Here is a 115,343-nt window from a genome sequence, read left to right as displayed (position 1 = left end):
ATATCTTGCGCTGTATTGGGTGCAAACTCTAAGGTTACTCCCAATATATCAGGCGTAAACCACGAAGAAAACATCCCACCTAATTCCGCAAGGGTTTGATGCATCTCAGTGGTAGTATGCTCAAGCTTCTCTCGATTGACCCTACCTTGCCACTGCTTTTTATCCAATACTACCAGTGAATAATCACAACGGGTGTTGGGCTGAGTATGAATAAACACTAGTGGATTCGCACTGCGTAAATTGTCGTCTAAAGGAACAATAATCTCACTATTGTCAGCAATAGTCAGGGATTCATAGTGCTGTTCTTTTTCCATCCAGGCTTTTTCTATTGTGCATGGATGCTTACTCTGAAAGTTTGTAAAAAACAGTCCGACTTTAACCCTAGAGTCTGGTTGTTGAAGGTTATGTTTTAGCGGTGAATACAGTTTACTATAGGTAAACATATACTCTTGAGCGTGTGCCGAAGATAAGGTGCACGCGCCTACAAGAGCCATCAGTAAGTGCCATCTTTTGGTTATTTTCATCTTGTTACGCATCAAAGGTATTCGAGCCTGGGCGCGGTCCATTATTAGAGTTGTCATCATCTTGAGTATTATCATCAGTTTCAGGTGAAGCTGTTGTCACAACCTGCAGGCGAATACCAAACATATTGCGATAGATAATCCCCTTAACATGGAAGAAAAATGGCACTGCAATAATCAGTCCTAGGCCATACATCATCACCCCAACAAAAAACATGAGCATTGCGACAAAATAAATCGTCGCCACTGCAAACAAACGCTTATTTACGCCTCGTAATGATGTCCAAAGAGCTTGAATCGGTCGCATCCGCTTTTCACATACCAGTAGAATCGCATTGCTAAACGCAATTGAAAGGTAAAATGATAAGAACGGAAATAGGGTTCCAGAAATCGCTTGTAGCAGAAGGTTGATCATTGAAACAATGATCACCGATAGCGTGAAGTTCAGGCCCTTTGTTATCTGGCCTGTTTGAGTTTTTAGTCCCGCAGCATGGCTCATTGCCATCAATGCAACACCGGCATAAAGCGGAGCGGTTACCACCTCATAGCTAAAGTTTGCAATGAACACAGATTGAAAAATCGAAGGGTCAATATTTTCAGGATCACTCACTATATTTAATAGCGCACTAAGATCGCCCATATGTAACTTTAACGCGAAAATGAAAATAGCAGCTTGAATAGCAACCAGTAACAATATAGCGGGAGAAAAACGAAATAAATTCTTCATGGTCAACTGCCATGCCTCACGTATCACGTCTACTGGCTTTAATTCAAAATCGCCATTAAGTGCCTTGTCGACACTGCCTCCTAAGTTAAAATCTTTCTCAATCGGGTTACTCATTTAACTGTTGATATCCTTGCTATATAACGAAATTTTTCTCGCGCAAGTATAGCGACAATAGCGAGTGAGGGGTATACCTTTATGCCAAACTCTCATTTTAGTAATGGCTTATATTCAAGTCCACGTTAAAAGGAGAAGTCATGACATCAACAGATGCAATACAAAATGTGATTTGGTAGGTGCAAACTTAGATTGGCTCATATATAATGCGGCTCAAGTCACACTTTGTTATACAACAAGACTCACAATAGGTATAAATGACAAGCACACTTCGTTTTATTTTAGTACTGGTTTTTCCGACTATTTTCTTTATATTTCAAGCGTCTGCTAAAGAATCACTCACATTCGAAAAACGAGCAACATCGATAAATACAAAAAACGAACACTCTAGTCAATCTTTAACCTTGTACTCACCCCAGGGTATGATTCCAGACCACGTAATACAGCAGTTTACTAATGAAACTGGTATTGAGATTGTGCAGCGCGAATACAATCCGCATATCATACCTAGCCACTCTGGTATCAATGCCAGTAGTATAGATGTTGCAATACTTCCTTACAGTTTCTATCCGAAAAAAAATAGTCTTCCACAATATTTTGCTCCAATAGAGCAGCATAAGCTAACTCATAGACAAGACTTTAAACCAGAGCTCCATATTGGATTACTCGATGCCTATAGCCAATACTCAGTACCGCTTTTGATTGAGGGTATGGGAATTGCGACGGATGCTAATATGTTGCCCTCCTCGTTAGTCGATAGTTGGAGTGACTTATTAGACTCACAATGGTCTGGGCAACTTTTATTTCCAAATGATTCGCAGATCATGGTCAGTATTGCACTAATTGAGCTAGGCTATCCCATCAATAATCCGTCAAAAATCCAGATTCAGTATGCTCAAGAGTGGCTAGAGGCGCTGGCCTCTAATACCGCCTTCTTAGCAGACCGCAACCCAGAACTTCACTTTTTATCGGGTAGAGTTTCTATTGGTTTATTGACCAACGCTCAAGCTTTTGAGGTAAATCAAGATGGTGGCAATATTGAGGTTGTTTGGCCATCTGAAGGTGCCCTATTGGATATTTACGCCCTGTCAATGCTGCAACATACGACAAAACACGACCAAGCCTATCAGTTAATTAACTATTTAACCGATAGACAAACCCAACTTGCTCTAACTCGCCATACAGGTTTGACCCCTAACCTCGATAGCATCGATATAGAAAACGATACGATTAGCCTAATTCCTGATGAGGCAATTGAAGATGGTCAATTTTTATTAACCTATCCTAATAGTCGCTTAAATTACGAGCACAGCTTTCAATTGGTAAAAAGCCGTTTGCATTTAAGGGGTCAATAATTCGTCCACCAACTTGGGCACTTCAATACTGGCAAGTCCGTAACGTCTCTCTTCAAACTCACTTTGTACTGCGCTTGGTTCAAGGTTGATTTCGATAGTATGCGCGCCATGTAGCCGTGCTTCATGAACAAAACCAGCCGCTGGATACACCACCCCAGAAGTCCCTATAGATACAAACAGATCGGCTTGTTGTATTGCCGAATAGATGGCATCAAGTCCTAGAGGCATCTCTCCAAACCAAACGATATGTGGCCGCAACTGTTGCGGTATCTGACAGCAATGGCACAAATCTCCCTGACTAATATCACCTAATTGTTCAAATACCTGCCCGGATTCACTACAGCGCGACTTGAGAAGCTCGCCATGCATATGCATAACGCCCTCACTGCCGCCTCTTTCATGCAGGTTATCAATATTTTGAGTTACCACTGTCACCTGGCCATCAAGGCGGTGCTGCAGTTTCCCTAATGCTTGGTGAGCTGAGTTAGGATTTACCTCGGCCGACTGTAATTTCTCACGACGTTTGTTATAAAAAGACTGCACTAACTCGGGATTTTTAATATATCCCTCTGGTGTTGCGACATCTTCAATACGATGTTCTTCCCATAAACCATCTTGAGAGCGAAAAGTTTGAATACCGGACTCTGCGGAGATACCCGCTCCAGTTAATATAACGATATTTTTAAAAGGAAATTTCAACCCAGCCTCCTAGCATGTATGACTCACTATATATCAGCATATATGAGTTACGGTTAAAACCGATAGCAGCTTCTATTTTAGGAATATAAATCACACTTTTAATAGAAACTAGTTGCACCTAATTTTATGTTTTTTATGAAAAAATTTCAGAATTGAATCAGAGTGAACTAGACTTGCGAGTATATCTTTATTCTATACATCTGGGCTCAAGATAATCATGAGAACAAACTTTTTTATCTCTCTTGCTTTGATTCTGCTTTCTTTTTCTGCGCGAGCGGAATGGGAATACCAAATTTCAGACGAACCTGAGGTTGACCAAGTTGCAATAACCATTGCATCTGAAGTTAATAAATTGCCTGAACCGCTTTTTATGTCGGGTGCAGATAGCGACAAGGTTGACCAATTACTGTCTGCGGTAATAGAACAACAACAAATCGACGCTAAACGATTTTCAAACCAACTCAGCCAATATCGCAAGCAATCCAGCGCGGAAAATTGGCAAGCAGCAGAGAAAACCTGGTTAACCTTATCTCACCTAGGACACAGCAAAGAAAAGCTCATTAGGCTTTCTAGCACATCAACTAAAGAGTTAGTCACTGGGTTTGGTCCATCAGGCGTGACACAATTTAAGCTCGAATGGTATATCACGCGCTTAAATGGTGAGTTCTTACTGCATTGGCAACTTCGCAGCTTTAAGGCCTTAATCAAAGATATCTTTATCTCGCCGATCCCGGTTATATGGGCAACCATCAAGGTGTTGTTTATCTATTTTGTTTTGACATGGTGGTTAACCAACAGCAAGCGCCTTATTGAGGGATTCCGTAAATCACAACTGGAGCTGAATCATTCTCCGTCTTTGTGGGTACGTTTGATCTGGTACATTAGTCGCGCCAACCGTGCCATAGCGGTATTAATTGCAATCACTCTCTCATTGCGGGTGCTCACCACAATACCTAGCCTCAACCAGTTGATTGTACTGGAGATCTTCACTTGGTGGATTCTAGGTGGTTCAATTGCGATTAGCTTTTTATTAGAGTTTACATACCGTAATAGCCGCAGTTCATCACCCAAAATTATCGCCTTACGCTTATCTACTATTCGCTGGTATGTATGGAGCTTTATCTTTGTTGGGGTTATTTTACAGATATCACAACGTACCGTAGGTAAAGGTACGATTTATTATTGGATATCTACATTAGTGTTATTTTGGTTCGTATTGATATCAGTGCGCCTACTGAAAAAATGGCGTCCAATTATCTTTAGCCGAATGGCCAATATACAAGATAAACCGGTTTGGGTTAGCTGGGCTGAACGAAACCAAGACACATTTTTACTCAATATACTTGCCTCTGTGATCGGAATCATATGGATAACAGTTACAACTATACAGACCCTGATTGTAAGTCGACTGTCTAAATATACCTTCTTCAGTCAAGGGCTTGCCTATCTGTTTAAGATTGAAGTGGCTAAACAAAATGAGAACGAGGCACAATCTAGTACTTTGGTGCGTATCCGTGGTGAAGAGGCATTTAAGTATGTCACCCCTGGGCACGAGGAAAGTACACTCATTGATTATGCGACCGACGAGTTTAAAAACATCTCACGCTACGTTCTATCCAATCAACCGGCGGTTTGCGTTATTTCAGGCGAACGTGGTATTGGCACAACGACCTTCTTAAAACAAATTCTGTTCAAGGTGAAGAATGCGACCCCTATATACCTCAACTGCCCTTACACCGGTTACAACGAGCTTATCCAAGACTTTGCAGAGCAGCTTGGTTTAGACCGTGAAGTGGGTGAAATTCAGATTCTAAACCACCTACGTAAGAGTAATGAAAGCTATATGATTGCGTTGGACAATGGGCAGCGACTGGTTAAGCCCATGGTAGGAGGCTTAAACGGATTAATTAAGTTTACCAACCTCTTGCGTCGCTCTAAGAAAAACCATCGCGCTGTACTGGCAATAGAGAAAGCCAACTGGCGATTTGTGGATCGAGCTCGTGGTGAGCGTCTACTTTTTGACTGGGTTGCATTTTTGCCGCGCTGGAATGAAGTACAAATAGCACAGTTACTAGAGTCACGAATCAACCAAAGTGATGATAATAAACTGTCGTTTGAAGGGTTAGTTGTACCCAAGCAATGGGACCATGAAAATATTAGTGAAGAAGAACGAGCACGCAAAGGCTTCTATCGTATTCTTTGGCATTATGCGGATGGAAACCCTACCGTTTCTTTGCGCTTCTTTAGGCTTTCTCTAAGGCGTGACAAGCAAGATGATTCCGTTGTGGTGCGATTATTTAGAGCACCAGAATCTCAAGAATTAGAATCCATGCCCAAGCCCATGCTGGCAGTACTGCGCTCTATCGTGCAATTAGAGGTCGCCAGTCAAGAAGAGTTATCGGAATGTACTCGCCTGTCCCATGCTGAGGTTCTCGGTACCCTGCGCTACTTCCAGAGTCGCGGCTATATAGAGTGGAATGAAGACAAAGCCAAGATTTCAGATCACTGGTTCCGTCACATCACTAATGTTCTTCACCGTCAGCACCTATTGGTAAAATAATATGCAGAAAATTTTATGGCTTGTGGTTCTTGTTGTTTGCAGCTTTCCAACATGGGCTACAGAAGAGATACCAAACATTGATTCATTTGAGGAGTTTGCAACCTTAATCCGTTGGGGCGGCGTGCTCTTCTCTATCGTAATTGTGGCATGCACATGGCTACTACTGCGCTTTGTGGACTCCATCGTAGAAAGTGTCAGCACCCAGTTTGTTCAGTATCGTATGATTTTGCAGAAAGCTCAGTCTTTCTTTCAGTTCTTTATCTATGTCACTGCGGGTTTAGTGGTGTTTATGATCAGTTTTCGTATCAATGACCATATTTTGGCATTGATCGGTGGTACCTTGGCAGTATCCGTTGGTTTTGCGTTAAAGGATCTCGCTGCGTCATTTATCGCAGGTCTTACGGTGATGATAGACCGTCCATTTCAGGTTGGTGACCGCGTCACCTTTGAAGGCAACTACGGAGATATCATCACTATTGGGCTACGCTCGGTGCGTATGCGTACCCTTAATGACGATATTATTACGATCCCTAATAACAAATTTTTAAATGAAGTGACAATTAGCGGTAACTATGGCGCGCTGGATATGCAGGTAGTCATCCCCTTTTTCGTCGGGGTTGATCAAGATATCGACCTTGCTCGGACATTGATTCAAGAAGCCGCCTCATCCAGTCGCTATATCCATCTGCCTAAACCTGTTGTTGTTTTAGTCAAACAGTCCATTACAGACAACTATTTGGCCATTCAATTGACCTGTAAGGCTTACGTAGTGGATACTGCGTATGAGAAACTGTTCGAAACTGACATCACTTTGCGGGTGATGAAAGAGTTCCGTCAACATAACATTACTCCACCGCGCATTGCGGTGAATGCTTCTTAAGGCAAATTATATGGCACGTACAATTTTATACACTTATAACAAACAACCGAAAGAGCTGCTGTTTTCTTATCAGCAGTTCCGCTCTATCCATGAAGCCGTTGCTGAAGCAGAAGGCATTGATATTAAAGAGTTCCTAAAAATGGAACAGCAGATTGAAGCCGTGTCTGACACCAAAGCCGCTCGCGATTATCGCGACAATTACTTCAAAAAGCTTGGTTTTGGCAAGATCACTTTAAAGCCGAAAGAAAACCGACCTATTGGTAAGAAGTAAGAAGTCAGAAGCAAAAAAATAAGGGAAGCATATGCTTCCCTTATTCATGTCTATTCATTGATGTAACCCAGCCTGACCTTTAGCATTTAGTCATCGCATGTTGTCACCTAGCACTAAAACAAAGGGAAGCTTTAACTTCCCTTTGTTTACTTGAATTAGAGTGCTTTATATAGAACTTTATTCGACGCAATACTCTCTTTTACAACCAGCTCAAGCTCTACAAGCTTTTTCAGAGCACCCGTTGCCCAAGATGCTGCTTTTGAGTCTTCTTGTCCTGCTGATAGGCCAATCCCTTTTGGATTAATGCCATCTGCGTTAGCAACAACGATATCAAGTACTTGTTGTTGTTTTGGAGTCAAAGCAACGCTCGGTTTAGTCACAACCGTCTCGATTTTGACTTCTTTCGTCTCGACTACTTCCGATGTTGTGCGCTGCTGCGCCGGTGTAGCCTTCACAAATTTACGTAATTTACGCTGAACGTTACGTTTATGTGCAAGTCTCATTTATAGGTCTCCTATACGCTGCTTCTCAGCAGGGAAGAAAATTTGAAGCGCGTTTTATACCAAAATAACCACAAACATTGTAGGTAAAATTGCGTTTGTTCTGGTTTAGTTCCAATTTCAAAGTAAAAACGACCATAAAATAGGCAAAAAAATGGTGCACTGAGATCCTAGCGCACCACATTGCATTGCCTGCTGTTGCTTATTGGATATTCAAAAACGCAGCTCCACGAACACCACCTGAATCTCCATGCTTAGCTTTGATAATTTTCGGACATTTGGCCACTGAAAGCAGGTATTTAGGTACTCGCTTTGGCATCTCTTCATAGATGAGCTCAAAATTAGATAAACCGCCACCAAGAGCAACCACATCCGGATCATATGCAGTAAAGATATTAGCAAAACAGATGGCTAATAACTCCATAAAGCGCTCTACGTGCACTGTGGCTTGTGCATCACCTTGTGTATATGCAGTGATAATATCAATCGCCTTCTTCTGCTCACCAAAATAGTGCGCGTAAAGAAGCTCAAATCCGCGACCAGATAAGTAACTATCTAAGCAGCCTTTTTTACCACATCCACAATCAAGCAGTGGTGCGTTATCACCTAAGTGGAACCATGCATCAATAGGAAGACGGGTATGACCAACTTCACCGGCAACATGGTTGCGACCAGAATAGGCTTTACCATCATGGATAATACCGCCGCCAAAGCCTGTACCTAAAATAAGCCCCATAACACAAGGCTCGTCTTTGAGTTGCTCATCCCATGCTTCAGAAAGTGCGAAGCAGTTTGCATCATTCTCAATTTTTACTGTGCGACCAATACGAGATTCAAGATCCGCTCGCAATGGTTTTCCCTTTGCCGCAGGAACATTTACGGTCAGTACAGTTGCGTCTTCAGCATCTTCCATACCCGGAAGACCAAGCCCGACCTTACCTTTGGTTTCAAACTTCGCATCATATTTATCAACCAAACCGGCTAAGGTATCCACTAGCTTAGTGTAATCATCACCAGGAGTCGGTACGCGCTCTGTCGCTAGACGCTCAAGTTTTTCATTAAATGCACCAAATTCAATCTTGGTACCGCCGACGTCAAAACCATAATACATTAGCTGTCTCATCCACGTTATTTTGAGTTAATTCAGCCTATTATCCAGAAATGTAGCCCTACTGTCCGTGATGATTCGCATAAAAGACACGGATTCCTACTCAGTTATCCTTGGCATTGCTGCTATTGAGAAAAGCACTCAGTTTTGGGCGAGTGAAATCTTTATCTCCTTGAGTTTTGGTCAACATATAACTTTCTTTTATGACTTCAAACCACTGCTGTAATGTATCGGCAGCGTCGGTAAATCCAGCATGATTCAATACCAGACTTGCCACCTCGCATGTTGCTAACTGTTGTTCATTCACCGCTTTGCGCATAATATAATCCGACAGTGATTTTTCACTGATTGAAAGGCACGGTAAATGATGTAAGTACGCTGATTTTCGATAGATACGTCGAGCTTCTCGCCAACTTGCGTCTAAGAAAATAAACAAGGGGATTTTCACCATCCCTTTAACACTACTAGGCTCAATTACCGTATTACTTTCTAATAAATAATCACAGGGGAAAACCAGAATCGGTTGATATGCAGGGTCATTTAGTAGCCTTTTTAGCTGGTCAGGCATTTCAGTGCGTTGCCATTCAAAGGCATAACTGTCTTCACAGATATCTGCGATTAGGCGTCCGGTATTACTGGGCTTGAGTACCTCATTGTTTGAATAGAGCAGTATTGCGGCAAAACCTTGAAAAGGCGCGGGTTGAAATTGGCATAGACAATATTTCGTTGCCACTCTACATCTAAGGCAACGCTGCACCTTTGCACCACGCGCATTAAAAGGCTTGGTTGCATTATTGATTCTGTGCTCGATTAACTCGTGCACTGCATGAACTCGCATTCTTTAATGATGCCCTGTTATTGATTGAGCTCGCAAGGGTAATTGAGTCATTCACGGAACGCAACCAAGGACAATTTTATGGATAACAACCTAATTCGACTGATCTTGTTTGCTTGTATACTGCTGCTGTGTATCGCGCTTGAATCAATCTATCCTCGCCGCGTACTCACCCAACCTAAATGGTACCGCTGGGTAAATAACATCGCACTTGTGGTATTTAACTCTCTGCTATTAAGGCTAACCCTACCATTACTTGCTTTCGAAGCTGCAGCATGGACTGAGCAGCATAGCGTGGGACTACTGCATCTATTAGGCGTATCAAGCCTAATTAACATTATAATTAGCGTATTGGTTTTAGACCTTCTCATCTATTGGCAACATAGGCTGTTTCATGTCGTACCTTGGCTGTGGGCGCTGCATAAGATGCATCACTCGGATCAAGATATCGATGTTACTACCGGTGCGCGCTTTCACCCCATAGAAATATGGCTATCGATGATAATCAAAATTACAGCCGTCCTTATACTAGGCATCTCGCCAATAGCTGTAATTATATTTGAGGTCGCATTAAATGGCTGCGCGATGTTTAACCATAGTAACCTGCGCCTATCTCAGCAACTCGATAAAATAATACGTAAATGTATGGTTACACCCGACATGCATCGAGTTCACCACTCTATAATTCGCCGCGAAACCAACTCAAACTATGGTTTCTGCTTATCTATTTGGGATCGCTTATTTAATTCCTATATCGCACAGCCTAAACATGGACATGGAAAGATGCGCATTGGAATAGCACAGTTTCGTCATCCTAACGAGCAACGTTTAGATAAGCTACTCACTCAACCTTTTAGGAAACATTAATGAAATCGACTATGTTGCTATTATTTAGCATACTCCTTGCAGGATGCGTATCTGGTCCAACGGAAAATCCAGCCGCAAAAGTCAACATGATGCAGCTAAATGCCGTAAAAGCTGCGCATAAAGATCAACTTTATCTATTTTATCAAACCTGGCATAACACGCCGTTTCGCTTAGGTGGACAATCTAAAAAAGGCGTTGATTGCTCCGCATTTGTTCAAATTGCGTTCAATGAAGTATTCCATCATCCTATCCCAAGGACAACTAAGACTCAGAGCAATGTTGGTGTATGGATAAGCTATGAACAGCGTCAATTCGGTGATCTGGTTTTCTTTAAAACTGGCTATGGAGTGAGACACGTTGGTATCTATGTGGGCGATAATAGCTTTATGCACGCCTCCACTTCTCACGGGGTGATGATATCTCGACTGGATTCCCCATATTGGGCCGATGCCTATTGGCAAATACGTCGTATATTATGAGAAGGAGATCATATTTTAAGTGTAAATATCATCTACACTTAAAATAATTAAGTAATCACAATTTCGAGGGTGTTTTGATGTGGCAAGCAATATCACAACAACTTTCCGATGTATTAATGTTCGAGTTTAAGATTGAAGAAAAAACTCGGATTAGTGCTGGTGAAATCAGCGAAAGCTTTATGATAAGTGACGGCGAACAACGTTACTTTGTCAAAATTAATCATAAGGACTTCCTCGAAAATTACTTAGCTGAGGTTGATTCTCTTGCGGAGTTACGCAGTACAGGTACGGTTTCGGTACCTGAATTAGTTCACTTCGGTACAACTAAAGACAGCTCTTTTCTTATCCTAAACTACCTTCCTACCCGCCCACTTTCAGATCTTCAATGCAGTGAAGAATTTGGTAAGCAACTTGCCAACCTTCACCAATGGGGAGACCAAAAAGAGTTTGGTTTTGATAGTGACAATTTTATTGGCAACACAGTTCAACCAAATCGCTGGCACAAAAATTGGGCACAATTCTTCGCTGAACAACGTATCGGATGGCAGCTTCAACTCCTAAAAGAAAAAGGAATTGAGTTCGGAAACATCACACAGATTATCGACAATACCAAAGACTCATTATCTGGTCACAGACCTAAACCTGCTTTGCTACACGGTAATTTATGGCAAGCTAATTGCGCGCTGTCTCCTTTTGGTCCTATCTGCTACGACCCAGCTTGCTATTGGGGGGATCGCGAGTGTGATATAGCGATGACCGAATTATTTGGCGGCTTTAGCGCCGAGTTTTATGAGGGCTATCAAAGCGTATACCCACTACCCAAAGGCTATCAACAACGTAAAGCGATTTACAATCTTTACCATATCCTTAATCAGTGTAATGTATTTGGCGGCCACTATTTGCCCGATGCCCAAATCCAAATCGATAATTTAAATAGCTTATACGTTTAGTATTGTTGCTCATGTTACAGGAGAAAATGCCATGAAAAATTACGCCGACAAGTATGTTTCATGCCCGCATTGTGGACAAACAATCACCGTAGCCATAGATACCACGCAAGGAAATCAAGATTTTTATCATGATTGCCCTGCGTGCTGTAATTCAATCCATATGAATATCACGCTCGATGAAGTTAGAGACAGAGTCGACTTTAGCCTTGATGCGGACGACGAACAGATATTTTAAGCTAGTTTTTGCGCCATTACGCGCTCTACAGTGTCGACTATCGCTTGCGTTTGAGGGTCAACCTCTAGGTTGATTGTATCGCCTATTTTTCTAGTTCCAAATAAGGTGCGATTGAGTGTTTCTGGGATCAGGTTGACTGAAAATGAACATGCCTTCACCTCAGCAATGGTCAACGAACATCCATCAAGCCCAATATAGCCTTTGGGCAGTATGTAACGCATCGCATCTTGTGGCGCATCAAACCACAGCGTCTTATTATTAGGCGACGCTATAATGCCAGTAAGCTTAACTGTAGACATAATATGACCAGACATGCTGTGCCCGCCAATCTCATCTCCAAACCTTGCCGCACGCTCAATATTCACCTCATCATTTTCTTGAATTAGCCCTAGATTGGTCAACTCAAGAGTCGCTTTCATCAAATCAAAGCTGACTCGACTATCTTGCACACCTGTAATAGTCAAACAACACCCATTGTGAGCAATGGATGCGCCAATTTGAATACCTTCTGATAGGTGTTTAGGAAGCTCAATAATATGGGTATTAAAATCTTGTTTTCTTATAATTTCAACGACCTTTGCTGTGCCCTGAACAATGCCAGTAAACATAAATACCTCTTTATTTTTGGTTGGTTTTAATACTCTACTCAATTACTATGCTCGCACCCAACGCATGCTACTAGGATCTCCATCTTGCACCGTTATAAAAAAGAAGTGAAAAGCCTTGTCAAACTCGCAACTCCGGTATTGATTGCTTCGGTAGCTCAAACTGGTATGGGCGTAGTTGATACTATTATGGCTGGCGGCGTAAGTGCAACTGATATGGCTGCAGTTGCGATAGCATCGAGCATTTGGCTACCCTCAATTTTGTTTGGGATTGGAGTGTTGATGGCTCTGATCCCAATCGTCGCTCAACTTAACGGGCGTGGACATCAAAACAAGATTGCCAATGAGATCCATCAAGGCGCTGCTTTGGCAGTGTTTATCGCCTTTCCTATTGCCTTTGTCCTAATGCAGACAAAGACCATTTTAGGAATGATGGATGTTGACCAACATATGGCAAGTATTACCATCGGCTATATGCATGCCATGTTACCAGCAATTCCAGCGTTCTTATTCTTTCAAACCCTGCGCAGCTTTACCGATGGCATGTCTATGACCAAGATCGCCATGGTCATAGGCTTTGTTGGGTTGCTGCTGAATATTCCACTTAACTATATCTTTGTCTACGGTAAATTCGGTATGCCAGCGTTAGGTGGTATGGGGTGCGGCGTAGCAACCACTATAGTGTATTGGGTCATGTTCTTAATGCTGCTTTGGTTTACCGTTACTGCAAAACGATTCCAAAGCATCGGCCTGTTTGCTACGTGGCACAAGCCTAAACTGCAAGCTCAGATACGCTTATTTAAACTGGGATTACCTGTCGCCTTGTCGATATTCTTTGAGGTGACCTTATTTGCGGTAGTGGCACTACTTGTCTCTCCACTTGGCCCTATTGTTGTAGCGGCGCATCAAATCGCTATCAACGTTTCCTCTATGGTGTTTATGCTGCCGATGAGTGTCGGCAATGCGGTTAGTATTCGCGTAGGGCATAAACTTGGAGAAGAAGACACTGAAGGTGCCAAGATATCGACGCATGTTGGATTGATATTAGGCTTAATGATGGCCGCATGTACCGCGATTATCACCATCTTATTTAGAGAGCAGATCACCAACCTCTACACCGACAATCATGCAGTTACCGCTATATCCGTGCACTTATTACTATTAGCTGCAGTGTATCAATTTAGTGATTCGATACAGGTCATTGCAGGCGGTGCATTGCGTGGATATAAGGATATGCGCTCTATCTTTAACCGAACCTTTCTATCATATTGGGTGGTCGGTTTACCCTCGGGGTATGTACTTGGTGCAACCGACTGGATTGTCCAGCCTATGGGAGCACAAGGTTATTGGTTCGGCTTTATTTTCGGTCTAACTACCGCTGCAATTTTATTAGGTCTACGCCTGAAATGGATGCACAATCAGACAGCCGAAGCGCAACTATTATTCGCTTCACGATAATTCTATTAGCACGAGCAAAATGCCCCTATTGCATTTGCCTGACTCGTACAAAGCGGGGAAACCTCGGTACACCGAGATGCGTCTCCCCGCTAAACCGATAGGTAATCGTGCTACCTAACTTAGGAGGCGTCGCTCTATCAACATCGCTTAGACCTGAGCCGATAAAAAACTCAACCCCAGTTGGGGTTTGAACTCTCAGTGCGCCAATCATCCCCTGATACTTCCCTTTACCCGGTTTATACCCAACAACTAATGCTTCTGCATCCATAAAAGGCTTTAGTTTAAGGATATTATTACTTCGACCAGCAACACTTATCGCACTGCCTTTTCTGATTATAAGACCTTCTCCACCGCTAACTAACACCGCCTGTAATTGCCGAGACAGCTGTTCATTTGACTCAAATGGCACCTGTTTAACGACACATACATTATGAGATGGATTGTGATTCTGCCATGCTAATAGTTGTGTGTAGTTATCACGAAACTTGATTACGGTATTCAACACATCAAACATACAGTAAGTTATAGTGCGCCAGCTTGCTTCATTAGGAACTTTATCTAGTACCGTTTGCTGCACATGATGAAACCTTCCATGCCCAGCCCACAACTCGCCTTCGACTGCAAAGGGAGGCATTTGCTTGACAAAAAATTCGGGGATATTAATCACCCGTCCAGAGCGTGAATATAGGCGTGCTCCATCCCAAATAGCTCTGACACCATCCAGTTTTTCACTTATCAAGTACGAGCTATCAAGGAGTTGCCCTGCATAGTTGTTTGCTAATGGTATGGCGTTTAATTGAACCGCCTTTGCCTCAGATTTTGCCTCGATGGACGGCACAATGCACATCAGTGCCGCTAATGGTTTTATATGATTCATAGCCCCTCCCGTACCATAAAACTAGCCAACGCTACCAATCAGCTCATGTTTTGATTGGTTTTCCTTGCGTCGATATCACATAAAGGTATGTAATAGTGCAACCTCACTCGTAATCGTATCGAGAGTCATCGAAGTTAAGGATTAAATTATGCTCCAAGCCGTCATTTTTGACATGGATGGATTAATGGTCGATTCAGAGCCTTTTTGGCAGCAAGCCCAGTTAGAGATATTTCCCCTGTATAACGTATCTATCACCCATCAAGATACGATTAACACCACAGGTGTGCGTATCGATAACATAGTTGAGGGCTATTATGCTAAGCAACCGTGGACAGGGGCAACCCAAGCCCAAGTGTGTTCGCAGATAAGCGCGAGAGTCATTGAGTTAATAGAGCTTAATAAACCGGCAATGCCTGGCCTTAAGCCCTTAATACAGCGCTTAAAAACACTGGATATCAAACTGGCGGTAGCATCCTCTTCACCAATGGATCTCATTGAAGCAACCCTAAATGCCCTTGAGATAACCCACCAGTTCGATGCCGTGCTCTCAGCACAAACATTGGTATATGGAAAGCCACACCCAGAGGTATACCTCAATACCGCACATGCTCTTAAGGTTTGCCCTACGAAATGCCTTGCCCTAGAAGACTCTCTTACCGGATTGTTAGCGGCCAAAGCGGCGCGTATGAAAACGATCGTAATCCCGGAGACATCACAATTAGAGCGCCCACAATGGAGTATTGCCGACTATAAACTGGCTTCTCTTAATCAGGTAACTTTAGATATGCTCTCCAATTGTGCGTAGCTAAATCAACACCTAAGCTCAGTGTTCATTACGTCCTCCACTTTTACACTATCCTAATACTAAGATTGTATAGAGCTGTTTTAGGGCACAGCGTTGTAGTATTTAGCAGTAAATTTCACCCAAGAAGGTAAATAAAGAATGCAGTTAGGCTTACAAGAAAAACATGTCGTTGTGACTGGCGGATCTTCTGGTATCGGCGCTGAGATCGTGCTTACCTTTGCCCAAGAAGGGGCCAGGGTGTGGTTTTGTGGACGTAGCCAACATAAAATAGATGCCTCGATAGCAAGTTTGGGAGCGCTATCTAAACAAGTTATAGGCACATCTGTGGATGTAACGGACGCGTCCGCATTCCAATCATGGATTGATTCCATTCCTAGCATTGACGTTTTCGTACCCAATGTCAGTGCGCTATCTAATGATTGGAGTGATATGATTGCCCACGACATCATGGCAACCCAACAAGCAATCGAATCTGTACTGCCTAAACTTCTCCAGTCTTCTTGCGGTGCATTGACCTATATCGGCTCAAAAGCCAGCGGCAGTACGATTGCCAAAGGCAAAGCATATGGCGCGGCAAAAGCCGCAATGGCCCATTATATGAAGTCACTGTCTCTCACCCACGCGCCAATACTTCGAGTAAACACGGTTTCTCCTGGCGATACCTATATTGAAAATGGGCATTGGGGCAAGATTAAACGCGAGCATCCTGATTTTTTCAATCAGGTATTAGACAACAACCCTATGGGACGCTTTGCTAACCCAGATGAAGTCGCCAATGTAGTTGTGTTTGTCTCTAGCCCCGCAGCAAGCTTTGTTTCAGGCTCTAATTGGTATGTTGATGGTGCTTCTAGCGAACAAGTTCAGTACTAAGTTGCGTTGTTACTCATCAACATAGAAACAAATATTAGCCGTTATGGATCGCTATTTGAGCAAATTGAACAATAAGGCATCAAACAAACCAAAATATTCAAATTGCCTATTGCAAGTAACCGCGCAACTGAATATATTACCTGTCAAGCAACGGCGCTAAGGCACTGTTACTTACACAAATTTGGGTCCGTAGCTCAGTTGGTTAGAGTACCGCCTTGACATGGCGGGGGTCGGCGATTCGAGTTCGCCCGGACCCACCAAATTTAAACAAAGCCTCCTTTTTTGGAGGCTTTGTTGTTTCTGCTATCCCAAAAATTCATTATGTTGTGCTGCGCCAAATCACAAAACCATTTTGAGCTTAAGCCAATGCGCGATACACTTCACACTTTATTATCAAAGATGTTTGAATCATGAAGATTGGTGTTATTGGTGCGGGTGCAGTTGGGGTTGGTGTATGCAACTATGTGTTAACCTTAGGTATGGCGAGCGAGTTGGTATTACTCGACCGTAATCTAGATAAAGCAGAAGGCGAAGTGTTCGACTTTCAACACACCGCCGCCCTCACCTTTTCCAAAAACACCGATCTTATCGCTACAGACGATTACTCAGCATTAAAAGATGCCAACATTGTGGTTCTTACTGCGGGCGCTCAAATTCAACACGGGCAATCGCGCCTCGACATTGCAGAGATTAATGCTCGAATTGGTGTAGATATTGCCAAGCAAGTCGAAGCTGTGGCACCAAACGCTATTTTGATTGTTGTTACTAACCCTTGCGACATTGTCACCCACTTCATCGCCCATAATACACACTTTAACGGCGCCAAACTGATAAGCTCAGGCTGCGTTATCGACACTGCTCGCTTGATGACGATTGTTGCGCAGCGCGTTCAGTTAGATCCTAAAAATATATCTGGCCTAGTGGTTGGTGAGCACGGCAGCAACTGTTTTATTCCTGAGCGCAGTCTAGGGGTTGCAGGACAAAATCTTGATGCCTACTGCGAGCATAACAATCTTGAGAAATTTGAGCGCAGCGAGCTACTTACCAGCGTTCAACAAGCTGGTTTTGAGATCTTCCATCGCAAGAACAACACCGCGCATGGCATTGCCGCAAGCGTCTTTCGCATCATCCAAGCCATTGTGGTCAATGAACGCTCCGTTCTTCCTGTAGGAACCGTTATACATGGTGAATATGGATTAGATAATGTGGTGATGAGCTTACCCACGATTGTCGGTAAAAACGGCGCTGAGTCAGTACTTAGCAATGCTTTTGACCAAAGTGAACAACAAGCACTCAGCAACTTTGCCATACAGATCAGTGAATCAGTTGCTGAAGTTGCACGATTAACAGGGCTAAAGGCCTAAACCATGACACAAGATAATAGAGGCTCGGTTATGACGCGTGATCAATTTGAATTACTTGCTCCTGGTGGCGATGTCGATTCCATTAAAGCGGCAATTGCCGCTGGCGCAGATGCCATTTACTGCGGATTAGACCGTTTTAATGCACGAAACCGAGCTACCAATCTGTCTTTAGAGAACCTAAATGGCGTGCTTGAGTTGGCTCACGCGCACAATTGCCAGATATTCTTGACTCTCAACGTCATGATATTAGAGAACGAGATCCCTTCTCTGATCCGCCTTCTTAATGAGCTTAAGCTCACCAAAGTCAACGGTGTTATCATACAAGACCTTGGCCTAGGGTATCTACTAAAGCACTATTTCCCTAAGTTAGATGTACACGCTTCAACCCAATTAAATACCCATAACAAAGGGCAGATTGAGTTTCTAAAACAATTAACCGCAAGTCGCGTCAATCTATCCCGCGAGCTGAATATTGACGAGATCAAAGAGCTCACACAGTTTGGCCACCAGCACGATATGCTGATGGAAGTCTTTGTGCATGGATCGTACTGTATTGGCTTCTCTGGTTTATGTTACCTCAGCTCGGCTCGTAACGGCACATCGGGGAACCGCGGCCGCTGTGGGCAACCTTGTCGTGATCAATACGAAACCACAGCACAAGGCTCCAACTACCCCCTTAATCTTAAGGACAATTCAGCCTTTAACGACCTGCAAGCCCTTGCCGATGCAGGGGTCTATTCTCTCAAGGTTGAGGGCAGAATTAAGAAATTCCATTATGTTTATACGGTTGTCGACAACTGGCGTAAACAGATTGATAGGTTGTGTAATAATCAGCCATTATCAAGCGACATGACTGAGCTATACACGGTATTTAACCGTGATTTCTCTAATGCTTTTTTACAGGGCAACTTTGGTAAAAACATGTTCATTGAAAACCCGCGTGGACATGCTGTAAACCACTTTTCTAAGATTTATGGCTGTCACACAGCTGATGAAGTGCAATCGGTTAAAAGAAAGCTGTATGACAAGAAAACCGATATCATTACCCACGTAGAGGATCAGATCAAAGACCTCAACATCCCACCCCAACAAAGCAACAAGAGCTTAAAAGGTGGCGCAAAGGTATTTAAACTCGATCCGCTAGCGCATAATGAAAAACTTCAGCAGCCACCAGCACTGTCGGTACTTATCTCAAGCCCTAGCGATGCTTATCTAACCGAAGATGACTCCATAGATGTCTACTTCCAGATACCTATGGGCTTACAAGCAGAACTGAATCAGCTTATCGAGCTGTTTACTCAATACCCGACGCTCAAGCCTTGGTTCCCGTCGATACTCATTGGCGCTGATTTTGAAGCAGCACAGCAGTTGTTAGCTGAGATTAAGCCTAACATGCTGATCACCAACAACTCTGGTGTCGGCTTGCATGCAACTCGCTTAGGGCTAGAATGGATTGCAGGCCCACATATGAACAGTGCAAACTCATACGCCTTAAAGTGTTTAAAGGAAGAGTATTCAGCTTCAGGTGCATTTTTGTCTAACGAGCTTAGCGATAAACAGCTAAGGCATATTCGTAGGCCAGCACAGATGCGCACCTTCTACAGTGTGTATCATCCAAATACCCTGCTCACCAGTCGTCAATGTTTATTCCAACAAACTGAAGGTTGTAAAAAAATAAAGGTAAATAAAGGCTGCCTTAAGCGTTGTAGCAAACGGACTTCAATCATTAATCTCAACGATAGCCCGTATGTGGTGCATAAACAAAAAGGCTCACACAATAGCCTGTATAGTGAACTAAACGTGCTCAACCTTGAGATCTTAAGGGATCAGCGCGATCTGATCACCGATGTATTTATCGACCTGCGTGATATCCAGACCGAGACCCAACATAAGGTGAGCAAACCTGAGCTTATCCTAGCTTTCCAACACTATATTGAGCACAGCCAAGTAACCACGGATAAGGACTATACATTGGTTACTAATGTTATAGCCCCAACCAACAACAAGCAGTACCACAAAGGCGTTTAAATTTCTTTGCTTGATCGCGTTTATGGCTCTGAGCCGTAAACGCGAGGCTTTTTTTTGGTAAGGTGTATCCATTCAATTCGCCTTTTTACTATAAGCCTAATATATGGATACCCAGACCCTAACTGCCTATCTAAAACGAATTCAGCTTGATAAAACACCGAATTTATCCGTTACATTTTTACATCAATTACATAATGCACATCATCGCACTATCCCATTTGAAAACTTCAACGTAATTGATAACTCAGGTATCTATGTCGATCAGCAGTCAATTATCGACAAGTTAATATCTAACCTGCGTGGCGGGTATTGTTTTGAGGTGAATGGGTTAATGTTTTATGCCTTGCAAGCAATGGGTTTTACCGTACAGCGGCTTTTAGGGCGAGTACATTTAACCGGTACTGCGAGTGGACGTAGTCATCAAGTAAGCCTAGTTACCATTGATAATCAGCAGTGGTTAGTTGATGTTGGGTTTGGCTCTCATACTCCAAGAAAGCCGATTGCCATTGAACTTGATGTTGAACTCAAAACCGACAACCAGACCTTTCGTTTTATTCGCGATGCGCAGTTTGGCATCATGCTACAAATTCAAGATAACGAGCAATGGCAAAGCCTCTATAGTCTAGATATGGGATACGTATGCCAAGGTGATATCGAGGTTGCAAACCACTATACCTCTACGCACTGTGATTCGGTGTTTAACTCGGCGTGTATTGCAGCAATCGCCACAGCTAATGGCTCAGCGACTCTGTTAAATGAACGCCTTAAAATAACCAATAATGGTGAGATAACTGAAACCTTACTCACAAATCAGGCCGATTTTATGGTTGCTCTCAAAGAGTATTTCGGACTCGATCTCACTGACAAAGTAGACTCTATTACCAAGTTTGTTGAATTCAATTAGCTACTTCAGCCTCACTCGCTATCTAAACTTACCATCAAAACTCACCATCAAAAGCAAGTGAACCCATAGCAAATACGAGTCATTTTTACTATGGGTTCATCGATTGTTTATTATATATGCCTATACCGCAAACTGCTTCGACAGCCGGCTCTCACCTAGCCCTACTTTTTTACTGACCTTTATCTGCACTGGCACTCGCTCTTTTAGTGCACTGACATGGCTAATCACACCAATCATCTTACCGGTTGCATTGAGGGTATCTAATGCGTCCAGTGCCAAGTCCAATGTTTCAGGGTCCAGTGTGCCAAAGCCTTCGTCTAAAAACAGTGAATCTATACTGGTTTTGTGGCTCACCAAATCAGACAAAGACAAGGCTAGGGATAAACTAACCAAAAAACTTTCACCGCCCGATAAGGTCTTGGTATCACGTACCACATCCCCTTGCCACAGATCCATGACCTGTAGTGCTAATCCATCTTCTAGATTTCGTTTTAGCTCATAGCGACCATGCAGACGCTTAAGATGCTTATTGGCTAAATAAACCAAATTCTCTAGGGTTAAGCCTTGCGCAAACTTTCTAAACTTATCCCCTTTTTGAGAACCAATCAGCGCATTAAGATAAGCCATATCATCATAACTCGCTTGGGCTGACCTTATCTGCTCAAACAAATGCTGCTGATTAGCGCGATTTTGGATATCTAGGTTTAAGCGACCTGTGATCTCCCCTAGCTGATGCAAGAGGTCGGCTTGCTGGGCTTTGCTCAATGATAAAGCGGCTTCAACCTTAACTTTTTGCGGTATTTCCTTGCCTACATCCACACTTTTGAGCTCTTGCAAAGCGCTATTGGCACTATCAAACTGGGTATCTGCCATTAACTTTTTGTTTTGTAGGTCGTGCTCGAGTTCCAAGAGCTGTTGATGCTCATCTGGCCCTATAAGCGCGTCTACAAAATCATCTATTGTATCGAATTCACTCTGTTGTAACGCCTGTAGCCAGAGTTGGTTTGCTTGCTGGTATCTGTTAGTGAGCTTGTCTAGATGTCCCTGAGTTGTTTCTATCTTAGCGCGCTGTTTCTGATCGTTATTATGAATATCTTGAAACTGCGCCTGGGCCGCTTTAAGTTGCTCTAGATGCTGCGCAGTTAGGTCCTTAAGCGCTTTCACGTCGAGCTCTATATCCGAGCCTTGATATAAGCTATCTCGACTTTGGCGTAACGCAGTTTGTTGCTGTTTGTGCAGCGTCAGGTCATTACGTAATGGTTCTATTTGTTGTGAAAGCTCAGCAATTTGTTGTTTAAAGCCTTGGATCTGACTATCTAAGCTCGCAACACGCGTTGCATTTTGTTGCAATAAGCGCTGTTTCGAATTCCAGCTAGCGGCTTGCTGGTCGCATTCAACCAACCAGTCATCTATTTTTGACATTTCAGGGACGTCAAAACCTAACTCAGTAATGGTCTTTTCTAGTTTCACAGCCAACTGAGACACTTCGCTATCAAGGGTCTGCTGTTGCTGTTGTAATCGCAACAGCTGTGCTTGAATTGCGTTGCCTTGTTGCTCAGCTAGGTTTAGCTTACCTTGTAGCTCTTTAGTGACGCCGTCACTTAAAGTGCAGGTTTTATCGGCGTCCTGCATCCGTTTTAGAAGACTGGCCAGCTTTTGTTGCAACTGACGCAGATGCTTCAGCTCTTTGCTAACGAGCTCAACAAACTCACTAATCGACTCCCCACGCTCAAGACGTAAATCATTCGCCCATTCCAGCAAATCATTACTAGGAGCGTCACCACTTAATTGAGCAACTAAAGACTGCCATTGGCTAATCAACTCGATCTTCTGCGCACTATCGCCTTCAATCTGCTCTAGTAGAGCCTTAAGATCTCGCTGTTTATCGTTTAGGTCCCTACGAACTTGTGCCCCTTGCTCTTCTATTGTAGATAACAACGATTGTTGGTCATTACGTTGCTGGGTTAAGGCGTTGAGGTCATCATTTGCAACAACATCATGTTCAACAGAACCACAAAGTGGACATGACTCACCTTGTTTAAGCGTGGCGCGATACTTAGCCAGCTCTCCTTCTTGCTCAATCAAGCGTTTAATACTGTCTAACAGCTGCTTTTTTTCGACATAGCGTAGCTTTAGCGCCTCTATTGAGCCATCAAGCTGTGTTATCTGTTGCTGTAATGTTTGTTTACTCGCCTTAGCCTCTTGGAGGCGGGACATCAGCGCCATATATGCTGTATTAACTCGCTTAAGCTCACTTTGTTGCAGATAAGCAGACTCAATAAAGGTTGCTCGCACATTTAGGGTCTCGACACTGGCTTGCGTGTTACATTGCTGCCATTCTAATTTGGCATCAATAAAGGCTTGCTGGTGTTGTTGATGGCCCTCTATCTGCTGTTGAAGTTGTTCATCTAACAATTGGTATTCGGCGTGATAATGCTGCTGGGATTGTCGCAGCGTAACCTGCTCAGCTTCAACGCTGGCCATGCGGCGCTGATTGTCATTAAGTTTACTAACCTGCCCCTTTATCTCAACGATAGTGGTGGCTAGGTTTTCAAATCGAGCATTGTTACTTAGGTACTGCTGTAGCTGTGATTGCTCATTGCTAAGGCTTTGCTGAGTAAGCATCGCCTGCTGTAATTGTCGGTCTTTATTGTGCTGAGACTCACTCAATTGCGCCAAGCTAGCCTGCTTTTCCGAGCTAGACTCAGATAAAGAGACCAGCTGTGCATCTATTGGACGAACCTTAAGGGCTAACGACTCTATTTTATCAAGGGCTGACTTTGTCTCCTGTACAGACTTTTCACTCACCTGCTTTTGTTGCACGGCTTGATTGAGGGCGTGTTCAAGCTCTGTTAATTGTGCGATAGCAATTTCTTGCGCCGCATGCTCTTGGGTGAGCTCTGTAAGTAGCTGATTTTGCGTTTGATAAGCGGGGCGAATCGCCTGAGCAGGAATGCTTTTTTTCAGTGTTGTGAGCTGCGACTGGTGGTGTTGATACTGCCGCGCACTTAGTTGCTGATTTTGCTTCGCCTTATCAACATTTAACTGTGCCTTTTCGATGTCTTGCCACCAGCGCAATTGAGATTCGATCAACTGGATCTGTTTATCCAACTGAGTCTGGCTTTGTTGCAGCTGACTTGCATCTGATTGCAACTGCGTTCGAGCTTCGTCGCTAAGAAGATTAACGCCTTCGGCTTTAGCTTGCAGCTGCTTTAGGGATTCATCATGTTGCTTAAAGCGTCGATAAACCTCTTCAGAAACCAAACCGTAAACCTCAGTACCAGTAAGCTCCTCTAACAGCTCAGCTCTTTCATTGGCATCTGCATTCAAAAACGCGGCAAACTGTCCCTGAGACAGCATCATTGATTTGGTAAACCTAGAGAAATCTAAACCGGTTAACTCATATACCTTATCCAGTTTTTGCTTGATGGCAGAGGCGAGAATTTTACCACTATCGACCCGTGCAATTTCAGCTTTAGCACTTTGCATCTTACCATCTAGCTTGCCTCTTGAGCGCCGCATCGACCAGTTAGCGCGATACGCTGTGCCCTTAACTTCAAATTCTACCTCAGCAAAACAATCTGCGGTGCCGCGAGTCATCACCTCATTATTGGTATGCGTTACCGAGCCTAAGCGTGGCGTGCGGTGATAAAGGGCTAAGCAGATAGCATCAAGGATGGTGGTCTTGCCCGCACCGGTCGCGCCGGTAATAGCAAACAAACCGTTGTCTGAAAAAGGAGATTGAGTAAAGTCGAGCTTCCAGCGCCCTTTTAAAGAGTTTAGGTTTTCAAATTCTAGCGATAAGATCCTCATTGCTCACCCTCCTTGGATTGCAACTCAACATCATTTAAGATCTCGGTAAAGGTATGTGAGATCCGCCGAAGTCGTGCTTGCTCTGTTTCATCGCTCAAGCTCTCAAGGGCCAATCGCTTTTCAAATACCTCAGTCGGTTTAAGCTCAGCTAGGGTTTCCGTTTTTATCTGTTGTATGGATTTTTTATCATTGTTACGCGCTCGTCGCAGTTGCAGTACTTCCACGCTATGCCCTTCAACCATACTGGCTATTCGCTGCTGTAAATCACTCAAGAAGTCCTGTTCTGCAACCTCTATGGATAGCCAGGTAGGCTGCTCCTGCCCTTGGTACTGAGCAACCTGCAGTTCAATCGCGGCTAAATCACCCTTTAGTACCGCCATCGGCTGAAAGCTTGGAACATCGAGAGGGGTAACTTGCGTCGCATCGCCCGTAAACTCAACCAACACGACTTGTTTTGAGGATTTAAGCTCATCAAAACTCAATGGGATCGGCGAGCCGCAATAGCGGATATGGTCTTTTTTGGCCACTATTTGTGGTCTGTGAATATGCCCCAGAGCGATATAATCAGCCGGTGGAAAGGCATCACTAGCAAACCCTTCTAGGGTACCAATATAAATATCCCTTACCGATTCTGACTGAGTTACGCCCAATGCGGTAAGGTGTCCCGTGGCAATGATCGGTACTTTGGTTCCAGTTTGTTGCAAGATTTGAGACTGCTTGCTTTGCGCTTTGCTATACAGGGATTGATAATGGGAAGCTATCGCCTCTCCTAGTTGCTGCTGCTTTTGTGATGCCTTGATTCCCGCTTGACTATGCATCACATCTTGTGGTCTAACAAAAGGAATCGCGCATACTAAAGCGCCTACATTTCCGCTGCTATCGAACAGTGAGATTAGCTGCTTATCAATATCATGACCAACACTGGCAATCACGTCCGCACGTAGATATTTGAGTAGACCCTTAGATTCATTTAGCACCGAAACCGAGTCATGATTTCCGGCTAGAAGTAGCAACTGACAATTGCATTTATTGGCTTCAACCACAAATTGATTATATAGCTCACGCGCATAACTTGGTGGTGTGCTGGTATCAAAGATGTCCCCCGCAACAATAATTGCATCTACCTGCTGTGACCTAGCCACTTCTAACAGCCAGTTAAGAAACCCTTGATGCTCATCACGGCGATTTTTATTGAAGAAGTTTTGCCCTAAATGCCAATCGGAGGTATGAAGAATACGCATTGTCAGTCCATTATCGAAATTACTGGGACAATGATAAACCAAAGAGAATAGAAAACTATAGAGGAAAGAGGTAATTACAGAGTAAGCGCCAATAATTGCTCTTGGCGCTAGAGATTAATCATCGGCAGTTAGAATTTATAACCTATATCAAACATGCTAGAGCCATAAGAATCGCCGCCTTTGCCCTCATTCATTAAAACGAGTACGTTGGCTATAATATGGTCGCCGAACTGGGTTTCGATACCCGTGCCCAATAAAATGCCATTACCATGCTGTTTTACACCCATCTGCTGTCCATCATTGAAGGTAGCGGTTAGTTTCGCCGTATTCCATGACCAACCACTTTGAATATAAGGCTTCACAGTGAACCCTTCACTAACATGGAACGGATAACCTAAGCCTAGCGATGCTTGGTATCGGGTCAAATCTATCTTCATTGAGCCGCCAGAACCAGTTGTTTTTTCTGTTTCAGATACAACTCGAAAATCCGTAAATAGGTAGTCCTTCCACGATTTGACTAAATAACCACGAGAAAAGATGCTATATCCCTTTGGGCGACTTTGCGTTACATCGTCGTTAGTAACGCTTGTTGATGAATAGCCCGCACCCATAGTCAATCCCGACAAAAAGTTTTCCGCATGCGCGATATTTGCACTTCCTAGGGTTAAGCCTGCAAATAATATCGCTGCTTTTGTCTTGTTCATGATTTTCGTACCAATTTAGTGAATAACTTGCGCAATTGTACGAATATTATCCATACTAAAATAGGAACATTGATTTTTAGGGTGTTCTTCTTTTTATAGCAATCACAACATAAGGCAACGGTGTCCCATGAACGGTATAAATAAGAGTCGTCGATTACAGATCAATCGTACAGCTAAGCACAGAAAACGCATGCATCAGCAACTTAATCGTAACGCTTTCCATGTCGCGACTCACAAAAAACTGCCCTTAGCCTTGTTTGATCCCTTAATCTCAGACTCTGATAACCCTAAAAGCGACCTAATAAAATAGCTTAATTTTAGCCGATTGATAAATAAGGCGTTCAGCAACATTGAGCGCCTTATTTAATAAAAACAATACCTTAATAGCAAATCCATCACCTAAAACCCTCGCCCATCAATATTTAAAAGCAGAACAAAATCACCAGAACTGTTCTTCTTTTACTGTGCCTCGATGCTTATATTAATAGGATAAATATTGACGAGGCTCACAATAATGAAAAAAAACATAACAACCCTCACTTTAGGTCTTGTGCTTGCTGGCGCACTTTCTGGCTGCGTCACCACTGCGGTTATGGAAAAATCCGCAGCAATCAATGATCTGCCTTCAGTTGCTGTTTCAGTCGATGGTAAGTTTGGCGGATTTGGTAGCGACGGTACCTTTAAGATTGCGGACATGTATCACGGCCAATTCTCTCGTGACGCCTCAAACTCTAAGTGGTTTGGTATTTCTGGAACCAAGCAAAGTGGTTTAGTGGCGTTAATACAAAAAGAGGGTACTGAGCAGAGCTGGAAACTTGCCTGTCATGGCGAACAAAGCAACTTAACCCTTGGCGGGCTAAATATGTCAGGAAGTGAGCCTTTTAGTTGTGATATTTATTCAGGTGATAAAAAAGTAGGCTTGTACACTATCAAAGCCGAGCATAGCCTAATGGGTACCAGCAAAGAGACCGGTTCAATTCAAATTCAAGGCACTAGCTTGCAGTTAGCTGCGGTAAAACGCGCTCAAGGTGCAGCCTTTGATACCAGCACCCCACTCGGTTATAGCTTTAAACTAAATGGCCAAGAGGTAGCGGCTACAGAAACTAACGCTCATGTTAGTATTCAGATGATGGAAAGCTTAACTGCGGATCAAAAAGATGCTGTTGTGGTCGGAAGTATTGCAAGTGCCTTAAGTTGGCGCCCAGAGAACAATGACGACCTATAATCTCATATCAAGCTAAGTAAATTATTAAATGAGCACCTATTTCGCAATATTTAGGTGCTCTTTGCTATTGTACGCAGTGAGTAATTACATTTCCTAAAAGCAGAACTTAATAAATTAGACTAGAATCTGTGAGTCATGTTTTAACGTATTTTTGATTTATGGACAAACAAAGCAGTACCATTCACCTGCAACGCCTTAAGCAACTCGACGCCTATTTCGGTACCGAAGCCACGGTAGTTGATAGCCAGACCCTAGCTGAGATCATGTCGTGTTCGACACGTAATGTCGCCAAGATCATGAAAAACCTAAACGAATTGGGCTGGATCACCTGGATACCTGGTAAAGGCCGTGGTAATAAGACCCAGTTAAAGATTGAAGGGTCATTCCATGAAAGACTGTGCTCAGTATTAAAGGGCTATGTTGCCAATGGCGAACTCAGTGAAGCCTCTCGCTATGCTGATATTTTCAAGTATGGCAATGTATTCAAACAACACCTTCCTGAATGGTTAACCGACGTATCGGACGATAACGTATACTCTGACGAACTAATCTCTCTGATCCCATATTGTTTACCTAGATGTCATCCTAAAGATATGACAGATAGAAACGCCGGCGTGTTTGTCAATGCTATGTTCGATACGTTAATCAAATATGACGCTAAAAATAATGAGTTTACCCCACACCTCGCTCATCAATTTTATCAAGAGGGCCTTACCTACTACTTTAGAATTCGCCCCGATGTTTACTTTCACAATGGCGAACTTGTTACGCCGCAGCACATCAAACAAAACCTAACCGCACACCAAAACAACAACAGCGTGGCGCATCAACTGTATGCCAACATTGCATCGATACACATCAATTGCCAGTGGGTTGAGGTGACCCTTGAAAAAAACGACCCCATGTTTTTGCACACCTTAGCCGATATTCACGCCGCTATCTATCTCGATAACCCCGCAGAACCGGATTACCCGTATGGTACTGGCGCCTATTATTGGGAGTACCGGAACCAAGATCACTGGTCACTATTAAAGAACCTTCAGTACTTTGGAACCCATGGCGTGTTAAAACGAGCGGATTTCTGGCATGTTATCTCATCAAAGAAAACCTCAGTTGGGCATTTGTTTGAATTTGAAGACGTTGAAGATACCAAAGACAGTCGCGATCGACACTATGCCACCATGGGCACAAAAACCCTGTGTATTAGCCATAGGCTAGATCTTAACGCTCGCAGCGCCATTCAAGAGTTTGTACAACATGTCCTGCATAAATTTTATGCTGAACAAAAGAAACTCACCCACACGGTATTGCCTTCTCGAACATCTCAGATAGCCGCCACTACTGAACCACCTAGGCCTCATGAATTGCCCTCTCAATTTCGGGTATTAGAGCTAAAACAAGACCCTCTGCAACTGTTATGGTACGAGCTACGCAATACTGGGGTTCAAATCGAGTTTGTCGCGTCAATCCGCGATGCGGATATCTGGATTGACAACTTCTTATTCGGTTCAGACGTAGTACTTGACCACTATTATTGGTTGTTGCTAAGCCAAGCTGCAGAGCATATGCTGACCCCGTTTCGACAGCGTCAATGGCTCACTGAATTTCAACAAGCCACCTGCTCAAAATCTGAATTTTTAAATCGCATTGAAGACCAATACCTTAAAGAGAGGCGTTTAGTACCTCTGTGGATAAAGTCCATTGCCTATAAAAGCCACCAAACCCTTCGCGGAACGAAGGTAGATAGCCTAGGTATGATGACCCTCACCGATATTTGGTTCGACAAGCGAAATTCACAATAATAAATCCACACTAGGATATAACTGGCTCTTTATGCGAACCTTTCTATTCACTAGCATTGCGATGATAGCTTTTGCTGCAAACTCCATTTTGTGTCGCTTAGCATTGGCGCAAGGCGATATCGATGCCGGTTCATTTACCCTTATTCGGCTGTTATCTGGGGCCTTAATACTGCTCAGCATACATAAAATAACCAGTCCACAAATAGTAACCTACGGTTTCAAACCGAGTACAAGATTTACTTGGCTCGCGGGAGCGAGCTTATTTGGTTACGCGGCCCTGTTCTCCTACGCCTACCTAAACCTCGCAGCAGGAACCGGAGCTTTACTGCTATTTGGCGCAGTACAACTTACTTTGTTGGGGCTGTATTGGTGTCAAGGTCAGAGATTTAATAGCTTAGAATGGTTAGGTATTGCTATGTCTATAGCAGGTTTTACTTGGCTAATGCTACCGTCAGTATCCCGTCCCGACTTAGTTTCCGCGCTATTAATGATGCTGTCAGGGGTCTGCTGGGCAGCCTTTACCGCACTGGGCAAACAGGTTCAGTCCCCCAATATTGGAATAACCTGGGGATTTGCAATGGCATCACTTATCGCAGCGCTGTGTTCCCCGCTACTGTTGTCCAATATCTCTTTAACCGTGAATGGCGTACTGCTTGCGGTTATCTCTGGGGCTGTTACTTCTGGCTTAGGCTACCTATTGTGGTACAAGGTATTAAAACAGTTATCACTATTGCAGGCTGCAGTGAGCCAATTATGCGTTCCTGCTCTTGCAATAGTTATTGGAGCAATGTTGTTAGGTGAACCTATCTCCACATGCAGCATTATTACCAGCCTAGTGATACTGGGGGGGATTGCTTTGGTATTTATTTCCCGACATACCAACAGCAACAAGACACCTTTGTAGCTGATACAGCATAAATCACACGATTAGATAAACATAAATTAGCTCGAACATTCGCCTTTTATAAGAGTACTGTTTATACACACAGCACCCCGTAATTTCTGCGAAGCCAACTAGATTAAGGAAGGTCAAATATAAGCGTTGTGATACGCTGTTGCGTCGTATTTATCAAAGTAACACTGGATTCATTAGATACTTTAGCGCCATCGCCTTGCACAAGAGCTGCATCATTAACAGCTAATGAGCCTACAACTTGATGTAAATACACCCTACGACCTGACTCTATTTGTAACTTGATCTCGCTATTTGCCTCTAACACTAACTGATACAGGGTTGCGTCTTGCTTAATAAGCATTGAATCATCTTTGCCATTAGGCGAGGCAATCGTAGTAAGCCCGACTTCTTTGCCAAAGTCATTTTGCTGATAACTGGGCTCACCTCCTGCGCTGTTTGGTTCTATCCAGATCTGAAGGAACTTCAAGGCTTCACTGCTAGAGGGATTATATTCGCTGTGGTAAATCCCTTTCCCTGCCGACATTAATTGAAACTCACCAGCTGGCAACGTCTGAACATTTCCTTCACTGTCTTTATGCTCAATAGCGCCTTCTAAAACAAAGCTAATGATCTCCATATCCTTATGGCCATGGGTATCAAATCCCGCTTGTGGATGCACAAGGTCATCATTGATAACACGAAGTACAGAAAACCCCATTTGCTGTGGATCGTAATAGTTGGCAAAGGAAAAGGTGTGTTGACTCTCAAGCCATCCATGATTGGCCCTGCCTCTTTCATTTGAACGACGTAACCTAATCATGACCTCTCCTTATTTGACAAGATTTACAACAACTAACCTCAATACTTCTCGTTGCAAAATTGCCTATCAACAGTATTGCAGGTTTGCTTTATCTAAGTTTAAGTGTGTGGGTACTATTAATAAATTGGAAAGATCTGATAGATTAATTCAAATATTTTGAATGACCAAAACCCTGCCACAGAAGAGTCAAGGATACGGCTGGCATAACAAGTAGAATCTGTTTCTGTGCAATGTAAATCCCGCACCAAGCATCTCATTTTTGAGATCTTTAATTCAATAACTGAGTGAAAACCTCGAAATATAGATTGAATTACCCACGCAAACGTTTACTATACGCGCCAAATTTAATATATCGAAGCTGTATATGTTTGGTGATTTGGACCAATCGTTTCTACCCTAGAGCCTAATTCTAGGACTACAGTTTTCAATGCTCATTGATATTGTGTGCATCCATCACTCACATTGGCTTCGATGTTTTGCTCTGTCTTTAGTTAGATAGACTCCCCTAATTGTTCTAATTAATTAAGGTTACATAGTGAGTCAAGAAACCCTTATTCAACCAAGCCCAAGTGATACCTCGGTTATCGATCGTCATTTCAAGATCAGCGAGCGCAAATCGAGTATCGGTACTGAGTTATACGCAGGTTTTATCACCTTCTTAGCGATGAGTTATATCCTAGCGGTCAACCCTGCCATTTTGGGTGATATACCCGGCATGGATCGCGGCGCAGTATTTACGGCGACCGCAATTGCAGCGGCGATTGCAACCCTAATTATGGGTATATTTGGTAACTATCCCGTTATGCTCGCGCCCGGTATGAGTATGAATGGCTTCTTTAAGGGGGTTTTATTTAGCGGTTCCGTGGCTCTGTTATGGCATGAAGCCCTATTTGGCATCTTTCTATCAGGCATCATTTATCTTATTTTCTCTTTGACTAAGATTAGAAAGACGATGATTGAATCGATTCCAGAAGATCTCAAACTGGCAATCACTGTCTCTCTTGGCCTTTTTATCGCCTTTCTTGGTCTTAAGAACGCGGGAATTATTGTAGCTAATCCATTTATACTGGTGAGTATGGGTAACATCAAAGAGCCGCAGGTATTGATTGCTTATATCAGTATTTTTGTCGCACTTGGCTGCATGATAAGAGACATTAAGCTAGCAACGTTTATTTCATTCGTTACCTCAATTGTACTGACCATAGTTGCCGATGTGTTTATGGGAACAGCCAATGCGCCAATCCCTGATTCTCTGTTATCTATGCCGCCAAGCCTTGCCCCAAGTCTTGGCGCAATCTTTAACTTTTCAGCCTTTACCCCAGAAAAGCTATTTGATCTGCTATTTATTATCATTATCTTCTTCATCGTCGACTTTTTTGATGGATTAAGCACCATAGTCGGTGTTGGTCGCGATGCGGGCATCATTGATAAAGATGGCAAAGTTCCGAATGCAAAATCAGCCTTAGTGGCAGATGCTGGTGGCACAGTTATTGGTACCGTACTGGGCACCACCTCTATTACCGCGTTCTCTGAGTCAGGTATTGCATCCTCTCAGGGTGCAAAGACGGGTCTTGCTGCGGTCGTCGTATCCGGTTTATTCTTAGTGTCGTTATTTTTATTCCCGCTGTTCTCTATTTTCTCAACAGCAATCGTTGCACCCGCCATGGTTGTTGTAGGTATCTACATGGTCGGACGCTTGGGCAACATTCAGTGGGAAAAGAAAGAATCACGGATTGCCGCCTTCTTTACCATTATGTTTACTATTCTTAGCTTCTCACCCGCTAACGGTATGGCTATGGGCTTTATCAGCTACGCTTTCTCAATGGTAGTAGCTGGCAAACGAAAAGAGGTTCATCCCATCATCTACGGTTTGTCCGCTATCTTTGTTGCCTACCTGGTATTGATGTAACCTCAGTAGCTGTCATAGATGATCCATACAAAGCGCCTACCTAGGTAGGCGCTTTGCTATTTTTTTAGCCTTTAGCCTTTAGCCACAACACCACTAATAATTGGGCCTTGCTTAGCGCCCATAATTTTAGGATTTACTCCATAATGGCGTCAGGTAAAGGTAAAATCGACACCCCGAGTATCAATATTGTTCTTTGTAAAAACTGGCTATTAGAAATTCAATACTGACACGTTATTTCCTCAAAACGGTATATCATCGTAGTCATCGGGTTGATAGTTTTGCTGGTTTGTCGATGAGTTCTGCACGCTACCCTGAAAGGCGTTAGGCTGCGATCCCGACGATTGAGCTGTCGACTGTGGTGGTGTGGATTGCATATTGCTTGTCTCGCCTCGAGCGCCTAATAATTGCATAGTGCCATTGAAGCCTTGTACCACAATCTCGGTGGTGTAACGCTCTTGTCCGCTTTTATCTTGCCACTTTCGAGTTTGAAGTTGCCCTTCTACATACACTTGTGAGCCCTTTTTAAGGTAGTTTCCCGCTATTTCAGCCAGTTTTCCCATAACAGAAACTCGATGCCACTCCGTTTTTTCTCTCTGTTGACCCGTGGCTTTGTCTTGCCAAGTCTCGGATGTTGCAACCGTAAAATTGGCAACTGCATTGCCGTTTGAAAAATGCCTTACCTCTGGGTCGTTACCAAGGTTTCCTAGTAAAATAACCTTATTTACTCCTCGTGATGCCATGATACCTCTCCCTTCTGTTTAAGTTCCACCGACTTGTGCTCTATGGACACCACCTCTGAATTGGAAACCATATCCAATTCAAGGTGGGCCTTTTCAACCATCTCTTGAGGCAGCTCTCTATTAACCGCTACTCCCAACTCTTTAAATTCTGAAGCCTGTTTTATTAGGTTTCCTTTGCCTGCATACAGTTGTCCAAGCGCCCTATCATAGGTCTCTTTGGCCTTATCTAATTGCTTACCAACGCCTTCCATGCTGCCAAGGAATGTATTGAGTTTGCTATAAAATTTCTCAGCGCGATTGGCAAGCTCTGCAGTGTGCTTATTCTGCTCTTCAAAGCGCCATAGCTGTCTAACAATATTCAAACTGGTTAACAGCGTGGTTGGGGTAGCCACCAGTATGTTTTTCTCTAGAGCCGATTGAAATAAAGTCGAGTCATATTTAAGCGCCTCTACATAAGCCGACTCAACAGGGATAAACATCACCACTACCTCCGGTGAATTTATGCCCGGTAACTTACTATATTCCTTGCTTGCTAGCTCGTTGATCCTATCTCGCACTGCTGATGCATGTTGCTTAATCGCGTATTCTCGCTCAGCCTGATCCTCACTATTTACATAACGAGTATAGGCATTCAGTGAGGTCTTAGCATCGATGACCAGGTGCTTGTGCTGAGGCAGATAAACGATAGCATCAGGGCGCAAACGCCCTTCTTCGGTGTTGATACTAACCTCGCGCTTATAATCAATCCCGAGCCTTAACCCCGAATTATCCAGCACATTTTCAAGCATCAGCTCTCCCCAATTGCCCTGTACTTTCTTCTCGCCCTTAAGGGCTGTAGTTAGCTTTGATGCTTGGTCGGTGATCTCTTGATTAAGTTTTTGCAAATGCACCAACTCAGTTCTAAGTTGAACTCTTTGCTCGGTTTCTTTGCTATGGATGTCTTCGACTTTGCTCTTAAAGCCCTTAAGCTCTTGATGAATTGGGTTAAGAATACTTTGCATACTCTCACTGTTCATCTGCTTAAATGCCTGTCCCTTACGCTCTAAGATCTCACTAGCTAAACGCTCAAACTCTTTACTCAGCTCTTGTTTACTCTCTTTAAGCAAGGTTAACTGCTGCTCAAAGTGCTGTTGTTTGGTCGCTAATTCAGTTTGCAGCTTACCGTTGGTGTGCTGAGCGTGCCCTAAATTCTCGTTGCAGTTTCTCAATTCCAAATTTAACTGTTCCACTCTCTCAAGCTCGACACTCAACTCTTCACTTTTCGACATCAAGCTGGCCTGTGCTGCGCTCTCTCGACCTTTGGTATGCAGTAATTGCTGCTGCTGCTGGGCTAATAGCGACTCTAGACTTTGGATTTTCTGTTTTAATTCCATATCAGAACTACGACATAGAGTAAGCTCGGTTTCTATCTGAGTGCTACGCATAGTCAGGTGTGATATCTGCTCTCGCATATCTGAGATCAGTTTCTCCGCTTTACCTTCGGCTACGGTAAAGGCATCCGCTTCGGATTGCATTCGCCGAAGCTCAATCTCACAACGCACGGTTTTGCGATACGCTATCCAATAACTCAGACCGGAACAAAACGCGATCGCGAAACTAAACGCTATATAAATTGTATTCATGGCTTTTCCTTTTACCCTAGTAACCGTTATATTATGCCTAAGTTAGAGACAAATTATGTCCCTTATTTGGAGAATATAGAGATGTCGAAGAGTTTTGAACGATTTCAAGTAGTATTGCAGAACATTCCATGTGCTCCCGAGCACATCACCAGTACCGAACTGCGACAAATATTGCTAAATAAAGAACTTCTCGACTCCAATCTAGATGAACGTAGCCAACTAAAGACAGTGCAACGGGTTATCAATAAAGTGGTGGCCGATTATCAGTGTGTTGATTTAGATACCAGCAAGCGGCCGCATCAGATAAGTATTGCCCTTGGGCATCAACACCCAATCAATCCCGCGGCAATGAGCAGTGTATTATCCCTGCAAATCATTGAGCACGAAGTGCTTAAGATGTTACCGCCCAATATGCGAAAAGAGGTCTCAAACCTACTAAGCACTGGCAACTCAGAGCAAGATAAACGGGTTTCACTCTGGAAAGAGCGATTTTGCTACGCTCCGATAGAGTTTCAACTAACGCCTCCTGCATTTGAAGAGGTATTTATAGAGCAGATTGAGCGCGCCATCTTAGAGAAACGCTCTCTCAAGATGAAATATAAGAAGCGTGGTAGTAACAGCGCACAGCCCTATCATATTGATCCGTTGGGGTTAACCTTACATGGCAATAGCTTTTACCTGATCGCCACTAAGTTTGATACCGGCGAATATAGAACCTTTGCTATTCACCGCATCAGTGAGCTTAAAAGCAGTTTCTCATCCATCAGCCCACGGCGCACCTTCAATACCAAACAGCATATTGAAGCCAACATCCCCCACTTTTCCGGTGGCGATTGGATTGAGATCCAACTCAAGATAGATAACTATCATGGCCTGCATCTTATCGAAGAGACTAAGCTATCAAACCAGCAACAGATCGTAGAAAAAACCGATACTTATACCGTCATAAAAGCGCAGGTGCGCCAGAGTTTAGGTTTAGAATGGTGGCTAATGAAAAACGCCAATATTGTACAGGTGGTTGAGCCGCAGCATATAAAATTGAAGATTGTTAACAATCTTCAATCAGCCCTTAAGCTATATACACAGTCGTAAGCTCAATATTTAATACATTAGCTGTTTTGCCTTTTTACTATCAAATTCCTTTAAGAATCTTCGCGCTTGGCTGCGCATTGCAGGGATCTTAAGTGCTTGCTCGAAAACAGTAATCGCATATACCCAGAAGATGGATACATCTAGTACCAGTACTGCAAACGCAAATAACGGTATTGCAATCAGCCAGCGAGTCACAAAATTGATATTAAACACTGCCTTGGTTTTACCAAGTGCACGCAGGACCTGCCCATGCACGGTGACATAGCCTTGAATGAGAGGCATCAATATATAGAGCGGCGCAATACTTGCTAATGCCTGATAGGTTACCTGTGAATGGCCTGGATAGAGCTTATCAATAACCAAGCTCAAGATAAAAGAAGCCACACAAACAAGCATCGATACACCAACGGTAACTTTAATACTCAGACTAACATCTGAGTCTAAGGTCTCTAAATTGTTCGAGCCGATAGCCTGAGAAATGGTAATGGCTGAGGATACCGCCCAAGCCACCACAAACTGCGCCAGCGCGGTAAGCCAAGGGGTGATCATGACCACAGCGGCATAGGCTTGTGTAGGTAGGCGCGCATATAAAAGATTATACGTTGCCAGCCCTAACGCCAATACCACCATATTGGCCGCAATCGGGAAGATCTCTTTAAAGTGCAGGCTGATATTTTGACTTATGCCACTCACTAGCTGTTTTAATGGCAGGTTAATAGCGTTTTGGTATTTAAGGCACACGAGTAAGAACAGCATTCTTAGCCCAAGCGCAATAACCGAACCGAGCGCCGCTCCTGCAATCCCCATTCCAACAAAACTGCCAACACCATGAATCAAATAGTATGAAACCACAGCATTAACCGGCATCGTTATCAGGTAGCTAATTAAGGGTATTTTGGTTCTACTCATCGCATTAAATAGAGCAATGGAGACCTGAGATACACCCGTTAACAGCAGCGTATATTTAATAACAGAAAGATAGGCATCAATTTGAGCATAAAGGTCCACATTGTGGCTCAGCAGTTTAATAATTGGCCATTTAAATAGCGTAACTAAACCAAAGAATAACAACGCAAAACAAAGGTTGATGATCATCCCTGACAGAAATGAGCGAGAAATCGCTGAGTTTTTATCTGAACCTACTGCACGCGACAACACATTTTGTGAACCGTTTGCGAGTGCGTTTTGCACTCCGAGCAACAATGCCACTATGGTACTGGCAATCCCCATCGAGGCCAGTGCGCCATCACCTAGAGGGGAAATCAGCAGCGTGTCGATCATTAACATGCCCTGCATCAAAAGCGCATTGATGGCAATCGGCCACGCCATTTTTATGTTCTTTGTAATGTACTGGCTATTTTTGAACAACATAACAGTTCTTTTAATGCTCGCGAAAAGCCGCCTCACCAAGGCAGCTCTTTGCAGTGCTCAATAAAGATTGGCGATGAGACAGGTGAAAATAAAATGCGTATTGTAGGACTTACAATATCTCTTTTACTCGTCCCACATCACCACTTTCTAAACGTACCTTGATGCCGTGCGGATGGTTTGGTGATTTGGTTAAGATATCTTTTACAACACCCTTAGTTAAATTGCCGCTACGTTGATCTTTTTTAAGAACGATATTAACTTCTATTCCACGTTGGATATGTGCGCGCTCGGTTCCGCTCATTGTCTTTTCCCTACTATTTAGACGATAAATGCCAAGATGCTAGATTAAGAATTTCGTAACCAGATATCTAGATCGGACGGTTTTTTGTTCTTACGCTTTTTTTTGCCCGTTCCAGCGGGTTTCGCTTTCGGTTTATTCGCGTCGATCATCTCTTGAGTAATGGTTTCATCTACCTCAAAGCCCGCTACTTGTTCGCGTTCAAGGCGGAACTTATTTTTTTTCTCAATAACCTTAAAGTGATTGATGTCTTCGTAATCCATCAAGGTTAGAGCCAAACCGACCTCTCCAGCACGACCACTTCGACCGATGCGGTGCATATAATCTGCCGGACTACGCGGCAAATCAAAGTTGATCACTACAGGCAGTTTTTCAATATCTAAACCGCGAGCGGCAATATCAGTTGCGATAAGTACATCAATTTCGCCACACTTAAACGCATCTAAGATACGACTGCGATAGCCTTGTCCCTTATCACCATGGAAAACCTCCGCCTCAATACCGCGCCTATACAACTTATCCGCCAAATGCTCACAGCTGTTTTTAGCATTAACAAATACCAGCGCTTGTCGCCATTGATGCTGTTTAATCAAATGCGCCAAGACTGCGGTTTTCTCGCCTTTATTGACATTAAATACCCGCTGTACAAGGGTGCTTTCATCGTCGCTTTGTAGCTGGATTTCCACCGGATCGCTCAGCAATTCTTCGGTTAATAGCTGAACTTGCTCAGGAAATGTTGCGGAGAACAGTAAGGTCTGTTTTTGCTTGGGTAACTTCGCCAATAACTGTGACAGCTCTTCAGTAAACCCAAGGCTCAACATACGATCTGCTTCATCAAGCACTAAGGTTTTCACCCTATCGAGCTTGATAGCATTACTTGAAATTAGATCGAGCAAACGCCCTGGGGTTGCCACCAGAATATCGGTACCACCACGCAATGCTAACATCTGAGTGTTGACTGACACCCCACCAAACACAGCAACGGTTTTGATTTCACCATTAAAATGCGCCGCGTAAGACTTAATATTATCGGCTACTTGCTTTGCCAACTCTCGGGTTGGAACCAGTATCAAATCTGTAACATAGTTACCTTTACTGGTGCTTCCTTTAACCAAACCGTGCTTAGTGAACAGTTGTTGGAGCAAAGGCAGTGCAAAAGCAGCCGTCTTACCTGAGCCTGTATTTGCGCCTGCAATTAAGTCACGCCCTTGCAACACACTTGGAATAACATGCCCTTGGATTGGTGTAGGTTGTTGATAGTCCAGTTCTTTTAGGCGTGCTAAAAGAGGTTTAATTAAGGCAAGTTCAGCAAAGTTGCTAGGGATTGCAGGATTTGTCATAGATTTATAGGCTCAGACTTAAATAGTGGTGCGCATTCTAGCCTATTTGCGGCTATTGAAGTAGTACTATGTCATGCCGTTAAACTGAACATGTTACAGCAAACCCAATTGCGAGCGCTTGCGCTTACTTACTCCCTCGAGCACGATTCGATAAGACTCAGACAGGTAATACTCTAGCTCTTTGTCTAACTCAGCACGGGTGTCCGTCTGCTGAATCCATTTCATGCCACGATTCGCAAAATACGGCGCTGGACGATAACCGTGGCTGTCTTGCAAAAAGTAGTAATTACGATCAGAGGTTTTAAAGGTATATGCGCTATTACCATCTTTTAGTGTAAAGCCTATGGCAAACACCTTACCTGCCACTTTCCATACATGCGAACCGCCCCACTGCATGACATAGCTTGCTCCTGCAAAGCTCTCACAATAGTGATTAAACTGATCATGATTCATCTAATCCTCCTAACTCTGACAACCGATAGAACCTATATTATCTATCATCACTACTGCCAACTAACCGGCAATTGTTGCCAATTACGGCGCATTTTTAGCATAGTTTGCTTTGGTACGTCGTGAATAGAAGGGAATGTTGCCTTGCATTCGATGAACATAATGCTCACCCCCATCGCCTTAGCTAACTTGCGGTAAGGTTCTATTTCCCACAAGCGTACACAGGTATTTGAAACCACCACACAATGCCCTGCTAGCAATAGCCTTTCTACCTCGGCCTGACACCAAGCGTGAGCCTGTGACAATTTACTCACATCAAAGTGATACCTGCCATGTTGGTCTTCAAAATACTGGTCAGTTTCACAATGGTGCAGAGCGTATGTTTTAGCCAGATGGCGTGCAAGTGTCGACTTGCCACTCCCCGGTAGCCCGCGAATCAACACTAAGATCGGGCGCAGGGCGTTGAATTGACAATTGCTCAACTGGTCTATCTGAGTTTGATTTATCATAGTAGGTATCGTGGTAGAAAACTGTTGCCAGTGTAATCAATATCAACTCCAATATCAGCTAACCACGCACATTAAGCTCAATGTCTGTATTTTTTGCATAAAACTCAATAAACTAGAGCGATTCGCTTTTTAATTACAGCGCTAAGGGCCACAACAGCCTATAAATCAATAACTAAAAGGATATTTACATGGTCAATAAGTGGGCTAAACGCTTTAATCAAATGGCAGAGCTGGTCGGTTCTTGGAGCAAAGACCCTTCGACTCAGGTCGGCGCGGTTATCACCAAGCAAAATCGTATTGTATCGGTTGGGTTTAATGGCTATCCACATGGTATTTCCGACAGTGCTGACACCGATGAACGCGATATGAAATATCTCAAAACGCTGCACGCTGAAGAGAATGCCATCCTATTTGCTAAACGTGATCTCGATGATTGCGAAATCTGGGTGACGCACTTTCCTTGTCCCAACTGCGCAGCTAAGATCATTCAAACGGGTATTAAAGCAGTACATTGCCCAGCTCAAGATGAAGATTTCTTATCACGCTGGGGTGATAAAATTCAAGTCAGTGAAGATATGTTCGGACAAGCGGGAGTTAAGGTTGACTGGTTGCCTCTTGACTCGCTAGATTAACCAGCCAAGTTCTGCACATTTATCCCCTCACTATGGGTTGTTCGATTTAAGCTAGATTATATAGCCTACAATCAACAACCCAACGTTTTATCGACCCGTCACCAAAATATTCTATTGATTAATTTCTACTAAATCCGTGTTTTTACTCACTTTTCTATAGATAGCGCTTATACTCAACCATATGCTTAATCTGTTTTCTATAGGCTGTGGATATTTGAATGGAACTCAAACGAATCACTTCTTTTGCTGCGCTAATTAGCGCATCTTTTTCGGCCCCAATTTATGCCAACTCTTTTGAACTTCCGATCTGGAAGTCTGAAGCTGAAGAACGCGGGTATATTTTACCTAAAGCCTTCGGTATCAGTATTGGCTATATGCACGTTGAACAAGGCATCAATGTTAACTCAATTGATCTCAACGGCATTAAAAGTAGCCTTGGCAACCCTGGTACTGGTGGCTATCCTGGATTTGGGTGTAATAACCCAATCACCGGAGACTGTATCATTCCTCCTATTCCTGGTATTCCGGCTGATATTCCCATCAACTCAATCGATGTGGATACCGTAGGTGGATTTCAAGAAAGTGATGTATGGACAGTTCGCGCCGATATGTGGCTATTTCCCTTCTTAAACCTGTACGCTATTGCCGGAAAGATAACCGGCTACTCTGAAACCGACGTCAATGTCACCATTAACTACGGAAATGACCGCACCCTCACCACCCCACAATTGCCATTTCGTATAGACCTAGACGGTAATATGTATGGTGGTGGTTTTGTCGTCGCAGGAGGGTATAAAGAGTGGTTTACCATAATTGATGCCAGCTATACCAAAACCAACCTTACGGTTATCGACGGCGGGATAGACTCTATCGTTGTCACCCCTCGCGTGGGCTTTGACTTTGCCAATTATGGTCACCCTATTCGGGTCTGGATAGGTGGCCAATATCAAAACATTCAACAAACCTTGAAAGGAAATCTAAGCGATATTTTCGGGGCCGGGGTTGCAGCAGCATTGGCTGAAAATGGCGAAGATGCGCAGTTTGTGGTCAAACAAGAGCTTGAATCTGAATGGAACACTGTGCTCGGTTTTAACTACGTAATCAATCCAACCTTTAATATTATTGGTGAATTTGGTTTCGGAGACCGTCAAAGTGCATTTGTTTCGCTAGACACGCGATTCTAGATAAGCAATACAAATAGATGGCTCTAGGCGTGGTGGATAACAAAGCGACTCATCGCTAAAGCCTTATTAAGGATGATATATGAAGTTCAAACCTTTGGTATACGCTTTATCAATTACAAGCTCATTTTCTGCCTTCGCAGTTGAAGCCCCAAGCGGCGTTCGACCTTGTTGCGCCTTTGGCATTAACATGAAATCTGAGCTTGGGGTCGTGCCCGTACCATTTTTCCGAGTCGATAATATTGTCGAACAGAGCGATCTTAAGCAGCACCTATATAATGATGGCAGTCAAGGTGTCGCAAGCAGCCTAATTGGGACGGGTGAAGAAGCCAACGGCCTAATTTATACCGCAAAGGGTGGGATTTTAGATACCGCCCACGTTCGCGATACCGCAGATTATACCTACTATTTATACAACCAAATTAAAGGCAATCTTGGACAAGATAAAACCATCATCCTTACCGATGAGTTGCGTAGCCGAGTCATTCACCTTACGCAACGTGACCTCCCCCTTACTCAAAAAGAGAGACTCGATGTTGAGATTAAACTCAGTGCCATATTGGCTTTTCGTCTCGCCCAATGGCATGAGATTGCACAGTGGTTCGGTTTTACCTCTGTGGCCGGGTTTAAAGAGTACCCTTCGGCATTTTCCCCAGAAGACCTGTACTCCAATATGCTTGGAGCAATAATCGGTATTGAAATACTGCAACGCACTCCCGCTTTGAGTAAAACTGACTATCAACAGGCATTTAGTGCCACATTCCTTGCTAAACTTAAACAGTTAGATGCGCAGCCTCGTGCAAGCACTGAATCTATAATGAATGCCCTTGATAAAAAGTGGTGGGACAGTGATAAACGTCTGCCCAATAAATGGGTAGTAAAGACCCGAGATTATACCCCTCGCTTAACCTTAACCCCTCACTGGGGTAGCAGTGAAGGTCGTATCCCTCTTTCTTTACAAGACTATAAGCAATTCGAATCGTATGGATACCTAACATTAGTTGCATCTAAACACGAAAAGAGTTTTACTGCGCTACCTGACAGCCTCTTGCAACATGAGGTATGGACAGTACAGCAATTTAATGAGATAGCTGAGTTTGCCAAGCAACAAGATGACAAGCATAGCCTTAGTAACAATCAGCTACTCCCAAATTACTCACATTCAATCTCTAACTGATTGAATTTATGACTAATAAAACTTAGAGCACTATGACAAACAATCCACACTCTTCGCTCGCCAAAGAGCTATTTACCATGACATGGCCTATGGTATTTGGCGTACTTTCCTTGATGAGCTTTCAGCTCATCGACAGTGCCTTTATCGCTCAGCTCGGTGTTTTACCTTTGGCGGCGCAAGGCTTTACCTTACCTATCGGCCAGCTCATCATTGGCGTTCAAGTGGGTTTAGGTATCGCAACGACCTCTGTTATATCAATGGCATTGGGTGCAAAGCAAACTGGCTACTCTCGTCAACTGGGAGGCTTGGTACTCGCGCTTGGGGGGGCTGGAACAGGTGTGATCTGCTTGTTGCTCTATTTAGTTCGATACCCGTTATTAAACATGCTTGGTGCAACTGCCGACATCATGCCCATCATAGATACCTATTGGATAGTATGGCTGATAAGTGCCTGGGTTGGCGCCATGCTTTACTTCTTGTATAGCGTGTGCCGCGCCAATGGCAATACGATGTTGCCCGGTATCATGATGGTGATTACCAGCATACTCAACGTGGTATTGGATCCTATCTTCATTTTTTATTTCGATATGGGTATCCATGGTGCTGCCGTTGCAACCATACTCGCCTTTAGTATTGGCGCGCTGTATGTTGTGTATCGAATCAGATTTAAACACTACTACAGCTTTGATTGGTCTAGCTTAAATCTAGTATCCAGTATTCGTTCACTGTTTAATATTATGATGCCCGCAATGACCAGCCAACTTATGCCACCATTAGCGGCGATGCTATCTACTAAGCTGTTGGCAAGCTTTGGCACTGCCGCAGTTGCAGCTTGGGCGCTCGGAAGTCGCTATGAGTTTTTTGCCATTGTCGCTGTCTTAGCGCTGACTATGTCAATGCCCCCTATGATTGGTCGCTATGTTGGTGCACGGCAGGCCGACAAGGTAATCCAACTGGTTAAGATTGCTACCCTTTTTATCCTAGGCTCTCAGCTTGTTATTGCGCTCATCACTTGGCTACTCGCCGGGCATTTATCTACATTGATGACCGCAACTGATAAGGTGGAACGTATCCTTCATTTACACCTGCTGATTGTGCCGTTTAGCTTAGCGCCCCTTGGCGTGTGTATCTTGCTTGTTTCTGTATCTAATGCGTTGGGTAAACCGGTAAAAGCATTGCTGGTATCAAGCCTGCGATTATTTTTATTTTTCCTGCCTTGTCTATATTTAGGCGCACATATCGCTGGGATACATGGCCTCTTTTATGGTGCAGCGATCGGAAACACATGTGCAGGGTTATTTGCATGGGTAACCTATCGAAATACCATAAAAAAATTGCAAAAAAAATGGAGCGCATAGCGCTCCATTCATTTTATTCTTTGTAATTAACGAAAGTTTTCTTCTGTTACCAGAGTGATACCATTCGCCGTGATATCGTAACGTAATGCGTCTTGCTCTGGGTTCTCACCGATAATTGTGCCATCAGGAATGATTGTACCTTCAGCAACAATAACCTTGTTAAGCTGGCAGTTTTTACCAACAACAACGTTCGGCAATAGAATGCTATCCTTGATTGAAGAGAACTCTTCAACACGGCAGTTATAAGAAACCAAGGTATGTTCAACCTCCGCTCCTGAAACAATCGTGCCTGCAGACAGTACAGAATCTACTGCACTACCACGGCGTCCTTCATCATTAAATACGAACTTAGCACCAGGACGTTGCTGTTGCTGAGTAATGGTTGGCCACGCATGGTCATACAGGTCCAACTCAGGATTAGGCGATAGTAGATCCATGTTCGCTGCATAGTACTCGTCTAAGTCACCAACATCGCGCCAATAAGCATTGTGCCCTGGGTGTCTATCGGTAAACACATATCCACTTACATTATAACGCTCTAGCAAGTTTGGAATGATATTGTGTCCAAAGTCATGGTTGTAGTTTGGATCATCAAGCGCATCTGTTAGTTCTTTATCCAATACATCAGTATTAAAGATATAGATACCCATAGACACGAGTGCTTGGCTTGGGTCTTTTGGATGCGGACGTGGGTTCTCAGGCTTTTCGTCAAATTGAACAATACGACCATCTTCGTTAAGTGACATAACACCAAAAGAAGAAGCCTGCTCAATAGGCTTTTTAATACATGCTACCGTTACGTCTGCGCCATTCTCTGCATGGAAGTTAAGCATACGTGAGTAGTCCATTTTATAGATGTGGTCTCCACCTAAAATGAGAACCTGCTGTGCTTTTTGCTTACGGATAATATCAAGGTTTTGATATACCGCATCCGCAGTACCACGATACCAAGCTTCACCAGTACGCTGCTGTGCAGGAATGATACTCACCCCTTCATTCAACGCTGAGTTGGTCATAAAGTTCCAACCCTTTTGCAGGTGATCAATAAGATCGTGCGCCATAAATTGGGTAAGAACACCAACTCGGCGGATACCAGAGTTAACGCAGTTTGAAAGCGTAAAGTCGATAATTTTATATTTACCGCCAAAAGATACTGCAGGTTTTGCAATTTCCTTGGTCAATCCTTTCAGACGGGTACCTTTCCCGCCTGCTAAAACTAGCGCTACAGTGCTACGCACTAGGTTATTACTCGGCAGATGCGAATAATTATTATTATGTTCCGTCATATTCGGGGGCCTCTAACATTGTAAAATTCTAGAAAATAAAATTACTGATAAAGTCGACTATTGAAGTTCTTATCTTTTATCAAGAACCGAGATATTAAATTAATCAGCCGAAATTAATCAGTTCAAAATCACACTTTTTCAATGCACCAATTTAAAGTCTCTGAATATGCGAGCCAAATCACAAATATATTAACAACCTACAGTGCCTATATGAGGGAAAGCACCGCCAAATTGAATATATTCCCACTAAATATGCATATAATTACACTATATCCATGTAACGCGCATAAAGGCTCGTAAATTCATCCATGACACCAATTGGATAAGAATAGATTCTATCTTAGAACAGCCTAAACTTAGAATATAAAGTGCAACAATTTGTTTTTTACATAATAAAAGCAATAACTTATTCATTTTGCATATAATTAACAAATTCTAATTATTGCATTTATAATACTTATGCGATTTATTAATTAATATTTAATATTACGCTGAGTTTCTCTAATTTTGTTTCGCATCGCATTTTCATATAAGGTAGTAGCATGCATATCGTTAAATTCCACCCAATTATTCCATGCGCTCTCTTGCTGTTGACTGCATGCACTTCAGAACCGCAAGACGCACAATATCGCGCCTCTGAAGCTCTGCAGCCTTACCAACAATCGAACTATCAACAATATTTACAACAGACCCAAGACTGGGTAACAACACACCGCGCTTATATCAGCCAAGACCACGACAAGGAACTTAATGCCGTATTACCTTATGAATTAAAACCAGCACATCCTAATGGCAAAGGCATTTTACTGGTACATGGACTGGGAGATTCCCCCTACTCTTATTCAGATATCGCACCAACACTGGCACAACAAGGCTATTTAGTTCGAGTTATTTTATTACCCGGTCACGGTACTCGCGCCGCCGATTTATCACTACCTGAGCTCAATGACTGGCAAAATATCGTTAAGCACAATTACCAGCTACTTTCTAAGCGTGTTGATAAGGTATGGTTAGGCGGTTTTTCAACGGGAGCAAACCTGGTTACAGAGCTTGCATATCAACAAGACAGTATTGAGGGGTTACTGCTATTTGCTCCGGCATTTAAGCCTAAAGACCCACTAGCCAAATTTTCACCTTATGCTAACTGGTTTGTAGACTGGGCAGGTAAAGAAAAAGAAGACAACTACACTCGCTATAATTCACTGCATATGAATGGCGCAGCGGTTTATTATCAAACATCCGTTGCGGTACGTGAGTATATTGAAAGTAATATATATACCAAGCCTACCTTTGTGATGCTTAGCGAGCGCGACGAGACCATAGATGCTCACTATGCCGCAAATGAACTAAGCTCCCAATTTACTAACCCAAATAACGTGATGCTGTGGTTTGGTGATAATCCACCTCAAGATACACGTGTAAGTACATACACTATGGATCTGCCCAAGCAAAAGATTGTCAGCGCATCACACATATCGGTAATGTACTCCCCTAATAACCCAGTTTACAAACGAGATGGCGAGATCCGCCTTTGCTTTAAGCAGCAACCTGAATCTGCGCCAAAAGATTGTAGTGAGGTTGATAGTAGTCAGGTTTGGTATGGCGCATGGGGTGATGGTGATGAGCACACCGTTCGAGCGCGCACTAGCTGGAATCCATACTTCAAACAGAGCATGCAAAAGCTCAAGACATTCTTAGAAACAGCTGATAATTCGAAGTAATTCCCAGCGTATGTTTCGATTTCTCGTCTAGACCATAGGCATTGTTATTGCGTATAACAATGCCTTAGTATTGCCACTGCCCATCCACAAATACAGGCGTACAAGGCGCAACGATTAGTGCCGCCCTCTGCTTTATTTCAACGCTTGGATTCGGAAATACGATAGCTCCATTCTCCACAGGCATTGTAATCGGTTCACTACCATCCCATCCTAACTGCTGTTTGTGGGTAAACTTGGTAAAATTAGGTAGTTCATTTGCAAATGAAAACTCAAACGCTTCCCTTTGACGATAGATAGAGCAAGCCACCTGATAAGCTTGCAAGGTGCCAGTGCCGGACAACGCATCACCTTTTATCAACTCGCGAAGAGCCGTTATAAAGGCGTCCAATTTTCCCATATCATTGTAACCAAACTGTGCCACCTGCCCCAACTCCAGCGTCAGCGCTTGAGCCCCATAAACGGACGAGCTTAACCAACTAAAGGTACTCGAGGCCTCCTCAGACAGAAGTATTGCTTCAACCCCTGATTTTTCCAGAAAATCAATCAGTGAAACCGAGCGCGTTTTAAAGGCGGATTGAGGACTAATGGCAAAGGTATAGTGGATAGATTTTCGAATCGAGCAATGCATATCAAAATGCCACCGACACTCTACCGCCGTGTGTTTAAAGAAGTCTGCCACATCGCATTTAAGCTGCTGTGCAATAGCTAACTCTTTCGAGTCTGGGTAGTCGATATCCGCAAATAGGCGATTGAGGTTCGTCTCCACAAAGCGCTTCTCAATGTGCATTGCCTCAAAATGGGCGATAATCAGTAGTAAGCGGCATTGTGGCTGCCATTTTTGCTGCAAAATATCAGTCGCTAGTTGATCAACTATCTCGATGGGAGCGGTTTCATTACCGTGTACCCCTGAGGATAAAATGATATGTTTGGTTGAGCGAGATACAGAGGCTGGTATTACCTCAAGTACCCCACGGCGCCATAACTTAAGTTGGACACCGTTATCTAATATTACTGTATTTGAAATTGCAGTAACGTCCTGTACTGAATCTTGTAAAAATGAGTGGTGAAACATCACTCCTGCCATGGAACACTCCCTTGGTTATAGCTAGGATGTAGCCATAGTACATTGATAACATGGAAAATATTGCGATGAAGCACAAAAAACATAACCTGATTATCGCCGGCAGTAGTGGGCTTATTGGAGGCCACGCCCTGCAATCTGCCATAGACAGCAATCAATTTGCTGTTATCACAAGCCTTGCACGCAAAACCACGCATCAAATACAAAATATCAAGCATATCATTTCACCAACGCTCGACATCGAAGAGCTTGATACATCGTTCGACTGCGGGCTTATCGCCTTAGGCACGACCAAAAAACAAGCTGGTGGAAACCAAGCCCTATATAAGATCGATCACGACCTGGTCGTTCATGTTGCCAAACAGATGAAAGCCCGTGGTGTTAAACGATTGGCCGTGGTTTCAAGCTTAGGTGCCAGTCCCACTTCTGCCTCACACTATCTCAGATGCAAGGGCGAGATGGAGCAACACATACAAGCTTTGGGGTTTACAGCTTTGCTATTTGTTCGCCCAGGCCCATTAGTTGGACGAAAAACCAATCAGCGCGCCGATGAGATCTGGGTTCAGCGCATGCTATCGCCTTTAAGTCCGTTGCTCATAGGTCCTTTACGTAACATAAAACCAATCCTTGCCAGTGACGTTGCCTGTGCAATGATTGACTATTTAGGTAAACAGGACACCTTGGGCACAATCCATTACTACCGACACAATATGGTACAAAACCCGTGAACTACTCAGCGACAGCATAGCTGATCACTGAGCTTCTAAGGCAGTTAAGCAAACTGCCTTTTCTGTTTCCTCAGCTCCCAAAGACAACTTTGCCAATGCAAAGACTTTCGTTTTAACGCCTGATTTCTGCTGAGTGCTGGTTGATCTAGTCAACCTGACGACAGTTCCATTCGCCATTAAATCAGATTCACCTATCCGTTGTACTGCTATTGCAGAGGAATAGTCTCGATCACTAAAGGTGCCGCAACTAATGCAGGTGAAATGTCTGTCTTTCAACGTCAATCTATGATGTTGACCGCAGTGTGAGCACACACCCGTTGTGCGTTCAAACCGACCAATCTCATGATGTATACCACCTCTCAGCTCAATTTTGTATTTCGCTAAGTCAGATATAAGCCCCATGATGTTGTCAGCAATCATCCTGCCGTTGAATTTTTGCATACCCGCCACATTTAGGTCTTCAAACACTACAATATCGCTTTCGTTGGCTATCCGATGAGCGGTTTTATGTGCGAAGTCCATTCGTTTTCTAGCGATTGAACCGTGAAGATTATTTAGACGGGATTTTGTTTTCTTCCAGCGAGCAGAACCTTTCTTTTTTCTAGAAAGCTGTCGCTGTAATCTAGTTAGTTTCTGCTTTGCTTGTTTTAAGTATTTCGGGTTATCAACCGTTAAACCATTAGATCCGACAACGGTTTGCTTTGAGTTGATGTCGTATCCCGCAATGCTTTTTAGTACCTTCTTCGCTTCGTCACACACCACTTCTTGTGTGAGGCTAACCTCCCACTTCCCGTGTCGGTATTGGACTGTCGCTGTTTTAATTGAGCTAACTAACTTACGGTGCAAGACAATAGGAACAGCCCCAACTTTTGGCAAAGTAATAGTGCCGTTCTCAACTCTAATGCAGTTGTTATTATTTACTGAGCGGTAGCTGTCATTGTGTTGCTTCTTAACTCGATAGCTAACCTTAAACTTTGGGAAGTGTTGGTGGGACTTCTTTGATGTTCCATTTTTTAACGCTGCGTCTAGGTCTCTGGCGACTTGCTGTGCCGCCCCTGAGTCAAGTGCTTTAACCCATGAAAACTCAGGCAACTTCTTAATTTCCTTAATCTTCGAAGCCATTTCATTGTAGAAAGAAAATGTCTTATCGACTTCGTATTGACGCTGATTCTCAGACAACAGGAAGTTCCATAAACCACGGGCATATGAGCCAAACTCGACGAGTTTTAACTCTTGCTGTGGGCTAGGTTTTAACCTGAAATTGTATCTAAGCGTCTTTTTCATATACTGTATATTAATACAGCATATGGAGGTGTCAAGTATGGAGTATCAACGAAATTCGCACTGTAAGTTTCTAATAGCTATTCATCTCATTTTGGTGGTTAAATATAGGAAGAAACTACTCAAAGGAGGGTTAGGCTTGGTGATGAAGAACTCTCTAATGTCACTCTCTCAAAATTCTGAGTTCGAAATTGAGCAAATGGAAGTAGATCAAGATCATTTACATATCTTAATGACTATCTCTCCACGATACTCCATAAGTCAGCACGTTAGAAGAATAAAAAAAGCCCCCAAATTTGGGAGCTTTCCATAAGTTAGCCATAGCTAATATTATCGGCGCCTAGCGTAAAGTACAGGGCCAATTGTTGGTGTATGCGGAACGTTATTCTTGAGGTCTTGCATTCCTTTCACCATTCGAACAATCCAAATTATAATCGCGACTAGAGCAATGAACCCACCGATAAATGGGATCACATACGCGATACTTTGCAAGATTGAACTTTGGTACCAATAATTGTTTACTCCTATCAGCACCCCATTCGAGGTAGCAACCGTCATTATCAACACCACAAAGAAGGTCAAATTCAAGAAAAAAGTCCGAATTAAGCCGTAGTAATGTGATGCAACAATCTCCGAATCGTCCCCTTTATCTAGCCGATAGCCTGCATAAACTATGGCAACAACACCCGATAGTAAGCATGTGAAGGGAGTAAAGATACTCAAGATATAAGCGACCCAAATCCCATTATGAGGTTTACTCATTAGCTGCACCTCCATTCACCTTGTTGGGGTTATCCGAGACGGGTTCAACAACATCGGCGGAGGCTTGTTTTTGTTTCATTTCTTCATACCACAGGTCATGGTGTTCTTTCGCCCAGGTTTCATCAACCTCTCCGGTGACCATTCCTTCCAATGCCCCTTCCATACCAAATAGACCAATATAGATATGGAATACAAAGCCACAGATAAGAATAAGCGCGGCAACACTGTGTACTAGGTTTGCCAACTCCATATCACGTCGCGTTTGATCAAACATCGGAAAATCAAGGACTAAACCACTTAATGCTGCAATAGCGCCGCATATAATAAGTAGCCAGTATATCGCCTTCTCACCACCATTAGAGAAGCCTGCTGAAGGGTGACTGCCTTTATGCTTGCCAACCATGCCACCAAGTTTCATAAACCATTGAATATCAACCTTATTAATGATCGATTTTCTCCACCATTTCAGTAATACCAAGATCAACAAAATGAAAAACAGCGGTCCAACATAGTTATGGTATTGCTTAGCTAACATCATCACAAAACCCCATAGCTCGCTTGGCACATAGGGCTTTAGAAAGTGCTTTCCATAAACCAGCATTAATCCACTAAATGCCAGAGTTAAGAAAGTAAATGCCATACTCCAGTGCAAAGCACGGTCCCAACGAGACCAACGCTTCATGGTTCTGCCTGTTCGAGGCTTGCTGAGCATAAGCGGCCCAACGGTCAAATAAGCCAGCACTACTAAAGAGATACTACCGAAGATAGCCACTGCACCCGCAGGAGACATCCACTTCTCTTTTAGTTCGCGCCAGGTTTCCCCTGGTACACTTATCAATACATTATGTTCAGGGAACTTAGAGGTGGTAGTTCCTGACACGCCCCCTTTCACATCTCGCCAATAGTCAGCCCCGGCCAGTTGCACCATCTCACTCTTCGCGACGCTTGTGGTCTCCGGCCCTGATTTATCTGCCGATGCCGGCATCAAAAACATGATCAGGGCACCCAGTATTAATACTGACAGTACCCCTAGAGACATGCGTTTTATACCCTTAGCCATATCTCTCTCCAGCACTAGCTCTTGGTCGCATCATAAGATAAGTCTTCACCATTACTCCAACCGGCTTCTTTCGCACCGCGATGCACTACGCGATTACGGAATATGTCCGAAATCTTAGCCGCATCTCCGGCTAAAAGAGCTTTGGTGGAGCAGAGCTCGGCACACATAGGTAACTTACCTTCAGCAATACGGTTTGCACCATATTTAGCACGCTCTTCAGCAGAACCTGGTTCTGTTTCAGGGCCACCGGCACAGAAGGTACATTTATCCATTTTGCCACGCTCAGCAAATGCAGACTGCTTAGGAAATTGCGGAGCGCCAAACGGGCACGCAAATAAACAGTAACCACAACCAATACAAAGGTCTTTGTTGTGCCTTACAATTCCATCTTCTGTCTGCTCAAAGCAATCTGTAGGACACACCGCCTGACACGGAGCGTCAGAGCAGTGCATACATGCAACAGATATCGAGTTTTCTCCGGGTTCGCCATCATTTAGGGTAACCACGCGACGACGTTGCATTCCCCATTCAAGAGCATCGTCATTTTCATTTTTACATGCAGTGACACAGCCGTTACATTCAATGCAGCGCTTGGTGTCACATAGAAATTTCATTCTTGCCATAGTGATAGTTCCTTACGCCTTTCGAATATTACACAGTGTGACTTTTGTTTCCTGCATCTGAGTTACAGGATCATAACCGTAGGTGGTTGCGGTGTTCGCAGCTTCACCTACCACATATGGGTCGCAACCTTCTGGGTATTTATGACGAAGGTCTTCCCCTTCAAACTTGCCACCAAAGTGGAAAGGTAAAAATGCCATGCCCGGTTTAACGCGGCGCGTCACCAAAGCCTTAACCTTGATACGTCCTTTTTCAGCCCCTTCTACCCACACATCTTCACCATCTCTAAAGCCAAGGTCGTTAGCATCAGCTGGGTTTACTTCAACAAACATTTCTTGTTGAAGCTCAGCCAACCAAGGGTTTGAGCGGGTTTCTTCACCACCGCCTTCATACTCAACCAAACGCCCAGAGGTTAATACAATTGGGTATTCAGCTGATTTATCTTGGTCTTGTATCGACTTATACAGGGTTGGTAGACGATAGATAGCCGTGGAATCATCCCAGGTTGGATAATCGGCAACTAAATCACGTCGCGGTGTATAAAGAGGCTCTCTGTGTAAAGGAACTCGGTCAGGGAAGGTCCATACCACAGCACGCGCTTTTGCATTACCAAATGGAATACAGCCGTGAGCAATAGCAACACGCTGGATACCACCGGAAAGGTCGGTCTTCCAGTTTTTTCCCTCTGCCGCTTGTTTCTCTTCAGCGGTAAGGTCATCCCACCAGCCAAGCGCTTTTAGCATCTTATCAGTGAACTCAGGATACCCATCTTCAATCTCCGAGCCCTTCGAAAAACTGTCCTCAGCAAGGATATTATTTCCTTCAAATTCCACACCAAAGCGTGCTCGGAAGTTGCCGCCGCCCTGAGCAACAGGCTTAGATACATCATAAAGAATATGCGTACCTGGGTGTTTCATCTCCGCGGTTCCCCAACAAGGCCAAGGCAGGCCATAGGTCTCACCGCTAGCAGGGCCGCCCTCACCTTCTAGTGTCGTTTTGTGGAAGGTATGCCAGTTCTTCTGATGCTGTTTAAGGCGCTCTGGGCTTTGACCTGTATAGCCAATCGTCCACATACCTTGGTTAAATTCACGCGTAATATCTTCAATTACAGGTTGATTACCTTTAACCTCGATATTCTTGAACAATTGATCTGAAAAGCCGAGCTTCTTAGTTAGCAAATACATAATTTCATGATCGGGCTTGGACTCAAATAGCGGTTCAATGACCTGATCACGCCACTGAATAGAACGGTTGGACGCGGTGACACTCCCCGTGGTTTCAAATTGGGTCGTTGCTGGCAACAAATAGATGCCGTCGCTGCGATCATTCATTACTGCCGCATGGGTTGGATATGGATCAACAATGACCATCATGTCCAATTTTGCCATCGCCTTTTTCATCTCAGGACCACGAGTCTGAGAGTTTACGGCGTGTCCCCAATAGAACATGGCGCGGATATTATCGTTTTGCTCAATTTTGTCTTTATCTTCTAAAACGCCATCAATCCAACGCGATACGGGAATACCCATATTGTTCATTGGTTTTTTACCGTTATATTTTGCTTGGTCAAAACGGTTCTTAACCCAGTCAAACTCGAGTCCCCAAACACGAGACCAATGCTGCCAAGAACCATCTGCCAATCCGTAGTAGCCTGGTAAGGTATGCGACAGTACGCCTAAATCGGTAGCACCTTGCACGTTATCATGGCCACGGAATATATTTGCGCCGCCACCTGATTTACCTATGTTACCCAAGGCAAGTTCAAGCACACAGTAGGCGCGCGTATTGTTGTTACCTGTAGTATGTTGCGTTCCGCCCATACACCACACAATGCATCCAGGGCGATTTTCTGACAGTAATTTAGCCGTTTGATAGACGTCTTGCTCACTGACTCCTGTTACACGCTCCACCTCTTCAGGGTTCCACTTCGCGACCTCAGCACGGATCTCTTCCATACCGAATACACGTTGACGAATAAACTCTTTATCTTCCCATTTATTCTTAAACACATGCCATAACACCCCCCATACAAAACTGACATCCGTGCCGGGACGCAATGACACATAATGATCAGATTTTGCAGCAGTACGAGTACGTCTTGGGTCAGCAACGACAATTTTGCAGTTGTTTTTCTCTTTGGCGATCAGAATGTGTTGCATGGCAACTGGGTGTGCTTCGGCAGGGTTTGAGCCAATAAAAAGCATCGATTTACAGTTGTGCATGTCGTTAAAGGAGTTAGTCATCGCACCGTAGCCCCACGTATTTGCTACCCCTGCAACCGTAGTTGAGTGACAGATACGAGCTTGGTGGTCGACGTTATTAGTGCCCCAAAGAGAAGCCATTTTTCTAAATAGATAAGCCTGTTCATTGTTGTGCTTAGCACTACCCAAGAAATAAACAGAATCAGGACCAGACTGCTCGCGGATCTCAAGGGCTTTATTCCCGATCTCTTCGATAGCTTGTTCCCAGCTCAATTTCTTCCACTTTCCGCCTTCTAGCTTCATTGGATATTTTAGGCGGCGTTCGCCATGACCGTGCTCACGTAAAGCCGCCCCTTTGGCACAGTGTCCACCAGCATTGAAAGGATGGTCAAATGCAGGCTCTTGTCCTGTCCACACACCGTTTTGAACCTCAGCATAGATCCCACAACCGACTGAACAGTGTGAACATATGGTGCGCTTAATCTCTGTTTTTGCTTCAGGATCAACAGACTTAGCCTCGGCTTTACGCATCATGCCGGGAGCAAATAAGCTCGCGCCTACCGCAGCACTACCTGCAGCTATAGATGTATTTTTTACAAATGAACGACGGCTAATACCTAATCCATTCTGTTTTTTGGTTACGCTCTGGGAACGTTTCACTAATTTCATGTCACAGCTCCTTATAACGTATCGTAGTAATCACGAATATGTTGGGTTTCTTGATAGCCCTCATTTTCATCACTCTTTACAGAAGGTGCTTGTGTCGATGATGCATGGGCAGCACCGGCTGTACCCGCGACTATTCCTCCAGCGACTACTGCGGTGGTCATGCCTTTAAGTAACTCACGGCGGCTGGGCTCCCAGCGCTTCGTATCGATATTTTTCCTATCTTTCATGTCAGCTTCCTTTACCTTGCGGCACGTTCACGTACCTGCTCGTGTTTATTATTCGGTTACTGGTGGGTTAACCGGTAACATTCTTCACGTTAATTGTATTTAGGCTTAAATTGGTCATGTGCACCTCACTAAATCGCACCTGCTCTATGTCGAAAAATGTCACCATCAACCTAGAAACATGACCATAAAAATCAGTGGCATTGGCTTGTATTGTTTGTGTATTGAGCTTGCTAAACCACGGCGCAATATGATGATTAAAAAAGCCCTGCGCTTCGTCTGTATGGTCTTCCAACAGATACGCCATAACCTCACATAAGGCTGAGATATGGTCTTCAGGTTCTTTCACTTGCTCTTCGCGCTCAAATCCTAATCGCTGCAGGTCATGGCGCACTAGTGCTAGTGGCTTTTCCATTAAAGACCCTGTCTGATGCCAAGAGCCAAATGGCACCACCTCACCACGACCAATACCGATAAATAATTGCTGATATTCATCTTGTAAAGCGTCGCTTTTAGTCGCTAATGCGGCATGACTTAGCGCTTTCCATGCCGAATTCATTGCACTGTTTTCCGGCTCAATTTCAAGGGTTGCCAGAAAATTTAAAACTTCTGGGGTGGGCGCACCACGATAGAAGTTAGCAAGCATTAAATAGATATCTCTGCGTAAAGTTATTTGTTCGTCCAAGGGGATACCTCTAATATTTAAGTTGCTCAGTTGGGTCGTCAGACATAGATTCAAACATGTCGATAACGCGGCAATCTTCACACATTGCGATTCTGCGTAGCGACATTTCATCTGAAAAGTGAGAGTGACCACGTAACTTATCTTGCAGCATATTGACCATTGATTGAGGCGCAAATGGCTTATTACAACGCAAACACAAAGCTGGCTTTTCTTCATGTAAGGTGAGTGCTGATTGTCGAGATTGTTTATCCCAATTGAACTGAGCTTGAAGGGTCAAGGCACTTTCTGGGCACGCTTTTTCACACATACCACACTGCACGCAATCTTGCTCAATGAAGCTAAGGCTTGGGGTATCCCCTTCATGGTGCAGTGCGCGAGTCGGACATACCGCCACACAACTCATACACAATGTACACTTATCACTGGCACAAGTGACTTGTCCAAATGGTGCACCCTCAGGTAAAGCTGTAACCGCCTGCTCTACTGGGTAACGTTGTGCCATTGCATCCAACGCTGCATATAGCCGTTCACGCTTGCTTCCTGAAAGCTCGCCTTGTCTGATACCTAGATCCTGATTAAGAAGCGACGGCGCACCTTGTCTTAGGCTTTCAAGATATAAGATATCAATGGTGTTTTGATTGAGTTTAAGTTGGCCTAATAGCTGTTGAGCTTGTGCAACCTCAGCAGTAAGAACTCGAATAATGGTCTCTGGCATGCGCTGGCTTGCGGCAAACAACACCTGACACGCGCCATTTACTAACGCGGCAAACCAAGTATCTATCCCTATAGAAGGTAAATCCTCGACCTCGATAGGAATGACGTTATCAGGTAATGCGTTAAGTGCCATCGTGTTATACATCGCATGGGATTTACTACAAATCAGAATAACGGGCTCAACCCCACCAGCTTTGAAGTAGTTAGCTAACGTTCGCTCAATGAATTTTTGCGTTTCTTGCGGTGTGGGTAAGGCATAATGGATAGCCTCGGTTGGACAGGCTGTAGCACATGTGCCAACCCCCTGACAAAGATACGGGTTTATCTCTATTTTATATCCTGTTTTATCGCTACCAATACTTTCCAATGCACCAGCAGGACACGCATCCACACAGCGCTCGCACCCTTTCATGCCTCTGGAGCTGTGTGCACAGATATCATTGTTTAAGCGAAAGAACTTGGGCTTATCAAAGGTTCCTTTTAGGCTCGGGATCTCTTGTAACGCATCAGCCAATTTAGGATAACCACGTCCCACAGGATAATAGCCAGGAACTGGTACCTCCTCACGCATACACCCGTCTAACGTCATATCTAATATGATATCAAAATGGGTTTGGTTGATAGCGGCTTGTGCAAGGTCAGTCGTCTGTTGTTGGTTTTGAGTCAGGACTTGAAAGCGACCTAAGAAGCCTGAGATTGCAATTTTATTGGTAAAGTAAAGAGAATGAAGCTGTGACTGCTCACCATCGGTTGAAAGCAAGGTAACGGTCGTCATCTCTGTCAACTGCTCTACTAAAGAGACAATAATCGAGGTGGGGCCAATAATCAGGATATTGCCCAAACTTTCGTATGAAACCGTCGGTGGGATAAGGTTTGTCAACTCTACGGTATTCTCAACAGCGTATAGCCGAGCGTGACCATTTGCGGTATCTGCTTGTTTTAATTGTTGTATCAGCATTTATTTTATCCAGTTAGTGACATCAATATCACTTCAGGTTGTAAAACCACACAGTTTCAACACGCAACTCAGCGCGATGAAAAGCTTATCCAGTTATACAAGCAATTACTGTTCCAACTTTGTATATGCCGCTAAATTATAGGCTACGGCTACAGTTAAGTAGCCAGCATGTAGGCATATAAGTAAAGCAGGACAAATTGTCCCACTACTAAACATAGCAACTGAGACAAATTGTCCCTTCTTTTTTTATGGGTTATTTTGTCTCACTGCCTTGGGCCAAATCTAACTCCTCATCCGTAACCTGTTCTGACTGCTGTAGCGTAGATGCCGTTGGATCGCAATCTTGCTGCTGTGGTGCAGTCTCAGAATCCATATCACTTTCAGGTTCTGGATCAGGCTCTTGCTCGACATCATTGACCCACTCTCTTAGCTTTTGTGCCACGTCTATACTGAGTTTGTCGACCGATGAGTAATCCAAGTCATAATCATTTAAGTTATCGACAGCACTGAACTCGCCACTCAAAAACAGCTTACGTAAAGCCGCTTTTTTTACCGAAGCGGCCGCCCCTGTCGCCAGTAATTGCGCCACGCTCAGCTCACTTTGTGGCGACTCTTCATCCAGATTGTCAGACTCCTCACGCGGCATGCTCGGTTGTTCTATCTGCTCCGATTGGATGTGAGGCGACGGTTCTAGGACCTGTTCAATATCTTTTTCATGCTCATGCTCAGCAGTATCCGTTGGCTGCAACTTTCTCTTAGACCATCGACTTAAAAATTCACTGGCCACTTGAACGCCCCGCTCCCTTACGCTTTTTACGGCGCTGTTCCAGTAACTCACCATGACGGCCGATAAATGCTTCCATCCAAGCCTGAACCGCTACTGGAATCTCAGCGGATAGCACTACGTAGTCACCATCCATAAACTGCGCGGCGGTACTTTGTGAGGCGGTAATAGCAACCAAATTAGGGGACTCTAGGCTCTGCAGAATATCTAACACCACAAATAGCTTAGGTTGGTGTGAACTGAGGTTAAAGCGATATTCGGTGCGCTCATCTTTATACAGCTCCAACCCCATAACGAAAGCGGATTCAGCCTCTGGGTGTAAATCAAAACCATTAAGTTGCCACTGGGATAACCCCCAACGATTATCCTTAACGGGGCACAGTTCTAGATCAACACTGAGCGCCCAATAGGATTCATTTTTTAATAACTTACTATTCAATGGAATATATACCTCTTTGCAACGTAGCAGTGTCGGATTGCAATTTAATGAGTTCATCGAGCGATAAATACAACAGCCACTCATCGCTACGCCCAACTCACTGCAAACAATGACAAAAACACTGCAATTAACGCGCCAACTCTAAGTTTAGTGCTTATACGCGAGATTTGTGCGGTCAGATTTGGTTTACTTTAGCGGTAAACAAAATCGATAAGGCGGAACCGTGACTCAACCTAGCATTATTAAAACCAGTGAAAACCCAATGCAAACCATTGCGGTTGAAGTATTTGACGAGTATGGGGAAAAACTTGAAAAGCAGATCGCCTGTGAACGTCCATTGACGGTAATGTTAAACTGGCGAGAAGTGGTCACCCTAATGACCTTGGGCTCTCGTCCTGAATCATTAGTATTGGGCTATCTAAAAAATCAAGGTTTCATCTCTGATCCTAACGCCATTGAATCCTTGATTATCGACTGGGAAACCAATACTGCAGCCGTGATTACCACAGAAAACGTCGACCATATCGAGGGAGCATTAAAGAAGAAAACCGTTACCTCAGGATGTGGTCAAGGGACCATGTATGGCAACGTAATGAAACAACTTGATGGCTATCAAGTTCCTCAAGTGCCACTCAAGCAATCTCAGATTTATGCCACTTTAGAGGCTCTAACCCACTTTAATGATACCTACAAAAAAGCGGGTGCGGTTCATGGGTGCGCAGTGTGCAAATCCAACCAAGTACTCTCTTTTGTAGAGGATGTAGGACGACACAATGCGGTAGATACCCTAGCCGGAGAGCTGTGGTTGAATCACCAAACGGGCGAGGACAAAATATTCTACACCACTGGCAGATTGACCTCAGAGATGGTGATAAAAGTGGCACAAATGGGGATTCCAGTATTGCTATCACGTTCCGGTGTAACACAGATGGGTTTAGACCTTGCGACACAATTTGGAATTACCACCATTGCACGAGCTAAAGGTTTACGCTTTCAAGTCTTTAGTGGCGCAGATAAGATATCTTTTGATGTCAAAGGACATACTAAAGATTAGCAACCTGCAACTGTGTTGGTGCCCGGTGTGGGAGTACGATAGTAAACGTGCTCCCAACCCCCAACTCAGATTCAACCAGTAACTCGCCACCAATTTGATGTAACAAACTCTGAGAAAGCGATAATCCAAGCCCTGTCCCCTGTTTCTTAGTCGTATAAAACGGGTCAAAGATTCGTGATAGATGCTTTGCCGCTATACCACAACCTTGATCCGCTATAGATATCTTAGCCCCAAGCACAGCACCATTCTCTATCCACTCCTCACTAGTAATCGTCAAGGTCCCTTTATTATCCATGGCATGCGCGGCATTCATTTGTAGATTGACTAATACCTGTAGTAACTGGTTGCGATTTATCTCTACTGAAGCGCGAGCCTTTAGGTCTGTGATGTATTGTACCCCTTTTTTGTTATTCCCGGTTTTTACCAATACCAGTGACTCTTCAACAATCGGGTTTACATACTGCCATGTTACTTGGTCTTGGATACCACCGTGGCGGCTGTATTGCAGTAGGCTATATGTAATATTTCGAATTCGGTCTATCTGCGCGATAATGGTCGAAACTTCATCGTCTACGTCAATATCTCCACCATCACTCATACTTAACTCAAGCTTGATCAATTCGATATTCCCCAAAATTACCGCGACTGGGTTATTGATCTCATGGGCAATGCCTGCAGTAAGCTCGCCTAATGCAGCCAGTTTCTCACTAACAACTAGGCGATCTCTGGTTTTGTTTAACAGCTCGATATGTAACTGAAGTTGGTGAGAGCGCTCATGCAAACTTTGAGTTCGACTCGCCACTTTATCTTCGAGTTCATTAGCCGCTCGTTGCAGATCGCTATGACTTGCATCTAGGCTATCCAGCATACTGTCAAACTGGCGCGCGAGCTGAGTCAGCTCATGGTTTTCATTTAGCCCAAGGTCTCCAATACGGGTTGGTTTACCAAACTGCACCAAACGCACTACGCGATGAATTCGTTCAAAAGGGGTAAACAGATCCCTCGCACCTCGATATACCGCAACCCCCGATAGCAATAACACCGCCAGTGTCACTAGAATAATATCAACAATATTAGATAAATAAGCTGCGAGAAAAGGCTTCATTCGATAGCCGGTATACAGCATACCAATCTTGTTACCACTGGCATTGATTAACGGCATATAGGCGCTGATATACCAGGTATCATTGACGGACGCCAAGTTCGACCATACCTCACCATTGATTAATACATGCTGCTTAACCTTCTGCGACACATAGCTACCAATAGCTGGATATTCATTAGCAGGAACATTACTACTAATACGAAGATCCCCTAAAAAAATCGTCACCGTTCCAGGCACCGCAGGTAGGCCTTCTATCCGTGGGTATATTTGCTCACGTAATTGATCAACTAGTGCGTCATCGTTATTAATGACTTTGATAGCCACTAGCACGCCAATGACCTTATAGGCATCATCTAGCACCTGAACTCGTGATACTAAGGCTAGCACTTGCGACTCGACTTTATCACTACCTAAAAGGGGAACTGCCGATTCTAATGCCAGCGATTTCGTCAGCTGCTCTGCAGGCAATACTTCAAGGAATGTGCCTATACCTTTGAGGTTAGAATTGTGCTCAAAACGCAACAGATCAACGCCTAGCGATATCGACTGCTGGTCTAGCCATGATGATAAATGGTGCTGAGACACCATATTTTGTATCGCCTTAGAGTCAGCCAAGCCCTGCACTCTCAGCTGTTGGATTTGCTGTTTATGCTCTAGAGTCGTATTCGCTTGATACAGGCGCTCAGATACGTCATACAGTGCATTTTGCCATGTGTAATGGACCGACCAATAGGCGGTGATCGCCACCAGCGCAATCAAGGTGAGAATGATCGGCGCTGAGGTCAGAAACATCAGACGATAGCGCACCATAGTTTGAAAGCGACGACGCCATTTAGTTATTATTTTCAAGGACATGGTTGCTCACAAGCCCACTCTTTATACTTACGCTCCAGGGTTTTTCTCGCCACACCTAATGCCCTAGACGCAGCTGATTTGTTGCCATTATGATGCTCAACCACCGCCATAATATGGGCTTTTTCTACATCTCTAAGTTCCCACTGTAAAGGGTAACCCTCAGCAGCTTCATCGCTATTCGCCACTTGATTTAGAGTCATACTACATACTTGCGTTGGCAACTGCTCGGCTGGAGATTGCTTAAGCAATATCGCCCGCTCAATACAGTTTTTCAGCTCTCGAATGTTCCCCGGCCAATCATACTGATGCATATGATTGACCTCTTGATGTGTCCAGCGAGGCTCATCAACAGACAACTCTTTGGCTAAAAGCTGGGTGAAAAAAGGCACTAGCTCATTGATATCTCGTTTGCGCTCACGCAACGGCTGAACATCAATTCGCAGCACATTCAAGCGATAAAACAGATCGGCACGAAAGCGCCCTTGCTTGACCTCGTGTTCTAGGTCTCTATTGGTTGCTGCTACAACTCGAACATCGATTGGAATTTCTTTTTCGGTACCAACTGGGCGGATTGTGCGCTGTTCTAGTACGCGTAACAATGAGGATTGCATCGACAGCGGCATTTCACCGATTTCATCTAAAAATAATGTCCCTGCATTAGCAACCCGAAACAAGCCTTCCCTCGATTTTTTAGCGCCGGTAAAAGCGCCAGAAGCATGACCAAATAGTTCACTTTCTAGCAGTTCTGGAGCTATCGCGCCACAGTTGACAGGTACAAAGGGGCCGCTGCGCTCACTTTGTTGATGCACGCCACGAGCGACTAACTCTTTACCAGTGCCAGATTCACCTTCAATCAAAATACTGGCTTTAGATGGCGCAAACTGCTTAATGAGACTCTTCAGCTGTGCGGTTTGCACGCTAGCCCCTTTAATTTCAGAAACAACATGCCGGTCGACTTCATGTTTAAGGGCGCTTTGCCAGCGTTCTCCCAATCGCTTGTCAAGACAGCGACTCACCGCTCCCAACATCTGCTCAAGACTAAAGGGTTTGAGAATAAAATCCGTCGCCCCCAGTCGCAATGCCGAAATAGCTGTTTGTATATCTGCATATCCGGTCATAAAAATAACATCATTGGGTCTTTCTTGTTGTGGGTAGCGAGTAACCCACTCCACTCCAGACTCACCGGGCAGGTTAATATCTAGAATCATCAAATCATAATAATTGTCCGACTTTAGAATCTCAGCTTCTTCAACGCTACTTGCGGTATCGACCAAACCAAACCATTTCCCTAATGCTTTTTTTAGCATTACCTGAATGCCGACCTCATCATCGACTATCAGCACAGAGAACGCTTTGTATTGAGATAGATTGGCAGGTAAGGCAATAGCAGACATTCGATATCCATATTTTTGTGGTTTGCAATAGTTTACCAATTGCACATAATTACCCAAGCGTGGATGTGCGACATTTTGTCTCACTTCAAGTTTTTATTATAAAAAACACATGTTTAGAGTGCTACCATCTCGATTTTGAGTAATAGCTCTCTCTTTTTAGCAGCCTGAAGCATTAGAATTTAGCCGAATTCACCGCTTGGCCTTTAAAAAATGGCATTAAAATTGCTACAACTCTCCCAGCGCATATTCCTACTTCACACCACATCACTCATTTACTAGGTATTCTAAATAGAGTGATAAAAGGAACTCCATAATGAAAAAACTACTCATACTGCTGGTGGCTCTGTTCACCATCAATGCGAATGCCAGTGACACGCACCGCATTCGACTCGCCACTACCACCAGCACCTATCACTCTGGGCTGTTAGACTATTTACTACCAAAATTTGAATCTGATACCGGGATTAAGGTTGATGTTATCGCAGCCGGAACCGGCAAGGCCTTAAGAATGGGCCAAAACGGAGACGTAGACTTAGTAATGACCCATGCCCCAAAAGCTGAAGCAGATTTCGTCAACAAGGGCTACGGCATCTCTCCTAAAAAACTAATGTATAATGACTTTGTCGTCGTAGGACCAAAGAATGACCCTGCACAATTGAATCAAAGTACCTCAATAGAAGATGCATTCACGCGCCTTTCGAATCATAAATCTATTTTTGTATCGCGTGGGGATGATTCAGGGACTAATAAAAAAGAGCTTAACCTATGGGCTAAAACTGGCGTGGAACCGACATTTTCAGGATATAGGGCCGTTGGGCAAGGTATGGGCCCCACCCTCAACATGGCCTCAGAGTTACAAGGTTATACCCTTAGTGACCGAGGTACTTGGCTGGCATACTTCGCGCGCCTTGACCTTGAGATTGTTTATCAGAATGACCCCGAGCTATTCAATCCATATCAGGTGATTTTGATTAACCCTAAGCGTTTTCCAACCCTCAACACCGCAGATGCAAAAATATTTAGTGATTGGTTGGTTGCAGCCAAAGGGCAACAACTGATTAATGATTTCAAATTAAACGGCAAGCAGTTATTTGTAGCAAACGCAGATACTACAATTACCACTGACAATTAATACTGGCACGTAAACACCGACAAGTAAGGACACTCATTACATATGGATTTATGGCAAACCACCACCGATGCCCTGCGACTACTTATCAACTTTGATGCTGAATTGTGGCAAATAGTTGCGGTATCTTGTAGCGTATCAATCAGTGCGATTTCGATTGTGCTATTGCCTTCGGTGGTGGTGTCATTTGTGCTTGCATATACCGAATTCCGAGGCAAATGGTTCTTGCTTTCTATCATTAATACGATGCAAGCAATTCCTACCGTAGTCATCGGGTTATTACTGTATATGGTACTGTCACGCTCAGGGCCACTCGGTGATTGGCAAATGCTATTTACCCAAAAAGCGATGATTTTTGGTCAAATATTAATTTGCTTTCCTATCCTTATATCTATGATGCATGGCGCGCTACAATCCAGCGATCGCCGCGCTCTAGAAACTGCGGTCACTCTCGGAGTCTCTCCTTTGAGGATCATTGCCACCATGATATGGGAAACTCGCTTTCCTCTTATGGCGGCGACGATTGCTGGGTTTTCACGCATCGTAACAGAGGTGGGATGTTCAATGATGGTTGGGGGAAATATATTGGGTGTAACCCGAAATATCCCTACCGCTATTGCACTGGAAAGCAGTAAGGGCGCATTCGCTCAAGGGGTGGCACTTGGAATCGTATTATTATCATTAGCATTATTACTCAATTTCATACTCACTAGTATGCGCGGCAAGGGTTACTTGAGAAATTAGGCCAGCTATGACAATTAAAATAACAGCAAAACAACTGTCGATGCGCTTTAGAGATAAGGTGTTATTTCACATCCCCGAAATAACCATAGGCCCTAATGACGCTATCTATCTTAAAGGGGATAACGGGGTTGGTAAAACCACCCTGCTTAAGGTTATGGCGGGATTAATCAAGCCGTCTACTGGAGAACTGTCTCCATATAAGCCTCGACTACTATCTAAACTGTTTCGTCAACGTGGCCATAAAGATATTATCTATTTACATCAGAACCCTTACCTGTTTGATGGTAGCGTCTATCAAAATGTCGCGTATGGCTTAAAGTTCCAAACATTACCCGCACAAGAAAAACGCGCTAAGGTAATCAATGCATTACGATTAGTCGGATTAGAAACCATTGCAGATGAGCACATATCCGTATTATCTGGTGGCGAGAAACAACGCGTTGCCATGGTAAGGGCATGGATTCTAAACCCTTCTATTTTAATGATGGATGAGCCTAGCGCCTCCCTTGACCAAGAGTCGATCGACAAGATCGTAAGCTTGGCTCAAGACCTATTAAACAAAGGCGCCAGCATAGTTATCACTAGCCATCAAAGTAATGCACTTACGGCACTTTGTAAAAAGCAATGGTGGATCAAAGACAATACTCTGGTAGAGTCTCCGTTATTGCAAATAGTGACATCTACAACCTACGAGAATGAATATGCCTCAACCAAACTCAACTAGCTGGGTTATCTTAGCCGGTGGTCGAGCAAGCCGCATGGGTGGAACCGACAAAGGTTTAATAGAACTCAATGGTAAACCTTTGATTCAACACGTTATCGAACGTCTTTCTGCACAAACGACCAACATCACTATTAATGCCAATCGCAATCAAGATATCTATGCTAATTTTGCGCCGGTTATTTCAGATTCAATCTGTGACTTTCCCGGCCCCCTAGGCGGAATTCACGCCGCATTACAGCATTCAGATAGCCAATGGGTCGGGTTTGTTCCTTGTGATACCCCGATGCTAAATCACGATTTAGTTGAGCGTTTTAACCAAGCAATTACCGAAGATAGCGATATATTGGTCGCCCATGACGGTGATTATCTGCAACCGGTTTTCACTTTGTACAACACACGAGTATTGCCAAAGCTGGATGCATTTTTAGAGCGTGGAGAGCGAAAAATAGTCTTATTGTACAAAGAGTGTAATCTAGTACATGTCGATTTTTCAGACTCACCTAACTGCTTTGTTAATCTAAATACACCCCAAGAACTAGAACAATTTGGACGCCTTAACCCATGATCCAGACACGCCTTCCACTGCTCGGCTTTGCCGCTTACTCGGGTACCGGTAAAACAACCCTTCTCGAAGCATTACTCCCTAAGCTTACTGACGCTGGCCTACGTGTCGGGATGCTAAAGCATGCTCACCACAATTTTGATGTTGATAAGCCTGGCAAAGACAGCTTTCGACTGCGCAAAGCGGGTGCATCTCAAATGCTAATTTCATCGAGAAATCGCTATGCATTGATGACAGAAACCCCTGACGCAGAGGCCCAGTTCGAGTATCTATTAACGCGCTTTGAGCATGATACCTTGGATGTCATTCTGGTTGAAGGCTGTAAAAATATTGCATTCCCTAAAATAGAGCTGCACCGCGAAGCGATAGATAAGCCTTGGTTGCATCCACATGACACGAATATTATTGCAGTTGCCAGTGACCAACAGGTTGAGACTGTGTTACCAACGCTTGATATCAATAATCTGCAACAAATCGCCGACTTTGTACTCGACTACGTTAATAATTACCAAGCTGCCGCTACTACGCCAGCAGCGTCTTGTTGCGATATCCTATCTCCTGCCATGTTCTCTGTTGAGCAGGGTCAACAAAAGATCTTAGATGCAGTTAATGTACAAAACCTAAGTGAATCTCTTGCGGTCGAGAAATGCTATCAACGCGTACTCGCTAATGCTGTTCATTCACCAATCAATGTACCGGCTTACACGAATTCGGCAATGGATGGCTATGCCATTCGCGGTGACGATCTTGAAGCCCAAGATTATCAGGTTGTCGCTCAAGTCATGGCAGGTTATGCCTATCAAAAACCACTGCAAAAAGGCCAAGCGGTTAAAATAATGACCGGCGCCCCAACCCCTGAAAACGGCGATACAGTGGTCATGCGTGAACAAGCCGAACAAAGCGGAGATCGCGTAAGCTTTGGTGGCGCATCAATCAGCGCTGGACAAAACGTTCGCCAAGCGGGTGAAGATCTCGCCGCATCGCAGTTGGTATTTGAGGCTAATACTCGCATTCTATCAGCAGAAATGGGAATGCTGGCTTCAATCGGTTTAGCCAATATTGACGTAAAACGTCAACTCAAGGTTGCTATTTTCTCGACTGGCGATGAGGTTCAATCACCGGGTGATGCTTTCAAAGCCAACACCATCTATGATTCAAACCGATACAGCCTGATGGGATTATTACAAAACCTAAATTGTGAAATCTTGGACTATGGCATCCTTGAAGATGATCAAGATACCATTGTAAGTGCGCTGTCTAAAGCGGCCATCGAAGCAGATGTTATTTTAACCTCTGGTGGGGTTTCAGTGGGCGATGCGGACTATGTCAAACACGCACTAGAAGCCCTAGGCGAGATTAATTTCTGGCGTATCAACATGCGACCGGGACGCCCGTTGGCCTTTGGTAAAATAAGCGATAAGCCTTTCTTTGGACTTCCGGGAAATCCTGTTGCGGTTATGGTTTCGTTTCTAAACTTTGTTGAGCCCGCATTAAGAAAGATGCAAGGTGAAGTCAACTGGCAGCCAGTTAAAATGCCAGCTATCGCAACCGAACCATTGCGCTCACGCCAGGGGCGTACTGAATTCAGCCGTGGTGTGTACACTCAAGATGAACAAGGGCGAATTTTGGTCAGAACCACCGGTAAGCAAGGCTCCGGCATATTGCGTTCCATGAGTGAAGCGAACTGTATTATTGAAATCGCGCCTTGGGTAGATAACGTAAAAGAGGGCGAACAAGTAACGATAGTCCCTCTTCAAGGGAGACTCTAAGGCCGGCAGTTGATATACTCATGAGTGCACTCAACACTCTGAATTATGGATAGTTTTTATGCAGGCTCCTCAAGCGACTTTTTTCTTCTTCGATTATGAGACATGGGGAGTCAGCCCAGCTAAAGACAGACCTTGCCAATTTGCTGGGGTTCGTACCGATTCTGAATTGAATGTTATCGGCGAACCCTTGGTTATTTACTGCCAACCACCGTCGGATTATCTCCCTAATCCAGAAGCGGCTTTAGTGACCGGTATCACCCCTCAAAAAGCCCTACAAGAGGGACTACCTGAACCAGAATTTATTGCTGCCATCCATGCCCAGCTTAGTCAAGAAAATACCACTAGCCTTGGCTATAACAGCGTTCGCTTCGATGACGAAGTAACTCGTTATACCTGCTACCGTAACTTCCTTGATCCCTATGAATGGAGCTACAAAAACGGCAACTCACGCTGGGATCTACTAGATGTCATGCGTGCATGCCACGCATTGCGCCCCGAGGGCATTAACTGGCCAACCAATGAGCAAGGAAACACCAGCTTCAAGCTTGAGCACCTTTCCGTCGCCAATGGCATAGAGCACAGTAATGCTCACGATGCGATGGCCGACGTCTACGCTACCATAGAGCTTGCTAAAAAAGTCAAACAGGCTCAACCAAGGCTATTTAACTTCTTCTATCAGCATCGCGGAAAAAATAAACTCAATAGCCTAGTTGATATTGCCAACATGACACCACTAGTACATGTGTCAGGCATGCTGTCGAATCACCTCAAGACCGCGATAGTCGCTCCTATTGGGTGGACGCCGCAAAAAGCGCTTATTTGTGTGGATCTCACCAAGGATATCTCCCCACTGTTAAACTTAGATGCGCAACAGATCAAAACGCGCTTATATACCCCAAGGGCTGATCTTGCTCCAGACCAAGTGCCTATTCCGCTTAAACTGGTGCATCTCAACAAGTGCCCTATTCTCGCTCCCCTTGGCGTACTGACAGATGACGCTATAACAAGGACAGAAATAGACAAAGCTGACTGCCTATCTAAGCTTGAACAGCTCAAGCACAGCGACGACATTAGAGAAAAATTGGATCAAGTATTCTCCGCTGCTCGAGAGTTTGCCAAAAGTTGTGACGTTGACCAGCAGCTGTATGATGGTTTCTTCAACCCCTCAGACAAAGCGCAGATGCAGATTATACGTGAAGCCGATCCTCAGGCTTTAGGCTCTATGGATCTACAGGTCAAAGATGACCGTATTAAGCCACTGCTGTTTAAATATCGAGCTCGCCATTATTTTCAAACACTCACCGATCAAGAACAAAAACAATGGTTGCTTCTGTGTCGAGACAAGTTTGAGCAAGAGCTTCCTGAGTACATGCTAAACTTAGAGCACCTCGGTGAACAGTATCAAAGTGATGAACGCAAGATGCGCGTCCTAAAAGCGGTTTATCAATACGTACAACAACTAGTCTCCTAATCTATGATCAATAAAGCCATTTATTACTTAACCAGTGCCGCCCTTATTTGCTTGGCGTTATTTTTGGGCAACTTTATACAAGAATATTTTTCACTTTCGGTCCCAGGTAGTGTCATCGGCCTTATCCTTTTATTTTTGAGCTTGGTCAGTGGTATTGTGCAACCTCATTGGGTTCAACCAAGTGCCTCGTTTCTGATTAAGTACATGATCATATTATTCATTCCAACCAGTGTTGGACTTATGAATCACTTCCACTTGCTTATAAACAATGCATTAGCAATTGTGGTTAGCGTGGTTGGCGGTACCCTATTTGTATTGTGTACCCTCTCCCTTGCCTTGGATAAGCTACTCGGAGACAACAAAAAATGATCTGGGTAGCCCTAACACTTATTGCTTATTACATCTCACGTACCATTTCGGCTCGTCTTCACCATCCGTTAGCAAATCCACTGTTAATCAGCATGTTGATCCTGATACCATTTTTGTTGCTATTTAAAATCCCTTATGAGACCTATTTTGCAGGTAACCATCCTATCCAGATGTTGTTGCAACCTGCGGTAGTCGCGCTGGCTTATCCTCTGTATGAGCAACTCAATGAGATCAGAGCAAAATGGAAACTGGTGCTCACCACCTGTGTTGTCGGCTCATTAGGGTCAATGTTTAGCGCAGGATTATTGGCTGCATTTCTTGGTGCCAATTCAACCCTACTTGCCAGTATCGTGGGTAAATCTGTTACTACTGCAATTGCGATGCAGGTTTCGGGGGAGCTTGGCGGCGAACCGGCAATTGCCGCAATCTTAGTATTATTGGCCGGCCTTACCGGCGCGCTGTTTGCCTATCCCATCTATCAAATGCTCGGCATAAAACACCCGATAGCTAAAGGCTTAACCCTAGGGACAGTAAGCCATGCCCTAGGCACCGCCACCGCATTTGAGAACAACCAAAAAGATGCGGTATTTAGCTCTTTGGCATTGGTGCTGTGCGGGGTAATTACCTCAATCCTTGCCCCAACCGTGATGGGTATCATTTTAGCCGTGATGTGACCGTAAACAGTTCGTCTAGACCAAAAGCACAAAAGCAGTTCTTAGTTAGATATCCATAGGTTATGATATATCTAAGTTTATCTAACTAGGGAATCCTGATGAACCCTCGATTTCAGCATATCTATAACACTCTACCTGCAGGTTTAGTTGCGCCGTTTAAAAGCGTATTTGATGGCAATTCATTTAAGGGCATCTTAACACCTTCGCAATTTGAATCCCTAAAGCAAGCCTCCTCTCTTGATGAACAACAACTCAAGGTGACCTTGCTACCCTTTGCTGCCGCCTATTCCATTGCACCTATCTCTAATTTTAATGTTGGCGCTATCGTCAAAGGAGACTCAGGCAGTTTCTATTTCGGCGCTAACTTAGAATTTATTGGGGCTCAACTTGGACAAACGGTTCATGCTGAACAATCGGCTATCAGTCATGCATGGATGCAAGGGGAAACTGGCGTACAGGATATTACGATCAACTTCAGTCCTTGCGGACACTGCCGTCAATTCATGAATGAGCTATCTACAGCCCGTACTCTGCAAGTACAGTTACCAGAACGTGATGAGATGTCTTTACAAGCCTATCTTCCTGAATCTTTTGGCCCGCAAGATCTTGGCATTGAAACTGCACTAATGACACCTATTAACCATGGCTATCAGTTCTCCCAAGAAGATGAATTGATCCGCCATGCGGTCATAGCACTAAATAAGAGCCACGCACCCTACACCAACAATCACAGCGGTTTAACGATTCGCGTAGCCAGTGGCGAGCTATTTAGCGGTAGCTATGCGGAGAACGCAGCATTTAATCCAAGCCTGCCTCCACTCCAAGTCGCGCTAGTTCAAATGCAAATGGCAGGATTAGAATTTACCGAAATTCAAGAAATTGCGTTAGCTGAGATGGAACAAGGCTCTATTTCTCACCTTGCCGATACTCAATCAACCATTGAAGCAATCAATCCTGATATCCCAATTCAATACGTCGCCATTGACTAAAAATGCACTGCATAATGAACCCAGCTTAAGGCTGGGTTTATTTTTTTCCAAAAACCCGAAGCAAACGTTTGCGTTACATAAAAATTTGAGTATCATTTGCCAAAAATTCTTCAAGAATAAGGTATTTAGAAAATGTTAGGTACGGCTACTGCAACGAGTGCAACTAAGGTTTTACTATTGGGTTCTGGTGAGCTTGGTAAGGAAGTTGCGATTGAGTGTCAACGTCAAGGTATTGAAGTTATCGCATGCGATCGTTACGAGAACGCGCCAGCAATGCAAGTTGCCCATCGCAGTTATGTACTTGATATGCTAGACGGCGCTGCGTTAAAAGCGATTGTTGACCAAGAGCAGCCTACCTATATCGTGCCTGAAATTGAAGCGATTGCCACCGATACACTGCTTGAGCTCGAAGCGAACGGCACGACCATCGTGCCCAATGCTCGCGCCACCAGCCTGACGATGAACCGCGAAGGCATTCGCCGTTTAGCCGCTGAAGAGCTTAACCTTGTCACCTCTCCTTATCAGTTTGCAGACAGCTTACAAGCCTTTCAGCAAGCGGTTGAAGCGGTCGGCATGCCATGTGTGGTAAAACCGATTATGAGCTCATCAGGCAAGGGGCAAAGTGTTATTCGCACCCAAGACGACATCTTAACCGCATGGGACTATTCACAAGCAGGTGGACGCAGTGGTGAAGGACGCGTGATCGTGGAAGGCTTTATTGACTTTGATTATGAAATCACTCTATTAACGGTTCGCGCAGTCGATGGGGTACACTTCTGTGCGCCAATTGGACATCGTCAACAAGACGGTGACTATCGCGAATCGTGGCAGCCTCAGCAGATGTCAGAACAAGCACTAGAATCCGCTCAGCACGTTGCACAAGAGATTGTGAATGCATTAGGTGGCTATGGCATCTTCGGTGTAGAGCTATTTATTAAGGGTGATACGGTTGTCTTTAATGAAGTCTCCCCTCGCCCGCACGATACCGGTATGGTAACCATGATCTCTCAAGAGATGTCCGAGTTTGCTTTACATGTTCGAGCCTTTACCGGCAACCCAATACACTCAATCAACCAGTTTGGCCCATCAGCGTCGGCTGTTATCTTAGGCCAAGGCACTTCAAATAATCTCAGCTATTCTGGAATTGAAGAAGCAGTCAATAAAGCAAACACTCAAATTCGCCTGTTCGGCAAACCGGATATCGATGGTCGCAGACGTCTTGGCGTGATCTTAACTAGAGATCAAAGCACGCAACAAGCAGTATGCGCCGCAGTTGAGGCAAGTAAAAAGGTTAAGATTCATTACTAACTTTTATTCAGCGATCAAAAAAGAGGTCAAATGACCTCTTTTTATCTAGTGACTAACGAGTATTAGATATCGTCTTTTTTCAAAGCTTCCACTCGAGCCTTTAATTTTTGGCCAGGTCTAAAGGTTACAACTCGGCGAGCAGAGATCGGGATATCTTCTCCGGTTTTAGGATTACGCCCAGGACGTTCGCTTTTCTCTCGCAGATCAAAATTACCGAACCCGGACAGCTTTACCTGTTCGCCACATTCAAGTGATTTCCGAATTTCTTCGAAAAACACTTCCACGGTTTCCTTGGCATCCCGTTTACTGTATCCAAGATTTTCAAACAGGTTTTCTGCCAAATCGGCCTTGGTGAGCGCCATAAAACTTTCCTCAAAGCTAGATGTATCATTTGCTACTAAATAGTAGCCCTCAAAAATCGTCTAACAATCAACTACATATTGATGACTTGATCGAAAGTGTATGACATGCTTTTCGGTTTCGCCAACTTTTTCTTCCCTAAAGTTGATAAGAATTAAACACTTAGGCTGTTTTTGTATTATTAGCCCTAAAGTTAGACTAAAATTGCATAAAAATCAGACTAATTGCCAAACGCTATTATTGTTTATTTATAAATATCAGTAACCTAGAATCATTCTCAATACGCATAATCGTGACACTAATGAATAACAATCTCGGCCAATGAGTGCAACTACTCTAAAAATTGCCTAAATTTACCTTTATGAAATTCAACTCAAATTAGAGTTAACTTTCCATCATCCAACCACACTTAACCGATGCGCAAACAAAAAAAGGGAGCCTAAATAAGGCTCCCTTTCCAACAATTACGTTGCGATATTAGTCGCGCAGTGTTGCAGCAAATTGCTCAGTAACAGCAGCAACTACAGCATCAACAGAGCTTGCAATATCAGCCTCTTCAAGGGTACGCTCAACGGATTGAAGCGTTAACGCGATAGCAAGGCTCTTCTTACCTTCCTCAACGCCTTTACCTTGGTAAAGATCAAACAGTTTTGCATCGGTTAGCAGTTCGCCGCCGTTGGCAACACAAGCTGCAACCACGTCACCAGAAGCCACAGCTTCATCAACAACAAGCGCGATGTCGCGACGGTTGGCAGGGAACTTAGATACCGCTACGGCTTCAGGCAATACGCGAGTTGCAATTGCAGACCACTCAAGTTCAAACACAATAGTACGGCCGTTAAGACCAAACTTGCGCTCAAGCTCTGGGTGAACCGTACCAATTACGCCCACTTCTTTACCGTCTAGGATGATAGCTGCGGCTTGTCCTGGGTGAAGTGCTGGGTGCTGGGTTGCCGCAAAGCTGTACGCTTTGTCATCACACGTTAGCTCTAGAACGGCTTCTAGGTCACCTTTAAGATCGAAGAAATCTACGGTGTTGGTTTCAATGTCCCAATGCTCTTCGCTGCGAGTACCCGCAAGAACGCCCGCTAGCATCGACTCTTGACGCATGCCGTTCTCAGCATTTGCATCAGGAATAAAACGCAGACCTGATTCAAATAGACGTACGCGTGGTTGCTGGCGCTTTTGGTTATGAACAACTGTGTTCAATAGACCTTGGATAAGCTGCACGCGCATCGCTGACATATCGGCAGAGATTGGGAATGGCAGGATCAAAGGTTCAATGTTTGGTTCGATAAGCTTTTGCTGCTCAGGCTCTACAAAGCTATAAGTGACTGCTTCGTGGTAGCCACGATCTACTAGCAAATCACGAACACGTTTAAGTGGCTGGTTTGCCTCTTTGTGGTCGTTCATTGTAAGAGCCGCCATTGGCGCTTGATTTGGAATGTTGTTGTAGCCAAAGATACGGCCAACTTCTTCAATCAAGTCTTCTTCGATAGCGATATCAAAGCGCCATGTTGGAGCAACCGCGTTCCAGCCTGCATCAGTAGTTTCAACTGTGCAGCCAAGACGCTCAAGGATCTCAACCACGTCTGCATCAGAGATAGAGTGACCTAGTAGGCTGTCTAGCTTAGCGCGACGAAGAGCGACTGTGTTTGCTTTTGGAAGGTCTGCTTCAGATTCAACGCCCGCGATAGGTGCAACGTCACCGCCACAGATCTCAACTAGTAGCTGAGTCGCGCGCTCCATTGCTTTGTGCTGTAGTGCGTAATCCACACCACGCTCAAAACGCATAGAAGAATCAGTGTGCAAACCGTAAGCGCGAGCACGGCCACGGATATGATCCGGTGCAAAGAATGCGCTCTCAAGCAATACGTCTGTCGTTTCTGTCGTTACGCCAGAACCTTCACCACCAAATACGCCTGCAATCGCTAGCGCTTGGTTGTGGTCAGCAATAACCAATGTATCTGCGTTTAGCTTGGCTTCGTTGCCATCAAGAAGAGTCAGTTTCTCGTCTTGCTCAGCCATACGAACCACGATGCCACCTTCAATCTTGCTCAGATCGAATGCGTGCATTGGTTGGCCTTGCTCTAGCATCACGTAGTTAGTGATATCAACGATTGGGTCGATAGAGCGAATGCCACAGCGACGCAACTTCTCTTGCATCCAGATAGGAGAAGAGGCTTTAACGTTTACGTTCTTAATCACACGGCCAAGGTAACGTGGACACGCTTGCGGCGCTTTAACTTCAACAGAAACTGTGTCTTGAATGCTTGCAGCTACTGCTGCGAACTCAGGCTCTTTAACCGCTTCACGGTTTAGAACGCCAACTTCACGAGCTAGACCACGGATGCTAAAGCAATCCGCACGGTTCGCTGTTAGATCAACATCGACTGTTACGTCGTTTAGGTCTAAGAACTCACGGAAATCAGTACCGATTACCGCTGTTTCAGGTAGCTCCATGATGCCATCAGACTCGATGTCGATACCTAGCTCAGTAAATGAACACAGCATGCCGTGTGACGGTTGGCCACGCAGTTTTGCTTTCTTGATTTTGAAATCGCCTGGTAGAACAGCACCCACAGTTGCGACAGCAACTAGGATACCTTGGCGGCAGTTTGATGCGCCACATACGATATCGAGCAATTCTTCAGCGCCAACATCTACTTTAGTTACGCGCAGTTTGTCAGCATCAGGGTGCTGACCACACTCAACAACTTTACCTACTTTAACGCCGGTAAACTCGCCAGCTACAGGAAGAACGTCGTCTACCTCTAGGCCAGCCATGGTGATTTGGTGTGTTAGTTCGTCAGTAGTAACCGCAGGGCTAACCCACTGACGAAGCCATGATTCACTGAATTTCATCTAATTGTGCCTCTGGATTACTTGAACTGTTTAAGGAAACGAAGATCGTTCTCGAAGAACGCACGCAAGTCCGTTACGCCGTAACGAAGCATAGTCAAGCGCTCAACACCCATACCAAATGCAAAGCCTTGGTATTGTTCAGGGTCGATGCCTACAGAGCGAAGTACGTTCGGGTGAACCATGCCACAGCCTAGAACTTCAAGCCATTTGCCGTCTTTACGCTTAACATCAACTTCTGCAGAAGGCTCTGTGAATGGGAAGTAAGAAGGACGGAAACGCACTTCAACTTCTTCTTCAAAGAAGGCAACAAGGAAATCAGAGATAATGCCTTTAAGCTGTGCAAAGTTTACGTTCTCGTCAACCAATAGACCTTCAATTTGATGGAACATTGGGGTGTGAGTTTGATCGTAGTCGTTGCGATATACACGGCCTGGTGCGATGAAACGGAACGGTGGTTTGCCGTTTTCCATGGTACGGATCTGAACACCAGAGGTGTGCGTACGTAACATCAAGTCAGGATTGAAGAAGAAGGTATCGTGGTCAGTACGAGCCGGATGATCTTCTGCAATATTAAGTGCATCGAAGTTATGGAATGCATCTTCGATTTCAGGGCCTGATTCGGTTGCAAAACCAAGCTCACCAAAGAACTGTTCCATACGCTCGATAGTACGAGTCACTGGGTGTAGACCGCCATTTTCAATGCGGCGTCCTGGCATAGTAACGTCGATTGTTTCAGCCGCTAACTTCGCTTCTAGCTCTGCTTTTTGCAGGCCATCTTTGCGAGCTGCGATAGCTTGCTGAACTGCACCTTTTGCTTTGTTGATCTCTTGACCAGCACTGCGGCGCTCTTCTGGTGGTAGTTTACCTAGGCTTTGAAGTTGAAGCGTTAGCTCACCTTTCTTGCCCAAGAATTGAACGCGCACTTCATCCAGTGCGACTAGCGATTGTGCTTGTTCAATAGCAGCAGTCGCGTTCGCAATAATCTCTTGTAGATGTTGCATTATTTCCTCATCTGCCTGAGGCAGTGTCCTACGGGATTTAGGGTATTTTGATAGTTACACATAGTAATAAAAGGCAAGCACAAAGCCAAACCTAATTGAGGTGAAATTCAAGATTTATTAAATCTTTAACTAGATCGAGTGCAACTAGGTGCGTATTTCTAACAAAATCGTTGTGATAGGTTGCCGCTAATGCAACAAAACATCACAGCGCCTCATTTCAGGGCAAAGTAACGGCGCCGGTGCATTGCCCCTATCGCGTGCTCTCACCTACCTAATTATCTTTTACACTTTCCCCCTCGACAACTCACCCCGCCATAAGCTACAAGGAGCATATACTGGATATACACCCGCAATACGAGCGGTGCGATGAGCATGTTGCACCATCACGCTAAAAGGAATAAGCATGTTAGGCATGAAGAAAGGCTATTTACTGGCATTGACGTTGGGAACACTGGGCTATGCAAATCTAAGCCACGCCTATACTTTGCAAACCGTTGCCACTGGATTAAAAGTGCCTTGGTCAATCGAGTTTGTAGATAGTAATACCGCTGTTATTAGCGAGCGTAATGGCTCTATCGTAGAGCTCGACATCCCATCAGGAAATATCAAGGCCCTATACAAACCTCAAGATGTATATGCAGCTGGTCAAGGTGGGCTGCTCGACTTAGCCTTCAACCCACAAAACAAGAACCAACTATTTATCACCTATAGTCAAAAGGATAAGCAGGGCCCGAGTACTATCCTCGCCTCGGCAACCTATAGCAAGGGATCGCTCACCAACTTTAAACACATTCTAGTGACTCAATCTCACTCAAATACTGGACGACATTTTGGTAGCCGTATTGTATTTGATAACGAAGGTAAGCTTTATTTTTCCATTGGAGATAGAGGCAATAGAGACAACGGCCAAGACACATCTAATCATGCTGCTACCATTGTTCGCATTAACGGCGATGGTTCCGTACCTAGCGACAACCCATTCATAAACGACAAACACGCGTTGGCTGAAATTTGGAGTTATGGGCATAGGAATCCACAAGGTATAACCTTTGATTCACAGACAAAAACACTATGGGCAATAGAACACGGTCCGCGTGGTGGGGACGAAATAAACAAGATTGAGAAAGGAAATAATTACGGCTGGCCAATAACTTCTCATGGTAAAGAATACTGGGGACCTTTGATGGTAGGTGATTCAAAATACCAGCAAGGCATCACAGCCCCCGCACTAGTTTATACCCCATCTATTGCTCCCTCTTCACTGATTATCTATCGCGGTAAACGCTACCCTGATCTTAACGGCAAGTTACTCGCTGGCGCTTTAAAGCTTACCCACCTCAACGTTATCAAAATCGACGCCGACAATTTAATAGAAGAGCAGCGTTTATTTGAGGACTTGGGAGAGCGAATTCGCGATATACAGTTATCACCCGATGACTACCTTTATATAACAACCGATAGTGGCAAAGTAATGAGAATCTTGCCCTAGCCCACATATATATAGCAAGCGGGCAACCCTATATTACTTGCATTCGGAGCCGTTATAAAACGCGCTCCGAGGCAATCGCAGTTATTAGTGTTTCATCATCGAGTTACAAAACATAACGCGGCAAAAGCAAGAGCTTCCCTATGTATCCACATAGACCCGTCCCTATACAAAAAATCGTAAACCACTATTATCTTGGGAGCCCCAAGCCAGCCCTTTTAGAAACCATATATTTCTCTGTTTTCATGATTAATAGTCAATGCGCAAATATACTACCCAACCTATATAGCATGAAATTAATTCACACTTAACATTCCTAAATGTCGTTTTTCTGAGCAACTGAAAACACCTAAATTAAATGCATGCCCCACAGGTTGAGCTTACAAACAAGGCTCAGGGCGCAGAAAGAATTTTGGAATCAAACAGGAATTATATTATGAAAACAGTCACTAAAACCTTACTTGCTCTGTCAGTTGCTTCTGTTTCAGTTAACGCTCTGGCCGCTCAAACACTAGAACAGCAATTACACGATCTTAAAACCTATTCATACTCAACCGCAGGCGCAGAAGAGCGATTAATCACTCAAAATAGACTCGCAAATGCCGACACCGCAACACTAGCAGAATCCAATCGACGAGCTACTGTGGGCAACGCTGAGACTTCCCATAATAACAACCAATGGCTAGGACAGGTGCAGCAACAAGCAGACTCAAACCACCGCGCTGCTGTAGGTAACGCTGAGACTTCTCATAATAACAACCAATGGTTAGGACAGGTGCAGCAGCAAGCAGACTCAAACCACCGCGCTGCTGTAGGTAACGCTGAGACTTCTCATAATAGCAACCAGTGGCTAGGACGTGTTCAAAAGCAGCAAGAGTCACAGCGTCAGCAATTGACAGAAAATGCCGGTCACACATTGGAAAACAGAGCCAATCTTGAGCGTCAAGGTGTACAAGTTACCGCTAATACCCAAACCACTCATAATAACTCTCAAGGTGTAGCTGAGAATGCACATCGAGCGCTAGAGAATCGCGCTATGGTTGAACGTGATGAAGCCGTATTAGCGCAGCATCAGCACACTCTGGATACACATACACAGGCTCTGAGTAATCAACAAAAACAAGTAGCTACCGTTAGTAATCAAGCTGCACATGCAGAGAATTTAGCAGAGCGCAACCGCGCCTTGGTTGAGCAGAACTCAGAAAAAGTGGCGCAAAACAGTGCGGATCTTAAAGACCTTCGTAAAGACTTTGAGCAAATGGCGAAAAATGTAGATGGTGCATACGCAGAGTCCGCCGCTTTTGCTGGCCTAGTAGACCCGTATGGCGTTGGTCACTTCACGGTAACCACAGCAGTTGGTTACCACGGCGACGCCCAAGCAGTTGCGGTAGGTGTGGGTGAGCGATTTACTGAGCACTTTACGGCAAAACTTGGTGGCGCGTATGACACTGCAACAGAATCAATGAGCGCATACGCAGGTGTTGGATATGAGTTTTAATCCTTGGATATGAGTTTTAATCCTAAGGTACTCATCCATAAATAAGCCACATCCTAGATAGACAATTTTAGGGAACTAACCGTACCGTTAGTTCCCTTTTCACTTTAGAAGAGAGTAGAACTGGAAGTAGAACTGGACACCCAAGAGTAGAACTGGACACCCAATAATTATGATAATCAGAACGATACTTAACCATTACAAGGTGAAGCGTGAGATAATGCGTTAAAATCGGATAAATGTTGATCAGTGCTGTGAAATTGACATTAAAATACGTAAATTGGGGAATTCAAGGCGTGCTGTGTCGTTAGCTAAGCTAATTAATAAAGATGTGCTGTGAATATGAGTAAATAGAGCGAGTGGTCAGTGCAAACATCGTCGCAGTTGGTTCTTTTTGGCTATCCATCGCCTACCTGTGTGCTCTGCAAATAACGCCAACTCATCCAGTGTTCCAACCGCTCCTTGATAATCTTTACCAAAATTACTGGCTAAGCTCATCCAAGTCTCGGTATCTAAGCCGAGTGAGTGCAGTAGTTTAGGGTGTGAAGCGACAATTGCACCGGGTTTATCATTTCGAATAGTACGACCACTCCAATCCACTAGCTCAATATAATCGAGTAATGAATACGGAATGCCACACTGCTCAGACTCACTGGTATCGCCAACAAAACCAAATAATGCCTTCTTGTTACAAGGGGGCTCGCTTTGCTGTTCATCTTGATGTGACACGCCATGAACTCGTTCATAAACGGAGGTGTATTCAGACGCTTCGATGCTGTCGTTGATGCCTGCGCGTATGGGGTTCAAATCGACATAAGCCATGCACGTTAATAAGGCTTCTTCATCAAGTAACGCTTGAGACTTAAACCGCCCCTCCCAAAACCTTCCGGAGCAGTCATCTTCTGCGTTGGCTTTGCGTGCAATAAACTCATTTAAGCTACGCATAAACCATGAAATATCAATCAGGCGCTCTCGCCAATCATTGATGATACTAAGAGCTGTTTCACTTTCAATTCCAACGCAGGTTTGTTTTCTTAGCCAGCGCTGAACTAATACGGGAAGTGAGTATAACTGCCCCCATTTCCAGCAGACCTCTTCATCACTAAGCTGTTGATTTAATTGCTCATCGACATGCAACACAATGTGATAATGATTTGACATCACCGCATAGGCGCAGATATCCATACTAAATACCGTCGACAAATAATGCATCCGCTCAACCACCCATGCTCGACGGTGCTCATATGATTGCCCTGTATATTTATCGTCGCCACACAGATAGGCTCGACGAACACAACGCGAGATACAATGGTAATAAGGGGTATCAGAAAGGGAGACTTGAGACTGTCGAGATTGGGTCATAACAACTACCTCCGAGGTGCGCTATGCATCACTTAAGGTTAGTTGCGGGATCAAGAGACGTCAATCTTTGGGTGTCCAGTAATCTTCTTGTTGGGTGTCCAGTAATCTTAGGAAGCAATATTTGTTGCATGATTTTCAGCTAGAAATCAGATCCGTATTGCATTATATGCATATGTTTGAGTTTGGTTAGGTATAATATTTGAGATATGCTGAATATATGGACTGGTGCTGGCACAATATTAAAGTGTTAGCCGACTGAGCCTGGGCAACGAAAAGGAATGAAATTTATGGAAGAAATACCAGAGAATCCGTATTTGCTAGCATCACGCAGGTCCCGTTTTTCAGCATGGCTTATTGATACGCTTATTATTCTTCTTTTCACTGTACCGCTAATGTATTTCATGGATGGATTCGATGGGCTCGCTCAAGACCCTCAAGTGCCCCCTTCGTTTGAGTATGAAATAATAATGTTCGTATTTACTTTTAGTTGCTATTGCGCAATTAACTGGAAATTGCTTAAAGCATCAGGCCAAACTGTTGGTAAGAAGCTATTAAAGATAAAAGTTGTTAATACTGATGGTAGCCCTATAAGTGTCCAACAGCTGATCTTCAAGCGCTATTTATTTATGACAGTTCTTTATTACATCCCTATTATCGGCGCTCTATTAGGGACAGCTAACTTTCTGATGATCTTTGGTAAGCAGAAACTTGCCCTGCATGACCGTGTGGCAAAAACAAAGGTAATGAATGCATTATAGAAAAATGTGAGAAACTACAAATTTGGCACCTGAGGTTTCCACAATTACCTCTGACTCTTAAGGCATCGTAAACTTAACCACTTAGGTAGCAGTTATATAATCCTTTAAGTAACTAGCTAAATAGTAATTTAGGCTATACCACAGGCCAACTTCATTAAAGTGCTAGCTAAGCGCACTGACTAGTTCAGTGCCGCCCCTTTCAAAGGAAAGCCCTACCCCATAACATACCGTTGGAATATTGTATTTAGATTAGATTTCTATGGTTGGTTACAATCCTTTATGGTAGAAACGGTAAAATTATAGATATTTGTGGCCTTTGCCACACAGACTCCCCCATTTTTATTTAAAAGAGTTACTATGAATTTTGATATTAATACATTGAAACACCACCAACTGGTCGAAGATGGTCAACTTGAAGGTTGTTACATTCATCAGCCCATACACGGCAGTCAACAAGATGATGAAGCTGTTTTAACTGAACGCCAAGCGCTAGAAAACATGGGCTACAAGGTGATGCAGGTTCAAACTAAGAGCGGGACAACAACATTTGCCCAAGCTATACAAAAGCTTGCGAAGAAGACGGGTCACAAGCTGAAGGAATAAGTAAATATACAGGTCAGGTTTTGATAATCTGAGCGACTTAATCCGCTAACGGTAGTGCTTCATTGGAGCCCCACTCTGCCCAGGACCCATCATATAAAATAGTATCTGATAGCCCAATTTCATGGGCGGCTAGTATCAAGATACAAGCCGTAATGCCTGAGCCACATGAGAACACCAAACGCTGAACATTAGAGGCGCCAATTTCAAAGAAAAGCTCAGATAACGCTTGCTTTGATTTGAATCTATTCCCATCCATTAATGAAGCAAATGGAAGATTCACGGAATTAGGTATCCGCCCCGCCCTGACGCCGGGTCTCGGCTCAGCAACTTCGGCATTAAATCTGGCACGGCCCCTAGCATCCACCAGCAACTGTTGTGCATTGTTTAGATCTGATAGTAGCGCTTTATAATCGATTACTTTATCTGGGCTATAGCTTGCAGCAAAGTCACCGCTATTAGTCTCTTGGGCATATGCCGAGCTAGTTGGGTATCCCTTCTCAATCCATGCTGGCAGGCCACCGTCTAATACCCAGACATTATCAAAACCCATAACCTTAAACGTCCACCACGCACGAGGCGCACTATAGATACCTTGGTTATCAAAGATCACAACCTTAGTTTGGTTATTAATGCCCAGCTTTTGCAGCTGCTTGGTAAACTGTTGCGGTGTAGGAAGTGCGTGTAATTGGGCGGATTGGTTGTCACAAAAATCACTTTCAATATCCAATGGCAACGCGCCTGGAATAGTTATAAATTCTGAATACTCAATCGGCTCTTTACCCACAATCTTCAACATAAAGGCATCTAGCAACACTAAGTGTTTATCTCCTAAATGCGTATTTAACCAGTCACAATCAACCATCACATTACTCATCTATTATCCCTAACATTGGTACTCTTATTAACCACTGAGTATTTACCAAACCCACGCCACTAACAAGTGAAAACCTCTCTATATTAAACGCTATAGGAATGATAATAATTCCTACATTTCTGCTAGACTTGATAAAAATTCATAGCAAGTAGTCATTTTATCCATTTCTCTATGCCCAATAATAACGGTAACTTGTTACTACAGATTGGATCAGACCATAGAAAGTGAGGAAACATCATGTCTTTAGAAATAGTAAGTATAAACCCTGAGTTTGACCCTGTAGTCAAACAAGTAATCAAGAAAGTTGGCGAAGAATTTGGTGCAGTGGGCGAAGGCTATGGACCTTCCGATCCAGAAGTAGAGAACATGAGTCAATACTACACACTAGATAATAATAGTCGTTACTTTGTAGCACTCAAAGATGGTGTTGTAGTTGGCGGTTGCGGCGTCGCTCCATTTACGCAAGGCTCATCTACCTGCGAGCTAAAAAAACTGTTCTTACTTGAGGGTGCAAGAGGTCTCGGTCTAGGTAAAGCCCTTTCTAATCACTGTTTAGAGTTTGCTAAAGAGCAAGGCTTTACTCAATGCTACCTAGATACCTTGTCTAATATGGACTCGGCGGTACGTCTTTATGAAAAGCTTGGCTTTAAGCATTTATCTGCACCACTAGAAGGGACACTACACAATATGTGTGACGTGTGGATGCTAAAGGCATTGTAATAAATACCCATCAAAAAATAGTTCGAGTCTTATCAAGGATGAAAAGATGCACAATTATAAACTGCTCGTTGCGCTGGACTCATTGCTCAAAACTCGCAACCTGACACTTTCAGCTCAAGAATTGAATGTCAGTCAATCAGCGATGAGTAAGACACTATTGCAGATCCGAGATGCCTTCGGCGATCCTATCTTGATCCGCGAAGGCAATCAATTCTCGCTAAGTCAGCGCGCTATCTATTTACAAAGAGAATTACCTGATCTTTTGCAGCGGCTAAACCGACTTTATTGCCCCGAAGAAATCATCCCCGAACAGATTACGCGTCGCTTTACCCTCGCCTTTAATGCGTTTATTGCCCCTAAGATACTCCCCGTAATTTGCCAGCAGCTTGAACTACAATCTCCTCTATCAAGCTTAACCACTCAACTTTGGCAAACAGAGGATCTGAGTGAGCTTCATAAAGGACGTGTTGATATCGTCGCGACCATGGCAGAGGAGATCCCAGATAACCTGTATGGTAAACGGTTAGGAGGCGATAAATACGTTGTATTGATGTCTGCCTCACACCCACTCGCTAATATGTCGATGACAACTAAACGCTACGCTGATGCAAAACATATACTAGTCAATGGTGTAGTAGATAAACAAAGAGAGGTCGATCGCCTAATCACAGATTCAGGGCGCAACAGGCGTATATTCGCAACCGTCCCCTCCTTTGATTCCGGCGTAGAAGCGCTGCTGATAACCCATACCTTAATGACAGTTCCACTGCATATTGCCGCAGGCTTTGCTGATAAAGGCTTAGTGATTAAGTCTGTTCCGTTTGATACCGATGAACATAGCTATTACCTACTTTGGCACGCTCGCTATAACAATGACCCTGAGCACCAATGGTTTAGAGAGCTTTGCTTACCACTTATTAAAGACGAACTGTGTAAATCTATTGAGCTTGGGCAGCAGCACTTTCAATTGAAATAATTGGTAGCTGTTAGCTAGGAATTATAGGCAATAAAAAAGGAGACCCTAGGGTCTCCTTTAAATAAGCTTGGATGTTCTAAATTATAGAGCAGCTTTTGCTTTTTCAACTAGAACTGCAAATGCAGCTTTGTCGAATACCGCGATATCCGCAAGGATCTTACGGTCGATCTCGATAGATGCTTTCTTAAGACCGTTGATGAAACGGCTGTAAGATAGACCATTCTGGCGAGATGCAGCATTGATACGAGCGATCCATAGCTGACGGAACTGACGCTTTTTGTTGCGACGGTCACGGTATGCGTATTGACCAGCTTTAGTAACTGCTTGGAAAGCTACGCGGTAAACACGTGAACGTGCTCCGTAGTAACCTTTAGCTTGTTTTAGAACTTTCTTATGACGTGCACGAGCTTGTACACCACGTTTTACGCGAGGCATTATGCTTCTCCTAAACTAAACGAATTATAAACTAAAAAGAATTAAGCGTATGGACACATACGAGCAACTGCTGCTACTTCACATTTAGGAAGAAGAGAGTTAGGACGTAGTTGACGCTTGTTCTTAGTAGTACGCTTGGTCAGGATGTGACGTTTTGTAGCGTGCTTAAACTTGATACCACCAGCAGTTTTCTTAAAACGCTTAGCAGCACCTCTGTTGGTTTTCATCTTAGGCATGATGAATAACTCCGCATTGTTGAGTTGATTAAACAATAGTAATTAGGGCGAATAAAACCCCGTCGCTTAAAGGCAACGAGGTTGCATTACTTGTAAGGCCGTTAATTACTTCTTCTTAGGGGCAAGCACCATAATCATCTGGCGGCCTTCGATCCTAGTCGGGAAAGATTCCACAACAGCTAAATCTACTGTGTCTTCCTTCAAACGATTAAGAACGTCAACACCGATGTTTTGGTGAGCCATTTCGCGGCCACGGAAGCGAATTGTTACCTTCACTTTGTTGCCGTCTTCTAGGAAACGCGTCAGGTTGCGTAGTTTTACCTGATAGTCTCCAATATCAGTTCCAGGTCGGAATTTAATTTCCTTAATCTGAATCTGCTTTTGCTTCTTCTTCTGCTCTTTAGCAGCTTTGCTCTTTTCAAACAGGAATTTGCCATAGTCCATAATACGACAGACTGGTGGCTCGGCGTTAGGGCTGATCTCTACTAGATCCATACCAGCTTCTTCTGCGGCTGCAACAGCTTCTTGAATCGATACGACACCGACTGATTCACCGTCTGCGCCAGTAAGACGAACTTCACGAACGCCACGAATTTCACCGTTTAAACGATGCTGGTTTTGTTTGGCCGGTTGTTGGCCACGTCTTCCGCCTTTAATAGCTTATTCCTCCAGATTGAGCTTACGGCTTGAAACCTCGGCTTGGATGTATGAAATAAAATCATCCACTTTGAATTTGCCTAGGTCCTTGCCCTTACGAGTACGTACTGCGATTTCGCCAGCTTCCATTTCTTGGTCACCGACTACCAACATGTACGGTACACGTTTTAAAGTATGTTCGCGGATTTTAAAGCCAATCTTCTCATTTCTCAAGTCCGCTTTGGCTCTAATTCCACTTTTTTGCATTTTTTGTGCTATTTTTTGAACATATTCTGATTGTCTATCAGTAATATTCAGAATTACGGCTTGCTCCGGTGCCAACCAAGTTGGGAAGAAGCCAGCGTACTCTTCAATTAAGATACCGATAAAACGCTCTAAAGAGCCCAAAATTGCACGGTGGATCATAACGGGTACAAGACGCTCGTTATTTTCACCTACGTAAGTAGCACCTAAGCGACCCGGTAAGTTGAAATCCAACTGCACAGTACCACATTGCCATGCACGGTCAAGACAATCATACAGAGTAAACTCAATCTTAGGTCCGTAGAAAGCACCCTCACCTTCTTGAATTTCATATGGGATATCCATAGATTCAAGAGAAAGTTTCAATGCTTCTTCAGATTGATCCCAGATTTCATCAGAACCAACACGCTTTTCAGGACGTGTAGAGAGTTTAACTACGATGTTATCAAAACCAAACGTTTGATATGTATCGTAAACCATCTTAATACAGCCAGTCACTTCCTCTTGGATTTGACTCTCTGTACAGAAGATGTGCGCATCGTCTTGGGTAAAACCGCGAACACGCATGATACCATGCAACGCACCCGATGGTTCGTTACGGTGACATGAACCAAATTCAGCCATACGTAAAGGCAGATCACGATAAGATTTTAGACCTTGATTAAAGATCTGAACGTGACCTGGGCAGTTCATTGGCTTAATGGCATACTCACGATTCTCAGAATTAGTCGTGAACATCGCATCTGCATATTTATCCCAGTGACCAGAACGTTCCCAAAGAACGCGATCCATCATTAGAGGACCTTTTACTTCTTGGTAATCGTATTCTGTCAGTTTCTGACGTACGAATACTTCTAGATCACGGAAGATAGACCAACCATTGTGGTGCCAGAACACCATACCTGGTGCTTCTTGCTGCATGTGGAATAGATCCAAATGCTTACCAATTTTACGGTGGTCACGCTTTGCCGCTTCTTCTAAACGAGTTAGGTGCGTTTTAAGCGCTTTTTTATCATGAAATGCTGTACCGTAAATACGCTGTAGCATCTTGTTGTCGCTGTTACCACGCCAATATGCACCTGCTACGTTAAGTAGCGTAAAGTGTTGGCAAAAGCCCATATGAGGCACATGTGGACCACGACACATGTCGATATATTCTTCATGATGGTAAAGACCTGGACGATCGTCTTTAGAAACGTTCTCATCCAAGATTTCAATCTTGTAGGTTTCACCGCGAGCTTCAAATGCATCGCGTGCTTCCTGCCAGCTCACCTTTTTCTTAATGACTTGATACTTGGTTTTTGCTAGCTCTTTCATACGCTTTTCGATTTTTTCTAAATCTTCTTGCGTAAGGTGGTGCTCCATATCGATGTCGTAATAAAACCCGCTATCGATAGTTGGACCAATTGCCATTTTTACTTCTGGGTACAATTGCTTAATCGCATGTCCCAATAAGTGAGCGCATGAGTGACGAACGATCTCTAGACCATCTTCTTGATCTTTATTAGTGATGATTTCTAAAGATGCATCTTGTTCGATAAGATCACACGCATCGAAACGCTCACCATTAACACGACCGGCGATGGTTGCTTTAGCAAGACCTGGTCCAATAGATTGAGCGATTTCTAGAGTTGAAACTGGGTTGTCAAATTGACGCTGACTGCCGTCAGGAAGAGTAATTACAGGCATTGTCTGTCCTATTCCAGTGGTGTTACATACGCAGTAACACATGTTTAAATATATCTCTGGTCATTAATGCCTTAGAAAACCAGAGCCGAAAAATATTGTATCTGAACGCTTCACAATTACCGATGTGATACCCGTCACAGATAATAAGCGCTGTATTGTATCCTAAACACCCAAAATAACAATGATTGAATTAGATACTAGGCATAAAGACAATTACCCATTCCTACTGGATAGACCATTTAAATAAAAGCCTTTGATATACTCACTGGGAATTTTGGCAAATGACATACTAATGTAATAAACAATCTATGTTTCTGACACCCTACTTCTTTCAAAATGATAACCAGTTTTATTTTACACGCCAACAAGCAAGTAACTTTGCTAAAGGCATAGCTGGCGACTTCAACCCTATTCATAATGAGGATAACTCGCGATTTTGCGTACCTGGTGATCTCTTATTTGCAGTATTACTTCAAAAACAAGGTCTCTCTCGCTCAATGGAGTTCTCTTTCTCTGGAATGGTAACAGATAGCACTGCGCTTCATATCCAAGATAACGATGACCAACATAAAGCCGTCGTTGATGCCAATGGTAAAGTTTACCTAGGCATGCAACATCAAGGTGCTGTATGCACCGATAAGGCATTAATTGAGCAAGTTATTAGAGGTTATGTCCAGTTTTCTGGTATGAACTTCCCACACATCATGGTGCCGCTAATGGAGCAGCAACAGATGATGTTTAACACCAAACGGCCTCTCATCATATACGAAAGTATGAAGCTAGAGTTTTCACGATACGATGTAAGTAACCCAAGCGTCGAGCTATCAAGTGCAACCTTCGATGTTAAAGGCCGCCGTGGTATCGTTACTCTTAATTTTGAGTTCACATCGGATGGTGAGGTTGTCGGCAATGGAAGCAAGCGAATGATCGCGAGTGGTCTGGTGCCTTGGGACAGTGAAGCAATGAATGCTTACGTCGAAAAATTCAACCATGCCAAAGCCAACTTTAATAACTGATTATTGACAATGGCTCACCAATAGAAGGGACTAGCGCACTGATATTGTGGCGTAGGCCCTTTTATATCCACTCCAAACATATTGGCTCCATATTTCCAATATTGCATATCATATATGTAAATTAATAATTATTTTGCATATCTTATCAGTGATAAGGTTTCTAACATTGTCAGTAATGCTACTGATAATTAAATCATTTTCATGAATGAGGAAACCCCATGACCACACTACTCACTATCGCAACCTTTGCTATGAGCTTTGTTTTCTTAGTTGGCGAGATCGCTCGCCGAGGCTTAGATTACTTCACTATCAACACCACAACTATGGTTGAAGACCTACTGTGTGGCGGTCTGTTATTTGTTGCAGCAACTTTGTTAGTGCGAGGAAGCCACCAAGCACGAATTATGCTAGTTGGGGCGTGGGGGTATGCATTTGGCGGTATGTTTGTGCCATTCTTTGCTCACCTTGAGGCGTTTATGCGTGGCGTTGCCATCCGTAATGACCACCCTATTGAGGATACCAACTCAATTATTCTCAAGGGGATCATCTGGAGCTTATGCGGTATCTTTTTCCTAATTTCACTGCGTTACCAAGATAAAAACCGCACCTGAATATCGATAATTATTCGTGCATAGTCAGAATGCAAAATCGATAAATGATTACATTAAAATACACTTCTATGTTTTAATAGCGCCCGATCATTAGATGGCATTTACCAATCAGGCCATCTACAATTTTTCACCCATAAAGCTTGTGTCGGTAATACACCGCTTTCTAGAGAAATAGACATGTCTGAAAATAAAAAGTTTACGGTTCGCACCGTTGAAAAACGCAATGGCTGGTGCGCAGAGATTGTTCGCCAAATAACATCACGTAGAACCACGGTTTCTAAGCGCGAGATAGGCTTTAAAACCGAAGCTGAAGCACAGGCTTGGGGCGAACAAGAGCTAGAAGTTTTCGTTAAAAACCAAGCACTGCGCAACAAGCGTAAATCAGCGGAGCGCCGCGCACAAACTTCAGAAGATTAATTAATACAGCGCGCACTCTAATGCAAGAGATGCCCTGCCGCTGTAATTAATTAGGGTGATGAGCCAATCCACATCGAGTGGCGTTATGACTCACACCCTAGAATCTTTCATTACTGCTGTATTTCTTACTATGGCTACATTGTAATAGCACAACTATTTTACGAGATGCCTCAGCAAGACCTCATTATCAAGTACGACATTAGTCGACCAAATAAAACTTGCGCCCGCTCCACTGAATTTATCAATAAAATTCATATACGCTTTTTTATTATTTACCCCAATCTCACCTTCAGTGTATAGCGTCGCTTGAGGCCAAGATGCGGCATCAAATCCTGGCTTCATCCAATCATCTGGAACTTGCCAATGCGCACCATACGCATTTTGTCCATGGTCGGTACCTTGGGTTGTGCAATTTTGCGATAAACGTTTACCACCAACCTCTTTGAGACAAGTAAGGTCATAAACGGGTGATGTGTAAAAAGTTTGAGCTTGCCAATCGGCGCCCGTGACTGTCCCATCACTAAAACTTGCAATCAACCCACCATCGCCTGGATGATAGTCTTTACCACGATTGTTTTCGCTACCCAGTCCCAAATTTTCTTCCCAATCAATAACTTTTATTGCAATCGTATAGGGCTTATTGACCTTAAACTTTACAATGCTAGAGTTGAATGGGGTAAAGGGAACCGCATCAACCGCAATCAGTTGTCCGTTGATATATAGCTCAAAATAGTTATCAGCAAAGATATATCCGGTAATTTCTTCGCCGTCTGCATCAACCACGGCAACCGGTATCGAGGCTTCATCAACTTCACTGATATTGTTGGGAGTAATCCCCGCGCATCCTTCATATAAATCGGAAGCCTTAGGCGCAGTTGCAAAGTGATTTTTGGCTGGGACAGTCCAAACCTTGCCTTCCCTATCTGTAATTTCGCCAACCCCAGCTACGCGGCTACGTCCATTTTTACATTCAAAAATATTTTGCTGAATTGTTGTTGCAACACCTTGTGTAATACTGGCGCTGCCTTGATAGTCACTTATGCTACTCGCCGGTGCTTCAAACGATGTTGAACACCCTGTCACGATCAATAGTACTGAAGACAGGGTGATGAAATGATGCTTGGTATTTGCCATTGTTCAGATACTCGCTATACGTTGGTTGTTATTATGCTTTTAAGAAAATCACACCCATCAAAAATATAGGCTAAATAATAAGAGTCTCTACAAACACTTAAAACAAAAAAGCGAAGTCTCAATAACGACTTCGCTTACTTTAGTTAGAGTATTTCTAACAACGCTTGCAATGGATGTTTCACCACCTCTTTTTCAAATCGCTTAACCTGGCTTCGACATGAATAGCCGGTAACGAGGCATCTATCAATAGGCAATGATTGGAGGTTAGGCTTCCAACTCAGCTCATAAACATCTTTTGACCACTGGAACTTGTCGGCCTCATGCCCAAACGTGCCTGCCATGCCGCAGCATCCCACTGGGACGGTCTGCAATGTCGCGCCAAAGTAATTAAAGATGGTTCCCCACTCTTTTTCCGCATTTGGCAACATGGTTTTTTCTGTGCAATGAGCTAATAAATACCACGGAGCGTTATTTGGTTTAACCCTGATATTTGAGCACGACTCCAATCTTGGTAGCAACCACTCATGCACCGTTTGCACTGAAAAATCAAGCTGCGGAACTAGGTGTTGATACTCATCTCGATAACACAGCACCAAAGCAGGATCTACTCCAACCATAGGAATATTCAAGCCAGATATCCGATGCAGAAACTCCCCTGTTGATGTTGCAGTAGCATTAAATTGCTTCAAAAAGCCCTTAATGTGCTGCGCCTTGCCATTAGGTTTAAATGGCAACACCACCGGCTTAAAGCCAAGCTCAACCGCCAAGGTAACAAAGTCATCGACCACAGCTGCATCGTAGTAACTGGTAAAGGGATCCTGTACTATGATGATATGTTTTTGCTTTTCTTCATCACGAAGCTTAGACAACTTGGCTAAGTCAAATGGCACTAAGAACTGCGACTTCAAACGCTCCTTTAGTGTTGGTGAAGACAGCAGAGGCGCATCAATATATCCAATCGTACTCTCAATCAGCGATTGCACCCAGCTGGCGCTTAAAACGGTATTGATAAGCTTAGGTGAAGTAGCCATTACCGGTAAAAGGGTTTCAATATTCGCCACAAAGTAGTCTTTAATTGGTCTTTGGTAACGAGAGTGATAAATATTTAAAAACCGTGCGCGGAAATCAGGTACATCAACCTTAATTGGGCACTGAGTCGCACACGCTTTACACGCTAGGCACCCCAACATAGAGTCGTAGACCTCATGGGAGAAATCATACTCGTGACGTCGATTAATGCGGTTTCTAACACGATCTAATAAGGTCTTTAATGAATGGTTTTGGTTAAGCGTTTGCTGCTCAAGATCAAGCACATCCAAGCCTTGCTCTGAGAGTTGGCGTAACCACTCTCTTACTAGCCCTGCACGCCCTTTGGGGGAGTGTCGGCGATCAGCTAATACCTTCATTGAAGGGCACATTGGAGAGCTAGTGTCGTAGTTAAAGCATAGGCCGTTGCCATTGCACTCTAACGCCCCACTAAAGCTATCTCTCACGTTAACTGGAATTTGCTTATCAAAGTGGGCTCGTTTTACGCCATCAACTTTAACCAGTGAATCATTCGATAAAATAGGTGTACAAATTTTGCCTGGATTCATCTTATTTAATGGGTCAAATGCGCTTTTAACTTTACGTAGTTGAGTAAACAGCTCTTCACCAAAGAACTCCGGACCATATTCTGAACGGAATCCTTTGCCATGCTCACCCCACATTAACCCGCCATATTTAGCCACTAAGGCCACGACTTGATCCGAGATTTGGTGCATTAATGCCTCTTGTTCAGGATCACATAAATCAAGAGCTGGCCTAACATGTAATACACCCGCATCAACGTGACCAAACATGCCATAATGAAGTTTATGTTGGTCTAAAAGCAATCTAAACTCTGCAATGAAATCTGCTAAATTAGCCGGCGGTACACATGTGTCTTCAGCAAAGGCAACCGGCTTGGCCGCCCCTTTAGTGGCACCTAGTAATCCCACTGCTTTTTTACGCATCGCATAGATTTTACCGATACTCGCAAGGTCACTACACACCTGATAGCCGATGATTCCACCCTGCTTATTGGCAATCATAAGATCAAGTTTGCTCGTCAATGCATCAACTTGAGATTCAATCTCTTCAGCATCGGACCCAGCATACTCCACCACATTGATACCAAGCAGAGTTTGCCCTTCAACCTCGGTTATGAGATCACTCACCGTATGCCAAACAATGTCTTGCTTGGCCAAGTTCAGTACAATTGAGTCTATGGTTTCAACAGACATTGCATCCGCTTCTACCATCATTGGTGCACTGCGCAATGCTGAATCGAAGCTATCGTATTTCACGTTTACCAATACGCGCTTAGAAGGTATGACAGTCAGGTTTAGCTTGGCCTCTGTAATAAACCCGAGTGACCCTTCTGAACCGCACAACACGCGATGAGACAAAAACTCGCCATCTTGTAAGGCATTTTTTAGATCATATCCGGTAAGAAAACGGTTGAGTTTCGGAAATTTATTCTCTATCTGGATACGGTAGTCTTGGCAGATCGCACGGGTTGTTGCCACCGCATTTTGAGCAAAACTGTCTGGACTATTGTGTCCTTGGTTTTCAGTATCTAATACTGACCCGTCGGCCAATACAGCTTTAAGCGCAAGTACATGGTCTGATGTTTTTCCATAACGCAGTGAACCTTGCCCTGAGGCGTCGGTATTTATCATACCGCCTATAGTGGCGCGATTACTGGTGGACAGATCGGGAGAAAAGAAAAATCCATGCTCGCGTACCAAGTCATTTAATTGATCTTTAATTAAACCGGTTTGGACCCTCACCCACCCTTGTTCAACATTCAATTCCAGTAGTTTGTTCATGTAACGAGAAAAGTCGACCACAATGCCTTGAGTCAGGGATTGACCATTGGTTCCCGTACCACCACCACGCGGCGAAAATCGAACATGATGAAACTCGGGTTCATTACCAAGAGCGGTCAAGATCTCGACATCAAGGGTTGATTTGGGATGCAACACGCCTTGAGGAAGTTGCTGATAAACACTGTTATCTGTCGCGACCGCAAGTCGACTGGAATAAGTCGTTTCTATATCGCCACGAAAACCGCGCTTGGTCAGTTCATCAAAATAGTGTTGAACGGTTTTATCAATAGAGGGTGAAGTATCCAATCTGGGTAACATAATGCTTCCTGCAACAAGCTGTACTACAACCTAAGGTATGAAATTCCTAGGCAATTAATATCTAATAACTGTACATGATTTCAATCACTTACAAAACCATCTGTTATCGTAATAACAATTTACTCTTTATACCAACAACGAAACCCGCTAAAATAGCCGCCCCTTTCGAGTAGTGTTAGAGTCAATGAATAAACATAAAGCCCTGAAAAAGATAGCAAAATGTCTAGAACTAGGTAACTCAGCCAACGTCAATGAAGCCGCGAATGCCATAAAGATGGCACATTCGTTGATGCTTAAGTATGGCCTAGAAAAGGATGACATCGAGTTTATCAAAATGGGTAAGACTCAATCCTCTCATCTACTTCCTGCTAATATTAGCCATACATTGCTACGTATTATCCGTGGAATCAACAGCAAGTTTGGAGTTGAAGCAGTACTACTCAACCACAAAGGCTTAAAGCGAGCTGAATTTATTGGTGAGGCTGACCGTGCTATTTTTGCTGCATTTGCGTTTGATGTTGTTTACCGTGAAATGAATGAACAAACTGGTCGTTTTCGCAACAGCTTTGCTGGTACGGGAACCACTTCCAGTGAGGTTACTCGCCGAGTAAATTCATTTTTATCCGGTTGGATTGAAGGGGCGCTAGAAAAACTACCAAACATTGCGCCAAATGATAGCTCTGAAAATAAAATAAAGAACTATATCGACAAAGAGTTTAAGAATATTGATCGTGAAACCTTCAAGCAGCAGTTGCGAGATGCGATGAAGAACATTACCCAGGATTACGAAGTGGGGCTTAAGAAAGGCCGTACACTGTCAGTCAGTCGACCTGTTGAAGGGGCTTCGCAGCGTAAATTGCTTAAATAGACACCGTAGCGACGTGCCTTGATCACGAACTGATACATCAAACATTAACAACTTCGTTGTATAACTGTAACTTAACCGGTCTATTCTCTAGTACGAGACCGCAGATTGTCTCTTATACTGAGATTGAATTAAGGCCGGAGTAAAACTTTCATGCAAAAAAAATTCGCTACCTGTGACTGGTGTAAAAAAGCGACATTCGTTCAACCGTTAACCTACCTCGATGGCTACACTAACTACTGCTGTGATTCCTGTAAACAAATCGCACTGTTTGACGTGAAATGTTTTAACAATGAAGAGCTTACCATGCAAAAAAATAAGCTATTACAAAAAAGCGCTCTCTAAAATATTTCACTAACGTTGTTAGCTAATCAATGACCCAGTTTTTAACTGGGTTTTTTTGTGCATAAAATTTGTTGTTGAAACTTGAATTTATTCGAATCTCAGAGTACTGTTAATTTATACAGTATGTATAGGAGAACAGTAATGCACTTCAACAACACATATCACTCAACCCAAGCTAAGCTTAGTCAATGCCCTATGGCTGAGAGCATTGTTACCCTACTCGCTAAGGTATCAATTGCTAAAAAATGGATACTTTTTACGGCTCAAACAGATCTTCCCGAGAAGCAATTTTTTAAGAAGCATCAGGTGGAGTGTGCCAAGATTGTTCAACTTAAACCCTCTTCTATCCATAATGAAATGGAAATCGTCATACGCGCTATTCACAATGGCAATGCCAGTGCTGTGGTTGCGAGTAATAATTTTGACTCAACAACTCAAGCCCACCTTATGAGGCTTGCTCAACAAAATGATTGCTGCCTTATTTTCAATCACGCGGCTAACACCCTGTTACATTAACTCCATGGCCTCTATCGAATATGATTTGCGCAAACGTTTGCTTTAGATATGGAATAGTCATAATGAACTGTGTATGATTCGCATCAGATTTTTCTTCATTAGGTACTGATTATGACTGTTGCAGCACAAGTATTAGACATTAATGACGACCTACCTATCCGTACTGACAAACCGGTACACAGTGGTAAGGTTCGCTCTGTATATTGGTTAACGGAAGAAGATAGCCGTCGCCTGATTGAGGAAAAAGGCTACGATGTAGCACCTGATGCACCTCTAGCAATTATGGTGATCAGCGATCGCATCTCAGCATTTGACTGTATCTGGCATGGTGAGCAAGGCCTAAAAGGTATTCCTGGTAAAGGCGCAGCATTAAATGCAATCTCAAACCATTGGTTCAAGCTCTTCAAAGACAATGGACTAGCAGATAGCCATATCCTCGATATCCCTCATCCATTAGTTTGGATAGTTCAAAAAGCAAAACCGGTAATGGTAGAGGCGATTTGTCGTAAGTACATCACAGGTTCAATGTGGCGTGCTTATGATAAGGGAGAGCGAGAGTTCTGTGGTATTGACCTCCCACAAGGGTTAACTAAAGATGGTATCTTAGACGATTTACTTATCACCCCTTCCACTAAAGGCATCCTGCGCGGTATTCCAAACGTTCCTGAAGCCGATGATGTCAACATTACCCGTAAAGACCTATTAGATAATTACCAAGCATTCAACTTTAGCAGTGCTAACGATATCAACACCTATGAATCGTTACTCAAACAAGGGTTTGCAGTAATTGATGAGGCGCTCCAAAAAGTGGGGCAAACCTTTGTTGATACCAAATTTGAATTTGGTTACGTCACTGATGCGGCAGGTAAAGAAAAGCTTATCTATATGGATGAAGTCGGTACCCCTGATTCATCTCGTATTTGGGATACACAAAGCTACCAACAAGGTAAAATTGTTGAGAACTCTAAAGAAGGGTTCCGTCAGTTCCTACTTAACCACTTCCCTGACCCTGATATCTTATTAAATAAAGAGCGTATGCCTGAGCGAGAAGCGCTGGCTCGTGACAATGAGTTACCATTAGAGGAAATGATGAAGCTTTCTCAAACCTATATTCAGATTGCTGAAACGGTTACTGGGAAATCGATTGTACTTAGTAACGACCCTAAACAAGAGATCATTACCGTTCTTGCTGAGCAATATGGATTGATTGATTAAGCTCCACAATGAATCACACTTACTTCATATCAAATAGCGCCTACGGCGCTATTTTTTGTTAGTACGTATCCCCTTGATTCATATTGAGTTGATTTAAAAGCATGCACTTAACCTGATGACTTAGTAGCGTGTAATGTACTTGACTAAGCGCCCCTTCTAGCTTCCACAGCAGGCTAATATTTAGATCCTCTCCATATACTTCTTTTAAGCGTGAGTAGGCCGCAACAGAACCGACTCTATGTAGTGTCTCGCAATCTTCAATTCCTACCCTAAATAGCATGCGTTCGATGCTCAGCTGAAGGTTAGGTAAATTTCTCAATTGAGTTGTCTTGGTGTGACAATGTTTATACTGCTGCGCTGATTTAACAGACAACTGAAGTAGATACTCAAACTTCTCTGGCTTACTATCAAAAATTTCATCCACCGCAAAATACTCAACCACTGCACTTCCGATGCGTTTCTTAAATGCAAACTGTTGGCATTGTTGCCCTTTAAATAGTTCAGATAATCCCTCTCCACCTCTCAAATACGCTTTACCGTCAAACAGCAGTAAAAACATGGCGTCATTTTGAAAGTATCCCGTACCTCCAAACATCGAGTGTGTAGAAACCGAGAATTTTCGCTCAATATATTGAACAACAAAGGGCTTTGAAGGTTGTATGGATTGAGTATTCATTTCCCACCTCAGTTGAATCACTTTACATAATCTTAAGCTGCATTCAACAGATCCGCCGTACTAAGCAGGTAGTAAAATCAGCATTAAAAGTGGTAGTTACTGTGATCTAGAACAAAGAGCTAAATTTAGTCAACTAACAGCTACACAATAACCTCATCTATCAAAGATATGCCCATGGTTAGGATATGAAGAGCTTTGCTTAGTAAAGAGCTTTGTTATACAGTCAACGCATATTTATCACTACGATTATTCACGACCCAATGTTATCTGGACTGTTATTTATTTTCTTGCCCCTGATTATGGGCTACCTCATCTCAACATCGAATCAATCATTATTAGAGCGACTTAATCGACTGTGCTCCCATACAGTCCTATTTATCCTATTACTAATGGGTCTCAGCATTGCTGATATGGATGGACTGGGAGAAAATGTACAAAACATACTTACCATTACCGCCTGCTTTTTCTTGCTCATTTCGTTATGTAATCTTTTAGCTCTGCCACTCATTGACCGAGTGATGCCACTTAAGGTCGAAGGAAAACACAACCAGCTGCCATTATTCCAGATGGCATCCGAGTCCCTAAAATTAGTCGCTATCGTAGCATTGGGTGTGATAATTGGGTTGCTTATACCGGGTTACTGGCACTGGGTGCATACCGCGAGTGAATGGACGTTATTGGTATTGCTGTTCTTTATCGGTATACAGTTACGCAACAGTGGCTTGACGTTAAAAGAGATACTTATTAATAAACAAGGTCTTACGATTGCTGCAGTAGTTGCGATCACCTCATGGATAGGCGGAATACTTGCAGCAATCGTGCTCGGCTTACCTATATTACAAGGCTTAGCGATGGGCTCCGGATTCGGTTGGTATTCGTTATCTGGGATCTTAATTACTGACAGCTATGGACCTTTATACGGTAGCGCATCATTAATCATAGAGCTTTTAAGAGAACTACTTGCACTGAGTTTTATTCCGATCTTAATCAAGAGTCGCCCCTGCACTGCAATCGGCTTTGCCGGTGCAACTGCAATGGACTTCACCCTTCCGGTAATCCAAACCACAGGTGGCATCCGCTGCGTGCCAGTTGCGATTGTCAGCGGTTTCTTGCTGAGTTTACTCGTTCCGGTTTGCATTTTAGCCTTTGCCAGCATGTAGATCGATTATTCAATAACCACCTTGGCTTTTGGTCACAAACTTAGCCTCTGGTTTGTGCCTTAACATACGAGATTTGGTAGATTACTCCCAATTCATACACAGGAATTTAACCAATGAAAAAAGCGTTTGTTTTTGCAATGGTGTCACTATCTGCCCTATCTTCTCCTATCGCACTTGCTAGCAATAGTACGCAATGTCAAATCGACAAATACAATACCTATATTGATGCTTCGATTAAATGGTATCAGGATCTCTCTGAGCTAACGAGTACCGCCAACCCTGAACTTAAACAAGTGAGTGAATGGTTTGTTAAAGGCAGAGTCATGCATTTTGAGCTCAACCGTACTGCTGTTAGCCTGCTACTAAGTGAGCAACCGGACAAGGTGGCGACTGAATTAGATGTTGAGTCATGGCTGCAACTTAGCCAGCAAGATATAAAAGCATTGAGTCAGCGTGATGATGAATTGGGACAAGCAGCCCAAGCAAGCTTTGCCTACCGACAAGCAAAGCCCAACCCCCAAAACTATGAATTCCGTTCCGCGCTTGCCGAGCTTCTTAGCCATCCAAACAAAATCCAACCAGCTCTGGATGCATACAACTCCGCGGTTCAATCGACAAATCAAATCAAATGTAATTAATCCATACTGGCTACTGGGATCGGCTAAAGTAGTCAATCCCAGAAGTGAGTCTATACCATTGATACTACGCAAAAGTAATTGACGTTATCCAAAATCGCTTTCAAGCTAATTACCAACAAATCAAACTTAAATTCAGCATCAAAAAAACCGAGACATTACTCCCATAATCTATTACATTGTCCCGCTAAATGTTCACCACACATAAAACTCGAATATGGTTCCACAGGAAAAAAAAGCACTCGTAGATTTTGACAGATTGTTGAAAATATTTACTGTCCCTGAAGGGCCAGAATCGACGCTCACTCAAATATCAAAACGCTTATCCTCAAACCTAAACGATTTTCTTAAAGAACATATCGTTGCTGAAGAGAAGCCTCTCACTGAAATTGAAAAGGATTTTAGTTGTGCAGGTTTGCCTGAGCAACCAGAGTTTGTATCTGACCATACCCAACATCTACTTGATAAACTGGTATCTCAGTCAGTACATACCTCATCACCAAGCTTTATCGGTCACATGACTTCTGCATTGCCTTATTTCTTAATGCCGTTGTCAAAAATCATGATCGCCTTAAACCAAAACCTAGTAAAGATCGAAACCTCTAAGGCATTTACCCCTCTAGAGAGGCAAGTTCTAGGTATGCTGCACAACCTTATTTTTCAACAAGATGATGCCTTCTATAGCCATTGGATGCACAGTGCAAAGCACTGTCTTGGTGCATTTTGTTCAGGCGGTACCGTTGCCAATATTACTGCGCTATGGGTCGCACGAAATAACGCATTTCCAGCTGATGGTGAGTTCGAGGGTATTCAAAAACAAGGTTTACTCAAGGCTATGCTGCACTACAAATATCAAGGTATGGCAGTATTGGTTTCTGAGCGTGGACACTACTCTCTTAAAAAAGCCGCCGATGTACTCGGCCTCGGTCACGACAATCTGGTTAAAGTCAAAACCGATGCCAATAACCGTATTGATATCAATGAACTAAAACTAAAGCTTAGTGAACTTGAAGCTCAAAGAATAAAACCAATCGCTGTAGTCGGGGTTGCTGGTACCACAGAGACAGGCAACATTGATCCCCTCGATGACATTGCAGATATCTGCGCACAACATCAATGTCATTTCCATGTTGATGCCGCTTGGGGTGGAGCGACATTAATGTCGAATAAGCATCGTCATTTACTAAATGGCATTGAACGTGCAGATTCGATTACAATTGATGCCCATAAACAGCTTTATATCCCTATGGGTGCGGGAATGGTGTTATTTAAAGACCCAAGTGCAATGGAAAATGTAGAACACCATGCAGCCTACATTTTACGTAAAGGTTCAAAAGATCTTGGCCGCTATACCCTTGAAGGTTCGCGCTCTGGAATGGCGATGCTTGTTTACTCCAGCATGCATATTTTAAGTCGTCCAGGTTATGAGCTATTAATCAATAACGGTATTGATAAAGCACGTTTTTTCGCTGATTTAATTGAGCAACAGCCATCATTTGAATTAGTGACCGAACCTGAATTGTGTTTGCTAACCTATCGCTACGCACCACCCAAAGTGCAGTTGGCCATGCAACATGCTAATGATAAACAGAAATATAAACTGAATGAATTCCTAAATAGCATGACTCAATTCATTCAGAAACGTCAGCGCGAGAATGGACTATCATTTGTTTCACGGACAACCCTGACGCCTCAACAATTTGATGGATTAACCACGACAGTATTTCGAGTTGTGCTTGCCAATCCACTTACTACTGAAGATATCTTGCGAAATATCTTAATTGAGCAATCTGAAATCGCAACACAAGCGCCTTCATTAGCTAAGAAAATTGAGGAATTGACTGATGAAATATTACGTCAAATGTAATTTTTTTACTTCAGAGGTCGAATAAAAGGTACAAATAACCTAATTCATTCGCTACTTCGTTGCAAAAATGAGGTGTAGCACCCTTCATTTTTGATGTTTGTCATATTCTAATGCTTAAGTTGTTATAAAATTTCGGAATTATTACAACCATAAGTCAGTTCAGTATATACTGAAGTTAACTTTTTGAGCCTCCTTTCTCTTTTGTCGAGATTCACTTTTAGATAATTTACTGTGCCAAACCTATGAATACTTTAGAAAAAGTACAACAAAACCTAGATAACTTTAGTAAGTCAGAGCGAAAGGTTGCCGAAGTAATTATGGCAAATCCACAAACAGCGATTCACTCTAGTATTGCAACATTAGCCAAGTTGGCAGATGTAAGTGAACCAACGGTAAACCGTTTTTGCCGTCGTTTAGACACTAAAGGGTTCCCTGACTTTAAATTACACCTTGCCCAAAGCTTAGCCAATGGCACCCCTTATGTAAGTCGTAACGTGGAAGAGAGTGATGGTCCGGATGCCTATACGCATAAGATCTTTGAATCCACAATGGCTTGTCTTGATGTAGCCAAGAATAGCTTAGATGCAACCCAAGTAAACCGAGCAGTCGATCTACTCACCCAAGCCAAACGTATCTCATTTTTTGGCCAGGGCGCATCCTCTTCAGTAGCAAAAGACGCACAGAATAAGTTTATACGTTTCAATATTCCAATCTCGTGCTTTGATGATCCTGTAATGCAACGTATGAGTTGTATTAATAGTACTGATAATGATGTCGTTGTTCTGATCTCTCATACAGGTAGAACAAAAAGCCTCATTGAAATAGCCGCACTCGCACGTGATAACGGTGCAACGGTTATTGCAATCACCGCTAAAGACTCCCCTCTTTATAAGGTTGCATCGCTGACTATTACACTCGATATTTCAGAAGATACTGATGTCTATATGCCGATGGCAAGTAGGGTTGTGCAAATGACAATCATCGATGTTCTTGCAACTGGGTTTACCTTACGCCGCGGTAGTGGCTTTAGAGACAACCTAAAGCGAGTAAAAGATACCTTGAAGGAATCACGCTTTGGCAGAGGCGAAGACAGCCTTTAATAATATATGAATTGTGAACTACTCAGCGACAGCATAGCTGATCACTGAGCTTCTAAGGCAGTTAAATAAAAAAAGCCCCTGCTTATATAATAAGCAGGGGCTTTTTTTATATGTGTTACTTTAGTATTGCGTCAATATCTGCAGCGCTATGCCTTTCTGCCAGTTGCTCATGTTCATCACCCCAAACACGATTCACAATTCGACCACGCATAACCGCTTCACGAGAGTCGATTGCCCTCGCCCAGCGTTGAACATTTTTATATTCGTCAACCTGTAAAAACTCTTCTGAGTCATATAATCGGCCCAATACCAGCCCACCATACCAAGTCCAAGTCGCCATATCTGCGATAGTATATTCATCACCACCTAGATACTCATTACGTGCTAATTCTTTATCTAGCACATCAAGTTGACGCTTTGCTTCCATAGTAAAACGGTTAATTGGGTATTCGAATTTCTCAGGCGCATAGGCATAAAAATGACCAAATCCCCCTCCAAGATACGGCGCTGAACCTTGTAGCCAAAACAACCAGTTCAATACCTGAACCCGCTTTGCCGGTTCAGTAGGAACAAACTTGCCAAATTTTTCAGCAAGGTATAAAAGGATATTACCGGATTCAAAAACAGATATCGGTTCACTACCAGAGTTGTCCACCAATGCAGGGATCTTTGAGTTTGGATTTACGGCAACAAAACCAGATGAAAACTGCTCCCCTTCGCCAATCTTAATCAGATAGGCATCATATTCCGCTTCTTTAATTCCTGCAGCCAGCAACTCCTCAAGCATAATTGTCACTTTTTGACCATTAGGCGTTGCAAGAGAATAGAGCTGAAATGGGTGTTTTCCTTCAGGAAGCGGTTCGTCATGGGTGGAACCTGAAACAGGTCGGTTTATGCTTGACCATTCCCCTCCGGTATCAGTGTTAACCCATACCTTAGGTGGTTGATAATGTGAGGACATTTTCGCTCCTTTGTTTAATGCATTTCTGAGAGATCACCCATCTGGGAGGAACTTCGATTTACTGGGTTATAACACACCTGATTTAATACCTCTACGAGGCGCTCTTGCGTGAGGGGCAAGGGATTACCTTGGATTGCAACAGATTTCATTGCATCTTTTGCTATGACATCAAAAGGCGTATCAGACAAACCGTAGTAAGAAAGCGTTGGAATTTCTAGCTTCTCAAGCATTCTTTTAACCCACTCCACCCCATCTTCCATTTGTGCTTCAGTATCTTCGAGCAATAATTGCGCAATCTTACGATATCGGGTAAGCAAATCGTTGCGTCCATTGAGCTTGGCAGCGCGCATATTTTCACTCATAACCACAGGTGCTAAGCGCGCTGTAATCACACTGTGTGGTGCCAATATCTTACCGCCTAAAGCAGAAGCTAGGCCATGTGCTGCGCCGAGTTTTGCATTGGTAATGGCCATTCCACCCAACATAGCCGCAAAAGAGAGATCGGCTCTCGCTCTCGGGTTATCTTGACGACAGCCAGGTAGGATCGAACGGGCTAAACGGCGTAACCCTTCTTCACAGATCATATCTGTTAAGGGGTTTGGTTCACCACACACATAGGCTTCCATTAAATGAGTAAATGCATCCATTGCTCCTCTGCCAGAGGTTCTAGGGTCAGTGCCGTAGGTTAACGTGGGGTCAACAATAGCAACATTGGGCAGGATATCTGGACTGCGCAAACTAACCTTAACCTTATCTTGCGCTGATTTGAGAACCGCATTTTTAGTGACCTCAGCCCCAGTACTGGCCGTAGTAGGAATAGCAATCATAGGGATAGGTTGCGCCTTGATAGGCACATTGCGCCCAACTACCTCCACATAATCATAAAGATCACCAGTATTGGTAACCATCGCGGCTAGCGCCTTACCCATATCGAGAACGCTACCGCCACCCATAGCAACAACCATATCCGGTTTAAATAGACGCGCCACAACGGCTGACTCTTCAACCATTGCAATATTGGGTTCGTTAGTTACCGAGATATGCTGATACCGCATGCCTTGGGTTTTCAGGTAACTCGTTATAATTTCCGAGCGAGAGAGATCCTTACCTGTGACCAATAACACGCTATAGCCAAACTGATTTAGAGTGGATAAAGATGATCTCAAGCATCCCTCACCAAAGATTATGCGAGGGGTCGTCATAAACTGAAACAATATAAACCTCCTTGTTGGTCTTATGTAGCAACCATGATTTCACTACGCATCACTTGCTCACTACATAAGACTGACAGTATGCAATTATGTGTACCTACGGTTACTTTACAGGTGATTGCATCATACTGTCTCAGCAAAACCGCCAATATGTGACTAGGTTAATAACGGGTGCAAAAAAGAATATCGCACTACTTGATATAGCCTGCGCTGCATAGGTTGCACGCCTTAGCTAAGATAAAGGGTTACTGCAGACACTCGCGCACCAAAATGAGTTGCTTGACCACTCAATTTTTATTTAATAGGCCACACCTATCACAGTAACAGGCAAAATATGCTTTATTTCGCATGGTGGTTAAGGCATAGTTTCTCTATCAAGTAAGGAGAGATATATGTTTGTAGTAATTTTTGGCCGCCCTGGTTGCCCATTCTGCGTTCGTGCAAAAGATGCAGCAGAAGAACTTAAAGCGAAACGTGATGACTTTAACTATCGTTATGTTGATATCCACGCAGAAGGTATTTCAAAGGCTGATCTTGAAAAGACAGTCGGCAAGCCAGTTGAAACGGTTCCTCAAATCTTTGTTGACCAAGACCATGTTGGTGGTTTCACTGAATTTGAAGCTTACGCAAAAGAAAATCTAGGCCTTTACGCTTAAGATGACAGACACTAAAAAGGGGCGCATTCGCGCCCCTTTTTATTTAATCAGGCATTAGCCTTTAGATATCGATAACATCAAACGCGACATTTGTATTTACGTCGGCTTGGTAGTCAACACCTTCAATACCAAAACCAAACAAGCTCAAGAATTCTTCTTTATAAGCTTCATAATCAGTAAGCTGTTTTAGGTTGTCAGTGGTTATTTGAGGCCATAGATCGCGGCAATGCTGTTGAATATCATCACGCAATTCCCAATCATCAAGGCGTAAACGGTTTGTATCATCTACTTCTGCCGCCGAGCCATCTGCTTTGTATAGGCGCTGACTGAACATACGATAGATTTGCTGCATACAACCTTCGTGTACACCCTCTTCACGCATTTTCTTAAACACCATAGCAATGTACAAAGGCATAACTGGAATAGCAGAGCTTGCTTGTGTCACTACAGATTTCAATACCGCAACATTGGCGGTGCCGCCAATTGCAGAAAGCTTCGCATTTAGGTCACTAGATGCACGGTCCAAATCCATCTTCGCACGGCCTAACGCACCATCCCAATAGATAGGCCAAGTAAGCTCAGTACCGATATAGCTATAAGCCACTGTCTTACAACCTTGTGCAAGTACACCAGCGTCAGCAAGTGCATCCATCCAAAGTTCCCAGTCTGCACCGCCCATAACCGTAACTGTATCGGCAATCTCTTGCTCGGTAGCAGGCTCAATGCTTGCTTCAGTAATAAGGTCTTTGTTGGTGTCAACGGCAGTTGAGGTGTAAGTATCACCGATAGGCTTTAGTGCAGAACGAATCAGCTCACCCGTTTCAGGTAGCTTACGTACTGGAGATGCCAGCGAGTAAACAACCATATCAATCTGACCAAGGTCTTGTTTGATAAGGTCGATTGTTTTTTGTTTTGCTTCGTTTGAGAAGGCATCACCATTTAGGCTTTTTGCATATAGCCCTTCTTCTTGAGCTAGCTTATCAAACGCCGCAGCGTTATAAAAACCAGCTGTACCAGGTTTCTTGTCTGTGCCCGGCTTTTCAAAGAAAACACCAATAGTTGATGCACCACCACCAAACGCAGCTGCAATACGTGATGAAAGACCGTAGCCACTTGAAGAGCCTACAACTAGTACACGCTTTGGTGCATTAGCAATCGGTCCTTCGGCTTTAGTGTATTCAATTTGTTGTTTTACGTTTGCTTCACAACCAACTGGATGTGTTGTGGTACAAATAAATCCACGAATTCGAGGTTTTATAATCATATTCAGTTCCTTAAAAAGACATGCGTAGCATAAAAGGTTATCCAAAAAATCTCACTACTTTTATGAAGAATGAACCTAAAATATCAAGTGGTTGGAGCACTTTTAGAAAATCTTTACCAAAATCACACTTTGGTAAATACTCATTATCAATAAGGCAATTTATTGCTTGATATCATGCATAAACAGGCAGATATTATCTAAGGTAATGAAAATAAGTTATTTAACTATTAAATTCATACGCTTATCAAACTAAAGAGGGACTCTCCATGAAAACATCATTCATCGTCAATTTCATTGGCACAGCTTCACCCTCAACGATTAAACAGCTAACAGCTATTACCCACGAAAACGGTGGTAAGTGGTTAATTAGCAAGGTTAACTTCATTGACAACCAGGTTGCTGGTGTAATAAAAGTTGAGGTGCCACAAGAAAATGCAGATGTGGTAAAAAATGCATTCACTGATACAACCACTTTGCTCTCCCAAATTACAGACAGTGATGCAAAACTGCACGATATCAACGATATTTTTCACCTTCGAATAGATGCCGGTGATCGCGATGGTATTGTGAACCAAATCACTCAAGTATTGGATAGTCAAGGCATCAGTATTGTTGATCTAGATTGTCAGCGCGTCTTTCTAGCTGGCGGTGGTGGCGTTAGCTCTAGCCTATTCACCGCACAAATTTCGCTGAAACTGCCTGCAGAAGTGCAAATAAACGATGTTCGACATGAGCTTGAGTTACTCAGCGAAGATACGCGAGTAATGATTGAAGAGTCGTAGATATTAGAAAAATGCCCCGTTAATTAACGGGGCATTTTCTTATGATACTGACCATTGTGATAGTGAGCGTTTAAAGTCCCTGTAATCAAACTCGTTTAGCTTAACTACCTCGCCACTACTGCGTTGACAGTAAATAGATGGCATCTTGATGCCGTTAAACCAATTGAGCTTCACCATGGTATAGCCTGCACTATCCATAATATGTAAACGCTGACCAATATCTAAAGGCTTATCGAACTCAGCTTCACAGAATTGATCGCCCGCTAAACAAGAGCATGAACCAATCACATAATGGTGATTTGCCCCATCACTGGCCTCACGAATAGAAGCGGGCTCATCATAAATAAGGGTATCAAGGCGATGCGCCTCTGTTGCTGAATCAACAATCGCAGTTTTCTTTTCATTCTCAACGATATCGACCACCGTAACCACAAGGTCTGTAGTTTGGGTAATGATAGCCTCTCCTGGTTCAAGATACAGCTGCACCGCATGTTTATCAGAAAACGCCTTCAATGCGGTGGCGAGTTTTTCAAGCTCATAGCCCGGCCACGTAAAGAACACTCCGCCACCAAGACTCACCCACTCCATTTTATCGAGATAAGCGCCAAATTGTTCAGAGATATAATCCAATAAACCGATAAAAGAGTCCGCACTCTTGTTCTCACAGTTCATGTGGAACATCACACCCTCTAGGCTTTGAAAAACTTGAGGGTCAATTTGCTGCGCTTGCACTCCAAGGCGTGAATATTTACGTGCAGGGTTGGCTAGATCTTGCCCGGCCACACTCACCCCTGGATTTAGGCGTAAGCCGATAGAAGCTTTACCCTCCACTAGATGGCGATAATGAGCCAATTGACTCTGAGAATTAAAGATCATCTTGTCGCAGATATCGGCCACTTCAATCACATCTTGTTCGGTATAACCGACACTATAAGCGTGCGTCTCACCACCAAAGGTTTCGTAGCCAAGTTTAACCTCATACGGTCCACTGCTAGTACTTCCATCGAGGTAAGGCTTGATAATATCGAATACACCCCATGTTGAAAAACACTTCAGAGCCAGTACCAGTTTCACACCTGACAGCTCTTTCAAGCGCTTGGCGATTTCTAGGTTTTGGACCAGTTTTGCTTCATCAATCATGAAGAATGGGGTGCGCAAATCAGAATGATGCATTGTTTACACTCTTATCTAAGGCAAAAGCCGGCGATTCATCACCGGCTTTTCGTTAATTGTTGGTTATTTATTTTAGGATCTTGATATCCGGTGTGGTTTCCGGTGACAGCTCTTCAACATGCCAATCTAGACCAATCTCAGGCATGGTCTCAAGAAATGGGTCAGGGTCAAGCTGTTCCATGTTGAACACGCCCGCCTCTGCCCATTTACCACGGAAGTATTGCAGTGCAGCCGTGATAGCTGGGACACCAGTGGTATAAGAGATGGCTTGGTGCTCCACATCTTCATAAGCCACTTCGTGATCGGCATTATTATAAATAAATACGCTACGCGCTTTACCATCTTTAATACCACGAACCCAAGTACCGATACAGGTTTTGCCCGTATAACCTGGTGCCAACGAGGTTGGATCAGGAAGCAGTGCTTTGAGTACGTGTAATGGTTGAACCACTGTGCCATTGTGTAAAGTCACAGGATCAGGGCTTAACAAGCCAATATCACGCATGCAGTTAAAGTAATTTAGGTAAGTATCACCAAAGCCCATCCAGAATTCGATGCGTTTTGCCGGAATGAACTCCTGCATTGAACGTACTTCATCGTGCGCCATTGAGTAAACCTTGTGGCTACCGCAATTTGGGAAGTCAAACTCAAACATGCGCGTATGGCAAGCTACCTGTTTCCACTCGCCATTTTCCCAATAGAATGAATCCCCTTGGATCTCTAGCATATTGGTTTCAGGGTCGAAGTTGGTTGCAAATTTCTTACCATGATCGCCTGCATTGACGTCCATAACATCAATGGTTTCGATTTCATCGAATAAATGTTTAACCGCGTAAGCTGCAAATACACTCACAACGCCAGGATCAAAACCCGCGCCTAAAATACCAGTGATGCCCGCTTGCTTAAATTTGTCACGGAAACCCCACTGCCAATCATAAGCCTGAGGTACTTGCTGCCCTTCTGAACAAAGGTCAACGGCAACTGAGGTATCAAGATAAGAAACCTTAGCCTGTAAGCACGCTTCCATGATCGTGATGTTCACCCATGGAGGACCCGCATTGATAACCAAGTCTGGTTTCACATCATTGATAAGCGCAACTAACGCGGCAACATCATCCGCATCTACTGCGCAAGACTCTAACTTTTTAGATGGGTCTTTGAGATTATTTTTACCCTTGATAGAGTCAATGATCTTGTCACATTTCGCTACAGTTCGAGATGCGATGGTGATATCACCGAGAACGTCGTTGTTTTGAGCTGCCTTGTGAGCCACAACCCAACCAACACCACCAGCGCCGATTTGCAAAACTGCCATTTTGTTTTCCTTATAGTCCAGAGGCTGCTAGCTCAACGGCTAGCTTATCAATATCGTTTAAAAGCGTTGTAAAATCTGACAAGGTCAGACAAGGATTTAAGATAGTAAACTTAAGCGCCGAGTGGCCTTCTACGACTGTTTCACCCAAAACAGCCACACCACGTACTAGAGCTTCAATACGAACCTTTTGATTTAGCTTATCTAAGCGTGATTCATCAAGATGCTTACAACGGAACAGAATCGTTGAAAGTGCTGGGTCAGCTAATAGGTCAAACATCTCATGGTCACGTACAAGCTGTGCCACAGCTTGTGTTTGCTCAAGCAGATGATCATACATACTACCGAGGGTTTTTGGCCCAACATTTTGCATGGTCATATAGACTTTTAAGGCATCAAAACGCTTGGTTGTGGCTATCGATTTATCGACCAAATTTGGTAACTCATCGTGCTCACGGTTTAGATAATCCGCATGATGCAGCAGATACTTAAAGTTGGACTTATCTTTTATTAACAAAGAACCACATGAGATTGTTTGATAAAACAACTTGTGAAAGTCCACCGAAACCGAATCCGCTTTTTGGATTCCATTTAAGCGCGCCTTATGACTGCTTAACATCAGCGCTCCGCCATAGGCGCCGTCTACATGTAACCATAAGTTGTGTTGCTGTGCGATTTGCGCCATCGCATCGATGTTATCAATTGCGCCGTGATCCGTTGTGCCTGCAGTGGCAACCATAGCAAATGGCATTAAGCCTTGTTCAATGAGGTCTGTAAGCGCTGTCGATAGAGCCTCAATATTGATGGTACCATCAGCATGAGTCGCTACCGTAACCACTGATTTCTCACCCAGCCCCATCCATGCTGCCGCTTTTTGTACCGTAAAATGGGATTTATCAGAGCACACAATGCGCAATTTATCGAAATAATCTGGGTTGCCTAGTTTCTGAATAGAGTGCCCACTAGTTACATCTGCAAACCAGTCTCGGGCTAGCATTAAGCCCATTTGGTTACTCTGGGTGCCACCACTGGTAAAGATACCATCAGCATTGTCACCCATCTCATACTGCTCACACATCCAATCAACAACCTTTTGCTCAACATAGGTTGCAGCCGATGCTTGGTCCCATGAATCCATAGATTGATTGAGGCCAGCGATTATCGCTTCGGCGGCAACTGCTGACATAAGTGGTGGTGTATGCAGGTGAGCAATGCAATTTGGATGCTGAACCATAATCGAATTTTTAGCGACCAATTCAGCGGCTTGATCCACAACCTCGGTTAACTTTCGATTTCCAGAACTCAAATCAACACCATTGATAGCCATTTGTAGCTGTTGTGGGTCTAGACCCGAATATGGCTTATCTGTTGCTTCAAACACCGATTTTAGTGATTCAGTAGTATGGTGCATCACTTTTGCAAATTCAGATGCACCCTTTGCGCCGGTGTGAATAAAGTGTTGTTTCCACTCACTATTGCTTGGCTCAGGATCAGTATAAGAGCCACCTGCCGCCAGAATTGCCGCTTCCATGGTCTTAAGTACAAAATCGATCTGTTTAAAGCTAATAATCAATGGCGGCAAGAAACGAATCACGCTTCCATCACGTCCACCTTTCTCAACCATAAGACCGCGCTCTAAGGCCGCACGTTGAATCGCAAGCGTAAGCTCACCATCAGCGGCGCGTTCACCAAACTTATTCAGCTCGCCACTTGGCTTGGCTATCTCCATACCCAGCATCAAGCCTTTGCCACGCACTTCCGCTACGCAGTTCACCTTGCTTTGGATAGCTTCTAAGCCTTCACGCAGATACTGCCCAGCAGTTGCAGCATGCTCGACCAAACCATCGCGTTCGATAATCTCTAATGCCTTAGCACCCGTTACCATAGCTAATTGATTACCACGGAATGTCCCCGTGTGTTCGCCCGCATTCCACGTATCAATCTCTTTTTTAAACACCAAAAGAGACATTGGTAAACCGCCGCCAATCGCCTTAGACAGACATAGAATATCAGGCACAATGCCGGCTTCTTCAAACGCAAAACGATGACCTGTTTTACCAACGCCGCACTGAATTTCATCTAACACCAATAGGATGTCGTGCTCGTCACAAATGCGACGTAGCTCGCGCAACCAAGCAGCAGGTGCTGGCATTACTCCGCCCTCACCTTGTACTGGCTCAACGAAAATAGCCGCAGGCTTCATCATGCCTGACTCGTCATCATTCAACAGGCGCTCAATATAGCGAATACCCGCTTTGGCACCCGCTTCACCACCTAAGCCAAATGGGCAACGAATATTGTATGGAAATGGCATAAAGTGCACATCTGACATAAGTCCTGTACGGCGCGCTTTAGTGCCCAGGTTACCCATCATGCCCATAGTACCGTTGGTCATACCATGATAGGCGCCACGGAAAGCAAATACGGTGTTGCGTCCTTTGGTTTGCTTAGCAAGCTTAATCGCCGCTTCAACCGCATCAGCGCCCGATGGACCACAAAACTGGATTGCAGAATTGCTAGAAAAGGACTCAGGTAAGAAGGATTTCACTCGCTTAATAAAGTTATCTTTAGCTTGAGTCGTAATATCTAGGGTTTGATATGGAAGACCACTTTCAAGCTGCTCTTTGAGAGCCAGATTAATCTCGGGGTGATTGTAGCCAAGAGCTAAAGTACCCGCTCCAGCTAAACAATCTAAAAACATTTGACCGCGCGTGTCTTCTACTAATGCACCGTATGCACGCTTTATTGCCAAAGGAAGACGACGAGGATAAGAGCGAACCTCGGATTCGTGCTCAGCTTGTTCAATTAACATTTGGTCTGGAGTGAGGTCATAAATACCTTCAACTACAGGAACGTCACTAGAGAAGCCAACTTCTTTAGTCGACATTTCGAATTCAAATGCAGAGCTCATTAATATTTACCTAAAAAAAAGAGTAATAAAATCT

General features: G+C 43.8%; 105 protein-coding genes, 1 tRNA gene, 4 pseudogenes and 1 riboswitch (1 of these 111 cut by a window edge). Of the genes and pseudogenes, 58 read left to right on the top strand and 52 right to left on the bottom strand.

Annotated elements, in window-relative coordinates:
• Both OCU28_RS05635 and OCU28_RS05630 read right to left on the bottom strand, forming a co-directional pair.
• Window positions 1-494, bottom strand: the 5' portion of a protein-coding gene (locus OCU28_RS05635) for a DUF2987 domain-containing protein (RefSeq protein WP_261817350.1). It extends 136 nt beyond the left edge of the window; 494 of the gene's 630 nt are visible here — the first part of the coding sequence; its start codon is at window positions 492-494; its stop codon lies off the left edge, out of view.
• A gap of 34 nt (window positions 495-528) precedes the next feature.
• On the bottom strand, window positions 529-1,362 hold the full coding sequence (locus OCU28_RS05630; RefSeq protein WP_261817349.1) for a DUF2189 domain-containing protein: 834 nt from the start codon (window positions 1,360-1,362) through the stop codon (window positions 529-531).
• Window positions 1,363-1,619: 257 nt separating this feature from the next.
• Here OCU28_RS05630 and OCU28_RS05625 point away from each other — a divergent pair, with 257 nt between their 5' ends.
• Complete coding sequence (locus OCU28_RS05625; protein WP_261817348.1) at window positions 1,620-2,717, top strand: ABC transporter substrate-binding protein; 1,098 nt, start codon at window positions 1,620-1,622, stop codon at window positions 2,715-2,717.
• On the opposite strand, the gene cobB is transcribed toward OCU28_RS05625, so the two are convergent.
• Complete coding sequence (cobB, locus tag OCU28_RS05620; protein WP_261817347.1) at window positions 2,703-3,416, bottom strand: Sir2 family NAD+-dependent deacetylase; 714 nt, start codon at window positions 3,414-3,416, stop codon at window positions 2,703-2,705. The two genes, OCU28_RS05625 and cobB, sit on opposite strands and share 15 nt — an antisense overlap.
• A 217-nt stretch (window positions 3,417-3,633) precedes the next feature.
• On the opposite strand from cobB, the gene OCU28_RS05615 reads away from it, so the two are divergent.
• From OCU28_RS05615 to OCU28_RS05605, 3 genes are read left to right on the top strand one after another with little or no spacing between them, the layout of a single operon-like run.
• Complete coding sequence (locus OCU28_RS05615) at window positions 3,634-5,976, top strand: ATP-binding protein (protein WP_261817346.1); 2,343 nt, start codon at window positions 3,634-3,636, stop codon at window positions 5,974-5,976.
• 1 nt (window position 5,977) lies between these two features.
• A complete protein-coding gene (locus OCU28_RS05610; RefSeq protein ID WP_261817345.1) occupies window positions 5,978-6,856 on the top strand; it encodes a mechanosensitive ion channel family protein in 879 nt (292 codons plus the stop codon).
• A 10-nt stretch (window positions 6,857-6,866) separates the two neighbouring features.
• Window positions 6,867-7,127, top strand: coding sequence for a DUF2960 domain-containing protein (locus tag OCU28_RS05605; RefSeq protein WP_261817344.1), 261 nt, complete (start codon window positions 6,867-6,869; stop codon window positions 7,125-7,127).
• 155 nt (window positions 7,128-7,282) lie between these two features.
• Here OCU28_RS05605 and OCU28_RS05600 read toward each other — a convergent pair whose 3' ends face one another.
• From OCU28_RS05600 to OCU28_RS05590, 3 genes are all read right to left on the bottom strand, one after another.
• On the bottom strand, window positions 7,283-7,630 hold the full coding sequence (locus OCU28_RS05600) for a MarR family transcriptional regulator (protein WP_261817343.1): 348 nt from the start codon (window positions 7,628-7,630) through the stop codon (window positions 7,283-7,285).
• Between the two features lie 199 nt (window positions 7,631-7,829).
• Entirely contained in the window at window positions 7,830-8,738 is a 909-nt protein-coding gene (gene nagK / locus OCU28_RS05595) for an N-acetylglucosamine kinase (protein WP_261817439.1), read from the bottom strand.
• A gap of 100 nt (window positions 8,739-8,838) precedes the next feature.
• A complete protein-coding gene (locus OCU28_RS05590; RefSeq protein ID WP_261817342.1) occupies window positions 8,839-9,573 on the bottom strand; it encodes a tRNA-uridine aminocarboxypropyltransferase in 735 nt (244 codons plus the stop codon).
• A 78-nt stretch (window positions 9,574-9,651) separates the two neighbouring features.
• On the opposite strand from OCU28_RS05590, the gene OCU28_RS05585 reads away from it, so the two are divergent.
• The 4 genes from OCU28_RS05585 to OCU28_RS05570 all read left to right on the top strand — a co-directional run bounded on the left by OCU28_RS05585 (window position 9,652) and on the right by OCU28_RS05570 (window position 12,101).
• Window positions 9,652-10,437: a sterol desaturase family protein gene (locus OCU28_RS05585; protein WP_261817341.1), complete on the top strand. Its 786-nt coding sequence runs from the start codon at window positions 9,652-9,654 to the stop codon at window positions 10,435-10,437.
• Complete coding sequence (locus OCU28_RS05580) at window positions 10,437-10,916, top strand: NlpC/P60 family protein (protein WP_261817340.1); 480 nt, start codon at window positions 10,437-10,439, stop codon at window positions 10,914-10,916. The genes OCU28_RS05585 and OCU28_RS05580 overlap by 1 nt, the downstream gene beginning before the upstream one ends.
• Before the next feature lie 77 nt (window positions 10,917-10,993).
• Window positions 10,994-11,866 carry a fructosamine kinase family protein gene (locus OCU28_RS05575; protein WP_261817339.1) on the top strand — a complete coding sequence of 291 codons (873 nt, stop codon included), beginning with the start codon at window positions 10,994-10,996 and terminating at the stop codon, window positions 11,864-11,866.
• A gap of 31 nt (window positions 11,867-11,897) precedes the next feature.
• Window positions 11,898-12,101: a CPXCG motif-containing cysteine-rich protein gene (locus OCU28_RS05570; RefSeq protein ID WP_261817338.1), complete on the top strand. Its 204-nt coding sequence runs from the start codon at window positions 11,898-11,900 to the stop codon at window positions 12,099-12,101.
• On the opposite strand, the gene OCU28_RS05565 is transcribed toward OCU28_RS05570, so the two are convergent.
• The gene (locus tag OCU28_RS05565) at window positions 12,098-12,709 is read right to left on the bottom strand and encodes a riboflavin synthase subunit alpha (RefSeq protein WP_261817337.1); all 612 of its coding nucleotides are present in this window, start codon (window positions 12,707-12,709) and stop codon (window positions 12,098-12,100) included. The two genes, OCU28_RS05570 and OCU28_RS05565, sit on opposite strands and share 4 nt — an antisense overlap.
• 84 nt (window positions 12,710-12,793) lie before the next feature.
• Between OCU28_RS05565 and OCU28_RS05560 the strand changes: the two genes are divergently transcribed.
• Entirely contained in the window at window positions 12,794-14,164 is a 1,371-nt protein-coding gene (locus tag OCU28_RS05560) for an MATE family efflux transporter (protein WP_261817336.1), read from the top strand.
• Window positions 14,165-14,189: 25 nt separating this feature from the next.
• Here the strand turns inward: OCU28_RS05560 and OCU28_RS05555 are convergent, their stop codons facing one another.
• Window positions 14,190-15,041 (bottom strand): DNA ligase, encoded by an 852-nt coding sequence (locus OCU28_RS05555; RefSeq protein ID WP_261817335.1) that lies wholly within the window; start codon window positions 15,039-15,041, stop codon window positions 14,190-14,192.
• A 148-nt stretch (window positions 15,042-15,189) separates the two neighbouring features.
• Between OCU28_RS05555 and hxpB the strand changes: the two genes are divergently transcribed.
• The 6 genes from hxpB (at window position 15,190) to OCU28_RS05525 (ending at window position 21,012) form a co-directional block, all read left to right on the top strand.
• Window positions 15,190-15,846 carry a hexitol phosphatase HxpB gene (gene hxpB, locus OCU28_RS05550; protein WP_261817334.1) on the top strand — a complete coding sequence of 219 codons (657 nt, stop codon included), beginning with the start codon at window positions 15,190-15,192 and terminating at the stop codon, window positions 15,844-15,846.
• A 138-nt stretch (window positions 15,847-15,984) separates the two neighbouring features.
• Complete coding sequence (locus OCU28_RS05545; protein ID WP_261817333.1) at window positions 15,985-16,716, top strand: SDR family NAD(P)-dependent oxidoreductase; 732 nt, start codon at window positions 15,985-15,987, stop codon at window positions 16,714-16,716.
• A 183-nt stretch (window positions 16,717-16,899) separates the two neighbouring features.
• Window positions 16,900-16,976: transfer RNA gene (locus OCU28_RS05540), tRNA-Val, on the top strand.
• 150 nt (window positions 16,977-17,126) lie between these two features.
• On the top strand, window positions 17,127-18,080 hold the full coding sequence (locus OCU28_RS05535) for a lactate/malate family dehydrogenase (RefSeq protein ID WP_261817332.1): 954 nt from the start codon (window positions 17,127-17,129) through the stop codon (window positions 18,078-18,080).
• Between the two features lie 30 nt (window positions 18,081-18,110).
• Window positions 18,111-20,108 (top strand): peptidase U32 family protein, encoded by a 1,998-nt coding sequence (locus OCU28_RS05530; protein WP_261817438.1) that lies wholly within the window; start codon window positions 18,111-18,113, stop codon window positions 20,106-20,108.
• Window positions 20,109-20,211: 103 nt separating this feature from the next.
• The gene (locus OCU28_RS05525; RefSeq protein ID WP_261817331.1) at window positions 20,212-21,012 is read left to right on the top strand and encodes an arylamine N-acetyltransferase family protein; all 801 of its coding nucleotides are present in this window, start codon (window positions 20,212-20,214) and stop codon (window positions 21,010-21,012) included.
• Between the two features lie 120 nt (window positions 21,013-21,132).
• On the opposite strand, the pseudogene OCU28_RS16185 reads toward OCU28_RS05525, so the two are convergent.
• The 4 genes and pseudogenes from OCU28_RS16185 to OCU28_RS05510 all read right to left on the bottom strand — a co-directional run.
• Window positions 21,133-21,714: pseudogene (locus tag OCU28_RS16185) on the bottom strand (SbcC/MukB-like Walker B domain-containing protein); the annotation flags it as partial.
• Between the two features lie 2,454 nt (window positions 21,715-24,168).
• A pseudogene (locus OCU28_RS16180) lies at window positions 24,169-24,825 on the bottom strand (AAA family ATPase); the annotation flags it as partial.
• On the bottom strand, window positions 24,822-26,066 hold the full coding sequence (gene sbcD, locus OCU28_RS05515) for an exonuclease subunit SbcD (protein ID WP_261817329.1): 1,245 nt from the start codon (window positions 26,064-26,066) through the stop codon (window positions 24,822-24,824). The gene sbcD and the pseudogene OCU28_RS16180, both read right to left, overlap by 4 nt.
• Window positions 26,067-26,194: 128 nt before the next feature.
• Window positions 26,195-26,770 (bottom strand): autotransporter outer membrane beta-barrel domain-containing protein, encoded by a 576-nt coding sequence (locus OCU28_RS05510; protein ID WP_261817328.1) that lies wholly within the window; start codon window positions 26,768-26,770, stop codon window positions 26,195-26,197.
• A gap of 127 nt (window positions 26,771-26,897) precedes the next feature.
• On the opposite strand from OCU28_RS05510, the gene OCU28_RS05505 reads away from it, so the two are divergent.
• The 4 genes from OCU28_RS05505 (at window position 26,898) to OCU28_RS05490 (ending at window position 30,701) form a co-directional block, all read left to right on the top strand.
• On the top strand, window positions 26,898-27,080 hold the full coding sequence (locus tag OCU28_RS05505) for a hypothetical protein (protein WP_261817327.1): 183 nt from the start codon (window positions 26,898-26,900) through the stop codon (window positions 27,078-27,080).
• A 204-nt stretch (window positions 27,081-27,284) separates the two neighbouring features.
• Window positions 27,285-27,995: a VV20781 family protein gene (locus OCU28_RS05500; protein WP_261817326.1), complete on the top strand. Its 711-nt coding sequence runs from the start codon at window positions 27,285-27,287 to the stop codon at window positions 27,993-27,995.
• 158 nt (window positions 27,996-28,153) lie between these two features.
• Window positions 28,154-29,797: an SgrR family transcriptional regulator gene (locus OCU28_RS05495; RefSeq protein ID WP_261817325.1), complete on the top strand. Its 1,644-nt coding sequence runs from the start codon at window positions 28,154-28,156 to the stop codon at window positions 29,795-29,797.
• 31 nt (window positions 29,798-29,828) lie between these two features.
• Complete coding sequence (locus OCU28_RS05490) at window positions 29,829-30,701, top strand: DMT family transporter (RefSeq protein WP_261817324.1); 873 nt, start codon at window positions 29,829-29,831, stop codon at window positions 30,699-30,701.
• Window positions 30,702-30,816: 115 nt separating this feature from the next.
• Here the strand turns inward: OCU28_RS05490 and OCU28_RS05485 are convergent, their stop codons facing one another.
• Complete coding sequence (locus OCU28_RS05485; protein WP_261817323.1) at window positions 30,817-31,512, bottom strand: pirin family protein; 696 nt, start codon at window positions 31,510-31,512, stop codon at window positions 30,817-30,819.
• A gap of 338 nt (window positions 31,513-31,850) precedes the next feature.
• Window positions 31,851-31,950, top strand: a riboswitch (purine riboswitch).
• Between the two features lie 97 nt (window positions 31,951-32,047).
• Between OCU28_RS05485 and OCU28_RS05480 the strand changes: the two genes are divergently transcribed.
• Window positions 32,048-33,421, top strand: coding sequence for an NCS2 family permease (locus OCU28_RS05480; RefSeq protein ID WP_261817322.1), 1,374 nt, complete (start codon window positions 32,048-32,050; stop codon window positions 33,419-33,421).
• 239 nt (window positions 33,422-33,660) lie between these two features.
• Here the strand turns inward: OCU28_RS05480 and ssb are convergent, their stop codons facing one another.
• Window positions 33,661-34,161, bottom strand: coding sequence for a single-stranded DNA-binding protein (gene ssb / locus OCU28_RS05475; protein ID WP_261817321.1), 501 nt, complete (start codon window positions 34,159-34,161; stop codon window positions 33,661-33,663).
• Entirely contained in the window at window positions 34,143-35,783 is a 1,641-nt protein-coding gene (gene rmuC, locus OCU28_RS05470; RefSeq protein ID WP_261817320.1) for a DNA recombination protein RmuC, read from the bottom strand. Before rmuC ends, ssb begins: the two co-directional genes overlap by 19 nt.
• A gap of 81 nt (window positions 35,784-35,864) precedes the next feature.
• Between rmuC and OCU28_RS05465 the strand changes: the two genes are divergently transcribed.
• Entirely contained in the window at window positions 35,865-36,875 is a 1,011-nt protein-coding gene (locus OCU28_RS05465; RefSeq protein WP_261817319.1) for a helix-turn-helix transcriptional regulator, read from the top strand.
• A 9-nt stretch (window positions 36,876-36,884) separates the two neighbouring features.
• Here OCU28_RS05465 and OCU28_RS05460 read toward each other — a convergent pair whose 3' ends face one another.
• From OCU28_RS05460 to OCU28_RS05440, 5 genes are all read right to left on the bottom strand, one after another.
• Window positions 36,885-38,246 carry an MATE family efflux transporter gene (locus tag OCU28_RS05460; RefSeq protein ID WP_390623800.1) on the bottom strand — a complete coding sequence of 454 codons (1,362 nt, stop codon included), beginning with the start codon at window positions 38,244-38,246 and terminating at the stop codon, window positions 36,885-36,887.
• Between the two features lie 109 nt (window positions 38,247-38,355).
• Complete coding sequence (locus OCU28_RS05455) at window positions 38,356-38,547, bottom strand: YwbE family protein (protein WP_261817318.1); 192 nt, start codon at window positions 38,545-38,547, stop codon at window positions 38,356-38,358.
• 44 nt (window positions 38,548-38,591) lie between these two features.
• On the bottom strand, window positions 38,592-39,884 hold the full coding sequence (locus OCU28_RS05450) for a DEAD/DEAH box helicase (protein WP_261817317.1): 1,293 nt from the start codon (window positions 39,882-39,884) through the stop codon (window positions 38,592-38,594).
• Between the two features lie 93 nt (window positions 39,885-39,977).
• A complete protein-coding gene (locus OCU28_RS05445) occupies window positions 39,978-40,337 on the bottom strand; it encodes an MmcQ/YjbR family DNA-binding protein (RefSeq protein ID WP_261817316.1) in 360 nt (119 codons plus the stop codon).
• A gap of 50 nt (window positions 40,338-40,387) precedes the next feature.
• Window positions 40,388-40,843, bottom strand: a complete 456-nt coding sequence (locus tag OCU28_RS05440; RefSeq protein ID WP_261817315.1) for an AAA family ATPase — start codon at window positions 40,841-40,843, stop codon at window positions 40,388-40,390.
• A 188-nt stretch (window positions 40,844-41,031) separates the two neighbouring features.
• Here OCU28_RS05440 and OCU28_RS05435 point away from each other — a divergent pair, with 188 nt between their 5' ends.
• The 4 genes from OCU28_RS05435 (at window position 41,032) to OCU28_RS05420 (ending at window position 45,191) form a co-directional block, all read left to right on the top strand.
• Window positions 41,032-41,475, top strand: coding sequence for a dCMP deaminase family protein (locus OCU28_RS05435; protein ID WP_261817314.1), 444 nt, complete (start codon window positions 41,032-41,034; stop codon window positions 41,473-41,475).
• A 218-nt stretch (window positions 41,476-41,693) separates the two neighbouring features.
• A complete protein-coding gene (locus OCU28_RS05430; RefSeq protein WP_261817313.1) occupies window positions 41,694-42,659 on the top strand; it encodes a hypothetical protein in 966 nt (321 codons plus the stop codon).
• 79 nt (window positions 42,660-42,738) lie between these two features.
• Complete coding sequence (locus OCU28_RS05425; RefSeq protein ID WP_261817312.1) at window positions 42,739-43,833, top strand: DUF4056 domain-containing protein; 1,095 nt, start codon at window positions 42,739-42,741, stop codon at window positions 43,831-43,833.
• Window positions 43,834-43,865: 32 nt separating this feature from the next.
• Window positions 43,866-45,191, top strand: a complete 1,326-nt coding sequence (locus tag OCU28_RS05420) for an MATE family efflux transporter (protein WP_261817311.1) — start codon at window positions 43,866-43,868, stop codon at window positions 45,189-45,191.
• Window positions 45,192-45,217: 26 nt separating this feature from the next.
• On the opposite strand, the gene glgC is transcribed toward OCU28_RS05420, so the two are convergent.
• Entirely contained in the window at window positions 45,218-46,477 is a 1,260-nt protein-coding gene (gene glgC, locus OCU28_RS05415) for a glucose-1-phosphate adenylyltransferase (protein ID WP_261817310.1), read from the bottom strand.
• 542 nt (window positions 46,478-47,019) lie between these two features.
• On the opposite strand from glgC, the gene OCU28_RS05410 reads away from it, so the two are divergent.
• Window positions 47,020-48,198: an alpha/beta fold hydrolase gene (locus OCU28_RS05410; RefSeq protein ID WP_261817309.1), complete on the top strand. Its 1,179-nt coding sequence runs from the start codon at window positions 47,020-47,022 to the stop codon at window positions 48,196-48,198.
• A 64-nt stretch (window positions 48,199-48,262) separates the two neighbouring features.
• On the opposite strand, the gene OCU28_RS05405 is transcribed toward OCU28_RS05410, so the two are convergent.
• Window positions 48,263-49,282 carry a succinylglutamate desuccinylase gene (locus OCU28_RS05405; RefSeq protein WP_261817308.1) on the bottom strand — a complete coding sequence of 340 codons (1,020 nt, stop codon included), beginning with the start codon at window positions 49,280-49,282 and terminating at the stop codon, window positions 48,263-48,265.
• Window positions 49,283-49,347: 65 nt separating this feature from the next.
• Here OCU28_RS05405 and OCU28_RS05400 point away from each other — a divergent pair, with 65 nt between their 5' ends.
• Window positions 49,348-50,007, top strand: coding sequence for an NAD(P)H-binding protein (locus OCU28_RS05400; protein ID WP_261817307.1), 660 nt, complete (start codon window positions 49,348-49,350; stop codon window positions 50,005-50,007).
• Between the two features lie 24 nt (window positions 50,008-50,031).
• On the opposite strand, the gene OCU28_RS05395 is transcribed toward OCU28_RS05400, so the two are convergent.
• Window positions 50,032-51,291, bottom strand: coding sequence for an RNA-guided endonuclease InsQ/TnpB family protein (locus tag OCU28_RS05395; protein ID WP_261817306.1), 1,260 nt, complete (start codon window positions 51,289-51,291; stop codon window positions 50,032-50,034).
• Window positions 51,292-51,328: 37 nt separating this feature from the next.
• On the opposite strand from OCU28_RS05395, the pseudogene tnpA reads away from it, so the two are divergent.
• Window positions 51,329-51,574, top strand: a pseudogene (tnpA, locus tag OCU28_RS05390) (IS200/IS605 family transposase); the annotation flags it as partial.
• 44 nt (window positions 51,575-51,618) lie between these two features.
• On the opposite strand, the gene OCU28_RS05385 reads toward tnpA, so the two are convergent.
• From OCU28_RS05385 to OCU28_RS05345, 9 genes are all read right to left on the bottom strand, one after another.
• Window positions 51,619-52,050, bottom strand: coding sequence for a hypothetical protein (locus tag OCU28_RS05385; protein WP_261817304.1), 432 nt, complete (start codon window positions 52,048-52,050; stop codon window positions 51,619-51,621).
• Entirely contained in the window at window positions 52,043-53,110 is a 1,068-nt protein-coding gene (locus OCU28_RS05380; RefSeq protein WP_261817303.1) for a formate dehydrogenase subunit gamma, read from the bottom strand. Before OCU28_RS05380 ends, OCU28_RS05385 begins: the two co-directional genes overlap by 8 nt.
• Before the next feature lie 14 nt (window positions 53,111-53,124).
• Window positions 53,125-53,733 carry a formate dehydrogenase FDH3 subunit beta gene (gene fdh3B / locus OCU28_RS05375; RefSeq protein WP_261817302.1) on the bottom strand — a complete coding sequence of 203 codons (609 nt, stop codon included), beginning with the start codon at window positions 53,731-53,733 and terminating at the stop codon, window positions 53,125-53,127.
• 12 nt (window positions 53,734-53,745) lie between these two features.
• A complete protein-coding gene (locus OCU28_RS05370; RefSeq protein ID WP_261817301.1) occupies window positions 53,746-56,601 on the bottom strand; it encodes a formate dehydrogenase subunit alpha in 2,856 nt (951 codons plus the stop codon).
• A gap of 11 nt (window positions 56,602-56,612) precedes the next feature.
• Window positions 56,613-56,828, bottom strand: coding sequence for a twin-arginine translocation signal domain-containing protein (locus OCU28_RS05365; protein WP_261817300.1), 216 nt, complete (start codon window positions 56,826-56,828; stop codon window positions 56,613-56,615).
• A gap of 67 nt (window positions 56,829-56,895) precedes the next feature.
• On the bottom strand, window positions 56,896-57,471 hold the full coding sequence (locus OCU28_RS05360; RefSeq protein WP_261817436.1) for a TorD/DmsD family molecular chaperone: 576 nt from the start codon (window positions 57,469-57,471) through the stop codon (window positions 56,896-56,898).
• A 49-nt stretch (window positions 57,472-57,520) separates the two neighbouring features.
• Entirely contained in the window at window positions 57,521-59,182 is a 1,662-nt protein-coding gene (locus OCU28_RS05355) for a 4Fe-4S binding protein (protein ID WP_261817299.1), read from the bottom strand.
• Window positions 59,183-59,435: 253 nt separating this feature from the next.
• Window positions 59,436-59,969: a DUF3306 domain-containing protein gene (locus OCU28_RS05350; protein ID WP_261817298.1), complete on the bottom strand. Its 534-nt coding sequence runs from the start codon at window positions 59,967-59,969 to the stop codon at window positions 59,436-59,438.
• On the bottom strand, window positions 59,959-60,462 hold the full coding sequence (locus OCU28_RS05345) for a DUF3305 domain-containing protein (protein WP_261817297.1): 504 nt from the start codon (window positions 60,460-60,462) through the stop codon (window positions 59,959-59,961). Before OCU28_RS05345 ends, OCU28_RS05350 begins: the two co-directional genes overlap by 11 nt.
• A gap of 166 nt (window positions 60,463-60,628) precedes the next feature.
• On the opposite strand from OCU28_RS05345, the gene OCU28_RS05340 reads away from it, so the two are divergent.
• Window positions 60,629-61,459: a formate dehydrogenase accessory sulfurtransferase FdhD gene (locus tag OCU28_RS05340; protein ID WP_261817296.1), complete on the top strand. Its 831-nt coding sequence runs from the start codon at window positions 60,629-60,631 to the stop codon at window positions 61,457-61,459.
• On the opposite strand, the gene OCU28_RS05335 is transcribed toward OCU28_RS05340, so the two are convergent.
• Window positions 61,449-63,419 carry a sensor histidine kinase gene (locus OCU28_RS05335; protein ID WP_261817295.1) on the bottom strand — a complete coding sequence of 657 codons (1,971 nt, stop codon included), beginning with the start codon at window positions 63,417-63,419 and terminating at the stop codon, window positions 61,449-61,451. The genes OCU28_RS05340 and OCU28_RS05335 overlap by 11 nt on opposite strands.
• Window positions 63,410-64,813, bottom strand: coding sequence for a sigma-54-dependent transcriptional regulator (locus tag OCU28_RS05330; RefSeq protein ID WP_261817294.1), 1,404 nt, complete (start codon window positions 64,811-64,813; stop codon window positions 63,410-63,412). Before OCU28_RS05330 ends, OCU28_RS05335 begins: the two co-directional genes overlap by 10 nt.
• 313 nt (window positions 64,814-65,126) lie before the next feature.
• On the opposite strand from OCU28_RS05330, the gene OCU28_RS05325 reads away from it, so the two are divergent.
• The 10 genes from OCU28_RS05325 (at window position 65,127) to purT (ending at window position 74,552) form a co-directional block, all read left to right on the top strand.
• On the top strand, window positions 65,127-65,945 hold the full coding sequence (locus OCU28_RS05325) for a substrate-binding domain-containing protein (RefSeq protein WP_261817293.1): 819 nt from the start codon (window positions 65,127-65,129) through the stop codon (window positions 65,943-65,945).
• Between the two features lie 42 nt (window positions 65,946-65,987).
• Window positions 65,988-66,686, top strand: a complete 699-nt coding sequence (locus tag OCU28_RS05320; protein WP_261817292.1) for an ABC transporter permease — start codon at window positions 65,988-65,990, stop codon at window positions 66,684-66,686.
• 7 nt (window positions 66,687-66,693) lie between these two features.
• On the top strand, window positions 66,694-67,410 hold the full coding sequence (locus OCU28_RS05315; protein ID WP_261817291.1) for an energy-coupling factor ABC transporter ATP-binding protein: 717 nt from the start codon (window positions 66,694-66,696) through the stop codon (window positions 67,408-67,410).
• Window positions 67,388-67,975, top strand: a complete 588-nt coding sequence (mobA, locus tag OCU28_RS05310; RefSeq protein ID WP_261817290.1) for a molybdenum cofactor guanylyltransferase MobA — start codon at window positions 67,388-67,390, stop codon at window positions 67,973-67,975. The genes OCU28_RS05315 and mobA overlap by 23 nt, the downstream gene beginning before the upstream one ends.
• Complete coding sequence (locus OCU28_RS05305) at window positions 67,972-69,741, top strand: bifunctional molybdopterin-guanine dinucleotide biosynthesis adaptor protein MobB/molybdopterin molybdotransferase MoeA (protein WP_261817289.1); 1,770 nt, start codon at window positions 67,972-67,974, stop codon at window positions 69,739-69,741. Before mobA ends, OCU28_RS05305 begins: the two co-directional genes overlap by 4 nt.
• Window positions 69,742-69,799: 58 nt before the next feature.
• Window positions 69,800-71,212 carry an exodeoxyribonuclease I gene (sbcB, locus tag OCU28_RS05300; RefSeq protein ID WP_261817288.1) on the top strand — a complete coding sequence of 471 codons (1,413 nt, stop codon included), beginning with the start codon at window positions 69,800-69,802 and terminating at the stop codon, window positions 71,210-71,212.
• Between the two features lie 3 nt (window positions 71,213-71,215).
• Window positions 71,216-71,581: a CidA/LrgA family protein gene (locus tag OCU28_RS05295; RefSeq protein ID WP_261817287.1), complete on the top strand. Its 366-nt coding sequence runs from the start codon at window positions 71,216-71,218 to the stop codon at window positions 71,579-71,581.
• Complete coding sequence (locus OCU28_RS05290; RefSeq protein ID WP_261817435.1) at window positions 71,581-72,255, top strand: CidB/LrgB family autolysis modulator; 675 nt, start codon at window positions 71,581-71,583, stop codon at window positions 72,253-72,255. Before OCU28_RS05295 ends, OCU28_RS05290 begins: the two co-directional genes overlap by 1 nt.
• Window positions 72,256-72,353: 98 nt before the next feature.
• Window positions 72,354-73,244, top strand: coding sequence for a cytidine deaminase (gene cdd / locus OCU28_RS05285; protein WP_261817286.1), 891 nt, complete (start codon window positions 72,354-72,356; stop codon window positions 73,242-73,244).
• Between the two features lie 132 nt (window positions 73,245-73,376).
• Window positions 73,377-74,552: a formate-dependent phosphoribosylglycinamide formyltransferase gene (gene purT / locus OCU28_RS05280; RefSeq protein WP_261817285.1), complete on the top strand. Its 1,176-nt coding sequence runs from the start codon at window positions 73,377-73,379 to the stop codon at window positions 74,550-74,552.
• A 62-nt stretch (window positions 74,553-74,614) separates the two neighbouring features.
• Here the strand turns inward: purT and ihfA are convergent, their stop codons facing one another.
• The 3 genes from ihfA to pheS all read right to left on the bottom strand — a co-directional run bounded on the left by ihfA (window position 74,615) and on the right by pheS (window position 78,778).
• Complete coding sequence (ihfA, locus tag OCU28_RS05275; RefSeq protein WP_261817284.1) at window positions 74,615-74,914, bottom strand: integration host factor subunit alpha; 300 nt, start codon at window positions 74,912-74,914, stop codon at window positions 74,615-74,617.
• Window positions 74,915-75,389: 475 nt separating this feature from the next.
• Window positions 75,390-77,777 (bottom strand): phenylalanine--tRNA ligase subunit beta, encoded by a 2,388-nt coding sequence (pheT, locus tag OCU28_RS05270; protein ID WP_261817283.1) that lies wholly within the window; start codon window positions 77,775-77,777, stop codon window positions 75,390-75,392.
• 17 nt (window positions 77,778-77,794) lie between these two features.
• Complete coding sequence (gene pheS, locus OCU28_RS05265; protein ID WP_261817282.1) at window positions 77,795-78,778, bottom strand: phenylalanine--tRNA ligase subunit alpha; 984 nt, start codon at window positions 78,776-78,778, stop codon at window positions 77,795-77,797.
• Window positions 78,779-79,181: 403 nt separating this feature from the next.
• On the opposite strand from pheS, the gene OCU28_RS05260 reads away from it, so the two are divergent.
• Window positions 79,182-80,267 carry a PQQ-dependent sugar dehydrogenase gene (locus tag OCU28_RS05260; protein WP_261817281.1) on the top strand — a complete coding sequence of 362 codons (1,086 nt, stop codon included), beginning with the start codon at window positions 79,182-79,184 and terminating at the stop codon, window positions 80,265-80,267.
• A 433-nt stretch (window positions 80,268-80,700) separates the two neighbouring features.
• A complete protein-coding gene (locus OCU28_RS05255; protein WP_261817280.1) occupies window positions 80,701-81,762 on the top strand; it encodes a YadA C-terminal domain-containing protein in 1,062 nt (353 codons plus the stop codon).
• A 360-nt stretch (window positions 81,763-82,122) separates the two neighbouring features.
• Here the strand turns inward: OCU28_RS05255 and OCU28_RS05250 are convergent, their stop codons facing one another.
• Complete coding sequence (locus OCU28_RS05250; protein WP_261817279.1) at window positions 82,123-83,121, bottom strand: transposase; 999 nt, start codon at window positions 83,119-83,121, stop codon at window positions 82,123-82,125.
• A gap of 287 nt (window positions 83,122-83,408) precedes the next feature.
• Here OCU28_RS05250 and OCU28_RS05245 point away from each other — a divergent pair, with 287 nt between their 5' ends.
• Both OCU28_RS05245 and OCU28_RS05240 read left to right on the top strand, forming a co-directional pair.
• The gene (locus OCU28_RS05245) at window positions 83,409-83,879 is read left to right on the top strand and encodes an RDD family protein (protein WP_261817278.1); all 471 of its coding nucleotides are present in this window, start codon (window positions 83,409-83,411) and stop codon (window positions 83,877-83,879) included.
• Window positions 83,880-84,236: 357 nt separating this feature from the next.
• Complete coding sequence (locus OCU28_RS05240) at window positions 84,237-84,482, top strand: hypothetical protein (protein ID WP_261817277.1); 246 nt, start codon at window positions 84,237-84,239, stop codon at window positions 84,480-84,482.
• 37 nt (window positions 84,483-84,519) lie between these two features.
• Here the strand turns inward: OCU28_RS05240 and OCU28_RS05235 are convergent, their stop codons facing one another.
• Window positions 84,520-85,356: a sulfurtransferase gene (locus OCU28_RS05235; protein WP_261817276.1), complete on the bottom strand. Its 837-nt coding sequence runs from the start codon at window positions 85,354-85,356 to the stop codon at window positions 84,520-84,522.
• A 237-nt stretch (window positions 85,357-85,593) separates the two neighbouring features.
• On the opposite strand from OCU28_RS05235, the gene OCU28_RS05230 reads away from it, so the two are divergent.
• Together OCU28_RS05230 and OCU28_RS05225 are read left to right on the top strand one after the other, a co-directional pair.
• On the top strand, window positions 85,594-86,076 hold the full coding sequence (locus OCU28_RS05230) for a GNAT family N-acetyltransferase (RefSeq protein WP_261817275.1): 483 nt from the start codon (window positions 85,594-85,596) through the stop codon (window positions 86,074-86,076).
• 46 nt (window positions 86,077-86,122) lie between these two features.
• Window positions 86,123-87,052 (top strand): LysR family transcriptional regulator, encoded by a 930-nt coding sequence (locus OCU28_RS05225; protein WP_261817274.1) that lies wholly within the window; start codon window positions 86,123-86,125, stop codon window positions 87,050-87,052.
• An 81-nt stretch (window positions 87,053-87,133) separates the two neighbouring features.
• Here OCU28_RS05225 and rplT read toward each other — a convergent pair whose 3' ends face one another.
• From rplT to thrS, 4 genes are all read right to left on the bottom strand, one after another.
• The gene (gene rplT, locus OCU28_RS05220) at window positions 87,134-87,487 is read right to left on the bottom strand and encodes a 50S ribosomal protein L20 (protein ID WP_004401084.1); all 354 of its coding nucleotides are present in this window, start codon (window positions 87,485-87,487) and stop codon (window positions 87,134-87,136) included.
• 41 nt (window positions 87,488-87,528) lie between these two features.
• Complete coding sequence (gene rpmI, locus OCU28_RS05215) at window positions 87,529-87,723, bottom strand: 50S ribosomal protein L35 (protein WP_261817273.1); 195 nt, start codon at window positions 87,721-87,723, stop codon at window positions 87,529-87,531.
• A gap of 105 nt (window positions 87,724-87,828) precedes the next feature.
• On the bottom strand, window positions 87,829-88,380 hold the full coding sequence (infC, locus tag OCU28_RS05210) for a translation initiation factor IF-3 (protein ID WP_261817434.1): 552 nt from the start codon (window positions 88,378-88,380) through the stop codon (window positions 87,829-87,831).
• A gap of 3 nt (window positions 88,381-88,383) precedes the next feature.
• Window positions 88,384-90,312, bottom strand: a complete 1,929-nt coding sequence (gene thrS / locus OCU28_RS05205; RefSeq protein WP_261817272.1) for a threonine--tRNA ligase — start codon at window positions 90,310-90,312, stop codon at window positions 88,384-88,386.
• Window positions 90,313-90,620: 308 nt separating this feature from the next.
• On the opposite strand from thrS, the gene OCU28_RS05200 reads away from it, so the two are divergent.
• The 3 genes and pseudogenes from OCU28_RS05200 to OCU28_RS05190 form a co-directional block, all read left to right on the top strand.
• Window positions 90,621-91,328: a DUF3581 domain-containing protein gene (locus OCU28_RS05200; RefSeq protein WP_261817271.1), complete on the top strand. Its 708-nt coding sequence runs from the start codon at window positions 90,621-90,623 to the stop codon at window positions 91,326-91,328.
• A gap of 218 nt (window positions 91,329-91,546) precedes the next feature.
• Entirely contained in the window at window positions 91,547-91,939 is a 393-nt protein-coding gene (locus tag OCU28_RS05195) for a hypothetical protein (RefSeq protein ID WP_261817270.1), read from the top strand.
• A gap of 177 nt (window positions 91,940-92,116) precedes the next feature.
• Window positions 92,117-92,335, top strand: a pseudogene (locus OCU28_RS05190) (DUF3622 domain-containing protein); the annotation flags it as partial.
• Window positions 92,336-92,509: 174 nt separating this feature from the next.
• Here OCU28_RS05190 and OCU28_RS05185 read toward each other — a convergent pair.
• Together OCU28_RS05185 and ydiJ are read right to left on the bottom strand one after the other, a co-directional pair.
• The gene (locus OCU28_RS05185; RefSeq protein WP_261817269.1) at window positions 92,510-93,490 is read right to left on the bottom strand and encodes a hypothetical protein; all 981 of its coding nucleotides are present in this window, start codon (window positions 93,488-93,490) and stop codon (window positions 92,510-92,512) included.
• Window positions 93,491-93,633: 143 nt separating this feature from the next.
• Window positions 93,634-96,660, bottom strand: a complete 3,027-nt coding sequence (gene ydiJ / locus OCU28_RS05180; RefSeq protein ID WP_261817268.1) for a D-2-hydroxyglutarate dehydrogenase YdiJ — start codon at window positions 96,658-96,660, stop codon at window positions 93,634-93,636.
• A gap of 184 nt (window positions 96,661-96,844) precedes the next feature.
• Here ydiJ and OCU28_RS05175 point away from each other — a divergent pair, with 184 nt between their 5' ends.
• The 4 genes from OCU28_RS05175 (at window position 96,845) to OCU28_RS05160 (ending at window position 99,601) form a co-directional block, all read left to right on the top strand.
• Entirely contained in the window at window positions 96,845-97,528 is a 684-nt protein-coding gene (locus OCU28_RS05175) for a DUF2786 domain-containing protein (protein WP_261817267.1), read from the top strand.
• 150 nt (window positions 97,529-97,678) lie between these two features.
• Window positions 97,679-97,870 carry a hypothetical protein gene (locus tag OCU28_RS05170; RefSeq protein WP_261817266.1) on the top strand — a complete coding sequence of 64 codons (192 nt, stop codon included), beginning with the start codon at window positions 97,679-97,681 and terminating at the stop codon, window positions 97,868-97,870.
• 141 nt (window positions 97,871-98,011) lie between these two features.
• Window positions 98,012-98,386, top strand: coding sequence for a SulA-like leucine-rich domain-containing protein (locus OCU28_RS05165; RefSeq protein WP_261817265.1), 375 nt, complete (start codon window positions 98,012-98,014; stop codon window positions 98,384-98,386).
• Between the two features lie 111 nt (window positions 98,387-98,497).
• Window positions 98,498-99,601, top strand: coding sequence for a phosphoribosylaminoimidazolesuccinocarboxamide synthase (locus OCU28_RS05160; protein ID WP_261817264.1), 1,104 nt, complete (start codon window positions 98,498-98,500; stop codon window positions 99,599-99,601).
• A 58-nt stretch (window positions 99,602-99,659) separates the two neighbouring features.
• Here OCU28_RS05160 and OCU28_RS05155 read toward each other — a convergent pair whose 3' ends face one another.
• On the bottom strand, window positions 99,660-100,277 hold the full coding sequence (locus OCU28_RS05155) for a TfoX/Sxy family DNA transformation protein (protein WP_261817263.1): 618 nt from the start codon (window positions 100,275-100,277) through the stop codon (window positions 99,660-99,662).
• A 260-nt stretch (window positions 100,278-100,537) separates the two neighbouring features.
• Here OCU28_RS05155 and OCU28_RS05150 point away from each other — a divergent pair, with 260 nt between their 5' ends.
• From OCU28_RS05150 to OCU28_RS05135, 4 genes are all read left to right on the top strand, one after another.
• Window positions 100,538-101,437 (top strand): lysine exporter LysO family protein, encoded by a 900-nt coding sequence (locus tag OCU28_RS05150; RefSeq protein ID WP_261817433.1) that lies wholly within the window; start codon window positions 100,538-100,540, stop codon window positions 101,435-101,437.
• 113 nt (window positions 101,438-101,550) lie between these two features.
• Window positions 101,551-102,075 carry a hypothetical protein gene (locus OCU28_RS05145; protein WP_261817262.1) on the top strand — a complete coding sequence of 175 codons (525 nt, stop codon included), beginning with the start codon at window positions 101,551-101,553 and terminating at the stop codon, window positions 102,073-102,075.
• Window positions 102,076-102,289: 214 nt separating this feature from the next.
• Window positions 102,290-103,939 (top strand): pyridoxal-dependent aspartate 1-decarboxylase PanP, encoded by a 1,650-nt coding sequence (gene panP, locus OCU28_RS05140; RefSeq protein ID WP_261817261.1) that lies wholly within the window; start codon window positions 102,290-102,292, stop codon window positions 103,937-103,939.
• Window positions 103,940-104,181: 242 nt separating this feature from the next.
• Window positions 104,182-105,039 (top strand): MurR/RpiR family transcriptional regulator, encoded by an 858-nt coding sequence (locus OCU28_RS05135; RefSeq protein ID WP_261817260.1) that lies wholly within the window; start codon window positions 104,182-104,184, stop codon window positions 105,037-105,039.
• A 115-nt stretch (window positions 105,040-105,154) separates the two neighbouring features.
• Here OCU28_RS05135 and yghU read toward each other — a convergent pair whose 3' ends face one another.
• On the bottom strand, window positions 105,155-106,000 hold the full coding sequence (gene yghU / locus OCU28_RS05130) for a glutathione-dependent disulfide-bond oxidoreductase (RefSeq protein WP_261817259.1): 846 nt from the start codon (window positions 105,998-106,000) through the stop codon (window positions 105,155-105,157).
• 14 nt (window positions 106,001-106,014) lie between these two features.
• Window positions 106,015-107,214: an iron-containing alcohol dehydrogenase gene (locus tag OCU28_RS05125; RefSeq protein ID WP_261817258.1), complete on the bottom strand. Its 1,200-nt coding sequence runs from the start codon at window positions 107,212-107,214 to the stop codon at window positions 106,015-106,017.
• A gap of 389 nt (window positions 107,215-107,603) precedes the next feature.
• On the opposite strand from OCU28_RS05125, the gene OCU28_RS05120 reads away from it, so the two are divergent.
• Window positions 107,604-107,867: a GrxA family glutaredoxin gene (locus OCU28_RS05120; protein WP_261817257.1), complete on the top strand. Its 264-nt coding sequence runs from the start codon at window positions 107,604-107,606 to the stop codon at window positions 107,865-107,867.
• A gap of 61 nt (window positions 107,868-107,928) precedes the next feature.
• Here the strand turns inward: OCU28_RS05120 and fabV are convergent, their stop codons facing one another.
• Window positions 107,929-109,131, bottom strand: a complete 1,203-nt coding sequence (fabV, locus tag OCU28_RS05115; protein ID WP_261817256.1) for an enoyl-ACP reductase FabV — start codon at window positions 109,129-109,131, stop codon at window positions 107,929-107,931.
• A gap of 266 nt (window positions 109,132-109,397) precedes the next feature.
• On the opposite strand from fabV, the gene OCU28_RS05110 reads away from it, so the two are divergent.
• The gene (locus tag OCU28_RS05110; RefSeq protein WP_261817255.1) at window positions 109,398-109,913 is read left to right on the top strand and encodes a glycine cleavage system protein R; all 516 of its coding nucleotides are present in this window, start codon (window positions 109,398-109,400) and stop codon (window positions 109,911-109,913) included.
• Window positions 109,914-109,952: 39 nt separating this feature from the next.
• Here OCU28_RS05110 and nspC read toward each other — a convergent pair whose 3' ends face one another.
• The 3 genes from nspC to OCU28_RS05095 all read right to left on the bottom strand — a co-directional run bounded on the left by nspC (window position 109,953) and on the right by OCU28_RS05095 (window position 115,309).
• A complete protein-coding gene (gene nspC, locus OCU28_RS05105) occupies window positions 109,953-111,086 on the bottom strand; it encodes a carboxynorspermidine decarboxylase (RefSeq protein ID WP_261817254.1) in 1,134 nt (377 codons plus the stop codon).
• Between the two features lie 67 nt (window positions 111,087-111,153).
• Window positions 111,154-112,401, bottom strand: a complete 1,248-nt coding sequence (locus OCU28_RS05100) for a carboxynorspermidine synthase (RefSeq protein WP_261817253.1) — start codon at window positions 112,399-112,401, stop codon at window positions 111,154-111,156.
• Between the two features lie 10 nt (window positions 112,402-112,411).
• Window positions 112,412-115,309: a pyridoxal phosphate-dependent class III aminotransferase gene (locus tag OCU28_RS05095; RefSeq protein WP_261817252.1), complete on the bottom strand. Its 2,898-nt coding sequence runs from the start codon at window positions 115,307-115,309 to the stop codon at window positions 112,412-112,414.
• Window positions 115,310-115,343: the final 34 nt, after the last annotated feature.

The sequence above is a fragment of the Vibrio gallicus genome, from assembly GCF_024346875.1.
GTDB classification, from domain to species: Bacteria; Pseudomonadota; Gammaproteobacteria; order Enterobacterales; family Vibrionaceae; genus Vibrio; species Vibrio gallicus.
Note: the sequence above shows the minus strand (reverse complement) of the source record. Positions and strands in the feature narration are given on the sequence as shown.

Coding starts and splice junctions, on each gene's coding strand:
- OCU28_RS05630 (WP_261817349.1), bottom strand. CDS start 1,362: ATGAGTAACCCGATTGAGAAAGATTTTAACTTAGGAGGCAGTGTCGAC.
- OCU28_RS05625 (WP_261817348.1), top strand. CDS start 1,620: ATGACAAGCACACTTCGTTTTATTTTAGTACTGGTTTTTCCGACTATT.
- OCU28_RS05615 (WP_261817346.1), top strand. CDS start 3,634: ATGAGAACAAACTTTTTTATCTCTCTTGCTTTGATTCTGCTTTCTTTT.
- OCU28_RS05610 (WP_261817345.1), top strand. CDS start 5,978: ATGCAGAAAATTTTATGGCTTGTGGTTCTTGTTGTTTGCAGCTTTCCA.
- OCU28_RS05605 (WP_261817344.1), top strand. CDS start 6,867: ATGGCACGTACAATTTTATACACTTATAACAAACAACCGAAAGAGCTG.
- OCU28_RS05600 (WP_261817343.1), bottom strand. CDS start 7,630: ATGAGACTTGCACATAAACGTAACGTTCAGCGTAAATTACGTAAATTT.
- nagK (WP_261817439.1), bottom strand. CDS start 8,738: ATGTATTATGGTTTTGACGTCGGCGGTACCAAGATTGAATTTGGTGCA.
- OCU28_RS05590 (WP_261817342.1), bottom strand. CDS start 9,573: ATGCGAGTTCATGCAGTGCACGAGTTAATCGAGCACAGAATCAATAAT.
- OCU28_RS05585 (WP_261817341.1), top strand. CDS start 9,652: ATGGATAACAACCTAATTCGACTGATCTTGTTTGCTTGTATACTGCTG.
- OCU28_RS05580 (WP_261817340.1), top strand. CDS start 10,437: ATGAAATCGACTATGTTGCTATTATTTAGCATACTCCTTGCAGGATGC.
- OCU28_RS05575 (WP_261817339.1), top strand. CDS start 10,994: ATGTGGCAAGCAATATCACAACAACTTTCCGATGTATTAATGTTCGAG.
- OCU28_RS05570 (WP_261817338.1), top strand. CDS start 11,898: ATGAAAAATTACGCCGACAAGTATGTTTCATGCCCGCATTGTGGACAA.
- OCU28_RS05565 (WP_261817337.1), bottom strand. CDS start 12,709: ATGTTTACTGGCATTGTTCAGGGCACAGCAAAGGTCGTTGAAATTATA.
- OCU28_RS05555 (WP_261817335.1), bottom strand. CDS start 15,041: ATGAATCATATAAAACCATTAGCGGCACTGATGTGCATTGTGCCGTCC.
- hxpB (WP_261817334.1), top strand. CDS start 15,190: ATGCTCCAAGCCGTCATTTTTGACATGGATGGATTAATGGTCGATTCA.
- OCU28_RS05545 (WP_261817333.1), top strand. CDS start 15,985: ATGCAGTTAGGCTTACAAGAAAAACATGTCGTTGTGACTGGCGGATCT.
- OCU28_RS05535 (WP_261817332.1), top strand. CDS start 17,127: ATGAAGATTGGTGTTATTGGTGCGGGTGCAGTTGGGGTTGGTGTATGC.
- OCU28_RS05530 (WP_261817438.1), top strand. CDS start 18,111: ATGACGCGTGATCAATTTGAATTACTTGCTCCTGGTGGCGATGTCGAT.
- OCU28_RS05525 (WP_261817331.1), top strand. CDS start 20,212: ATGGATACCCAGACCCTAACTGCCTATCTAAAACGAATTCAGCTTGAT.
- sbcD (WP_261817329.1), bottom strand. CDS start 26,066: ATGCGTATTCTTCATACCTCCGATTGGCATTTAGGGCAAAACTTCTTC.
- OCU28_RS05510 (WP_261817328.1), bottom strand. CDS start 26,770: ATGAACAAGACAAAAGCAGCGATATTATTTGCAGGCTTAACCCTAGGA.
- OCU28_RS05505 (WP_261817327.1), top strand. CDS start 26,898: ATGAACGGTATAAATAAGAGTCGTCGATTACAGATCAATCGTACAGCT.
- OCU28_RS05500 (WP_261817326.1), top strand. CDS start 27,285: ATGAAAAAAAACATAACAACCCTCACTTTAGGTCTTGTGCTTGCTGGC.
- OCU28_RS05495 (WP_261817325.1), top strand. CDS start 28,154: ATGGACAAACAAAGCAGTACCATTCACCTGCAACGCCTTAAGCAACTC.
- OCU28_RS05490 (WP_261817324.1), top strand. CDS start 29,829: ATGCGAACCTTTCTATTCACTAGCATTGCGATGATAGCTTTTGCTGCA.
- OCU28_RS05485 (WP_261817323.1), bottom strand. CDS start 31,512: ATGATTAGGTTACGTCGTTCAAATGAAAGAGGCAGGGCCAATCATGGA.
- ssb (WP_261817321.1), bottom strand. CDS start 34,161: ATGGCATCACGAGGAGTAAATAAGGTTATTTTACTAGGAAACCTTGGT.
- rmuC (WP_261817320.1), bottom strand. CDS start 35,783: ATGAATACAATTTATATAGCGTTTAGTTTCGCGATCGCGTTTTGTTCC.
- OCU28_RS05465 (WP_261817319.1), top strand. CDS start 35,865: ATGTCGAAGAGTTTTGAACGATTTCAAGTAGTATTGCAGAACATTCCA.
- OCU28_RS05460 (WP_390623800.1), bottom strand. CDS start 38,246: ATGTTGTTCAAAAATAGCCAGTACATTACAAAGAACATAAAAATGGCG.
- OCU28_RS05455 (WP_261817318.1), bottom strand. CDS start 38,547: ATGAGCGGAACCGAGCGCGCACATATCCAACGTGGAATAGAAGTTAAT.
- OCU28_RS05450 (WP_261817317.1), bottom strand. CDS start 39,884: ATGACAAATCCTGCAATCCCTAGCAACTTTGCTGAACTTGCCTTAATT.
- OCU28_RS05445 (WP_261817316.1), bottom strand. CDS start 40,337: ATGAATCATGATCAGTTTAATCACTATTGTGAGAGCTTTGCAGGAGCA.
- OCU28_RS05440 (WP_261817315.1), bottom strand. CDS start 40,843: ATGATAAATCAAACTCAGATAGACCAGTTGAGCAATTGTCAATTCAAC.
- OCU28_RS05435 (WP_261817314.1), top strand. CDS start 41,032: ATGGTCAATAAGTGGGCTAAACGCTTTAATCAAATGGCAGAGCTGGTC.
- OCU28_RS05430 (WP_261817313.1), top strand. CDS start 41,694: ATGGAACTCAAACGAATCACTTCTTTTGCTGCGCTAATTAGCGCATCT.
- OCU28_RS05425 (WP_261817312.1), top strand. CDS start 42,739: ATGAAGTTCAAACCTTTGGTATACGCTTTATCAATTACAAGCTCATTT.
- OCU28_RS05420 (WP_261817311.1), top strand. CDS start 43,866: ATGACAAACAATCCACACTCTTCGCTCGCCAAAGAGCTATTTACCATG.
- glgC (WP_261817310.1), bottom strand. CDS start 46,477: ATGACGGAACATAATAATAATTATTCGCATCTGCCGAGTAATAACCTA.
- OCU28_RS05410 (WP_261817309.1), top strand. CDS start 47,020: ATGCATATCGTTAAATTCCACCCAATTATTCCATGCGCTCTCTTGCTG.
- OCU28_RS05405 (WP_261817308.1), bottom strand. CDS start 49,282: ATGGCAGGAGTGATGTTTCACCACTCATTTTTACAAGATTCAGTACAG.
- OCU28_RS05400 (WP_261817307.1), top strand. CDS start 49,348: ATGAAGCACAAAAAACATAACCTGATTATCGCCGGCAGTAGTGGGCTT.
- OCU28_RS05395 (WP_261817306.1), bottom strand. CDS start 51,291: ATGAAAAAGACGCTTAGATACAATTTCAGGTTAAAACCTAGCCCACAG.
- OCU28_RS05385 (WP_261817304.1), bottom strand. CDS start 52,050: ATGAGTAAACCTCATAATGGGATTTGGGTCGCTTATATCTTGAGTATC.
- OCU28_RS05380 (WP_261817303.1), bottom strand. CDS start 53,110: ATGGCTAAGGGTATAAAACGCATGTCTCTAGGGGTACTGTCAGTATTA.
- fdh3B (WP_261817302.1), bottom strand. CDS start 53,733: ATGGCAAGAATGAAATTTCTATGTGACACCAAGCGCTGCATTGAATGT.
- OCU28_RS05370 (WP_261817301.1), bottom strand. CDS start 56,601: ATGAAATTAGTGAAACGTTCCCAGAGCGTAACCAAAAAACAGAATGGA.
- OCU28_RS05365 (WP_261817300.1), bottom strand. CDS start 56,828: ATGAAAGATAGGAAAAATATCGATACGAAGCGCTGGGAGCCCAGCCGC.
- OCU28_RS05360 (WP_261817436.1), bottom strand. CDS start 57,471: ATGCTTGCTAACTTCTATCGTGGTGCGCCCACCCCAGAAGTTTTAAAT.
- OCU28_RS05355 (WP_261817299.1), bottom strand. CDS start 59,182: ATGCTGATACAACAATTAAAACAAGCAGATACCGCAAATGGTCACGCT.
- OCU28_RS05345 (WP_261817297.1), bottom strand. CDS start 60,462: ATGAACTCATTAAATTGCAATCCGACACTGCTACGTTGCAAAGAGGTA.
- OCU28_RS05335 (WP_261817295.1), bottom strand. CDS start 63,419: ATGTCCTTGAAAATAATAACTAAATGGCGTCGTCGCTTTCAAACTATG.
- OCU28_RS05330 (WP_261817294.1), bottom strand. CDS start 64,813: ATGTCTGCTATTGCCTTACCTGCCAATCTATCTCAATACAAAGCGTTC.
- OCU28_RS05325 (WP_261817293.1), top strand. CDS start 65,127: ATGAAAAAACTACTCATACTGCTGGTGGCTCTGTTCACCATCAATGCG.
- OCU28_RS05320 (WP_261817292.1), top strand. CDS start 65,988: ATGGATTTATGGCAAACCACCACCGATGCCCTGCGACTACTTATCAAC.
- OCU28_RS05315 (WP_261817291.1), top strand. CDS start 66,694: ATGACAATTAAAATAACAGCAAAACAACTGTCGATGCGCTTTAGAGAT.
- mobA (WP_261817290.1), top strand. CDS start 67,388: ATGCCTCAACCAAACTCAACTAGCTGGGTTATCTTAGCCGGTGGTCGA.
- OCU28_RS05305 (WP_261817289.1), top strand. CDS start 67,972: ATGATCCAGACACGCCTTCCACTGCTCGGCTTTGCCGCTTACTCGGGT.
- sbcB (WP_261817288.1), top strand. CDS start 69,800: ATGCAGGCTCCTCAAGCGACTTTTTTCTTCTTCGATTATGAGACATGG.
- OCU28_RS05295 (WP_261817287.1), top strand. CDS start 71,216: ATGATCAATAAAGCCATTTATTACTTAACCAGTGCCGCCCTTATTTGC.
- cdd (WP_261817286.1), top strand. CDS start 72,354: ATGAACCCTCGATTTCAGCATATCTATAACACTCTACCTGCAGGTTTA.
- purT (WP_261817285.1), top strand. CDS start 73,377: ATGTTAGGTACGGCTACTGCAACGAGTGCAACTAAGGTTTTACTATTG.
- ihfA (WP_261817284.1), bottom strand. CDS start 74,914: ATGGCGCTCACCAAGGCCGATTTGGCAGAAAACCTGTTTGAAAATCTT.
- pheT (WP_261817283.1), bottom strand. CDS start 77,777: ATGAAATTCAGTGAATCATGGCTTCGTCAGTGGGTTAGCCCTGCGGTT.
- pheS (WP_261817282.1), bottom strand. CDS start 78,778: ATGCAACATCTACAAGAGATTATTGCGAACGCGACTGCTGCTATTGAA.
- OCU28_RS05260 (WP_261817281.1), top strand. CDS start 79,182: ATGTTAGGCATGAAGAAAGGCTATTTACTGGCATTGACGTTGGGAACA.
- OCU28_RS05255 (WP_261817280.1), top strand. CDS start 80,701: ATGAAAACAGTCACTAAAACCTTACTTGCTCTGTCAGTTGCTTCTGTT.
- OCU28_RS05250 (WP_261817279.1), bottom strand. CDS start 83,121: ATGACCCAATCTCGACAGTCTCAAGTCTCCCTTTCTGATACCCCTTAT.
- OCU28_RS05245 (WP_261817278.1), top strand. CDS start 83,409: ATGGAAGAAATACCAGAGAATCCGTATTTGCTAGCATCACGCAGGTCC.
- OCU28_RS05240 (WP_261817277.1), top strand. CDS start 84,237: ATGAATTTTGATATTAATACATTGAAACACCACCAACTGGTCGAAGAT.
- OCU28_RS05235 (WP_261817276.1), bottom strand. CDS start 85,356: ATGAGTAATGTGATGGTTGATTGTGACTGGTTAAATACGCATTTAGGA.
- OCU28_RS05230 (WP_261817275.1), top strand. CDS start 85,594: ATGTCTTTAGAAATAGTAAGTATAAACCCTGAGTTTGACCCTGTAGTC.
- OCU28_RS05225 (WP_261817274.1), top strand. CDS start 86,123: ATGCACAATTATAAACTGCTCGTTGCGCTGGACTCATTGCTCAAAACT.
- rplT (WP_004401084.1), bottom strand. CDS start 87,487: ATGCCTCGCGTAAAACGTGGTGTACAAGCTCGTGCACGTCATAAGAAA.
- rpmI (WP_261817273.1), bottom strand. CDS start 87,723: ATGCCTAAGATGAAAACCAACAGAGGTGCTGCTAAGCGTTTTAAGAAA.
- thrS (WP_261817272.1), bottom strand. CDS start 90,312: ATGCCTGTAATTACTCTTCCTGACGGCAGTCAGCGTCAATTTGACAAC.
- OCU28_RS05200 (WP_261817271.1), top strand. CDS start 90,621: ATGTTTCTGACACCCTACTTCTTTCAAAATGATAACCAGTTTTATTTT.
- OCU28_RS05195 (WP_261817270.1), top strand. CDS start 91,547: ATGACCACACTACTCACTATCGCAACCTTTGCTATGAGCTTTGTTTTC.
- OCU28_RS05185 (WP_261817269.1), bottom strand. CDS start 93,490: ATGGCAAATACCAAGCATCATTTCATCACCCTGTCTTCAGTACTATTG.
- ydiJ (WP_261817268.1), bottom strand. CDS start 96,660: ATGTTACCCAGATTGGATACTTCACCCTCTATTGATAAAACCGTTCAA.
- OCU28_RS05175 (WP_261817267.1), top strand. CDS start 96,845: ATGAATAAACATAAAGCCCTGAAAAAGATAGCAAAATGTCTAGAACTA.
- OCU28_RS05170 (WP_261817266.1), top strand. CDS start 97,679: ATGCAAAAAAAATTCGCTACCTGTGACTGGTGTAAAAAAGCGACATTC.
- OCU28_RS05165 (WP_261817265.1), top strand. CDS start 98,012: ATGCACTTCAACAACACATATCACTCAACCCAAGCTAAGCTTAGTCAA.
- OCU28_RS05160 (WP_261817264.1), top strand. CDS start 98,498: ATGACTGTTGCAGCACAAGTATTAGACATTAATGACGACCTACCTATC.
- OCU28_RS05155 (WP_261817263.1), bottom strand. CDS start 100,277: ATGAATACTCAATCCATACAACCTTCAAAGCCCTTTGTTGTTCAATAT.
- OCU28_RS05150 (WP_261817433.1), top strand. CDS start 100,538: ATGTTATCTGGACTGTTATTTATTTTCTTGCCCCTGATTATGGGCTAC.
- OCU28_RS05145 (WP_261817262.1), top strand. CDS start 101,551: ATGAAAAAAGCGTTTGTTTTTGCAATGGTGTCACTATCTGCCCTATCT.
- panP (WP_261817261.1), top strand. CDS start 102,290: ATGGTTCCACAGGAAAAAAAAGCACTCGTAGATTTTGACAGATTGTTG.
- OCU28_RS05135 (WP_261817260.1), top strand. CDS start 104,182: ATGAATACTTTAGAAAAAGTACAACAAAACCTAGATAACTTTAGTAAG.
- yghU (WP_261817259.1), bottom strand. CDS start 106,000: ATGTCCTCACATTATCAACCACCTAAGGTATGGGTTAACACTGATACC.
- OCU28_RS05120 (WP_261817257.1), top strand. CDS start 107,604: ATGTTTGTAGTAATTTTTGGCCGCCCTGGTTGCCCATTCTGCGTTCGT.
- fabV (WP_261817256.1), bottom strand. CDS start 109,131: ATGATTATAAAACCTCGAATTCGTGGATTTATTTGTACCACAACACAT.
- OCU28_RS05110 (WP_261817255.1), top strand. CDS start 109,398: ATGAAAACATCATTCATCGTCAATTTCATTGGCACAGCTTCACCCTCA.
- nspC (WP_261817254.1), bottom strand. CDS start 111,086: ATGCATCATTCTGATTTGCGCACCCCATTCTTCATGATTGATGAAGCA.
- OCU28_RS05100 (WP_261817253.1), bottom strand. CDS start 112,401: ATGGCAGTTTTGCAAATCGGCGCTGGTGGTGTTGGTTGGGTTGTGGCT.
- OCU28_RS05095 (WP_261817252.1), bottom strand. CDS start 115,309: ATGAGCTCTGCATTTGAATTCGAAATGTCGACTAAAGAAGTTGGCTTC.